General features: G+C 57.3%; 90 protein-coding genes, 2 tRNA genes and 2 riboswitches (2 of these 94 running past the window's edge). Of the genes, 30 read left to right on the forward strand and 62 right to left on the reverse strand.

Going from position 1 to position 115,343, the window contains the following annotated elements:
* The 13 genes from HMPREF1121_RS00245 to HMPREF1121_RS00305 form a co-directional block, all read left to right on the forward strand.
* Positions 1-676, forward strand: partial view of a TonB-dependent receptor family protein gene (locus tag HMPREF1121_RS00245; protein ID WP_044114164.1) — the 3' end only. It extends 1,586 nt beyond the left edge of the window; 676 of the gene's 2,262 nt are visible here — the last part of the coding sequence; its start codon lies beyond the left edge, outside the window; it ends in the stop codon at positions 674-676.
* A gap of 16 nt (positions 677-692) precedes the next feature.
* Positions 693-4,049, forward strand: a complete 3,357-nt coding sequence (locus tag HMPREF1121_RS00250; protein ID WP_044114165.1) for a SusC/RagA family TonB-linked outer membrane protein — start codon at positions 693-695, stop codon at positions 4,047-4,049.
* Between the two features lie 165 nt (positions 4,050-4,214).
* Positions 4,215-5,741, forward strand: coding sequence for a RagB/SusD family nutrient uptake outer membrane protein (locus HMPREF1121_RS00255; protein WP_044114166.1), 1,527 nt, complete (start codon positions 4,215-4,217; stop codon positions 5,739-5,741).
* A gap of 16 nt (positions 5,742-5,757) precedes the next feature.
* A complete protein-coding gene (locus tag HMPREF1121_RS00260) occupies positions 5,758-6,750 on the forward strand; it encodes a putative zinc-binding metallopeptidase (RefSeq protein ID WP_232223701.1) in 993 nt (330 codons plus the stop codon).
* Positions 6,734-7,783 carry a DUF4302 domain-containing protein gene (locus HMPREF1121_RS00265; RefSeq protein ID WP_044114168.1) on the forward strand — a complete coding sequence of 350 codons (1,050 nt, stop codon included), beginning with the start codon at positions 6,734-6,736 and terminating at the stop codon, positions 7,781-7,783. The genes HMPREF1121_RS00260 and HMPREF1121_RS00265 overlap by 17 nt, the downstream gene beginning before the upstream one ends.
* Positions 7,770-8,429: a hypothetical protein gene (locus HMPREF1121_RS00270; RefSeq protein ID WP_232223702.1), complete on the forward strand. Its 660-nt coding sequence runs from the start codon at positions 7,770-7,772 to the stop codon at positions 8,427-8,429. Before HMPREF1121_RS00265 ends, HMPREF1121_RS00270 begins: the two co-directional genes overlap by 14 nt.
* Before the next feature lie 5 nt (positions 8,430-8,434).
* On the forward strand, positions 8,435-9,610 hold the full coding sequence (locus HMPREF1121_RS00275) for a DUF4856 domain-containing protein (protein ID WP_044114169.1): 1,176 nt from the start codon (positions 8,435-8,437) through the stop codon (positions 9,608-9,610).
* Between the two features lie 45 nt (positions 9,611-9,655).
* The gene (locus HMPREF1121_RS00280) at positions 9,656-11,203 is read left to right on the forward strand and encodes a fibronectin type III domain-containing protein (protein ID WP_044114170.1); all 1,548 of its coding nucleotides are present in this window, start codon (positions 9,656-9,658) and stop codon (positions 11,201-11,203) included.
* Between the two features lie 8 nt (positions 11,204-11,211).
* On the forward strand, positions 11,212-12,159 hold the full coding sequence (locus HMPREF1121_RS00285) for a hypothetical protein (RefSeq protein WP_044114171.1): 948 nt from the start codon (positions 11,212-11,214) through the stop codon (positions 12,157-12,159).
* A 398-nt stretch (positions 12,160-12,557) separates the two neighbouring features.
* The gene (gene tgt / locus HMPREF1121_RS00290; RefSeq protein WP_188807104.1) at positions 12,558-13,691 is read left to right on the forward strand and encodes a tRNA guanosine(34) transglycosylase Tgt; all 1,134 of its coding nucleotides are present in this window, start codon (positions 12,558-12,560) and stop codon (positions 13,689-13,691) included.
* A 119-nt stretch (positions 13,692-13,810) separates the two neighbouring features.
* Positions 13,811-14,908, forward strand: coding sequence for an LptF/LptG family permease (locus tag HMPREF1121_RS00295; protein ID WP_044114673.1), 1,098 nt, complete (start codon positions 13,811-13,813; stop codon positions 14,906-14,908).
* Positions 14,909-14,922: 14 nt separating this feature from the next.
* The gene (smpB, locus tag HMPREF1121_RS00300) at positions 14,923-15,384 is read left to right on the forward strand and encodes an SsrA-binding protein SmpB (protein WP_009432326.1); all 462 of its coding nucleotides are present in this window, start codon (positions 14,923-14,925) and stop codon (positions 15,382-15,384) included.
* 15 nt (positions 15,385-15,399) lie between these two features.
* Entirely contained in the window at positions 15,400-15,903 is a 504-nt protein-coding gene (locus HMPREF1121_RS00305; RefSeq protein ID WP_044114172.1) for a glutathione peroxidase, read from the forward strand.
* 451 nt (positions 15,904-16,354) lie between these two features.
* On the opposite strand, the gene hemW is transcribed toward HMPREF1121_RS00305, so the two are convergent.
* The 20 genes from hemW to HMPREF1121_RS00405 all read right to left on the reverse strand — a co-directional run bounded on the left by hemW (position 16,355) and on the right by HMPREF1121_RS00405 (position 37,752).
* Positions 16,355-17,482 (reverse strand): radical SAM family heme chaperone HemW, encoded by a 1,128-nt coding sequence (hemW, locus tag HMPREF1121_RS00310; RefSeq protein WP_044114173.1) that lies wholly within the window; start codon positions 17,480-17,482, stop codon positions 16,355-16,357.
* A gap of 1 nt (position 17,483) precedes the next feature.
* Positions 17,484-19,079: a glycoside hydrolase family 10-like protein gene (locus tag HMPREF1121_RS00315; RefSeq protein WP_044114174.1), complete on the reverse strand. Its 1,596-nt coding sequence runs from the start codon at positions 19,077-19,079 to the stop codon at positions 17,484-17,486.
* A 3-nt stretch (positions 19,080-19,082) separates the two neighbouring features.
* Positions 19,083-19,925, reverse strand: coding sequence for a pantoate--beta-alanine ligase (gene panC, locus HMPREF1121_RS00320; protein WP_044114175.1), 843 nt, complete (start codon positions 19,923-19,925; stop codon positions 19,083-19,085).
* Positions 19,926-19,949: 24 nt separating this feature from the next.
* Positions 19,950-20,966 carry an aspartate-semialdehyde dehydrogenase gene (locus HMPREF1121_RS00325; RefSeq protein ID WP_044114176.1) on the reverse strand — a complete coding sequence of 339 codons (1,017 nt, stop codon included), beginning with the start codon at positions 20,964-20,966 and terminating at the stop codon, positions 19,950-19,952.
* A gap of 393 nt (positions 20,967-21,359) precedes the next feature.
* Positions 21,360-22,031 carry a TatD family hydrolase gene (locus HMPREF1121_RS00330; protein WP_044114177.1) on the reverse strand — a complete coding sequence of 224 codons (672 nt, stop codon included), beginning with the start codon at positions 22,029-22,031 and terminating at the stop codon, positions 21,360-21,362.
* A gap of 17 nt (positions 22,032-22,048) precedes the next feature.
* A complete protein-coding gene (gene yidD / locus HMPREF1121_RS00335; RefSeq protein WP_044114178.1) occupies positions 22,049-22,291 on the reverse strand; it encodes a membrane protein insertion efficiency factor YidD in 243 nt (80 codons plus the stop codon).
* Positions 22,288-22,731: a ribonuclease P protein component gene (locus HMPREF1121_RS00340; protein ID WP_044114179.1), complete on the reverse strand. Its 444-nt coding sequence runs from the start codon at positions 22,729-22,731 to the stop codon at positions 22,288-22,290. Before HMPREF1121_RS00340 ends, yidD begins: the two co-directional genes overlap by 4 nt.
* A gap of 33 nt (positions 22,732-22,764) precedes the next feature.
* Complete coding sequence (locus HMPREF1121_RS00345; protein WP_044114180.1) at positions 22,765-23,514, reverse strand: uroporphyrinogen-III synthase; 750 nt, start codon at positions 23,512-23,514, stop codon at positions 22,765-22,767.
* Positions 23,511-24,212: a DUF4271 domain-containing protein gene (locus tag HMPREF1121_RS00350; protein WP_044114181.1), complete on the reverse strand. Its 702-nt coding sequence runs from the start codon at positions 24,210-24,212 to the stop codon at positions 23,511-23,513. The genes HMPREF1121_RS00345 and HMPREF1121_RS00350 overlap by 4 nt, the downstream gene beginning before the upstream one ends.
* 112 nt (positions 24,213-24,324) lie before the next feature.
* Complete coding sequence (locus HMPREF1121_RS00355) at positions 24,325-25,233, reverse strand: sugar phosphate nucleotidyltransferase (protein WP_044114182.1); 909 nt, start codon at positions 25,231-25,233, stop codon at positions 24,325-24,327.
* Between the two features lie 46 nt (positions 25,234-25,279).
* Positions 25,280-26,767: a lytic transglycosylase domain-containing protein gene (locus HMPREF1121_RS00360; protein ID WP_044114183.1), complete on the reverse strand. Its 1,488-nt coding sequence runs from the start codon at positions 26,765-26,767 to the stop codon at positions 25,280-25,282.
* An 11-nt stretch (positions 26,768-26,778) separates the two neighbouring features.
* Entirely contained in the window at positions 26,779-27,477 is a 699-nt protein-coding gene (locus HMPREF1121_RS00365; RefSeq protein WP_044114184.1) for a DUF5683 domain-containing protein, read from the reverse strand.
* Between the two features lie 24 nt (positions 27,478-27,501).
* Positions 27,502-28,404 (reverse strand): ParB/RepB/Spo0J family partition protein, encoded by a 903-nt coding sequence (locus HMPREF1121_RS00370; RefSeq protein WP_044114185.1) that lies wholly within the window; start codon positions 28,402-28,404, stop codon positions 27,502-27,504.
* Positions 28,405-29,169: a ParA family protein gene (locus HMPREF1121_RS00375; RefSeq protein WP_044114186.1), complete on the reverse strand. Its 765-nt coding sequence runs from the start codon at positions 29,167-29,169 to the stop codon at positions 28,405-28,407.
* Positions 29,170-29,954: 785 nt separating this feature from the next.
* Positions 29,955-31,640 carry a lamin tail domain-containing protein gene (locus HMPREF1121_RS00380; protein ID WP_084151865.1) on the reverse strand — a complete coding sequence of 562 codons (1,686 nt, stop codon included), beginning with the start codon at positions 31,638-31,640 and terminating at the stop codon, positions 29,955-29,957.
* A complete protein-coding gene (locus HMPREF1121_RS00385) occupies positions 31,582-32,511 on the reverse strand; it encodes a tyrosine-type recombinase/integrase (RefSeq protein WP_044114188.1) in 930 nt (309 codons plus the stop codon). Before HMPREF1121_RS00385 ends, HMPREF1121_RS00380 begins: the two co-directional genes overlap by 59 nt.
* Before the next feature lie 11 nt (positions 32,512-32,522).
* The gene (pdxH, locus tag HMPREF1121_RS00390) at positions 32,523-33,173 is read right to left on the reverse strand and encodes a pyridoxamine 5'-phosphate oxidase (RefSeq protein WP_044114189.1); all 651 of its coding nucleotides are present in this window, start codon (positions 33,171-33,173) and stop codon (positions 32,523-32,525) included.
* A gap of 24 nt (positions 33,174-33,197) precedes the next feature.
* Entirely contained in the window at positions 33,198-34,490 is a 1,293-nt protein-coding gene (locus tag HMPREF1121_RS00395; protein ID WP_044114190.1) for a glycoside hydrolase family 57 protein, read from the reverse strand.
* A 29-nt stretch (positions 34,491-34,519) separates the two neighbouring features.
* A complete protein-coding gene (locus tag HMPREF1121_RS00400) occupies positions 34,520-35,779 on the reverse strand; it encodes a glycosyltransferase family 4 protein (protein ID WP_044114191.1) in 1,260 nt (419 codons plus the stop codon).
* Positions 35,776-37,752 carry a glycogen debranching enzyme N-terminal domain-containing protein gene (locus tag HMPREF1121_RS00405; protein ID WP_044114192.1) on the reverse strand — a complete coding sequence of 659 codons (1,977 nt, stop codon included), beginning with the start codon at positions 37,750-37,752 and terminating at the stop codon, positions 35,776-35,778. Before HMPREF1121_RS00405 ends, HMPREF1121_RS00400 begins: the two co-directional genes overlap by 4 nt.
* An 892-nt stretch (positions 37,753-38,644) precedes the next feature.
* Here HMPREF1121_RS00405 and HMPREF1121_RS00410 point away from each other — a divergent pair.
* The 6 genes from HMPREF1121_RS00410 (at position 38,645) to HMPREF1121_RS00435 (ending at position 44,580) form a co-directional block, all read left to right on the forward strand.
* Positions 38,645-39,010 carry an FtsB family cell division protein gene (locus HMPREF1121_RS00410; RefSeq protein ID WP_232203973.1) on the forward strand — a complete coding sequence of 122 codons (366 nt, stop codon included), beginning with the start codon at positions 38,645-38,647 and terminating at the stop codon, positions 39,008-39,010.
* Positions 39,011-39,023: 13 nt separating this feature from the next.
* On the forward strand, positions 39,024-39,374 hold the full coding sequence (locus HMPREF1121_RS00415) for a hypothetical protein (RefSeq protein WP_044114193.1): 351 nt from the start codon (positions 39,024-39,026) through the stop codon (positions 39,372-39,374).
* Between the two features lie 4 nt (positions 39,375-39,378).
* Positions 39,379-40,413 carry a pseudouridine synthase gene (locus HMPREF1121_RS00420; protein ID WP_052353522.1) on the forward strand — a complete coding sequence of 345 codons (1,035 nt, stop codon included), beginning with the start codon at positions 39,379-39,381 and terminating at the stop codon, positions 40,411-40,413.
* An 80-nt stretch (positions 40,414-40,493) separates the two neighbouring features.
* On the forward strand, positions 40,494-42,551 hold the full coding sequence (locus HMPREF1121_RS00425; RefSeq protein ID WP_044114675.1) for a protein-disulfide reductase DsbD family protein: 2,058 nt from the start codon (positions 40,494-40,496) through the stop codon (positions 42,549-42,551).
* 25 nt (positions 42,552-42,576) lie between these two features.
* A complete protein-coding gene (gene mazG, locus HMPREF1121_RS00430; RefSeq protein ID WP_044114194.1) occupies positions 42,577-43,371 on the forward strand; it encodes a nucleoside triphosphate pyrophosphohydrolase in 795 nt (264 codons plus the stop codon).
* Positions 43,372-43,497: 126 nt separating this feature from the next.
* Positions 43,498-44,580 (forward strand): glycosyltransferase family 4 protein, encoded by a 1,083-nt coding sequence (locus HMPREF1121_RS00435; protein WP_052353523.1) that lies wholly within the window; start codon positions 43,498-43,500, stop codon positions 44,578-44,580.
* Positions 44,581-45,061: 481 nt separating this feature from the next.
* Here HMPREF1121_RS00435 and HMPREF1121_RS08575 read toward each other — a convergent pair whose 3' ends face one another.
* The 8 genes from HMPREF1121_RS08575 to HMPREF1121_RS00475 all read right to left on the reverse strand — a co-directional run bounded on the left by HMPREF1121_RS08575 (position 45,062) and on the right by HMPREF1121_RS00475 (position 53,408).
* Positions 45,062-45,754 (reverse strand): aminotransferase class IV, encoded by a 693-nt coding sequence (locus HMPREF1121_RS08575; protein ID WP_052353524.1) that lies wholly within the window; start codon positions 45,752-45,754, stop codon positions 45,062-45,064.
* A complete protein-coding gene (locus HMPREF1121_RS00445; protein ID WP_044114195.1) occupies positions 45,724-46,719 on the reverse strand; it encodes an aminodeoxychorismate synthase component I in 996 nt (331 codons plus the stop codon). Before HMPREF1121_RS00445 ends, HMPREF1121_RS08575 begins: the two co-directional genes overlap by 31 nt.
* Before the next feature lie 20 nt (positions 46,720-46,739).
* Positions 46,740-47,591: a CvfB family protein gene (locus HMPREF1121_RS00450; RefSeq protein ID WP_009432339.1), complete on the reverse strand. Its 852-nt coding sequence runs from the start codon at positions 47,589-47,591 to the stop codon at positions 46,740-46,742.
* Positions 47,592-47,597: 6 nt separating this feature from the next.
* Positions 47,598-48,896, reverse strand: a complete 1,299-nt coding sequence (locus HMPREF1121_RS00455; protein ID WP_044114196.1) for a PDZ domain-containing protein — start codon at positions 48,894-48,896, stop codon at positions 47,598-47,600.
* 31 nt (positions 48,897-48,927) lie between these two features.
* Complete coding sequence (locus HMPREF1121_RS00460) at positions 48,928-49,422, reverse strand: CinA family protein (protein WP_044114197.1); 495 nt, start codon at positions 49,420-49,422, stop codon at positions 48,928-48,930.
* A gap of 15 nt (positions 49,423-49,437) precedes the next feature.
* Positions 49,438-50,463, reverse strand: coding sequence for a tRNA (adenosine(37)-N6)-threonylcarbamoyltransferase complex transferase subunit TsaD (gene tsaD, locus HMPREF1121_RS00465; RefSeq protein WP_009432375.1), 1,026 nt, complete (start codon positions 50,461-50,463; stop codon positions 49,438-49,440).
* 61 nt (positions 50,464-50,524) lie between these two features.
* Positions 50,525-52,408, reverse strand: coding sequence for a glycoside hydrolase family 32 protein (locus tag HMPREF1121_RS00470; protein ID WP_044114198.1), 1,884 nt, complete (start codon positions 52,406-52,408; stop codon positions 50,525-50,527).
* 37 nt (positions 52,409-52,445) lie between these two features.
* Positions 52,446-53,408: an NAD(P)-dependent oxidoreductase gene (locus tag HMPREF1121_RS00475; protein ID WP_044114199.1), complete on the reverse strand. Its 963-nt coding sequence runs from the start codon at positions 53,406-53,408 to the stop codon at positions 52,446-52,448.
* A 767-nt stretch (positions 53,409-54,175) separates the two neighbouring features.
* On the opposite strand from HMPREF1121_RS00475, the gene secDF reads away from it, so the two are divergent.
* Both secDF and HMPREF1121_RS00485 read left to right on the forward strand, forming a co-directional pair.
* Positions 54,176-57,094, forward strand: coding sequence for a protein translocase subunit SecDF (gene secDF / locus HMPREF1121_RS00480; RefSeq protein WP_044114200.1), 2,919 nt, complete (start codon positions 54,176-54,178; stop codon positions 57,092-57,094).
* A gap of 373 nt (positions 57,095-57,467) precedes the next feature.
* Positions 57,468-58,253: an SDR family NAD(P)-dependent oxidoreductase gene (locus tag HMPREF1121_RS00485; RefSeq protein ID WP_044114201.1), complete on the forward strand. Its 786-nt coding sequence runs from the start codon at positions 57,468-57,470 to the stop codon at positions 58,251-58,253.
* Between the two features lie 95 nt (positions 58,254-58,348).
* Here the strand turns inward: HMPREF1121_RS00485 and menA are convergent, their stop codons facing one another.
* From menA to HMPREF1121_RS00500, 3 genes are read right to left on the reverse strand one after another with little or no spacing between them, the layout of a single operon-like run.
* Positions 58,349-59,236 carry a 1,4-dihydroxy-2-naphthoate octaprenyltransferase gene (gene menA / locus HMPREF1121_RS00490; RefSeq protein ID WP_044114202.1) on the reverse strand — a complete coding sequence of 296 codons (888 nt, stop codon included), beginning with the start codon at positions 59,234-59,236 and terminating at the stop codon, positions 58,349-58,351.
* Position 59,237: 1 nt separating this feature from the next.
* Positions 59,238-60,590, reverse strand: a complete 1,353-nt coding sequence (locus HMPREF1121_RS00495) for an aspartate kinase (protein WP_044114203.1) — start codon at positions 60,588-60,590, stop codon at positions 59,238-59,240.
* 59 nt (positions 60,591-60,649) lie between these two features.
* Positions 60,650-61,312, reverse strand: coding sequence for a cell division ATP-binding protein FtsE (locus HMPREF1121_RS00500; RefSeq protein WP_044114204.1), 663 nt, complete (start codon positions 61,310-61,312; stop codon positions 60,650-60,652).
* A 400-nt stretch (positions 61,313-61,712) separates the two neighbouring features.
* Here HMPREF1121_RS00500 and HMPREF1121_RS00505 point away from each other — a divergent pair.
* Positions 61,713-61,786, forward strand: a tRNA-Met gene (locus HMPREF1121_RS00505).
* A 134-nt stretch (positions 61,787-61,920) separates the two neighbouring features.
* Here HMPREF1121_RS00505 and folB read toward each other — a convergent pair.
* From folB to HMPREF1121_RS00595, 18 genes are all read right to left on the reverse strand, one after another.
* Positions 61,921-62,292, reverse strand: a complete 372-nt coding sequence (gene folB / locus HMPREF1121_RS00510; protein ID WP_044114205.1) for a dihydroneopterin aldolase — start codon at positions 62,290-62,292, stop codon at positions 61,921-61,923.
* 24 nt (positions 62,293-62,316) lie between these two features.
* Positions 62,317-63,240 carry a cation diffusion facilitator family transporter gene (locus HMPREF1121_RS00515; protein ID WP_044114206.1) on the reverse strand — a complete coding sequence of 308 codons (924 nt, stop codon included), beginning with the start codon at positions 63,238-63,240 and terminating at the stop codon, positions 62,317-62,319.
* Positions 63,230-64,675: a protoporphyrinogen oxidase gene (gene hemG / locus HMPREF1121_RS00520; protein WP_052353525.1), complete on the reverse strand. Its 1,446-nt coding sequence runs from the start codon at positions 64,673-64,675 to the stop codon at positions 63,230-63,232. Before hemG ends, HMPREF1121_RS00515 begins: the two co-directional genes overlap by 11 nt.
* Positions 64,676-64,885: 210 nt before the next feature.
* Complete coding sequence (locus HMPREF1121_RS08830) at positions 64,886-65,959, reverse strand: BACON domain-containing protein (protein WP_084151867.1); 1,074 nt, start codon at positions 65,957-65,959, stop codon at positions 64,886-64,888.
* A 46-nt stretch (positions 65,960-66,005) separates the two neighbouring features.
* Positions 66,006-67,298: a DUF4302 domain-containing protein gene (locus tag HMPREF1121_RS00530; protein ID WP_044114209.1), complete on the reverse strand. Its 1,293-nt coding sequence runs from the start codon at positions 67,296-67,298 to the stop codon at positions 66,006-66,008.
* A 2-nt stretch (positions 67,299-67,300) separates the two neighbouring features.
* Positions 67,301-68,182: a zinc-binding metallopeptidase gene (locus HMPREF1121_RS00535; protein WP_009433446.1), complete on the reverse strand. Its 882-nt coding sequence runs from the start codon at positions 68,180-68,182 to the stop codon at positions 67,301-67,303.
* An 18-nt stretch (positions 68,183-68,200) separates the two neighbouring features.
* Positions 68,201-69,778, reverse strand: a complete 1,578-nt coding sequence (locus HMPREF1121_RS00540) for a RagB/SusD family nutrient uptake outer membrane protein (protein WP_044114210.1) — start codon at positions 69,776-69,778, stop codon at positions 68,201-68,203.
* A 13-nt stretch (positions 69,779-69,791) separates the two neighbouring features.
* A complete protein-coding gene (locus tag HMPREF1121_RS00545; RefSeq protein ID WP_044114211.1) occupies positions 69,792-73,103 on the reverse strand; it encodes a SusC/RagA family TonB-linked outer membrane protein in 3,312 nt (1,103 codons plus the stop codon).
* 674 nt (positions 73,104-73,777) lie between these two features.
* Entirely contained in the window at positions 73,778-74,497 is a 720-nt protein-coding gene (locus tag HMPREF1121_RS00550; RefSeq protein WP_044114678.1) for a HesA/MoeB/ThiF family protein, read from the reverse strand.
* 39 nt (positions 74,498-74,536) lie between these two features.
* Positions 74,537-75,655 (reverse strand): 2-iminoacetate synthase ThiH, encoded by a 1,119-nt coding sequence (gene thiH / locus HMPREF1121_RS00555; RefSeq protein ID WP_044114212.1) that lies wholly within the window; start codon positions 75,653-75,655, stop codon positions 74,537-74,539.
* Positions 75,652-76,428, reverse strand: a complete 777-nt coding sequence (locus HMPREF1121_RS00560; protein WP_044114213.1) for a thiazole synthase — start codon at positions 76,426-76,428, stop codon at positions 75,652-75,654. Before HMPREF1121_RS00560 ends, thiH begins: the two co-directional genes overlap by 4 nt.
* Positions 76,429-76,442: 14 nt before the next feature.
* Positions 76,443-78,377 carry a thiamine phosphate synthase gene (gene thiE / locus HMPREF1121_RS08580; RefSeq protein WP_052353526.1) on the reverse strand — a complete coding sequence of 645 codons (1,935 nt, stop codon included), beginning with the start codon at positions 78,375-78,377 and terminating at the stop codon, positions 76,443-76,445.
* A 5-nt stretch (positions 78,378-78,382) separates the two neighbouring features.
* The gene (gene thiC, locus HMPREF1121_RS00570; protein WP_044114214.1) at positions 78,383-80,194 is read right to left on the reverse strand and encodes a phosphomethylpyrimidine synthase ThiC; all 1,812 of its coding nucleotides are present in this window, start codon (positions 80,192-80,194) and stop codon (positions 78,383-78,385) included.
* A gap of 39 nt (positions 80,195-80,233) precedes the next feature.
* Complete coding sequence (locus tag HMPREF1121_RS00575; RefSeq protein WP_044114215.1) at positions 80,234-80,458, reverse strand: sulfur carrier protein ThiS; 225 nt, start codon at positions 80,456-80,458, stop codon at positions 80,234-80,236.
* Positions 80,459-80,603: 145 nt separating this feature from the next.
* A riboswitch (TPP riboswitch) is annotated at positions 80,604-80,712 on the reverse strand.
* Between the two features lie 669 nt (positions 80,713-81,381).
* The gene (locus HMPREF1121_RS00580; protein WP_044114216.1) at positions 81,382-82,593 is read right to left on the reverse strand and encodes a DNA/RNA non-specific endonuclease; all 1,212 of its coding nucleotides are present in this window, start codon (positions 82,591-82,593) and stop codon (positions 81,382-81,384) included.
* A 12-nt stretch (positions 82,594-82,605) separates the two neighbouring features.
* Positions 82,606-84,360 (reverse strand): DUF5689 domain-containing protein, encoded by a 1,755-nt coding sequence (locus HMPREF1121_RS00585; protein ID WP_044114217.1) that lies wholly within the window; start codon positions 84,358-84,360, stop codon positions 82,606-82,608.
* Between the two features lie 44 nt (positions 84,361-84,404).
* Entirely contained in the window at positions 84,405-85,220 is an 816-nt protein-coding gene (locus HMPREF1121_RS00590) for a DUF5689 domain-containing protein (RefSeq protein WP_044114218.1), read from the reverse strand.
* A gap of 21 nt (positions 85,221-85,241) precedes the next feature.
* Entirely contained in the window at positions 85,242-88,016 is a 2,775-nt protein-coding gene (locus HMPREF1121_RS00595; RefSeq protein WP_044114219.1) for a TonB-dependent receptor, read from the reverse strand.
* 224 nt (positions 88,017-88,240) lie between these two features.
* Between HMPREF1121_RS00595 and HMPREF1121_RS00600 the strand changes: the two genes are divergently transcribed.
* Positions 88,241-89,287, forward strand: coding sequence for an endonuclease/exonuclease/phosphatase family protein (locus HMPREF1121_RS00600; protein ID WP_044114220.1), 1,047 nt, complete (start codon positions 88,241-88,243; stop codon positions 89,285-89,287).
* A gap of 273 nt (positions 89,288-89,560) precedes the next feature.
* Here HMPREF1121_RS00600 and HMPREF1121_RS00605 read toward each other — a convergent pair whose 3' ends face one another.
* From HMPREF1121_RS00605 to HMPREF1121_RS00615, 3 genes are read right to left on the reverse strand one after another with little or no spacing between them, the layout of a single operon-like run.
* Positions 89,561-90,313: a ComF family protein gene (locus HMPREF1121_RS00605; RefSeq protein ID WP_232223703.1), complete on the reverse strand. Its 753-nt coding sequence runs from the start codon at positions 90,311-90,313 to the stop codon at positions 89,561-89,563.
* The gene (locus tag HMPREF1121_RS00610) at positions 90,252-90,767 is read right to left on the reverse strand and encodes a regulatory protein RecX (protein WP_044114222.1); all 516 of its coding nucleotides are present in this window, start codon (positions 90,765-90,767) and stop codon (positions 90,252-90,254) included. The genes HMPREF1121_RS00605 and HMPREF1121_RS00610 overlap by 62 nt, the downstream gene beginning before the upstream one ends.
* Positions 90,764-91,666 carry a N5-glutamine methyltransferase family protein gene (locus HMPREF1121_RS00615; protein WP_044114223.1) on the reverse strand — a complete coding sequence of 301 codons (903 nt, stop codon included), beginning with the start codon at positions 91,664-91,666 and terminating at the stop codon, positions 90,764-90,766. The genes HMPREF1121_RS00610 and HMPREF1121_RS00615 overlap by 4 nt, the downstream gene beginning before the upstream one ends.
* A 23-nt stretch (positions 91,667-91,689) precedes the next feature.
* Between HMPREF1121_RS00615 and ribD the strand changes: the two genes are divergently transcribed.
* On the forward strand, positions 91,690-92,694 hold the full coding sequence (ribD, locus tag HMPREF1121_RS00620) for a bifunctional diaminohydroxyphosphoribosylaminopyrimidine deaminase/5-amino-6-(5-phosphoribosylamino)uracil reductase RibD (protein WP_044114224.1): 1,005 nt from the start codon (positions 91,690-91,692) through the stop codon (positions 92,692-92,694).
* A gap of 562 nt (positions 92,695-93,256) precedes the next feature.
* On the opposite strand, the gene HMPREF1121_RS00625 is transcribed toward ribD, so the two are convergent.
* The 10 genes from HMPREF1121_RS00625 to gyrB form a co-directional block, all read right to left on the reverse strand.
* Entirely contained in the window at positions 93,257-94,441 is a 1,185-nt protein-coding gene (locus tag HMPREF1121_RS00625; protein WP_044114225.1) for a cytochrome d ubiquinol oxidase subunit II, read from the reverse strand.
* A 42-nt stretch (positions 94,442-94,483) separates the two neighbouring features.
* The gene (locus HMPREF1121_RS00630) at positions 94,484-96,064 is read right to left on the reverse strand and encodes a cytochrome ubiquinol oxidase subunit I (protein ID WP_044114226.1); all 1,581 of its coding nucleotides are present in this window, start codon (positions 96,062-96,064) and stop codon (positions 94,484-94,486) included.
* 53 nt (positions 96,065-96,117) lie between these two features.
* Positions 96,118-96,381, reverse strand: a complete 264-nt coding sequence (locus tag HMPREF1121_RS00635) for a DUF4492 domain-containing protein (RefSeq protein ID WP_044114227.1) — start codon at positions 96,379-96,381, stop codon at positions 96,118-96,120.
* Positions 96,382-96,744: 363 nt separating this feature from the next.
* Positions 96,745-96,827: transfer RNA gene (locus HMPREF1121_RS00640), tRNA-Leu, on the reverse strand.
* Between the two features lie 826 nt (positions 96,828-97,653).
* Positions 97,654-97,929: riboswitch (cobalamin riboswitch) on the reverse strand.
* 686 nt (positions 97,930-98,615) lie between these two features.
* Positions 98,616-99,512: a Ppx/GppA phosphatase family protein gene (locus HMPREF1121_RS00650; protein WP_009433489.1), complete on the reverse strand. Its 897-nt coding sequence runs from the start codon at positions 99,510-99,512 to the stop codon at positions 98,616-98,618.
* Complete coding sequence (locus HMPREF1121_RS00655) at positions 99,505-101,595, reverse strand: RNA degradosome polyphosphate kinase (RefSeq protein ID WP_044114229.1); 2,091 nt, start codon at positions 101,593-101,595, stop codon at positions 99,505-99,507. The genes HMPREF1121_RS00650 and HMPREF1121_RS00655 overlap by 8 nt, the downstream gene beginning before the upstream one ends.
* 29 nt (positions 101,596-101,624) lie before the next feature.
* Positions 101,625-102,092, reverse strand: a complete 468-nt coding sequence (cdd, locus tag HMPREF1121_RS00660; RefSeq protein WP_044114230.1) for a cytidine deaminase — start codon at positions 102,090-102,092, stop codon at positions 101,625-101,627.
* Positions 102,093-102,215: 123 nt separating this feature from the next.
* Positions 102,216-103,145, reverse strand: a complete 930-nt coding sequence (locus tag HMPREF1121_RS00665) for a tRNA modification radical SAM protein MnmL/YtqA (protein ID WP_044114231.1) — start codon at positions 103,143-103,145, stop codon at positions 102,216-102,218.
* Positions 103,142-103,930, reverse strand: a complete 789-nt coding sequence (locus HMPREF1121_RS00670; RefSeq protein ID WP_052353527.1) for a lipoate--protein ligase family protein — start codon at positions 103,928-103,930, stop codon at positions 103,142-103,144. Before HMPREF1121_RS00670 ends, HMPREF1121_RS00665 begins: the two co-directional genes overlap by 4 nt.
* An 83-nt stretch (positions 103,931-104,013) precedes the next feature.
* Positions 104,014-105,981 (reverse strand): DNA topoisomerase (ATP-hydrolyzing) subunit B, encoded by a 1,968-nt coding sequence (gene gyrB / locus HMPREF1121_RS00675; RefSeq protein ID WP_009433477.1) that lies wholly within the window; start codon positions 105,979-105,981, stop codon positions 104,014-104,016.
* Between the two features lie 609 nt (positions 105,982-106,590).
* Between gyrB and HMPREF1121_RS00680 the strand changes: the two genes are divergently transcribed.
* The 6 genes from HMPREF1121_RS00680 to HMPREF1121_RS00705 all read left to right on the forward strand — a co-directional run.
* On the forward strand, positions 106,591-110,604 hold the full coding sequence (locus tag HMPREF1121_RS00680) for a glycoside hydrolase family 2 TIM barrel-domain containing protein (RefSeq protein ID WP_044114232.1): 4,014 nt from the start codon (positions 106,591-106,593) through the stop codon (positions 110,602-110,604).
* A 185-nt stretch (positions 110,605-110,789) separates the two neighbouring features.
* Positions 110,790-111,884 (forward strand): DUF4831 family protein, encoded by a 1,095-nt coding sequence (locus HMPREF1121_RS00685; protein ID WP_044114233.1) that lies wholly within the window; start codon positions 110,790-110,792, stop codon positions 111,882-111,884.
* Positions 111,885-111,960: 76 nt separating this feature from the next.
* Positions 111,961-113,514 (forward strand): peptide MFS transporter, encoded by a 1,554-nt coding sequence (locus HMPREF1121_RS00690; RefSeq protein ID WP_044114234.1) that lies wholly within the window; start codon positions 111,961-111,963, stop codon positions 113,512-113,514.
* A gap of 26 nt (positions 113,515-113,540) precedes the next feature.
* Positions 113,541-113,876 (forward strand): hypothetical protein, encoded by a 336-nt coding sequence (locus tag HMPREF1121_RS00695; RefSeq protein WP_044114235.1) that lies wholly within the window; start codon positions 113,541-113,543, stop codon positions 113,874-113,876.
* A 99-nt stretch (positions 113,877-113,975) separates the two neighbouring features.
* The gene (gene bioB, locus HMPREF1121_RS00700; protein WP_044114236.1) at positions 113,976-114,968 is read left to right on the forward strand and encodes a biotin synthase BioB; all 993 of its coding nucleotides are present in this window, start codon (positions 113,976-113,978) and stop codon (positions 114,966-114,968) included.
* A gap of 21 nt (positions 114,969-114,989) precedes the next feature.
* Positions 114,990-115,343, forward strand: the 5' end (the start) of a protein-coding gene (locus tag HMPREF1121_RS00705; protein ID WP_044114237.1) for a sodium:solute symporter. It continues 1,101 nt past the right edge of the window; 354 of the gene's 1,455 nt are visible here — the first part of the coding sequence; it begins with the start codon at positions 114,990-114,992; its stop codon lies beyond the right edge, outside the window.

Genomic DNA, 115,343 nt, shown 5'->3' on the forward strand with positions numbered 1-115,343 from the left:
GGGCTTCGCTCCCCCAAGCGTGATGACCTACTACCAGCAGAAGCCCGAGAAGAGTATCAACCTCGAGGCTGGGATACGCTTCACCACTGAGAATCTGAAGGTAGAAGCGATCGGCTACTACAACGACTACTCCAACATGCTCGGCAGTGACCTCGCCGCTGCAGGCGGACAGGGTACGCTGGATCAGTTCTCCGTAGGAGCAGCACGTGTCCAGGGGCTTGAGTTCTTAGCCTCTTGGCAACCCCTTCCTAAGAGCTGGGAGGTACGTCTTCCCCTTCAGGTCAGCTACACCCTGACCGATACCCAGATGAAGAACGAGTTCTATTCCTCCGCTTGGGGGGAAGTCTTCGCAGGGGATGAACTGCCCTATATCTTCCGACATGCAGCGAATGCGCAGCTCGGGTTAGAGTACAAGTGGCTCGAGGCGAACCTCAGCGTCCGCTACAACTCAGACATGCGTACTGCTCCAGGGCAGGGACGTATCGCCAAGGCACATCTTATCCCCAGCCATACGATCATAGACGCATCACTCAAGGCACGCCTCAACCGCCACCTCACCCTAAGCCTCAACGCTGTGAACTTAGCGAACAAGGTCTATCTCGTCTCCCGTCATCCCTCTGGCCTCAGACCCGGTCATCCCTTCGGCATCTATGGCGGAGTACGTATCAACCTCTAACGCCTCTTAGCAAGACATGAAGCAATCACTTAGATACATCATACGCCTTGGTTTCCTGCTCCTCCTTGCTCTTCCCTTTAGTGCTCTGGCACAACAAGCGAGCCTGATCACGGGTAGTGTACGCAGCAGCCGTGGCGAAGCCTTAATAGGAGCCAGCGTACGTCTTGTGGGGACAACGCAAGGCACGCTGACGGACAGCGTAGGGAAGTTTACCATCACCGCCCGCATAGGAGATACTCTACTCGTGACTAGTGTGGGGATGCAAGCCAAGAAAGTGAAGATCCATAGCGCACGGCTTACCATTACCCTCGAGGAGGACAACAAGCTCATCGAGGATGTCGTCGTGACGGGCTATCAGAAGATCCGCAACCGAGTCTATACAGGTGCCGCCTCATCTGTGAAGATGCGAGACATCCACCTAGAGGGGACACAGGATATATCTCGTATGCTCGAAGGTCGTGTACCAGGCTTATCCATCCAGAGCATTTCTGGTACATTCGGTGCTGCACCTCGTATCAATATCCGAGGTGGGGCATCCATACTAGGTAATGTACAACCTCTGTGGGTAATCGACGGAGCTGTCTATGAGGACCTCGTACACCTTAGCCTTGATCAGCTAGCTTCGGGAGACGCAGCGACGCTCATCAGTTCTGCCGTCTCAGGGCTCAATGCCTCCGACATACAAGACATACAGGTACTGAAGGATGCTTCTGCTACCTCTATATACGGAGCACGAGCACTTAACGGGGTGATCGTCGTGACGACTAAGTCGGGACGTAGGGATACACCTCTGAGGGTAAGTTATGCCACTGAGAATACCATGCGCCTCCGACCTAGCTATAGCCAGTATGACCTATTGAACTCACAAGAGACGATGGGGATCTACGAGGAAATGAGACAGAAGGGCTACTTCAGCCTCGCTAGCAGTCTATATGGACGTCGTGGTGGGGTATACCATCTACTCAATAGAGCTCTCTCCGAATACGATCCCGAGACGGGTACTTATAGGCTGGAGAACACACCAGAGGCACGTAGAGCCTTCCTAGAGCAGCACGAGCGAGCCAATACCGATTGGTTCAGCGAGCTCTTTCGCCTAACCCCGACGACGAGCCACACCGTGAGCTTCAGTGCAGGTGGACGGAGTAGTGCCACCTATGCTTCGCTGGGCTTCTTCTATGACGGAGGCTGGACAGTGGCGGATCGGGTGCAGCGCATCACTGCCAACCTCAAGAATACCTTCTATCTCGGGGATCGCCTGCAGGTCACACTATCTGCACAGGGGAACATCCGTTCACAGAGTGCGCCAGGTACCCTACCACAACGCAAGAATACTACGCTGGGGCTCTTCGAGAGAGACTTCGACATCAACCCCTTTAGCTATGCTCTGGGTACGAGCCGTACGCTCCTACCTTCGGAGCGATACCGCAACAACTGGGCACCCTTGAACATCCATCAGGAGTACCGCTCCAACCACATGGACATCGGGGTACTCGACTTCAAGGCTCAAGCCGAAGCCAGCTACAAGGTACGCCCATATCTTGAAGCCCGTGCCCTCGTCTCCACCCGACAGGCGTACACCTCTATGACCCACGAGATCACAGAGCGATCCAACCAAGTCCTTGCCTACAGAGCCATGGAGACTCCTGAGGTCGCCTCGGCCAACATCTACCTGCTACGTGACCCCGAGCATCCTGAGCACCGTCCCGAGGTTGCCCTGCCTCATGGGGGGATACTTAAGAAGGATGAGACGAGCCTGAAGAGCTATCTCATGCGTCTGGCTTTGGACTATGACCGCCATATCGGCCCCCATGATATCAAGGCCTTTGGCTTCACTGAGATCCGCTATGCCGACCGCTCGCATACTCCCTTCACGGGCTACGGCGTGCAGTACGATCGTGGTGGGCAGATCAACACGGATCCTCGCATATTCAGTAAGCTCCTTCGTGAGGGGGAAGATTACTTCGCTTACTCTAGACGCTATGACCGAGGAGTGACGTTCTCTGCGAGCACTACCTACGGCTACGACGGGCGATATATCCTCAATGCCCTGATCAACATGGAAGGCTCAAATGCTTCGGGGCGCAACGCTCGTACCCAATGGCTTCCCACGTGGAATGTAGGGGGGAAGTGGAACGTCGACCGAGAAGCCTTCTTCCATCCCTCTTCCCTACTCTCCCGCCTAGCTGTGCGCATGAGCTACGGACTCACCGCCAAGATGAACGAGGAAGCTGTCAATGCCAACTCAGTCTACCAAGGTGGAACGACCTCGCCTCGTCGCTATCAGGACCGAGAGAATGCCCTACGCATTCGCCACCTAGAGAACCGTGACCTCACTTGGGAAAAGATGTACGAGCTCAACCTGGGCCTCGAGACCGCTTGGGCTGGTGACCGTGTATGGGCTACGGTGGATCTCTACCAGCGTAATGCCTTCGACCTCATTGACCTTGTCCGCACCTCTGGTATCGGGGGGCAGTACTACAAGTATGCCAACTTCGGGGATATGCGCACCCAAGGGATCGAGCTCTCACTCAGCACGACGAACATAGAGACGAAGGAGCTCTCGTGGAGCAGCAGCCTTACCCTCAGCCTCATGAACCAGAAGATCACGAGACTGCGTAATACGCCCAACGCCCTAGACATGGTCGCTGGACGTGGTCGGGGCAACCTCGTAGGCTATCCTAAGGGTTCGCTCTTCTCCTACAACTTCCAAGGGCTGAATAGTCACGGGCTTCCCACCTTTGACTTTGGACTCTATCCCACCAATCATGGTGAGGATGCCAACGTCTACAGTGCAGACTTCAGTGATACCCAGTACACCAAGAGCTACCTCACCTATCACGGGCCTATCGAGCCTCAGGTCATCGGTGGGCTATCGAATACCCTGCGCTACGGTCTCTGGGATCTCACCCTCTTCATCACGGCGCAGGCGGGCAATAAGATCCGACTCAACCCCACCTTTGACCCCACCTTCGCTGACCTCAATGTCTTCTCAGGAGAATACCGTAATCGTTGGATGAATCCTGGGGACGAACAGCATACCGATGTGCCTACCATCCCTTCGCAGGATCTAATCAATGCTGTGGGTAGGGAGAATATTGAGCGTGCATATAGCACCTACAACTACTCCCAGCTACGAGTCGCCGATGGTAGCTTCGTACGTCTGAAGCATGTCTCGCTGGGCTATCGGGTCTCCGAAGCTTTCGCCAAGAAGCTTCGCCTGCAGTCAGCTAAGCTGCAGCTTAGTCTGACGAACCCCTTCCTCATCTACTCCGACAAGCGTCTACGTGGACAGGACCCTGAATACTATCGTGCAGGGGGGGTATCTCTACCCACACCTAGACAGTACACACTCTCGCTACAGATAGGATTTTAAGACAGGGGTATCGACCCTGCCGTAGGTGCACCTTGGGACTTCCAATAGAAACTCTTCAGAGGCAACAATAGAAACTCCCCTGAGGCAGCACTAGTGCCTCTCGAGAGGTGACAAGCTAACCTCCAAAAGGGTCTGCCTTCTACTTCAAAGTACGTATAGACAACGATGATAAAGCGATCACTACTACTCGTCTCCTTAGCCCTCCTGCTCGGTGGCTGTCAGGGATACCTAGATAAGAACCCCGATGCCGCTCTAGACATCAGTATAGACACCGAGGACAAGCTCCAAGAGCTCCTCACGGGAGCCTACCCCACGGCTAGCTACATCCCCTTCCTAGAGCCCCGTACAGACAATGTCGAGGAGCGCGTCAATGGTATTCAGACCCGCCTAGGGGAGTCCATGTACCTCTGGGAGGATTACGACCAAGAGGATCTAGACACTCCACTAAGCTACTGGCGGGAGTGCTACCGAGGGATTGCCCAAGCGAATAAGGTGCTGGAGCTCCTCTCGACCTTCCCCAAGAATGAGCGCACACGTGCTCTCTATGGTGAGGCCTTTCTCCTAAGAGCTTACCTGCACTTCATGCTCGTGAATATATGGTCAGAGCCCTACGGACGCTCTGCATCCAGCCTCGGCATACCCTATCTAACCAAGCCTGAGAAGCATGCCTTCGTGGACTACAAGAGAGGCACGGTCGAGGAGGTGTACACCTTGATCGAGCAAGACCTCAAGCGGGGTATCTCCCTCGTCTCTGACCGGTACTATCAGCAGCCGAAATATCACTTCTCCAAGCGAGCGGCCTATGCCTTCGCCTCCCGCTTCTACCTCATGAAGGGGGACTGGAAGCAGTGCATCGCCTACGCCGACTACGTGCTAGGCAATGCCCCAGGGACGACGCTACGTCCATGGATCAGCTATCAGGAACAGCTAGAGGGACGCAGGGAGCGCCTCCATGAGCTCTACTGCTCTCCCCAGACAGCGGCTAACCTGATGCTTGCCTCTACGGAGTCCCGTCTCTCCCGCTCGATCGCCACCGATCGCTATGGGGCGACTGTGGGAATCGTAGACAAGATCTTCAAGCGAAAGACCATCAAGGATGACGACCAATCGGGAGATGCGACCCTTATCTACCCCTTCGTTTATGCCCCTGAGCCCTATCGCACGACACGCTATCTAGCTAAGTTTGACGAGCGGGCTACCCAGCAGGAGACCTCCGAAGTACATCCCCGAGGGCTAGCAGTGACCAATGTCCTCTTCACTACGGACGAGGTCCTACTCAATCGTATGGAAGCCTACACCATGCTAGGCGAGTATGATCGTGCCATCCTAGACCTCAAGGCCTACACGCTGAGCAAGCTCGGCTACGAGCCAGCTGTCCCGAATGATAGCTACACGCAGGGCTCTACCTCCGACTATGCGCTCTATGCTCCCTTCTATGGACTTACGGTTCGTCAGCTACCGATGATACGTACCATCCTGCATCTACGTCAGATGGAATTCTTCGAGGAGGGACTACGTTGGTTTGACCTTAGACGCTTCAATATCGAGGTCACACGTAGCTCCAAGAGCAGCTTCTACCGTCCACTCAAGAAGGACGACCCTCGCCAGTGTCTCCAGCTCCCCACCGAAGCCATCACCGCTGGCCTAGAGCCCAATCCAAGGGAGGGCAACAACCATCGTATACGTCACTAAGCATCCCCCAACGATGATGAAACAATCCATATACCTCACCCTCACACTTGCCCTCGGCTTGACCCTAGCCTCTTGCTCGAAGGATCAGCTCAGTGAGCGGAGCGTCTTGCCTCCACTGAGCCAGCAGCAGAGCGAGCTAGACCGCTGGTGTCAGGAGCATATCACTCGCCCCTACCAAGCCGAGGTTATCTATAGATGGGATCGCAACCATGCGGAGCGATCTACCCACACCTATCCCCCACGCCTCGAGCAAGTACGCCCCGTACTCGAAGCTCTGGAGGCAACGGTACTCAGCCTCTACCGAGACAAGCAGTTCTTCACCAGCAGAGACTTCCTCCCTGCTCATCCTCTACTGCGCATTTACCTCTACGGTGGTGCCAACAGAGACGGACAAGGCGTAGATCTGCACTTCAACCGCAAGGCTCCCTCCATCGAGCTATACATATATAATGTAGACACCTTCTCCCCCACTAATCCCGTGGAGGTGTACCGCCTCGTCCGTAGTGCTCAGCACCAGATCGGCCGACATCTCATGACCATACATCCCTACGACCATGACCGCTTCCTATCGTTGGGGCCAGACCGCTACAGCTCGACCACAGAGCCCTTCGCCGATGCCTATCGCAGCTATGAGAAGTCAGGGAGACTTAGAGAAGGTCTTGGGCTGAATAGATATGCCTACAGCAGAGGCTTCTACTCCATCCTCGGGATGCTGGGTGCACGCGAAGACCTAGCAGAGATGTACAGCGTCACACTCACCGAGACCCCAGCGGCCATCACTCGGGCAGAGCAGGATGCTGCTATCCCTGATGACGCAGACGGCGACGAGGTGGCTAAGCGTCGCTATGCCGAGGAAGCCAAGATCGCTCATGAGTCCTTCGTCCAGAAGCGTGCTTTCCTCTCCAAGTACATTGAGGAGGCTTGGCGCATACCTCTTCAACGCCTCCAGCTACAGAGCCTTCAGCTCATGAACCAGTATCTCGACAAGCATCATGCGACACAGCCTTAGCATCACCTTCGCCCTAGCGGCAAGCATCCTACTAGGGGCATGCTCTAAGGATGATCAAGTCTTCCCCAATACCCCTACCGAGCGAAGCCTTGCACGACAAGACTCGCTAAGGGAGGTATTAGTCTCCGCTCCTCAGGGGTGGGAAGTCCTTTATTTCCCGAAGACAGATTCCCTGCTCTTTACCAACCCGAAGGAGGAGATCAACCAGCATAAGTTCCCCAACCAACTCGGTTACGGAGGCTTTTACTATCAGATGACCTTCCACAGAGATGGTACTCTTGAGCTACAAGGGGACTACACCGATGGCTCTGCCAAGGCTGTCCAAAAGTCTACCTACGAACTTGGTCAGGCTGGCTATACTCGCCTAAGCTTCACGACCGGTAGTTACCTCACCGAGCTGATCGGGGAGCGCTACGAGGGGGAGCTAGACTTCCTCTTCCGAGGGACAGACGCTGATGGGCAACTGATCTTCGAGAGCCCTCGTACGACGAAGCCTGCATGCTCCTACTTCATCCTCCGTAGGATCGCTAAGGACGCAGACCGCTCAGCTCGCCTCGACAGAGCCGAGGGACACCGCATAGCCTTTGAGCAAATGCGCAACCCTCAGATACGTATCCATCAGGGAGGACGTACGCTCTTCCTGAGCAACTACATAATGAAGTATAGCACGAGGAACGAACTCACCTCCTACGGACGCAACCTCGTCGCCCAGCGGTACGCACTCTTCACAGCTGTTAGCCGCAAAGCCTTGATCCCCGATGGACCTCCCCAAGCGATCGTTGGGCTAGGATCGGGCTATGTGGGTACCCCCGAGGGGCTCACCTTCCTCACTGGTATCCGTTATAGTTCGAAGTACATCTTCTCGGACTTTGAGCGCAAGGGAGATCGCTTCTTTGCCGAACTTGTCGAGGTGTACGATGCTCCCTACCGCACGAGACGTTTAGTGAGCCGTCACCTTCACCCCGAGGGAGTAGAGACTGGCATCATCGCCGAGCTCTACGATGATCCCGATGCCACTCATGATTACTATTAATGCGATCACCACGATGAATAGACTTCTGCAGAGCCTCGTAGGGCTCACAGCTCTCGCCCTCGTAGGGTGCAAGCACACCCCAGTGGACTATCCCACGGAGGACTATGATAAGCTCTTCCCCTTCCGTGGGGTAGAGCGTCCAGACGGTCGCTATGAAGATATGACGATCCTCTCGGGCAACCCCGAGACGACACCCAGCACCTTCGTCTATCCAGGTGTGACGCTTCCTGGCACACCTCGCACCTACCGAGTCACCTTGACCTACTCCTTCAGCGAACCAGCGGATCTCCATCAAGGAGGCTTGCGCAAGCAGAGCGAAGTGCGCTCACGCTGTGTCGTTCGCTATGTCGGAGCAGACAAACTACTGCATGAGCTGGGTACGGAGAAGACCCTTCAGGGCTCCAGCTTGATCCCCAACGACGGGAAGCAGCATACCCAGACGCTGACGCTTAGCTCTGGCCAGCCCCTTTTCCTCCTAGTCAATGGCACAGCTGCCCGTGGCTCCACGATCCACGTCTCCCTAGAAGCTGTCTCGACTGATGGCATCTTCGCCACACCAGTACTAGAGACACGTCAGACACAGAACTACGATGAGGGTGAGGCACGTCTGCCCGCTCCCTTCTGCAAGTACATTATACTTCCTTAGTGCAAATGAAGCCTTATACCTCAAGCCGCTCTTGGGCACTCCTCTTGGCACTCACCACGCTTACCCCAGCCTGCTCACGCTGGGAGGGGGAGGTGGTCGAGAGCCAATACCAGGCTCCACTCGTCCCTGATCCCACCTACACGTTTAAGCGTCAGGGGACGAGCAGTGTAGACCTACTCCTACCTCAGCAGGCAGCTTCTGCCTCTGAGACGCTTTACTCACGATTCCTTCGCACAGCCTATATCCTCAATGGCGCACGTTGGCAGGAGCTCAAGCAGCTCTTTGCCCAAGGGGGGAACAATGAGATCGCCCTAGAGCCCCTCATCGCTTCCTCCGCTCAGCAGAGCAAGTATCGCTCGGTGATCCTGTCGGACTTCGCCGAGACCCTAGACGATGTGCGCAGGGCTGCTGGCTACGACGGAGACACGTATGCTACGGAGCGGTACAACCGCAGAGCCAGTGCTGGACAAACGGGATTTATCGGTTACAACCAAGGGGACAACGATCGCTTCTTCGTCACTACCGATGGCTTCGCACCCTCGGAGCTTTACCGAGGGATGACCTTAGGTGCCGTGTACCTAGACAAGGCTCTTGGGGAATACCTCGACGAGAAGTTCCTCACCGACAAGACGCTTATCCAGGCACACGAAGCCCCACAGCTGGTCCCAGGGCACAGCTATACGGCGCTGGAGCATACATGGGATCTGGCCTACGGCTACTACCTACAAGCCCAAAAGCTCCTCCGGTCCAATAGCCTCACGGGACTAAGGGGATCGGAGACAAAGCTCTTCAATGCCTTTGCTCTAGGTCGCCTTGCTATCACCGAATATCGTTACGAGGAGGCTCTGTCGCACCTGCGTAACATCCGTGGGCTACTGGCGCAGGCAGTCGCTGCCCGAGCCCTAGAGGAGCTCGTGGGACGGAACACCCTAGCCAACCTCAACGAACGCCCCGAAGATGCCTTCCGCTTCGTCTCTCGTGGTGTCGGCTACCTCTACGCTCTACAGTTCACACGTCGCCCCAGTGGTGAGCCCTACCTTTCGCACGAAGAGGTCAAGCGTCTCATCGCTTCCCTCAAGGCGGGAGAAGGGCTATGGGACAGCTCGCTTAGGGAGCGCCTAGACAAGGTCGCCCGTAGTCTCTCCTCGACCTTTGCCCTTAGCCTTCCCTCCAAGGGCTAAGCGCTCCTCCCCAAGAATACTAGATAATGACGCTATCGCAAGACAATGCTACAGAATAGACTCAGACAAGCTACCCTAGCTCTGGTACTCCTGCTTGGATCTACCAGCCTATGGGGGCAAATGAACCGCAATAGACCTACGACTCGTCCTGAGACTGTAGGGGCAAGTATCTTACCCAATGGAGGGCTCGAGGATCCTGCGGCTACCGCCCTTCCTCCCAAACCCGATCGCCCAAGTGACTACCCCGAGGAATGTATCCCAAGGACACCGGACGATGTCTTCTACGAGGACGAGGAAGAGAAGGAGGGCGGTATCTACGAGAAGATCATAGAGTACGGCGACGAGCACGGCATCACCTACACGGAAGAGCAGATCGCCCGCTTCAAAGCCTACGTCGATGCCTATGTCGCCTACCTCAAGGCCCTACAGTCATTTGAGAAGGCTCGCCCCACAGGCTGGTGGCTCTATCCGTCGCACAGCACGACGTCGAGCAACCAGTTTGCCCGCACCTTCAGTGGTGCACATAGCGGGAAGGCTGCGATGAGGATCTCGGGCTACTTCAGTGTCGATCATCAGATATATACCTATCCCGATCCCCTACCTGTCCGACAGAAGGCCAAGTACCTCGTCTCCTACTGGTACCGAGGCAACCTCCCCAAGTCCAGCGAAGGAGCTAATCGCCTAGCCGCCAAGCTAGCTGTCGTCAAGATCAAGTGGATCCCCAAGGCGGGTAAGGCTCTCAAGCTGGAGGGCGCAGAGCTAGCTCCCGCTGGCACCCCTTGGGTAGATGCTCGGGATCCTGGGAATAAGTATGCCAAGGATGGTTTCTTCAATCAGCTCATCGGCATGGACCTTAAAGGTAGTGAGATGAATACTTGGAAAGAGAAGTACATGATCGTCGAAGCCCCAGAGAACGCTGAGAAGATGACCTTCGAGCTGGTATTCCCACACAATGAGAGCGACATCGCCAACTACCTCCTAGAGTTTGACAACATCACCATGACCCTCGTCAAGGGGGCAGAAGGCGAGGATCAGCCCTCCAAGCCCAAGCCCAACGTCCTTGCTCCTCCGACGCGACTTCCCCAGCCTTACCTCCAGCGGGAGTGCAACCTCACCTGGACGGCTAGCGAGCTGCAGGGCGCTACCTACGAGCTCGAGCTGGTACAGAAGCGGGGGAAGAACGTTCTCAGCACGAAGACGCTCACGACGGACAAGACCTCCTTCTTCCTCGAAGGGCTCGAGCCAGGCTACACCTACACGGTGCGCCTAAGAGCGCTTGCCGATGGGGTGTACTCCGAGTATTCGCTCCCGCTCACCCTTGAGACGCAGGGGCTTGGGGAATTCCCAGGCGGGCAGATTCCCTTCCTTTATTGGATCGCTGAAGATGGCTCTTGTCCGCAGCGTCTGCCGCTTCACTATATGGAGCTACAAAATCCCGAGGCCAAGTGTCTCTATTATATTGACGATGTGCTGACCGAACCCGAAGGGCGCATCCTCGTCTTCCCCTCCACGGGCGAACATTCGCTCCGTGTCCAGATCGTAGAGGCTCCCGAGCGCACTTGGGAGCTGGAGTACCTCGTCACCGTCAAGTAAAGCCTCCGATGAAAAAGATTCTATTCCTACTTAGCCTCGTGCTCCTCGTCGCCTCTTGTCGCAAGGAGAGCGACCGCCCGATGCTCCCGCTCCGTCTCGGCGAGGAGGATGCCAAGGAGCTCCAGCTTACCCAGTCCGAGACACGGATGATCCTACTGAAGGGCGGCGACGGGAAGTACTCCGCCACGATCGAAGATGCCCGCATCGCTTCTTCGAGCATTAGCCGAGACACGCTTCGGGTCTCGGGGCTACTCTACGGCGAGACCTCGCTCACGCTGCGCTCCCACGACGAAGTTCGTCGGGTGCGGGTGAAGGTCGTCCCTCCTCCCTTTGCTTCGAATGAAGATGTCGTGACGCTCCGTCCGGGCGACGACGTGCAGACGCTTAGCCTCTCGGGGGGAGGCGCACGTGCGAGCCTCAAGGTCGAAGACCCCGAGAAGGCAGCGGACATCGTCTGGCAAGCCGAGACGGGTCTAGTCAAGATCAAGGCCAAGTACGAAGGGGACATCAAGCTGATCGCTACCAGCGAGGACCGCAAGACGACTAAGGAGATCCTCGTCAAGGTCCGCTGTGCCGGATCGGCCGACCGCTTCGGGGTCTACATGACCAATTCGCGGCAACTGAGCCAGCTCTTCCCCTGCAGGATCATGGCTCGGCTCAAGGGGAAGTCGGTTCGTTTCAGCGAGAGCGCTATCCCAGTGCTGCGCACGAAGAAAGGCTTGACCCCCGAGTCGCGAGTCAACCGAGTGCTCACGCTCACTCCCGAGATCGTCGCCCCCGTAGTTGGCGAGGCCCGCAAGGTCAAGATCGACTGGCTGGACGCGAGCATCTTCTACAAGGAACATCCACTCAAGCGTGAGGGAGAATACACCGTCTACGTCGAGGAAGTAAGGGATCGCCAAGTCGTACTCCGAGGGCGAGGCTTCAAGATCGTCGCCCCTTACCGCAAGGACTAGCCCCTTCGCATCCAGCCTCGCCGCTGGATCTTTCCCCACGAACGAGCCCCTCGCCTAGCGCAGATGTTGCTAGGCGAGGGGCTTTGTTTTTCTCTCCGCCTCTGCTCGAAAGCGGGCGTTCTCCGAGGGGCAAGGGAAGTTTCTTAAGCTCGTTTGATTAAGCTCGTTTGAGCACTTTACCCAAGCGCTCCTTTCCCATATCCTTCGCCTTCTTTTTCCCTTGCAAATTGCCCTCCGATCCCAAGGGGTCTACCTTGGGGTGCTTGCCCTCCAGCGGAAAGCCCTTCAGCCCATCGGGAGATATTGCCCTATAAGCCGTATCTTTGCATTCCACAAGGGCTTGGTGGGTCGCATCCCACTCTCAAGGGGGTGAGCCTTCCAACAAATCAACGACAACGATGCTGAAATTCGATATCCATAAGACTTGTACTAAGACTGCCGCGCGCGCTGGGCGTATAGAGACCGACCACGGGGAGATCCTTACCCCGATCTTTATGCCCGTCGGGACGGTTGGCTCCGTGAAGGCTGTCCATATGCCCGAGCTGAGCGACGACATCCACGCGCAGATCATCCTCGGCAATACGTACCACCTCTACCTGCGCCCAGGGCTCGATACCCTGTACAAGGCAGGCGGGCTGCATAAGTTCAATAGCTGGTCGGGCTCGATCCTTACCGACAGCGGGGGCTATCAGGTCTTCAGCTTGGCGCATCGCCGTAAGATCACGGAGGAAGGGGTGACCTTCCGCTCGCACATCGACGGCTCGAAGCACCTCTTCACTCCCGAGCGTGTGATGGATATCGAGCGTATCATCGGTGCGGACATCATCATGGCTTTCGACGAATGTTGCCCTGGCGATGCGGACTTCCACTATGCGAAGAAGTCGCTGGCGCTCACCGAAGACTGGCTGCGTCGCTGTGTGAAGCGCGTCAATGAGACCGACCCACACTATGGCTATCATCAGAGCCTCTTCCCCATCGTGCAGGGCTGTGTCTACCCCGAGCTGCGTACGCGAGCTGCCGAATTTGTGGCTTCGCTCGGCGCTGAAGGGAATGCCATCGGTGGCCTTGCCGTCGGTGAGCCCACGGAGAAGATGTACGAGATGGTCGAGCTGACCAACAGCATCCTCCCCAAAGACAAGCCCCGCTACCTGATGGGCGTCGGTACGCCGATCAACCTACTGGAGAACATTGCCCGCGGTGTCGATATGTTCGACTGCATCATGCCTACCCGTAACGGGCGCAACGGCCAGCTCTTCACGAGCTACGGCACGATCAATATCCGCAACGCGAAGTGGGCACAGGAGTTCAGCCCCATTGATCCCGAGGGTACGTCCTTCGTCGACAAGCAGTATAGCCTGGCTTACCTGCATCACCTTATCCGCGCTGACGAGATCCTTGGGCTGCAGATCGCTTCGATACACAACCTCGCCTTCTACCTGCGTTTGGTACGTGAGGCCCGTGAGCATATCCTCGCAGGAGACTTCTCCGAGTGGAAGGATAAGATGGTGCGTCAGCTCAACAATCGCCTCTAAGCCCACCCGAGTACGTCATGAGTACCACTCCCCACGAAGCTGAAGAGCTCCAGCAGGAGCCGATCACCGAGCAGATCGAGCAGACCGAAGCGTCCGAGCGTAGGACGCCTCCGCCCGTGATGAAGAAGCCATACCGCCCTTGGCTGGGGCGGGTAGACTGGTACATCATACGTACCTTCATCTCCACGTTCCTCTTCTCCATCGGCTTGATCCTCGCGGTTGCAGTGGTCTTCGACGTCAACGATAAGATCACGGACTTCCTCAAGCCAGAGGTGCCGCTCTCGGGGATCCTCTTCCGCTACTACCTCAACTTCATCCCCTACTACGCGAATCTCTTCAGTCCGCTCTTCGTCTTCATCTCGGTGATCTTCTTCACCTCGAAGCTGGCAGCGAACTCCGAGATCATCGCGATGCTCGCCAGTGGGATGAGCTTCCGCCGTCTGCTCCGCCCGTATATGGTCTCTGCGACGCTCATCGCGCTCTCGACCTACGTGCTCAACGGCTTCATCATCCCTTCGGGTAATCGTGTGCGTATTGACTTTGAGCAGACCTACCTCAAGTCGCGCCACGAGGTCTACACGAACAATATCCAGATCGCCATTGCGAAGGATACCTACCTCTATATCCGCGACTACGAGAGCCTGTCGAAGCGTGCCACGTCACTCGCCGTGGATCAGTTCAAGGGGCAGAACCTCATCTCCCGCCTGACGGCTGACGAAGCGTACTACGATACGCTGGACCACTGGAAGCTAACGGACTTCCATATCCGCCGCTTCAAGGGCCTCGAGGCTACCGACACGATTGGCTATGGCTTGGATACGAATCTACGCATCAGCCCAGCTGACTTCCTCGTCAATGAGAAGGATGCTGTAAAGATGCGCAACGACCAGCTCTCACGCTACATCGACCGTCAGAAGGAGCGTGGCGCAAGCAACACCCGCCTCTTCCAGACGGAGCTGCACAATCGATATGCCGCGATCTTCTCCGCCTTTATCCTCACCTTCATCGGTGCAGTGCTCTCGGCGAAGAAGATGAAGAACGGCCTGGGGATCAACCTCGTCATTGGCTTCGCACTCTGTCTGGCGTACATCCTCGCCACCTCGCTCACTTCGCAGATTGCGAACGTCGGACTGATGGCACCCTGGATAGCGGCGTGGATACCGAACGTGGCCTTCATCATCGCAGCCCTCTTGCTGTGGCGTAAGGCCCCCCAATAACTACGACTCATCATATGAAAGAAAAGATACAGCGCGCCGTCTCGATACAGAATCGCCGCGCACGCTTCGACTACGAGCTCCTCGATACCTACACCGCTGGGATGGTGCTCGTAGGCACAGAGATCAAGTCCCTTCGCCTGGGGAAGGCGAGCTTGGTCGATGCCTTCTGCTACTTCCACAACGGGGAGCTGTGGCTCAAGGGCGCCAACATCAGCGAGTACTTCTACGGCTCGTACAACAATCACGCGGCTCGCCGTGACCGCAAGCTCCTCTTGAATCGCAAGGAGCTTCGCAAGCTCGAGGCTTATGTACAAAGCCCCGGTGTGACCATTGTCCCTGTGAAGATCTTCATCAATGACCGTGGGCTGGCGAAGGTCGTCATTGCCCCAGCTCGAGGGAAGAAGGTCTATGACAAGCGCGCTACGATGCGTGAGCGTGATGACCGCCGTGAGATGGACCGCGCGATGAAGCGCTAAGAATTGCCCTGACCCATGCAGAAGATATATGACTTCATCGCCCAGCGTCCCTCGGGTGAACTGGTGCGCCTCTCACAGTTTGCAGGTAAGGTCCTCTTGATCGTCAATACAGCGAGCAAGTGTGGCTTCACACCTCAGTTCGCAGGCCTCGAAGAGCTCTATCAGCGCTATCGTGATCGTGGGCTGGTTATCCTCGGCTTCCCCTGCGGTCAGTTCCTCGGTCAAGAGCTTCGCACGGGCGAAGATGCTGCTTCCTTCTGCTCGCTCAACTACGGGGTCTCCTTCCCGATGATGAAGAAGGTACGAGTCAATGGCCGCTACGAAGACCCTATCTTCACCTACCTCAAGCGCGCTGCACCTGGTACACTCACCTCGTGCATTAAGTGGAACTTCACCAAGTTCCTCATCTCGCGCGACGGTAGCCGTGTCCTGCGCTTCTCTCCGATGACTAAGCCTGAGAAGCTCGCTCCGCTCATCGAGCAGCTCCTGGCAGAGCAGCCCATAGATCTCGAGGACTAAGCCTCACCTATCCTATAAGGCAGCCGCCCCCGCCACCCAAAGTGCAAGCATTGCACGGGTGGTGGGGGCGGCTGTTTTTTCTTGTGACATAAGGCGCTTCTCTTGATGTGTGTGCGAGAAGGAATTGAGATGGGGGGAAGGAGATATATAGCTTCGTGAGCTTTCTTCCTTAGGTACGTGTAGCATTATACGCTTGAAGATGGATATTTATACGATTAAATCAGAGAAATTATACGTATAAATCGGGCGATTAATACGTATTAATTGGATCATTTATACGTATTAATCTTCGCTCTCACTCGTATAAATCGTGGGTATCATACGTATGATCTCTCACAATACTCCTTGGGAGATGCGGGCATCCAGCTGTGGAGCAAACGCAAAGGGCGAATGAAAGGATGGGTAAGTCCTTTCATTCGCCCTTCGTAATGCCTGCGAGGCGAGTGGCTACTTAGAGGAAGAGGTCGGCGATGATGCCGTCGGAGACGAAGATCCCTTCGGGAGTGAGGCGAAGGGTATCATCGCTGTGGGTGAGCTGACCTCGGCGGAGGTGTTTGCCTGCAGCTTGTAGAAGTTCCCGCTTGGAGCGCTCACCGAAGCGTGTCGCATAGTCTCCGAGTGGGATGCCCCACTGCGTGCGAAGGCGCGTGAGGATGTACTCGTGCTGGAGCTCTTCGTCGCTGAGGAACTCGGTCTCGTAGTCGCGCCTTCCCTCAAGGAGTGCTCGAGTGTAGTGAGTGAGTGAGGCGATGTTGTGCGAGCGGGTACGTGCCCCGTCGAAGCTATGCGCCGACGGCCCCAACCCCAGATAAGGGACGCCTTGCCAATAGCCTGTGTTGTGCCGTGCGTAGCGGTCGGGGAGGGCGAAGTTCGATATCTCGTAGTGCTCGTAGCCCGCCGCCTTGAGTTCGGAGATGAGCATCTCGAAGAAGCGTAGGCTCGCCTCCTCCGTCACGGGCTGTACCTTGCCCCGCTCAACAAGGCGTGTCAGCGCAGTACCTTCCTCATAGATGAGGTGGTAGGCGGAGAGGTGGGGGACGCCGAGTGAGAGGAAGGTGCGGATGTTCGTGAGCCATCGCTCCTCGGTCTGACCAGGCAGGCCGTAAATGAGGTCAAGGCTGAGATTGTCGATGCCATGACGGCGTAGAGCTTCGACAGCGGCGAAGACTTGCTCAGCGCTATGACGGCGGTTGAGGAACGTCAGGTCGTCGGCGTGGAAGCTCTGTACACCCATACTGACGCGGTTGATAGGGAGCGAGCCGAGAGCCCCGGCGTACTCCTCCGTGACGTCATCGGGGTTGCATTCGATGGTTACCTCACCCGTGCCTGTCAGCGGGTAGAGCTCGGTGATGGTGTCGAAGATGCGGGTCAGCTCCTCAGGAGTGAGGAGCGAAGGAGTGCCACCGCCGAAGTAGATGTGATCTATCAATGCGCCATCAGGGAGCTCCACCCGCCGAAGGTGAAGCTCCCTGATGAGGGCGTCGAGGAAGTCTCGACGGAGACGGCTCCCCGTCTGAGTGTAGAAGTCGCAGTACGAGCAGCGACTTGCACAGAAGGGGATATGGAGATAGAGGTTCATGCTACTTCCCACCAGCCAGAGCCTTGAGGTCGGGAAGGCTGATGGTGAGCGCAGACGTGCAGGGGGTCGCTACACCGAAGGTATTGACCGCTTCGACGCCGAACTCCATGGAGCTACTGCCATTGAAGTCCGATGCTACGAGCTTGCACTGTGGTGCGGTGAGGCGAGGGGCGAGGAGCGTCGCATGCTTCGCTCCGCTCTCATCGGTCGTGATGACCCAGAGGCGCCACGTCAGCGGAAGGTGCTTCGGTGCCTCGGGCTGCTGCCACGAGAGGATGACTTCGCCACGCCCTGCAGGCTTGAGAGCCAGCTCAGTAGGTGCAGCTGCTTGGAATGCCTTTCCACGAGCGAAGGCAAGGGGGAGAGCAGTCGGACGGAAGGCTTCGGCGATGATGCGGCGCGTCGCTGGAAAGCGTGCTCCTGTATGCGCTTCGCGGAAGAAGCATACGCCAGAGAGACCGACTTCGCGCTCCTCTTCGATTTGCTCCTCGATGACCGTCTCAGGCCAGCCCGTCTCCTCCACGCGGTAGGGTGCGAGCCCTGCCACGACGGGGATATAGCGTGCGACCTGCTCCTTCCATTCGCGCAGGAAGGGGCTATAGAGGTCATCGCGGTAGTACATCATCGGGACGATGAAGTCAACGAGCCCTTCGCGACCCCACGTCTCGGGGTCTTGATACACGGACTCGTAGGCGGTCCAGCCATGCGAGCGACCGAGGTCTGCGATCTTACGTAGCTTGCCCAGTGGCGCTACACTTACCAGTGCATGCGATCCGATACTCTGGAGCGAGTCACGTACTTCGCGGAGCTGCTGGGTGAGGTTGTTGCGTCGCCAAGCTGACTTGCTTTCGTACTCCGAGCCATAGCGCATATAGGTGCCACCATCAGCGAACTGCTCCGCACCCTCGGGGTAGCGGAAGTAGTCGAAGTGCACGCCATCGACGGGATAGCGTCGCACGAGGTCAGCTGTCAGATGCGCGATGTACGAGCGTACCTCGGGGCGTCCTGGATCGAGATGATAGGAGCCCTTGTGAGGGATCGCCCAGCCTGGGTGATCCGTGAGGATGGGGTGGGGAGCTCGCTTGGAGGACGAGAGTGGATAGGTGACGAGCCAAGCATGGAGGCTCAAGCCACGTGCGTGGCAAGCCTCGACGGCGAAGCGCACGGGATCGTAGTCTCCGAAGAAGCCTTCGCCAGCGAAGCGTGTGGAGAGGGGCTCGTAGTCGGAGGGATAGATGACCGTACCGCTGTGGCGGAGCTGGAGGAAGACCGTGTTGTAGCCATCGGCTTGCAGACGATCGAGGATACGCAGGAGCGACTCCTTCTGGCGGCGCACGCCGTCGGGCGTGTCTGCCTTATCACGGGGCCAGTCGAGACCGTAGACGGTAGTGAGCCATACGGCACGCATCTCCTCACGGATGGAGTCGCCTGTGGGGCGAGTCCAGTGTGAGGTAGTATCTTCTACGGGAGCTGGCGTGGGAACGGGTATTTGCTCTACGGGCTGCTCTACAGTCTTGGGCTTACGGGTACCGCAACCAGCAAGGCTAAGGGCAAGCACAGCACCGCCGAGGAGCAGGAGTTTCTTTGCTGAGGTCATCCCTTAGTGGTAAGCGATATTGTCGATCAGGCGCACCTCTCCGCAGTAGACGGTGATGCAGCCATGAGGGGCAGGGCTATCGCTCCAGGATGCGATGGGCTGTAGGCTGTCGGTATCGACGATCTCAAAGTACTCGACACGTAGGGTAGGGACGGCATTGATCTCACGGGTTACACGCTCGATGAGCTCGGCAGGCGTCAGCTCACGCGTCCAGCTACGGCTCTCAGAGAGGATGCGGTAGATGGCGGGAGCGGCTGCGCGGCCCTCGGGTGTGAGGCGTACATTGCGGCTACTGAGTGCCAGCCCATCGGCTTCGCGCACGATGGGGCAAGCGATGATCTCTACGGGGCTACCGATGAGACGGACCATAGCGCGGATGACGGAGATCTGCTGGAAGTCCTTCTCCCCGAAGTAAGCGCAGTCGGGGCGGATGATGTCAAAGAGGCGGGAGACGACCTGCATGACGCCATTGAAGTGCCCAGGACGGAAGCGGCCTTCCATAACTTCGGCTACGGCGCCGACGTCGAAGGTACGCTTATCCTCCTCGGGATAGATGGTGCTGACCTCAGGAGCGAAGAGTGCGCTGGTGCCGACCGAGGCGAGGAGCTCGCTGTCGGCTTCGAGTGTGCGAGGGTAGGTCTCGAGGTCTCGAGGATCGTTGAACTGTGTGGGATTCACGAAGACGCTGACGATGCAACGGTCGCATTCGCTGAGAGCTCGCTTGACGAGGCTCAGGTGTCCAGCGTGAAGTGCCCCCATGGTGGGGACGAAGGCGATGCGATGCCCTTGTGCACGCTCCGCCGCTACGAAGGCCTGGAGGTCTTCGATGCTCTTATATAAGTTCATTGCTATGAGTAGTAAGGTCTCAGTTTACTTCTTGCCGATGCTGCCTTGTGCAGCGAGGTATTCGGCGATCTGTACGGCATTCAGAGCTGCGCCCTTCTTGATCTGGTCACCGACGCACCAGAAGGTGAGGCCATTGGGCGTCGCCAGGTCCTTGCGTAGACGACCCACGTAGACGGGGTCCTTCTCTGCGATGAAGAGGGGCATGGGATATACCTGATCCGAAGGGTCGTCCTGCAGGACTACGCCAGGAGCCTTGCGGAAGGCTTCACGGACATCGTCCAGCGAGAGAGGCTTCTCCGTCTCTACCCAAATCGCCTCGGAGTGGGCGCGGGTCACGGGGACACGGACGCAGGTAGCGCTGACCTGCACATCGCTGTGCATGATCTTGCGCGTCTCGTGGTACATCTTCAGTTCCTCCTTCGTGTAGTCATCGTCGCCGAAGACGTCGATCTGGGGGATGAGGTTGTAGGCGAGCTGGTAGGCGAACTTCTTCACCTCGGGCTCTTCACCTCGTGAGATGGCCTTGATCTGGTCATCCAGCTCAGCCATACCACGGGCGCCGGCACCGCTGGCCGCCTGATAGGTGGCTACGTGGACACGGCGGATGTGGCTGAGACGCTCGATGGCGTTCAGGGCGACGACCATCTGGATAGTCGTGCAGTTGGGGTTGGCGATGATGCCACGGGGACGCACGAGGGCATCGGCTGCATTGACCTCAGGTACGACGAGAGGGACATCCTCCTGCATGCGGAAGGCGCTGGAGTTGTCGATCATCACGGCGCCGTGCTTGGTGATCGTCTCTGCGTACTCGAGGGATACACTCCCCCCGGCCGAGACGAAGGCCACGTCAATATCCTTGAAGTCGTCGCCGTGCTGGAGCTGGCGTATCGTATATTCCTTCCCACGGAAGGTGATCTTCTTCCCCGCGCTACGCTCGGAGGCGAATAGTTCTAATCGGTCAATTTTGAGGGAGCGCTCGCTGAGGACACGGAGGAACTCCTGTCCGACGGCTCCACTGACACCGACTATAGCTACATTCATTGGCTGAAGTTCGGTTTGTCTCTTAGTAAATACAATGGCCAGCAGCTATCCTGAGCGCTCTGCTCGGGTAGCTCCTGTCCGCTTATCGCTTGCAAAGATACGAAGAAGCAACCGACCCTAATGCCCCGCACCGAAGGTGATACCACCGACTCTCGCAAGGAGTACCCCAATAGAAGGGTAGTTCGGTAGAAATAAAAGGCTCTTGAAGCATCCACCCGAGGAGGTGCTGTGAACCTATATTGGTCACCGAGCTGACCTATATAGCTTGACGTGATGACCTATATAGGTCGGATGAGCAACCAATATAGGTCAGCTCGGTGACCAATATAGGATGCTTCACCTGCCTTATGGAGGTTTCTTCCAAAGGGGATGAAGTAGGGGAGCTCTCTTAGCTTAGAGAAGGCTGGGGAAGAGGTGTTTGGCGGAGGTATAGAGCTGCTCGCGAAGGGTGGATTCGTCCAGAGCAAGAGCTTCGGATGCCGCCTGATAGACGGCTTGGATGGATAGCTCAGGGGCGTCGTCTGTCTCTAAGAAGGCTTGTCCAGCCGCATAAGCTTCTCGCAGACTCTCGGGGCGGAAGTGCTCGCCGAAGCTAAGGTAGAGCCCAGCGCGTAGGAGCTGACGTGCTTGGTCAAGTCCACCACGGAAGCCATGGATGATCCAGGGTTGCTTAGGCTGGAGCTCACGGCGAAGGCGAAGAAGTTCGTCTTGAGCGCGTACCAAGTGAAGGATGAGGGGAAGCTCCAGCTCTTCACTAAGGAGAATCTGTGCGCGAAGGATCGGAAGCTGCTCGGCGAGAGTGGTGTGCTTCGTGGCTTTATCTAAGCCCGCCTCGCCTAAGGCGATGACGTGGGGAAGCTGGAGAGCTTCACGGAGTAAGGGTAGGGATTCCTCTCGGAGATCCTCCGCTCGCCAGGGGTGGAGACCTACGCTGTAGTAGAGGGAGTCGTGGGAGGGGAGCGTGTCCACCTCAGAGAGGTAGCAGCTCAGTAGCTCTACGGTGTCGGGCGTGGAGCGTACGTGGTGAGTGTGCAGGTCGATGTAGGGGGCGAGCTGCTCGGTCATGGCGGAGATAGATGTCGCTAAGGTACGGGGTCGTAGCCACTACCACCCCAGGGATGGCAGCGCAGGATACGACGCACAGCGAGGTAGAGCCCCTTGAATGGCCCATGCTTGCGCAGTGCCTCGATAGCATAGGTGGAGCAAGAGGGTGTGAAGCGGCACGAGGGGGGCGTCAGGGGCGAGATCGCTCCCTTGTAGAAGTAGATGGGGAGAAGAAGGAGCTTCGTCAGTAGGGCTTTGACGAAGTCGAGTACACGCTTCATGCTTCTTCGTTAGCTGGCTCTTCCGCCTTGGGCGTCAGCTCCTCACAGATACGGGAGAGCGCCTTGTCCATACCACGATTGACGTCGGCCTGTGTGGGGAGCTCCTTCGCCACAGAGAGGAGACCGAGGTGGATGTGCAGGCCCTGAGCCTTAGCCAGATCAAGGAGACGGTGCTTACGTAGGCGGTAGCTCTCGCGGATGAGGCGCTTGACGCGGTTGCGCTTATTGGCTCGACGGAAGTACTTCTTCGCTGCTACGGCGAGGATGGCACAGCTGGGCTCTTCACCCTCCCCGATAGGAGTCGCGTTCACTACGACCCTAAGTGGGTAGGCGATGAAGGCGTGACCCGAAGCAAAAAGGGCGTCTACATCTCGCTTGAGATGCAGACGCTCTTCTTTGCTAAGCGTATAGCGTAGGGGAGTGGTAGTAAGATCTTCCACGATCAGCGAATGCTTCGCTCTCTGGAGAGCGACCTACTTGTTCTTCTCCTTGAGGTACTGCTCGAGGGCCATAGCCATCGAGGGGGCACCATCGGTAGGAGCGGAGAGATCCAGGCGCAGACCAGCCTGCTCAATAGCCTGGCACGTGGCGGGACCAAAGCCCCCGATGAGGACCTTGCCTTGCTTGTAGTCGCTGTGGTTAGCAAGCAGTGATGCCACACCTGCGGGGCTGAAGAAGATGATCATGTCATACTTCTCTTTCTTCTCGGCAGCGGTGAACTTCTTGCTGACGGTGCGGTACATGATCGCCTTAGCGAACTGGAGCTTCTTGGACGTCAAGAGGTCGATGAGATCGTTCTTGTGATCCTCAGCCATGGGGAGGAAGTAGAGCTCCTTGCTGTGCTTCTGCATGATCGCTACCAGCTCAGTCTGCCCCCCAGCTTCGGGATAGAAGACCTTGCGCTTGCGGTAGACGATGAACTTCTGGAGATAGTTGGCTACCTGCTCGTTGATGCAGAAGTACTTCATATCCTCGGGGATGGTGACACGGAGCTCTTCGCTGAGCTGGAAGAAGTGCTCCATAGCCTTGCGCGAGGTGAAGACTATCGCCGTATGATCAAGGATGCTCACCTTCTGATTGCGGAACTCACGTGGAGTCACCGACTCGACTTCGATGAATGCACGGAACGTAGCTTCGGCTCCGTAGCGCGCAGCGATATCATAGTAAGGGGACTTCCCCGACTCGGGTCGAGGCTGAGAGATTAGGATCGTCTTAATACTCATTGAAACGTAGTGGGAAGGAGGAGATCACCCCTCGAAAAGGAGATGCTCAGCCCTATAACGTAAAGGAAGGGAGCAATTTCGTGGGCGCAAAGGTACAAAAAAAGGAAGAGGAAGCCTGTAGAACCCTGTGTCAGACGGCGTATGACTTGTACTATGCCGAGTAGCTGAACCAGGAGTAAGACCCCTGCCGCAATGGCCCAAAGAGTGATCGTGGAGAGGGGCGCAAAGGTCAAGAGTGAGACCAGTGCCATCAGTAGAGCTCGCAGCCAATCTTGGAAGAAATAGTCTTGTGCCAAGAGGCCTCCAGAGAGATTGTCAAGCAGGATATAGCGCCAGAGCTTGAAGGAGAGCGACCGGATATAGAGGAAGAGGTACATCCCCACAAAGAGCGCTGCCAGCGTGGTGAGGATACCTATATAGTCCCCCTGTGGTATCAGCCCTTCGCGGCTCAGAAGCCTCAGGACCGTCAGCCCCGTCGAGAGGCTGCCTAAGACATAGACGAGGAAGCGGAAGAGTCCGTAGGAGACGAAGCGCGAGATATATACCGCCCCCGAGTCGGGGTTGGCTTGCCGACCTGCCTCCAGTGCCACACCGATGAGGCCTGGGGTATAGACCCAGACGAGAAGGGTGAGTAGCCAGATGACGAGCTCGGTGATATAGCTGACGTTCGCCAGGGGCTCGAGGCGCACAAAGTCCATGCCTATCGTAGGGGGTAGCCGTAGCCTCCCCATCGCTCCCACGCGCTGTCGAAAGAGCGTATGGGAGCGATGGGGAGAGCTATCGGTATCTAATTATAGTAGGAGTGTTGCCTTAGAAGAGCTTCTCGGGATAGGCACCCGTAGAGGCCAGAGCAGCGAGCTTTGCGACGACGTCGGGGCGGTCTTCGGCGTAGGTGACACCGAACCAAGAGTCTGGCGTGTCAAGGACTTCTACCGTAGAGGTGCCTTCTGCGACGAGGTGGTTGACTACGAGAGGGATATAGTACTCGAACTTAGGATTAGCCTTCTGCTCGTTGAGGAAGTGGCAGAAAAGCTTCTCTGAGTGCTGGAAGTAGTCAGGCGTGAAGCCCCACATGTTCATCGATACAGGAGTATTCTCTTCGAGGAGCTGCTCCTGACCGTTCTCGTCCGTGAAGGCGATCTTACCATCAGGGCGACGAGCGATAGAGGTACGCTCGACGACACCCGTGAGGAAGCCCTTGTCATCTACCTCGCAGACACCGCGTGCTACCGTACCGCTTTCGCTGAGCGTATTGCCTACGCGGTAGCCGACCATACAGTACTTGTCGTGGCTGTCGGAGAAGCTACGAAGCTTTTCAGCCAGAGCTGCGAAGCCGTGGCGGCCATAGAAGTCGTCGGCGTTGATCACGGCGAAGGGCTCGTTGATCACCTCTGCTGCCATCATGACGGCGTGGTTCGTACCCCAAGGCTTCTCGCGACCCTCGGGTACAGTGAAGCCTTCGGGGAGCTTGTCCAGATCCTGGAAGACAACCTCAACAGGGATCTTGTGCTCGTACTTCGAGATGATCTTCTCACGGAACTCCTGCTCGAAGGTGCGGCGGATGACGAAGACGACCTTGCCGAAGCCTGCACGGATGGCATCGAAGATCGAGTAGTCCATGATGGTCTCCCCTGAGGGACCGACTCCGTCGAGCTGCTTGAGGCCACCGTAGCGGCTACCCATACCTGCAGCGAGGACGACTAATGTTGGCTGTTTCATTGCTTTGATTGTTATGAAGCTATTGCTTGTTGTATTGTATCTCTTGTTAGCGTCTGCCACGGCGGCTCTTCTTCGAGCTATGGGCCTTATGACTTTTATGACCCTTCGAGTGCTTGGAGGCCTTTGCCGTGGATGAAGTCTTGGAGACCTTGGTGATGTGGAGCGTCTGCCCAGGGCGGAGCTTGTCGGAGGTAATGTTATTGCTCTTCTTGAGCTCCTCTACACTGATGCCATTCTTCTGGGCGATGGAGTAGAGCGTCTCGCCTGTGGTGACGACGTGAGCTGTGGTCGTCGTCTGCTGCTTGGCTTCTGCCTTCTGCCCACGGGTGCGGCGAGTGGGCTGCTCTTCCTCGGTGGTAGATTCTTCCTCTTCGCTGGAGGACTGGTTTCTTGTCGCAGAGCGAGTCGATGCGGTGTTGCTGGGCCCTTCGAGGTTCACACGCAGCTCGGGCGAATTCACTTCGCTCCCAGCGCTGTCAAGCTTGAGGATGGCGGAGAGGGGGAGACGTACGGGATAGGGCATATTGTTCCCTGGGATGATGCCACGGCGGAACTGTGGGTTGAACGTCGAGATCAAGTCCGTCGATACCCCCGTAATCTCGGAGATGCGATCGAAGGTAACGCGATGATTCGCCGTGTAATAGTCCGTAGCCAGCGGGCGACCCAGCTGACGAGGGTAGATGCCGTACTCGCGGTGGTAGTGCATCGCGAAGTAAGCTCCGATGAAGAGGGGGATATAGCGGCGCGTCTCGTTCGGCAGGTAGCGGTAGATGTCCCAGAAGTTCGGGCGATCAGTGTTCACACGACGAAGGGCACGGTTCACATTGCCCGGGCCACAGTTGTATGCAGCGAGGACGAGCCACCAGTCGCCGTAGATGCGGTAGAGATCCTTGAGGAAGCGGCAGGCCGCCTCGGTGCTCTTGACGGGGTCCATGCGCTCGTCGACGAGGCTATTGACCGTGAGGCCGTAGATCTTACCCGTCGGGAGCATGAGCTGCCAGAGGCCAGCGGCACCAGCAGGTGAGATGGCTTTAGGATTGAGTGCCGACTCGACGATGACGAGGTAGCGGAGCTCCATAGGGAGGCCATTCTTGTCGAGAGCCATCTCGATCTCGGGGAAGTAGAGATCTCCGAGGGAGAGCATGGAGCTTAGGAGGCCACGGCGCTTGAAGAGATAGAGCTCGATCGCCTCACGCACGAGGGGATTGTAGCTGAATCGCATCGCGGAGGGCATCTTGTTGAGCATGCGTACATAGACGCTGTCAGGCGTGTAGGGGACGGACACGGAGCCGTAGCGGGAGCCTGTGCTCTTACCTGTAGCATTGCCATAGCCGGTGTACCACTGCTCCAGCATCTTCTCCACGTCCTTATCAAGCGAGGTGGGGAGGGTGATGGGATCAAGAAGGGCAGAGGCCAGAGTGAAGGGCGAAGCGATGCGTTCAGCGCGTCGCGTGCTATCCACCTGTGCGGAGAGGCTGGATGCCGAGAGGAAGAGGAGGAAGGCTGCCGAGAGGAGCTTGAAGTGAAGCTTCATCGGGGAGGGATTTAGAAGGTGAGGCTACAGTTCACTCCCATCTGATAGGAGGGAAGACCGAGCTTAGGGAGTCCCACTTCGGGGACGACCCGTAGAGAGAGGTCGGGGCTTATGTCGAAGGTATAGAGTTCGGCATCGACATAAGCATCGAGGATGGAGAGGCCGTAGACGAGGACCGTAGCGACGATGCTGAGGTCTCGATAGCGGCGGTAGAAGTCATTGCCTCGCTTGAGCGTGGAGCGCAGTGAAGACTGGTACTGCTGGTAGTCGGATGCCTGCGCACCCGTCGGGGCGAAGACAAGCCAAGAGGTGTTGTGCTCGGGATCGGGCCCCGAGAGGTCGCGGTAGGCTGCGTGGTACTCCTGATACTGGCGGTTATTCCACGTGATGGAGTAGTAGCAGGCCATGAAGGCACCCCAGACGATGGGGAGCTTCCAGTACTTGCGGTTGTAGATCTGCCCGCCACCAGGGAGGAAGGCCCAGAGGATGGCTTTGGTGGAGTTGGGCTGCCAAAGCGCTTGCTGCTGGATCTTCAGCGCCTGCTTCTCGAAGCTGGGAAGTGGCTCCTGCGTGCTGGGGGCGACGCTGTCGCTCGCAGAGAGGAGCGAAGGCATATCTTGGATAGCTGGCACGAGGGACTTCTGGCTCCACGCCGTGGCATGGGGCAGGATCAGTAGGGAGAGGAGGGCGATCATGAGTCGGATGCGCATAGGGCGATGGGGCTTGCTGTAGAGCTACTGCTGGATACGCTCGAGGAGCTGCATGATGCGCTCGAGGTCTTCGTCACCAGAGAAGGGGATCGTGAGCTTACCCTTGCCCGAAGCGGAGCAGCGAAGGGTGACCTTCGATGAGAAGACCTGAGCCAAGTGGCGCTCAAGGAGCTTGAAGTCCCTGCGCTCAGCCTTCGCAGGCTGCTGTGACTGTGGTGTGGGGAGGGGCGTAGCCTCTGGCTCCTCAGCGATAGCACGGGCAAGCTCTTCTACAGCACGGACGCTGAGATGCTCGGTGACGATGAGGTTGTAGAGCTCGATCTGGCGCTCCGTATCCTCTACCTGCAGGAGGGCTCGGGCATGGCCCATATCGATGAGGCGCTGCGTCAGCCCAAGCTGGATCTCAGCGGGGAGCTGGAGCAGGCGGATGTAGTTGCTGATGGTGACGCGCTTCTTCCCGACACGCTCAGCGAGCTTCGCCTGCGTCAGACCATGCTGCTCGATGAGCTGCTGGTAGGCCAAGGCTATTTCGATGGCGTTGAGGTCTTCGCGCTGGATGTTCTCGATGAGAGCAAGCTCCAGCAGTTCGCCTTCCTGCGTCGAGCGGATGTATGCGGGGAGTGTCTTCAGGCCAGCCAGCTGAGCAGCGCGCCAGCGACGCTCACCCGAGATGATCTGGTAAGAGCCAGAGGGGAGGGCTTGTACGGTGATGGGCTGTACAAGACCGAGAGCACGCAGGGAGGCTGCGAGCTCCTCGAGGCCTTCTTGCTCGAAGTGCTTACGGGGCTGATCGGGGTTGGGAGCGATCTTCTCCAGCGGAAGCTCTTGGATTGAGACGGGGCCTTGGAGGGCTGCTGATGCAGTCTCTCCTCCGAGGAGGTTCCCCAGGCCACGGCCCAGGACATTCTTATTCTTTGCTGCGGACATCTACTTATTCTTATTGATCAGCTCGGCTGCCAGCTGTAGGTGGTTGATGGCTCCACGGCTATCGGCATCGTAGAGTAGGGCGGGGAGGCCGTGGCTCGGAGCTTCGCCGAGCTTCACATTGCGCTGGATGACGGTCTCGAAGACGAGGCCCTTGAAGTGGAACTTGACCTCCTCATAGATCTGGTTGTTTAGGCGTGTACGGCTGTCGTACATCGTCATGAGGAAGCCCTCGATATCGAGCTGTGCATTGAGGCGCTGGCGTACAATACGGATGGTGTTGAGGAGCTTAGAGATCCCTTCGAGTGCGAAGTACTCGCACTGCACTGGGATGAGCACAGAGTCTGCTGCTACGAGAGCATTGACAGTGATCAAGCCGAGCGAGGGGGAGCAGTCAATGAGGATATAGTCGTAGCGGTCGAGGATGGGTGCGAGGACAGAGCGGAGGATATACTCACGCTCCGAGCGCTCCAGTAGCTCGAGATCTGCCCCAGCCAGATCAATGTGCGAAGGCAAGAGGTCAAGGCCGTCGACGACCGTCTTCGTGATGGCCTCCGTAGCAGGCAGGCCAGAGCAGAGGCATTCGTAGATCGTCTTGCCTATCTGAGAGGCATCGATGCCGATCCCCGAAGTGGCGTTGGCCTGCGGGTCCGTGTCGACCAGGAGGACGCGCTTCTCAAGGGAGGCTAAGGAAGCTGCCAGATTGATAGCGGTCGTGGTCTTACCCACTCCGCCCTTCTGATTGGCTAATGCGATGACTTTGCCCATGATGCTCTATGTCTCTATATATAATGTATGCTGTCGGTATCATCGGCCTCTCAAGACCCTTTACTTGGGATGAGGGCAGACTTACCTATTTAGCCCACAAAATTACTACTTCTCACCGATATGTTTTCCTTGCCGTGGCTGAAAGGTGGGCCTCCGAGAGTAAAAGTCAGAGTACTCCCTTGAAGCTGAGGAAGTCGCCCTCTCACTTCGAACCATCATCTTCCCTCCCTCCGAAAGCTCTCAGAAGTGAGAGCGTAAGAAGAGCAAGCTAAGTGCTTGCCCAGGTGTCTTCGTGATGGGGGACGATGAACCTGTATTGCTCGCTGGGTGAACCTAAATAGGTCATCACGCTGACCTCTATTAGGTTGTTGCTCTGCGTAGGGATAAAAGTTGTGGACGAGTGGCAGATAAGTTTGAGCTACGTACGTGGCTCTAATATCCACGTACGTGGAGATTAGGATTTACGTACCAGGTCTTTAAGACTACGTACATAGATAGAAGAATACCACTACATGAAGGCGCTTTTCCTTCACGAGAACGATGCTTTTCCCTTCGCTGGATAAGAGGAATACGCACAATAAGGCGAAGGGCTTGTGTATTTTTTCGGAGAGGTATATCGGGGAGCTGGGTGTGCGATATCTTAGCTCTCTAAATAGAGGACAGGACTCTCGGCAACAGTCTCATATAGATCCACGTCGCGACCAATATAGGTTTCTACTTCCCCTCTTGCGGATGAGGATCAGTATAGGGTTACATTACCCCTGTCGGGACTAGTTACTGCTCCCTTAGAGACTCGCAAGACGGAAGAGGAGTGAGCGCTCTTCTCGAGTGCCGTCGGGGCGGGTAAGTCGGATGTGCAGGAGAAGTGGCCCGTCGGCTGAAACCCCAATGAGACGCAGGGCTTCGGCGGGCATGGTGCGGAGGTTTTGGATCCAAGAGTCACGTGCGAGAGAGGTGCCTCGTGCGAGAAGCTCGCCCGTCAGGCGGTAGAGAGTGAAGTGACATTCGCTGTCGGGGGCACTATCAAGTAGGGCGAAGAGCTCTTCTGCCGAGATGCGCTCCTTGGGATTATTGCCCTTATCGCTACTGCCATCCTCGGGAGCGGAGTTCTTTCTCCCTGGAGTCGCAAAGCCTGCCGAGCGCGAAGCTGCGTGCCAGTTGCCTGCCTCTTCGATGACTTGATAGTCCTTTCGCTCCAGGGCGATGCCCGCCTTGCTCTTCATCCCCTTGGGGAGGAGATTGCTATCGTAGTGCAGGAGGTCGACTACCAGCCCGTCATCACCGAGGAGAAGCCCTATGAGTCCGCTCTGATTGAGTAGGCGAGGAAGGCTGGCCTTCACGAAGGTCTCCCGAGGCGCATCAGGGTAAGCCGCTGCTAAGGCATCGGGATCTTTCGTCACGACGATGTAGCTACCTGCGGGGATCGTGCGTGGTGGGAGGGGGGTGATCTTGTAAGACGAGCCGTCACGTCCTGCCGCCAGCGCATAGTCACCCAGCTCACAAGGGGAGTCGCTGGCATTGTATAGCTCGATGTATTCGGGACAGCCTGCCTTGGGGTGTGGCATGACTTCGGAGAGAAGTAGACCGCGCTGGGGAGTAGGTGTGGGTGTTGGGCCGGGCTCTGGTCGAGGTGTAGTGCCCTCGTCACCTATGGGATCAGTCTCGCTCGCAGGATAGATGCGGAGCTGTCGGAAGTGCCAGCCCGTATGGTGCGTGCTGGTGAAGGTACAGCTGATGCCAAAGGTGTTCTTCTCTGGGAGGGTGGGGCGGAAGTCCTCCTCCTCGCCGATGAGCTCCCATTCCTTCTCACTGCCCGCTTCTCGCAGGTAGAGTTGCCAGCCAGCTTCGGCACTGTAGCGGACATCATAGTCCCAGCTGCCCGAGGCATTCAGTAGGACAGGACTGCTGATAAGTGGGCGTCCAAGAGGACTGAGTGTGAATTCTGTGGGATGGCTATCGCTTCGCCCGACCTTCACCCGCCTTAGATTGATACGCTGCTGACCTCCTTGCCCGAAGTCTAATGCCACATATTCGTAGCTCTTCCCCTCCAATGGCTTGATAGCACAGAGGAGGATCGTCGCATGGTTGTAGGCTGTGGGGATGAGATCAGTCTTCACCTGTCCGCACCAGATGGGACGCTCGGGAAGCAGGATATCCGTAGCGAGTGTAGCACTCCCTCGTGCAGGCTCCTTGGGTACGGAAAGATGCAGGGCTCCCCCAGCGATATGGTAGAGCTCTCGGTCATAGCGCCAGTGCTTCTCGGCGGGCATACCCTCGGTGGAGAAGTCTGCTTGCCATACTTGAGCAGAGGCGCAGAAGGGGAGGACGATGAGGAGAAGGAGGCAGAGAAAAGGGTAACGGTAGCTATACATCGGCAGCTGTGTTGGCTCCGAGCAAGCAGGGCGATGGTGGTCAATCGCTGTCGGGACGGTCATCACGGGGCGTACGTGCTGCCCGCGGATGTGCCGCATAGAGTTTCTTTAGTTGCTCGAAGGAGGTGTGTGTGTATCGTACGGTAGTGGAGACGGAGCTATGACCCATAAGCTCGCGTAGGAGCATAAGGTCTGCTCCAGAGTTAAGCATATCGGTAGCGAAGGTGTGGCGCAGGACGTGCGCACCTCGGCGGGAGAGATTGGGGACGGTAGCGAGTGCTGCGTGGGCTACCTGATAGACAGCACGGGGAGCCATCGGCGTACCCTTGCTGCTGACGAAGAAGGACTCCGTCGTGCCGAAGATAGAGGTGCGCAGGTGACGCCATGCTTCGATCTCTTCGGCAAGACCTTTACCGAAGGGGACGATACGCTCTTTGCGCCCCTTACCTAAGACTTTGAGCTGGCACTCGGTGGTGTCGACAGCTTGGTCACGTAGACCAGCTATCTCTGAGCGACGTAGACCACACTCGTAGAGCATGGTGAGGATGAGGTGGTCGCGTACCGCTCGCCAGTCCGTCGGGTCGACCTCCTCCGAGAGCATCTGCTCCATATTGTCGGTAGGTACATAGACGGGGAGCGGACGTGCAGCCTTCGGCGGGCGGAGGGCTTGGATGGGGTTGCGCTTGATCTGCCCCGTCTTCAGTAGGTGGCGGTAGAAGCTCCTGACTGAGGTGAGGCATCGACCTACCGTCGAGGCCTTCAGCCCCTCGTCAAGCTTGACCGATAGCCAGCCACGCACCAAGTCGAGGTCGCCCTCGGAGGGCACGAACGGCTCGCCCAGACGCTCCTCAGCATAGGCCGTGAAGCTCCTGAGGTCGGACTGGTAGGTCTCGATAGTCAGGGGTGAGGCGGCCGCTTCGTGGCTGAGGTAGTCGAGGAAGGCGCGGATCGAATCGGTGGCAGGCGGCATCGTCGTGGGGACTAAGGCGCTAAGCGCTTAAGGCTCCATGTGCCATCCTCCTGTAGCTCGTAGAGGAAGCGGTCATGCAGGCGGCTATCACGCCCTTGCCAGAGCTCAATACGCGAAGGTGTCACGGCGAAGCCTCCCCAGTTCTCGGGGCGGGGTACTTCGCGCCCGACGAAGCGGAGACTCTCCGCAGCAAAGCGCATCATGATGTACTCGCGTGAGGGGATGGGCTGGCTCTGCGGGGAGATGCGTGCTCCGACACGGCTCTTGTAGGGGCGCATAGCGAAGTAGGCATCACTCTCAGCAGCTGAGAGGCGCTCAATAGTCCCCTCAATGTGGATCTGTCGCTCGAATTCATGCCAGAGGAACGTGAGAGCGACGTGAGGATTAGCTGCGATCTGCTTGCCCTTGCGGCTGTCGTAGTTCGAGTAGAAGACGAAGCGTCCCTCGAGGACCTCCTTCAGCAGTACGGTGCGCATACTGGGACGTCCTTCGGGAGTCGCTGTCCCTACGATGACGGCAGTGGGTTCGTTGACCTTAGCCTCTATCGCCTGGTCGATCCATATGCTGACGATCTCAAGGGGATCGGCTGGGAGGTCCTTGCGGCTAAGGCTGAGCGAGGTGTACTCGCGGCGGATATTCTCTAAGTGTAGGTCCTTAGACATAATTGTGATGAATAACTGGATAGTTTAGGCCTTCCCCTTAGAACTCTTGAGCTGACGGATCTCAGCTTCGAGGGCGGCGATACGCTCGTCCTGTGCGTGGATCGTCTGCTGGTAGGAGTTCAGCTCTTCGGTCTCGATACTGCTCGGTGCCTGCTCCTCGACGCGGAGAAGGAGGTCGCTGAGTACGTTCATATAGTTGTTGAACGCATCGTAAGGCGAGTTATAAGGGCTGAAGGGATGACCTCCCCAGTTGATGGTATTCATATAGTAGAAGTGGTCGGCACTCTGTAGATAGAGCCAGTCCTGTAGGAGACTGCGATCTTCGAGAGCGTGTACACGCTCGCCCCATTGGCGGAGCTTCTCGAGGGCGCCCTGCTGGAGGATGTTGCCATTCCACTCGTTGGTACTCTTCTCTTCGCCTGCCCAGCTGATAGGCGAAGCTACGGTAAGCGGTGCGATGGACTTATGCTCGTCAAGCAGCTCTGATGGGGTGGCGAAGCCCACGCCATAGTCGGGTGCCAAGAGAGGCAGCGCCTTGAAGAACTCAAAGATCCCCGACTCACGGCGGTGCATCGCTCCGAGTACCTCATAGTTCATGTAGAGGAGCGTGAAGTCTTCTCCTTCGGGAAGCCACTTGACTCGGCCAAGGAGTTTGTCGGCGGTGACGGGATACTCGGGAGAGCCGTAGTTGGTGAAGTGGTTCGTCACCAGCTCCGAAAGAGGAGCATTGCGTAACAGGAGCTTAGTGCTAGGCTCTGCAACAGCATCGTAGAGATAGTTCGGGCTCTTCCAGCCGAGGATGTGCTTAGCACCCTCGGTGATAATCCCTTCGTAGCCCATTGCTGCCACCTCGCTGGCGATCTCATCGGAGTAGATGAGCTCTGAATTGCAGAAGACGCGAGAGCGCTCGATACCGAAGAGCTCGCGTAGCTTCGTCTGCTGCATGCGTACCTGATTTCTGAACTCTACGGGATCATAGAGCGAGGCGACGGAGTGAGCGTAAGTCTCAGCAACGAACTCCACACGTCCCGTGGCGGCGAGCTCCTTGAAGCTATCGATCAGTGCAGGCTTGTAGTACTCCATCTGCTCAAGAGCCAGCCCCGAGATCGAGAAGCTTACACGGAAGTCGGGGTAGGCCTTCAGCAGCTCGAGGAGCATGTGGTTAGCAGGGATGTAGCACGCATCAGCTATGCGCTCGAAGACCTCTTCGTTGAGGTAGTCATCGGTGTAGTAGTGGGAGTTGCCGATGTCGAAGAAGCGATAGCGACGCAGTCTATAGGGCTGATGTATCTGGAAGCAGAGGCATATCTTTTTCATAACGGATAGCGGGTATGTCGGTGTAGTGATTAGCGGACGTAGCGATCATAGATGGCGCGGACCTTACGTCCAGCTGCCTCCCAAGTAATGCTGTTGACTTCCCGAAGCCCCTCTTCCTTGAGGAAGCGGTGCATCTCGGGATAGGTGATAAGTGCGTAGATGGCATCGGCCATAGCGTCGATATCCCAGTAGTCTACCTTGACGGCATAGTTGAGGATCTCGGCGCAGCCCGACTGGTAGGAGATGATCGAGGGGACGCCACACTGCATCGCCTCCAAGGGCGATATGCCGAAGGGCTCCGAGACGGAGGGCATGACGTAGACATCGCTGGCCTTGAAGACCTCATAGACCTGCTGGCCCTTCATAAAGCCCGTGAAGTGGAAGCGATCGGAGATATTACGCTCTGCGGCGAGGCGGATCATCGCATCCATCATGTCGCCACTGCCAGCCATGATGAAGCGGACGTCTTGTGTGCGCTCCAGGACCTTCGCTGCGGCTTCGACGAAGTACTCACAGCCCTTCTGCATCGTGATACGCCCAAGGAAGGTGACGACCTTGTCGCGGACACCTCGGCGGTCGGGGAGTGCGAGGATTGAGGGTGCCAGTGGTGTGACCGCATTGTGCACGGTCGTGACCTTGGCTGGATCCTGATGATACTTCTCGATGACGGTACGGCGGGTGAGGTCGCTGACCGTGATGATGTGGTCAGCGTGGTTCATCCCGTCCATCTCGATACCGAAGACCGTGGGGTTCACATTGCCACGACTGCGGTCGAAGTCCGTGGCGTGGACGTGTACGATGAGGGGCTTACCGGTGATTTGCTTCGCATGGATCCCCGCTGGATAAGTCAGCCAGTCGTGTGAGTGGATGATATCGAAGGGCTCACTGCGAGCGATGACACCTGCTACGATGGAGTAGTTGTTGATCTCCTCGAGGAGGTTGTCTTGGTACTTCCCCGAGAACTCAAAGCAGCCCAAGTCATTTGTCGGCAGGTAGGAGAAGTCCGCATAGATATGATCCCGTAGACGGTAGTAGAGCTCGGGATCCATCTTCCCCTCGAGACGATTACGGACGTAGTCATAGGTGACGTCTCGGTAGACGACGGGGGTGTCTCCCGCACCGATGATCCTGAGGAAGCTCTTGTCCTCATCGCCGTAGGGGCGGGGGATGACGAAGGTCGTCTCCATATCGCCCTGGGCTGCCATACCCTGGGTCAAGCCATAGCTGGCTGTACCGAGACCACCGAGGATGTGTGGTGGGAACTCCCACCCGAACATGAGCGCTTTCATTCGTATCTAATTATGGGGAGGATCTGTGTGTCGTACTTACTCTTAGCCTCTTCGAGTAGGGCAAGTGAGCGAAGCAGTTCTCCGACGCTCATGGCGAAGGAGATCGCTCCACGTCCCTTGAAGGGCGGGTTGCCGTCGAAGAGTTCGCTCACGGTGCCTACGCCGTGCTGCTGGAGCTCTTCCTCCATGCCGATGAGCGTATTCTCGATGAAGGAGATAGCACTGCGCCCGTAGAGCTTGATGCAGGCCTCGAAGTAGGGGCCGAGGAGCCAAGGCCATACGGAGCCGTTGTAGTAGGACTGCTCCCGCTGCCATTGTGTGCCGTGGCACTGAGGCTGGTAGCCGTCACTCTTCGGGCTCAGGGAGCGGAGGCCCTTCGGCGTACGGAGCTCACGAGTGATGATCTCGAGGACGGAGCGACGGGTGGCCTTAGGTAGGGGCGAGTAGGGGAGTGAGGTGGCGAAGACCATGTTCGGACGCACGCTCCAGTCACGCCAAGAGGTGTGTGGGGGTACGTAGTCGAAGAGGTAGTCGTGCTGATTGATGAAGGTGTCGCAGAAGCTCTGCTGTACACGCCCCAGCAGCTCCTCGAGCTCAGGAGACCATTTCTGGGGGAGGGCTTCGCGGTAGAAGCACAGGGCATTATACCACAGGGCATTGACCTCGACGAGATAGCCCTCACGGCGGACGACCGCCTGACCATTGACCTTAGCATCCATCCATGAGAGGGGACGCCCATCTCCCGTCATCACGCACAGCCCGTTATCATCGATGCGGAGGTTGGGGTGTACGTTGCGTAGATAATAGTGTATCAGCTCATCGAGGAAGTCTCCATAGCGGCTGACCATGTCGGGGAGGCTGGACCAGCGGGCATACTCTTGTAGCGTCCAGATGGCCCAGAGTCCGATGTCCCCCTCGTTGATGTTGCGTATCTCCTTGGAGATGCCCTCCTGTCGCATGAAGGCACGCATATCTGGGAGCACCGTGTCCATGATGCGGTAGAATCGCTCAGGGGCATCGGCATAGATGGTACAGCCAGGGAGGGCGATGAAGAGGTCGCGAGCTCGCACCCCAAACCATGGATAGCCTGCCAGCAGGTAGCCGTGCGTAGCGTCGGGGCGGTAGTAGAATTGCAGAGCGGCATTCAGCAGACAGCTACGGAAGTCCTCGCGAGGGGTGCGGATCTTTCGTTCCTCAGCGAAGAGCTGTGCTAAGGTATCGGGATCGGCTTCCTCGACGCCAGCTGAGAAGTAGATCGACTCGCCGACCTCGATGTCTACCTCGAAGTAGCCGGGGACGTAGAGGTCCTCAGTGTATTCGTAGCCACGCTCACGCTCCTTGATATATTCGATACGCTCATTCCAGTGTGGGTCAGAGACGAAGTTATGAGCCTTTGATAGCTGGAGGTAGAGCGTAGGATAGCCTGGATAGAGGCAGAAGGTGACCCCCGACTTAGCCTGACCATAGTCTCCGTGGTACTGATCATTGCGATGCGTGAGCATCTTCACGTCACGGAAAGCGAGGAAGGGAGAGAGTCTTAAGGTCGTGCGGCTGTGGGCCTCAAGGAGCGTGTAGCGCTGCAGCATCCTATTGGTGTAGTGGCAGAAGAGGAACTCCTTCTGCAGTACCACGCCTCCGACACGATAGGTCGTCGAGGAGGCGATATCGACATTGTACTCTCGGATGTACTTGTGCCCCTTGGGGCTGAAGATATCCCCTTCGTACTCGTGGATACCGACATTGAACGGCACGCCATGCTGCACGATCGTCAGATCGAGGCTGGAGAGCAGTACGTGATTGTTCTCACTGAGTTCGGGGACGGGGATGACGAGGACGCCGTGGTACTTGCGTGTGTTACAGCCTACGATGCTGGAGCAGCAATAGGCGCCCTTGCGGTTGGTACGTATGTACTCCCGCTGGGTGGACTCATCGAGGTTGGCCATGAGTCGGCGGTCGAACTTGAGGTAACTCATGCTAAGTGTCGCTTCATTGTGGTCAGGCTCCGCACGATCATTGGACTCATAGAGGAAGCCCCTTCTTGCGAAGTCGTGTATAATTCTCCTGCTAAGTTACGAATTAGTGCCTGCTTTGCCAAGTCTTCATCCTCCCGTAGATAGAGCATAGTGCGAGGCTACTCCGAGAGCGCTCAGATATAGGGAATAAGCCCGCTCCAATGAGGGGGAGAGATGAAGCAGTACAGGTCAGATCGCTGACCTCTACTGCTTCGTTTTTCCTCCTTCGAACTTCTCAACCTAAAGCCTCCGTTTCTCGAGGGAAGAAGGTCCGAGTAATGAAGAGGTGGTCTTGCGCAATGCTGTCATGATAGGTATATGCGTTCGTGGCGTAGAGCTATATAGGATGGCGAAGAAAGCTATATAGCTTTGGACTGATTCCGTATAGCTTTGTGAAGTGACCTCTATTAGGTTGTTGCTCCGCGTAGGGATAAAAGTTGTGGACGAGTAGCAGATAAGTTTTGACTACGTACGTGGATTTAATATCTACGTACGAGGATATTTGGGTTTACGTGCCTGGTCTTTAAGACTACGTACATAGATGCGGAAAAACCACTACATGAAGGCACTTTTTTCTTCACGAGAAGGACACTTTTCCCTCCGCTGGATAAGAGGAATAAGCGCGATAAGGCGAAGGGCTTTCTTGACCGCTTCGGAGAGGTATATCGGGGAGCTGGGCGTGCGATGCCTTAGCACTCTAAACTCTAAATAGAGGGTAGGACTCTAAGGCAACAGCCTCTGCTTAGAGGCGGGTATGTGAGGCATGCCTTAGGGGCGAATGGAACAAGTCTGCGCTTTTGTGTATTTTAGCACTATATTATTGTGTCGTATTGCGACCCTCTGCCAACAGATAATGACCGAGCTTAAGCCCACTTTCATGGAGCGCCTGCAGCGCTTCCTCACCTCGATAGCGACATGTAATAAGCGCTACCCAGCCCTCCGATATATCCTGGCTGGGGTGGCTGTCTTCATCTTCACCTTCCTCTTAGGGAACAATAGTCTATTCCACTATGTGAAGAATCAGCGCCGCAAAGCGTTTATCCAAGAGGAGTACAATCGCTATCTCCCGCAGTATGAAGCAGACAGCGCTCGCCTCAGCGATATCCGTGACAACCGCGAGCATATTGAGCGAATCGCCCGTGAGCAGTACTATATGCATCTGCCTGGTGAGGAGGTCTTCGTCCTCGCCCCCGACACGACTACCGCAGCTCAGCAATAAGCACTAAGGCCCTATGCAAGTAAAATATAAGTACCTCTATATCGTCAGTGTCCTGCTCATCATCTCGGGCGCTGCACTGGCTCTCACGGAGCATCGCCTCTTCGATGTCCTCTATGGTCTTGGGGCTATAGGGTATGGCCTGTACTACGTGTTAGCTCCTGAGCGAGACGCTTCGCGCCTCTTGAGACGTGTAGCCCGTATGGGCGTCTTCTCGGGCCTGCTCTTCCTGCTCTCAGCGGTAGCACGCTTCGGGGTCTTTGACTCCTTCGGCCGAGGTGCTTGGCTTGTATTCCTTGCCTTGGGCTTGGTCTATATGATCTATGGCAACGTCCTGCTCTATATGGACGAAAAGAAAAAGAACTAAAAACATGACCCCTATATCCACCCCTAAGCAGCCCGTCCGTACGGAGCGCATCGTGGTGCCAGGTGGGCGAAAGCCCCTGCTGCGCCTTCATGTCGATGCGGGCCATCCGACGACGCTCTTAGCATTCCTCATCGAGGCTCTGCCCGATAAGAGCCGCACGACGGTCAAGCAGCTCCTGCACGACCGCTTCATCGCCATCGGTACGGAGCCGACGACGCAGTTTGATGCGCCCCTCCAGCCTGGTGATACTGTCAATATCCATCCTGCTCCTCTGCCGAAGACACTTACGCATAAGCAGATCGATATCCTCTACCAAGATGAGTACCTGCTGGTCATTCACAAGGAGGCGGGTCTGCCGACGGTAGCAAGTGGCGAGGAGAAGGATAAGACCGCTCTGCGCCTGCTGTCGGAGCACCTCAAGAGCTTCAATCCGCTGGCGAAGGTCTACCACATCAATCGACTAGATAAGGATTGTGCCGGCTTTGTCGTTTTCGCTAAGAGCGCTGACCTCCAGCGTGAGCTTAGTGATCACTGGCAGAACTACGTCCGTCATCAGCTCTTCGCCGCAGTCCTCGAGGGTGCACCTCGGGACTCTGAAGGTATCCTGATGCCTCCCGCTCCCGAAGAGAAGAAGGGCAAAGGCAAGGACCAAGGGGCGAAGAAGCCACGCGCGCCCCGCTCTACTCCTCGCTCAGAGGAGGATCAGGCTGCAGGTCGTGCTGAGTGGCATGTCATCAGCGAAGGCAATGGCCGCACGCTGCTCTCAATATCCCTGCTCGCAGGGCGCAACAACCGTCTGCGCCGTCAGCTCTCAGCCCTGCGCCTCCCCATCGTCGGGGACTGGCGTAATGGTTCGCCCGAGAAGGACCTCGGTCGAGTGGCACTTGAGGGGACACGTCTGAGCTTCGTTCACCCCGTGACGAAGAAGCTCCTTGACTTCCGTCAGCCCATTCCTCCACTCTTCCGTAAGCTCCTCAAGAGCACGGCACCTCGTCCTCGTGCAGCTAAGAGTCCTGCAGCAAAGTCAAAGAAGAGCTAACAGTTAATCATATAAAATCAATGTCCGCAATGAATCAACAGACACGGAGCTTTGCTCCCCTGCGCCCCTCCCTCTCGGCGGTGCGTCGCTTCGTCTTAGGCCTATCTGTCCTCCTTCTGGGGATGGGGCTCAACGCTCAGGTCATCCGCGATGCTGTCACCTGGTCGCGCTCAGTAGAGGACAAGTCTCCTACGGAGAAGGTCCTCGTCTTCACAGCTACGGTCAAGGATCCTTGGCATCTCTACGGCACAGAGCTCCCTAAGGGAGGCCCAACGCCTACGCACCTTCTCGTCGATAAGATCGAGGGGGCTGAACTCGTCGGTGGCCTGACCTCCACGCAGAAGCCCATAGAGAAGTATGACCCCAACTTCGAGATGACCCTGCGCTTCTTCAGCGGTAAGGTCACCTTCCGTCAGAAGATCCGTATCACAGACCCCAAGAAGTTCGCCTTCGTCGGGGCTATCCGATATATGGCCTGCAACGATGAGCAGTGCCTCCCTCCCGCTAACTGGGAGTTCACTGTCCAGCCTAAGGAGCTGGGCAAGCTCGGTGACGCCGCAGGTACGAAGCTCACCGAAGAAACATCTGCCACCACCGAAGCCACCGCTACCAGCCTGGGGGAGCCCTCAGCCGATAGCGTAGCCTCGGTAGATATGCTATCGGTAGCCCCTCAGGACACTGCCGCTCTCGCCTCCTCCGACCTATGGGCCCCCGTCATCCCTGAGCTGAAGGCTTATGGTGATAAGGCTCTGAATCAGGCCGAAGGCTCACTGTGGATGCTCCTCGTCGGGGGCTTCCTCGGTGGTCTCGTGGCGCTGGTCACTCCCTGCGTATGGCCTATGATCCCCATGACGGTGAGCTTCTTCCTCAAGAGAAGCTCTGACCGCAAGAAGGGGATCCGTGATGCTCTGCTCTATGGTATCGGGATCATCGTGATCTACGTGTCACTGGGGCTCATCGTCTCGGCGGTCTTCGGCTCGGATGCCCTGAATAATCTGGCTACGAACGCTATCTTCAACGTCGCCTTCTTTATCCTCCTCGTCATCTTCGCGATCTCGTTCTTCGGGGCGTTTGAGCTCGTCTTGCCCGCCTCTTGGACAGCGAAGATGGACGCTAAGGCAGACTCGGCTTCGGGCTTCATCAGCATCTTCTTCATGGCCTTTACGCTTGCGCTGGTTTCCTTCTCGTGCACCGGGCCTATCATCGGTACGCTCCTCGTACAGGCTGCTACCTCTTCCTCTGGGATGCTCGCTCCTGCTGTCGGGATGCTCGGCTTCGCACTTGCGCTGGCCCTGCCCTTCACGCTCTTCGCTATCTTCCCCAACCTCCTGCAGTCGATGCCTAAGAGTGGTGGGTGGATGAACTCCGTGAAGGTCGTCCTCGCATTCATCGAGCTGGCTCTGGCGCTGAAGTTCCTCTCCATCGCTGACCTGGCATACGGCTGGCGTATCCTCGACCGTGAGGTCTTCCTCTCGCTCTGGATCGTGATCGCTATCCTCCTCGGGCTGTATCTCCTCGGGAAGATTCGCTTCCCTCACGATGCGCCACAGGAGAAGACGCCTATCCCAGCGCTCTTCCTCGCGATCATCTCTTTCTCCTTCGCCGTCTATATGATGCCTGGGCTCGTCGGTGCACCTCTGCGTGCTATCAGTGCCTTCGCACCACCCCTCCGCACGCAGGATCTGAACCTATATAATGGTGAGGTCCATGCGAAGTTCGACGACTACGATGCTGGTATGGCTTATGCCCGTCAGGTAGGGAAGCCTGTGATGATCGACTTCTCTGGCTACGGCTGCGTGAACTGCCGTAAGATGGAGGCGTCGGTATGGATTGATCCCAACGTCAAGCACATGCTCGAGGAAGACTACGTCCTCATCACGCTTATGGTCGATGAGAAGGCACCGCTCAAGGAGCCTATCGAGATCATGGAGAATGGGGAGAAGGTCAAGCTCCGCACCGTCGGTGATAAGTGGAGCTACTTCCAGCGTATGAAGTTCGGTGCCAATGCACAGCCCTTCTATGTCCTACTGGATCATCAGGGTAAGCCCCTGGCTCCTTCGTACGCCTTCAACGAAGACGTCTCTGCGTACCTGAACTTCCTCAAGTCGGGTCTCAGCGAGTTCGACAAGCGTAAGTAATCCCTCCCTCTCACCTCAAACGAATATGTTACATAGTAGAGAAGAGAAGCTGGCGGCTATGAGCCGTCTCCTCGATGTCATGGAGCGTCTGCGTAAGGACTGCCCTTGGGATCGTGAGCAGACGACCGAGAGCCTCCGTACCAATACCCTCGAAGAGGTCTATGAGCTCTCCGATGCGATCCTCTCGGGGCGCCCCGAAGAGATCAAGAAAGAGCTGGGCGATGTGCTCCTGCACATTGTCTTCTATAGCACCATCGGCGAGGAGCAGGGTACCTTTGACCTCTGCGATGTGGCCAATGCCCTTTGCGATAAGCTCATCTACCGCCACCCGCATGTGTATGGCGAGGCGGTAGCAGCTTCTGCTGGGGCTGTCGTGGAGCGCTGGGAGGAACTGAAGCAGCAAGAGAAGGGCGGGAATAAGACCGTCCTCTCGGGTGTCCCCACCTCCCTGCCCACCCTCATTAAGGCCTACCGCATACAGGATAAGGCACGTGGTGTGGGCTTCGACTGGGAGCAACCCGAGGATGTCTGGACGAAGGTCGACGAGGAGCTTCGTGAGCTTCGCGAGGCGATCACCTCTGGCTCTGCGGAAGACTCCGAAGCCGAGCTGGGTGACTTCCTCTTCAGCATCATCAACGTCGCTCGCAAGTACGGCATCAATCCAGATAATGCGCTTGAGCGAACGAATGCCAAGTTCATTCGTCGCTTCGGCTATGTCGAGGCGAAGGCGAAGGAGGCTGGCCGCTCCCTGCGGGATATGACCCTCGCTGAGATGGACGCCCTCTGGGACGAGGCCAAGCGCCTGGAGTCTCAGCCTTAGTTCGCCACTTACTCCGATTCTCTTGCCTCTCCGGCAATATATGATTAGGCCTACCTGCCCTCAGCCCGCCTCTCCGAAGTGCGAGTAGGGTAGGTAGGCCTAATCGCTTATAGATACATCCACTACATGACACAGACTCATACCCCCATTCGTCTTCTTATCACACACCGTGAGGCTGATGAAGCCGTCCTTGTCTTGGCGCGAGGCCTTGCCCAGCTCCCCGACTTCGAGGTCTACATCACTCGCGAGGGCATATCTTCGCCCGCCGAGGAGGAGGGTGTGACGCTCTTGCCCTGCCCACCGATCACAGGGAAGGTCAATCTCTCGGTCATTCGTCTGCTCAGACGCTACACGAAGCAGTACCACTTCGACCTGACCTATTCGCCAGGAAGCTCAGGGCTGTCGAATGCGCTGATGGCTACGCTGGGCCTCGGTACGAAGAACGTTGCCTACCGAGGTACGGGCGCTCGTGTTCGTCGTACCGACCCGACCTATTATCTCGGCATCCTCAATCCCCGAGTACGGCACGTGGTCTGCGAGACGGAGCACGTTGAGGGCTACCTGCGAGGCTTCTTCCCTAAGGACATGCTCACCGTCGCCACGAAGCCCTTCTCCCTTCCTTGGGCGGATAAGGCTCTCGCCGCTCCCATCGCTGTCGAGACCCTCCGAGACAAGGAGCTTCGCCTATCTATGGTCGCCAACAACAAGGGGCGCCCTTTCAAGGGACTGCGCACCCTCCTCGAGGCGATGGTGGAGTTGAACGATCATCGCGTCGGGCTCGTCCTCGTCGGGAATTATGACGACGAAGATCGTGCGTGGATCGAGTCGACACCCGTGGGGGCTGACGTGGCCTTCGTCGGGGAAACGCCCGAGGCAATGTCTTACATGGCGGGGACGGATGTGTATGTCTTGCCAAGCTGGCGTGACGCTTCGCCCCGTGTGGTGCGCGAAGCCATGTCGCTCTCGCTCCCGACCATCGTGAGCGATATTCCTGGGAGCCGTGACCTCATTCTCCCTGGGCAAACGGGCCTCTTAGCTCCTGCACAAGACACGAAGGCGCTCTCCGAAGCCATCCGTTGGATGCTCACGCATCCCGAGGAGCGTCGGGCCATGGGGCGACAGGGGCGTGAGCGCATCGCTCGAGACTTTAGTCCTGCGGCTTACACGGGGCTTTTCGCTCGTCTTTTCCGCTCGCTCGCCTCGTCATAGAATCTCCGTCCGCATGGCGCCAAATTTTCGTGCGCACGGAAATTTCCCTCCTTCCGCACAGTGCTCTGATGCCCTGCCCACAGGGGGAGACTGTTGTGTATAGAGTCCTGTCCTCTATTCAGAGTGCTAAGGCATCGCACGCTCAGATCTCCGATATGCCTCTCCGAAGTGATACACAAGCCCTTCGCTTTATCGCACATATTCCTCTTATCCAGCGAAGGGAAAAGCGTCCTTCTCATGAAGAAAAAAGCATCTTCACGTAGTGGTTTTCTTCTATCTACGCGCGTAGTCTTAAAGACCAGGCACGTCAGTCCAAATATCAACGTACGTAGATATTAGATCCACGTACGTAGACCAAACTTATCTGCCACTCGTCCACAACTTTTATCCCTACGTAAAGCAACGATCTTAGGATATAATTTTCCTCGTCTCACAGCCGAATTTTCGTGCTGAGGGGCGAGGATTTTTGTGGGCAAGAAAATCAGTCTTGGAGGGCTTCGGGGGGGAGGCGGAGAGCTTCCTCGAGTGGGAGGAGTGCGTTGATGAGGAGAATGGCCTTAGCCTTGGAGCGGAGAGCACTGAGGGTAAGGTCATCGGCTTCGGCGATAAGCCCTGCTCGTAGCAGCCCTTCGCGCTGAGTGCCCTTGAGGAGTGGGCGAGCGGGGGTGAGATAGCCTGCTTCGGTCTCGATGAGGACGTTGGTGAAGCTGGTATCGGTGATGGTGCCGTCGGGGCGCACGAAGAGCGGCTCTTCGTCATCGGCAAGCTCGGCCTTTACCCGCTCGAAGAAACTTCTGTCAGCGTACTTATAGCTGTACTCGAAGCCATCGGGGAGGAGGAGGGGACGCAGTGCGCGTATCGTCCGCTTGCAGTAGGGCACGAGGCGGATGGCAGAGAGCCCTGCGAGGCTGTACTCGAGCGTGAGGCGGTAGGTCGTGGTGGGGAGGATCTGTTGTCCCGTGAGGTAAGCCTCGACTTCCCGCCAAGGGGAGGTGTTAAGGAGACTTTGTAGAAAGGTACTTCCGGTATCCGCCCCCTGCTCTCGGAGGGTGCGAAGCATGCGTTCCCGATGGAGTTCACCTGCTATGAGCTCTCCACCACGGAGCATGAAGGTCTCGATGAAGCTCGGTGAGGTGGCACCCGCTACTGGGGGATGTAAATCTTCTGCAAGCATTCGCGGTATTCGTCTTCTGCGACGCTATTGATGGTGATGCCGCCGCCCGAGCGATAGAAGTGCGCTCCCGAAGCATCCTCCTCGACGAAGCGGATGAGAACGGCAGAGTCCAGACTTGCGCCATCGAAGTAACCGCAGACGCCTGTATAGAAGCCGCGAGGACGGCCTTCCGCCTCTTGGATGAGCGCGACAGTTCGCTCCTTTGGCGCCCCGCTGATGGAGCCTGCGGGGAGGAGCTGGAGGATGAGGTCGCCTAATCGGAGCCCTTCGCTACGGTCAACGCTTCCGACGACTTCGGAGCTCATCTGCAGCAGCGGTCCCGAGGAGGTGTGGAGCTCAGTGAGGTACTTGAAGCGGCGGACGTGCACGCCCTCGGCTACGCGGCTCAGATCGTTGCGCATCAAGTCGACGATCGTATGGTGCTCGCAGCCCTCTTTGTAGTCCGCTCGGAGCTTCTCGGCTGCATCAAGGATTCGGGCGTCGATGGTACCCTTCATCGGGTGCGTAGCGAGTTCATCCCCTTGGAGCTTCACGAAGCATTCGGGCGAGAAGGATACGAAGCGCCCAGGGAGGAGGACGCGATAGGTCGCCTCGGAAGAGAGGTAGATATCCGCTAAGCTGGCCTCGGTCTCGATGGGTGTGCGGATGGTGAGATTCGTGAGGAAGCTATCTCCCCGCATCAGCCCTTGGTGGATGATGTCGAAGCGCTCGGCATAGCGCTCGGGGGCTTCGGGCGAAGGGGTGAGCGTGAGCTTTCCCTTCAAGCCAATGGGATCGGGTGTCTTCGCCGTGGGGAAGGCAAAGAAGAGCGAGCCGTCGTGGTGCTGCAGTGGCTCGAGGACGAAGACGCCCTCCTGCAGCTCGAAGTCTAAGATAAAGAAGAAGGGCTGCCCTCTGTGCGATGCTTCGTTCATCGCCTCGAGGGTAGCCCGTACTTGCTGGCTGGGTTGGAAGGGAGTGTGCATTACGTAGGGAGGGAAGGGCGCTACTTCTTGCGAACTTCTGTCGGAGCGAGCGTGACGAGCCCCGCCTTATAGAGTGAGCCAAGCACCATCTTGAAGGTCTTCTTGCTCATCCCCGTGAGGCGCATGACGTCCTCTGCAGGACTCTTGTCGCCGATGGGCAGACGCCCGTGGTGCTTCTCGAGGATCGTGAGCAGGCGTGCCTGCTCGCCGTCGACCTTCTGATAGCCCACGGGGACGAAAGAGAGGTCAACCTTATTATCCTCTTCGCGGAGGCGGATGACGTAGGCTTCGATGCGCTCACCGCGCTGGATCATACGTGGTGCCGTGTCGCTGTAGAGCAGTCCCCAGTGCTTGTCCTCGATGACGCAGCGGTAGCCCAGCTCGTGTTGCTCGGTGACGATACAGCTGACCTTCGTCCCTGGAGCGTAGTCAGCTGGCATCGTATCGAGGTGCTTGGAGAGGCGTGCTGAGCCGACGATCTTTCCGCTCAGGGCATCGATGTAGAGGTAGACGATGTAGCTATATCCCTCCTGCATCTTCGTCGACTGCTCGCGGAAGGGGACGAAGAGATCTTTATGGATGCCCCACTCGAGGAAGGCTCCTGCATCGGTCACGGAGGAGCAGCGGAGATAACCCACTTCCCCGACCTGAGCTAAGGGCGTGAGGGTCGTCGCTATGAGGCGCCCTTCGTTGTCGTGATAGACGAAGACAGAGACCATGTCGCCCTCCTTAGCTCCCTCGGGGAGGTAGCGCAGGGGAAGGAGGATGTCTTGGATGCCCCCGTCGAGGTAGGCGCCTATCGATACGAGGCGTAGGATGGGGAGTGACTGGATGCGACCGAGCTGATAGGTTGAGAGTGGTGCAGGCTGCATAGGGCGTTATTGGGGGATGAAGACCGTTTCATCGCGGAGGACGGGTGCGAGGTTGAGCGTGTAGGTCTCGCCGTGACGTTCGATCTCGAAGATGAGCTCGGTCTGCTCGGTCTCATTGATGTAGGGGCGGAAGAAGAATAGGTAGCTGAAGACGCTGGCGTACTTATCCTTCTCTAATGCCTTGCGGATACTCCCGTAGTCGCTGCTCTTCCATGGGGCTTGCTCGGGACGCACAGCCTCAGCCGAGCGGTAACGGTAGGTCTCGTCAAGGAAGTTGCGGTAGCGTGACGAGAGTTCTCTGACAGTTGTGGGGCTAAGAGGCTTGCCGTTGATGCGAAGTACCTTATCACCGACACGTAGGCCTGCAGTGAAGGCGGGCGAATCGTCCTCTACATCGACGATACGGCTGAGGTCACGGCTGTCATAGAGGATGCCGGTATAGAGATAGCGGCTCGTCTGCTCGGTGTAGCCCACTTGGGAGGCTGTGAGGTAGGGGAAGCTTTGGAGCATTACAGGGATGGCCTGACGAGCATAGAGGTGAGCTTCCTTCGTGCCCTTAGGTAGGCTACTTGTGCCGCTCCACAGCGTCTGATTGGGCTTGCTAGGTGAGGTGACCTGTAGGGAGAGGCGTGCTCCTCCCTCAGCATCGCTGCGCGAGCACTCGAGGATGAGATCGGGGCTGTTGGCTTGCTGCGTCAGCCCGCGTGCCTCTAAGAGCTCCGCAATCTGTCCGTACACGATGTCGTAGAGGTCACGATGTTCTCCTTCAGAAGGAGCGAAGGCAAAGGTCTTGGCCTGTGACCAGTCGAAGGGCGCGCTGGACTCAAAGGAGAATGAGAGGGTGCGCTGCTGCTTCGCTTGGTCTATGGGGCTGTATCCGCTGAAGGCTGTAGCCAGCTCACGCTCGGTGAGGGCATAGGGAGCCTTGCAGCTAGGACGAAGGATGCGAGCCGTAGTACCAGATCCAATGCGTACGATCGTCAGGAGATGCTCTCCTACGGGACGAGTAAGGAGCTCGCTGATCTGCTGCTTCGTGAGGCCTGTGGTAGGTACCCCGTCGATTTGGGTAATGAGGTCTCCAGGGAAGAAGCCTCCGACGGCTGCAGGGCCAAAGGGCTGGACTGCTGTAAGCACGGGGATACTCTTGCTGTTAGTCCCCTCGCCGAGCACCTTGTAGTACAGGCCGATACGGCATACTTGCTCGCTGGACTGTGCCAGTAGAGGAGAAGAGGAGAGCGAAGGAAGCAGGAGTAGGGTGAGTGCTGTCCCCAGCGAACGAAGGCAGTGGTAGGGCTTACGCATCATGAGAGCGGTCTATATGTAGCGGGATATATCGTTAGGGATGAGCTTCGAGGAGCTGTAGCGTGAGGTGCAGGGCCTCTTGGATTGCTTGGGAGATGTTTTCCTCACGGCTCCCTGATAGATGTAGGGTGGTCGAATTGACGACGGGTCCTCTTGGCCCTTCGAAGACGATAGCGATGCAGATCGTACCTACGGGATGCGCAGCATCACCACCCGTAGGGCCAGCGACCCCCGTCGTGGCGATAGCTACCTCGGCTTGGAGCTGCTCCATAGCTCCAAGAGCCATAGCGCAGGCGACCTCTTCACTGACGACGTGATAGGTCTCGATGAGCTCGGGTGGTACGCCGAGGAGGGAGGTCTTGAGGTCGGACTGATAGGCGATGATACCCCCTTGGAGGTAAGCCGATGCCCCAGAGTGACTACCTAAGGCAGAGGCAACGCCTCCGAGGGTGCAGCTCTCAGCCGTGGCGATATGTAGCCCTCGCTGTAGGAGGAGCTCAGTGAGTGAAGTGAGATGAGTCTGATCCATAGATGTTGTCTCGGGCTACATGGTGACGCGGGCGAAGGGTACGGCGTCGAGCTCGGTGCGCTTGCCGTCGATGAAGCTAAAGTAGCCGTTCATCGCGACCATCGCAGCATTGTCGGTGGTGTAGGCGAACTTCGGGATGAAGACCTTCCAACCATAGCGACGAGCATGATCATGGAAGGCATCACGCAGCCCAGTATTGGCCGACACGCCACCAGCTACAGCGACCTGACGGATGCCTAAGTCCTTGGCCGCTTGGCGGAGCTTCTTCATCAGGATGTCGATGACGGTAGCTTGGAGGGAGGCACAGAGGTCGGCTTTACGCTCCTCGATGAAGTTAGGGTTCTTCTCCAGCTCATCACGGAGGGTGTAGAGGAAGGAGGTCTTGAGCCCGCTGAAGCTATAGTCGTAGCCTGGGACGTTGGGCTTGCTAAAGGCAAAGGCCTTTGGATTCCCCTCGTTGGCAAGGCGGTTGACGACAGGGCCACCAGGGTAACCCAGACCCATGACTTTCGCACACTTGTCGAAGGCTTCGCCCGCAGCATCGTCGATGGTCTGCCCGATGATCTCCATATCGGAGGCCGAGCGCACGAGGATGATCTGCGAGTTGCCCCCTGAGACGAGGAGGCAGAGGAAGGGGAACTCAGGGCTCTGATGCTCCTCGCCCTCCTCCTCGATGAAGTGCGCCAGCACGTGCGCATGGAGGTGATTGACCTCTACCATAGGGATACCGAGCGAGAGGGAGAGCCCCTTGGCAAAGTTCGTCCCGACAAGCAGAGAGCCCAAGAGTCCGGGGCCTCGTGTGAAGGCGATGGCGTCGAGGTCTTGTGCGGTGATGCCAGCGCGGCGGATGGCTTCGCTGACGACGGGGACGATGTTCTGCTCGTGGGCACGTGAGGCCAGCTCAGGCACGACACCACCGTATGCGGTGTGGACTGCCTGTGAGGCGATGACATTGCTCAGGAGTTTGTGCCCTACGAGGACGGCTGCCGAGGTGTCGTCGCACGAACTCTCGATCCCTAATATGATGGGTTCATGATCCATGATGATCTATCGGATGGTCTGTCTATTTATACCTTATTAATGCGGCACAAAAGTACGAAAACTATAGTCCCAGTCGGTAGAGCTTCGCTGAGTGGAGCTGGGTAGCACCGCCCTCACTGTAGAGGCGAAGGGTTGAGTAAGGCTTGCGGGGGAAGATGAGGTTCGTCATCGCGATGCGTCCGCCCTGGACAAAGAGCTCGGCCATACTGCGGTCTACGAAGAGGCGGAGCTTATAGGTCTTCCCTGTACAAAGACTGAGGGGAGCCCATGTGGCGATAGCGAAGTCATTCTGATAGTTCACCCCATCGCGGTCGCGCCAGTCATTGCTCTCGCGGTCGTGAGGCGTCGCCTTCGTGCCGAAGTCTATGAGTCCGCTCTTGGTGCGGTCCATAGTGATGCGCTCCTTCTCTAAGTCCAGGTAGATGGGTAGCTCATCGCCAAGTTCGTTGCTGAGGACGAGGCCGACACGAGTCGTCTTCGCTGCTGGGGTTAGCTCCAGCTCCAGCTCAAAGCTATCCTCAAGTCCCTTGAGTGCATCTGTGAGGCGTACCTCTTCGCCGATGCTCTGGGGAAGGCTGAGACTGACCTGCTCCTTGCGTAGGGCTTCGACCTCCTTTGAGGGGCGAGCTCCGACATAGCTCGTGCCGTCCTTCGTGAAGAGGAAAAGGTCACGAGGTAGGCCATTCATGCCTCGTGTCTGCTTGAAGGGGGTGACGTTGGCGTACTGCCAGTTGCTCACCCAGGGGATGCCGATGGTGCGGGCACCTGTGTTGTGGAAGGTAACCAGCGCATAGTGATCCTTCCCGAAGTCCAGCCAATGGGCGATCTCGGGTGCTGTCTCAGGGACGAACTCCTTGCCATCGAAGGTGCCGACGAAGTACTCGGTAGCACTACCGCCAAAGGCACAGCCCGGATTGATGTTGACGATCATTACCCACTTCTCCTTGCCCGTCGTCTCGTCGGTGAGCTGGAAGAAGTCGGGGCACTCGAACTGGTTGGGGCGCGCTCCGTAGCCTTCGCCGAAGGCACTCACGTAGTCCCACTTCTTTAGATCCTGAGAGCGGTAGAAGCGCATCTCCTTGTCAGCAGAGACGATCATGTACCAGCTCTTCTCAGGGGCATACCAGAAGACCTTAGGGTCACGGAAGTCCGAGACACCATCGAAGGGGGTGAGAATAGGATTGCCAGCGTACTTCGTGAAGGTCTTCCCATTGTCGAGGCTGTAGGCCAAGCACTGGGCCTGCCACTGCTTCCCTGCATGCGTATTGTGAGCCGTGTAGTAGGCGAGGATAGCATCCTTGCCGAAGCCCGCTGTCCCTTGCTTGTCAAGGATGGCACTCCCGGAGAAGATGTGCCCGAGGGTGTCGCGTGCCAAGGCGGGATCGTGGTGCTCCCAGTGGATGAGGTCGCGTGAGGAGCTGTGTCCCCAGTACATATTGCCCCACTTCGAGCCATAGGGATTGTACTGATAGTAGAGGTGGTAGACACCGTCCTTGTAGATCATGCCGTTGGGGTCGTTCATCCAGCCATAGGCGGGGCTGTGATGGTAGGCAGGGCGGTAATAGTCCTTGGAAGAGGTGTCGAAGGTGTCGGCGAGCTGAATCTTCTCATAGCTAATCGCCTTCTTATCAAGACCGATGATCTCTACCGTCACAGGACTCTTGCCTTCGGGCAAGGCGAGGGGGACATAGTAGTCGATGCTATCGACGGCCAGACGGATGTCGAGCCACGTGTCCTCGGGGCGGTCGCCTACGAGGCGTACCTGCACCTCGGGCTGACTCTCCTCGATGGGGAGGAGGAGGTAGCGCTGTGGGCTATTGATCTCGATGCGGGTCAGCGTGTCGTTGGGGTGAAGTATCTCCATAGTGGGTGGGTTAGACTTCTTTGAGCAGCTCATGGTGAGGGCGAGCAGCAGCGAGAAAAGTAGGGTGGTAAGCTTACGCATATATAATAATAATGTATAGGACCAAGAGTGGGGGAGACTACGCGACGCGATCAAGGTCGGTGCGTCCCGCGAGGAAGCGCACGACATTCTCCAGCATCTCCGCATTCATATCTCGGCGGGCATCAGCTGTCTGGGTGCCTGTGTGTGGGGTCATGCACACGTTGTCGAGGGTGCAGAGCGTGGGGTGGGGGTTGTCCTGATTCTCGAAGACGTCCAGCCCTGCCGCTGCGATGTAGCCCGTCTGAAGTGCCTTCACGAGGGCCTCCTCGTCGACGACGGCACCACGGGCGGTATTGATGAAGATAGCGGTAGGCTTCATCAGTGCCAGCTCCCGCTCTCCGATGAAGTGGTGCGTCTCTGAGCTGTAGGGTGTATGGATCGAGACGAAGTCGGAGCCGAAGAGGAGATCATCCAGCGGGGCGTAGGTGATCCCTTGGCGAGCCTCCTCGTCTGCACTCAGTGGGGTGCGCTTGTAGTAGAGGATCTTCATCCCGAAGGCACGAGCGCGCTCTGCGACGGCTGAAGCGATACGTCCGTAGCCGATGAGCCCCAGCGTCTTGCCTGCAAGGTGCACGCCGAGGTAGCCCATGCGGCCGATGGTCGGGCGCTTGCCAGGTGTCTGACGGATGAGGCGGTCGAGTTCGCTGACACGGCGGGCACAGTCGAGCATGAGTGCCAGAGTAAGCTCCGTCGTCGGGATGATCACCGCCTGAGGCGTATTGGTCACGACGATGCCGTGGGCGCGAGCGTAGTCGATATTGATGTTGTTGAATCCGACGCCGAAGTTGGCTATCAGACGGAGCTTCGACCCATGTTGTAGGAGCTCGGCACGTGCTGGGTAGTCGAAGGAAGTGCAGAGGACGTCGGCCTCGGGGAGGAGCTGGCATAGCTCTTCGTGGGTGAAGTCCCGTCCACGTGGGGGGCGGATGACTTCGTGCTCAGCGCCGATCTTCTCAAAGCCTTCGTCGACCGTGTCGAAGGCCACCAATATCTTAGCCATAATCTTAGTGCGATGTAGGGAGGTAAATACTCCCACTAAGGTACGGAATAAGCAGGATATAAGAGCCTTTTGCACAAGGGGGATTTTATCGTGCGTATTCCTCTTATCCAGCGGAGGGAAAAGTGTCCTTCTCGTGAAGAAAAAAGCGCTTTCATGTAGTGGTTTTTCTGCATCTACGCACGTAGTCTTAAAGACCAGGCATGTAAATCCAAATATCCACGTACGTAGATATTAGATCCACGTACGTAGTCCAAACTTATCTGCCACTTGTCCACAACTTTTATTCCTAAGCGGGGGTAACAACCTCATAGAGGTCGGCGTGATGACCCATATAGGTTCACCCAGTGACCAATATAGGTTGCCGTCGCCTTCCCATAGAGAGTCAACTCAGATGTGGCGAGGTGTGACGCTTGCGCTTATAAGAGGTGCTTGTGGAGCTCCGCCTCTCCGCCCTCCTTCTTCGCCTGCGAGAGTGTTGGCTCTTGGGGGAAGAGGTGGCGTGTATAACTATCAGTACATCAGCTGGAGTATGCTGTGCTGGGGGACTTGACCGTCTTCCTTTAGCTGGAGATTTGCGCGTGTGGAAGGGGGATGGCGGAGGAGGATGCAGCCCTCTTTCGCTCCCTTCCCCGTACGATACTACGGCGGGGAAACGTAACGTGAAGGTGCTAAGTGGCGGATATTACGGAAAAATCGGCTATTTTTGTGGGCATATTGTGCCCTATAACAAAGGAAATAAGATACAATCAATTAAGTAATACAACACGATGCAAAACAAAGGATTTGTGACTTTCGTCACAGTGAGCTTGGCTTTGATCTGTGCGTTTTACCTGTCCTTCTCGCTCATTACTAACCACTACGATGGTAAGGCGGAGAAGATGGGCGAAGTCGCAGGGAAGGCTTATCTCGACTCCATGGCTAACGAGAAGGTGTTCCTCGGATACACCCTCAAGGAAGCTCGCAAGCAACAGATCGGCCTGGGGCTCGACCTCAAGGGCGGGATGAACGTTATCCTCAAGCTTAATGCTGGTGACCTCGTCAAGAGCCTCGCAGGCAACACCGATGACCCCAATTTCCAAAAGGCCATCCAGGCTGCTTCGAAGAGCACTTCACAGGGCAACTACATCGATCAGTTCGTAGCCGAGTATAAGAAGCTCTCCCCAGGGGTAAACCTTGCGGTCGTCTTCGGCTCGGGAGACCTGCGTGACCAGATCAATCCCTCTACCACGGAGGATAAGGTCATCGAGCTCCTGAAGGAGAAGTACAACAGCGCTGTCGAAGCCTCATTCAATGTCCTGAGTACGCGTATTGACCGCTTCGGTGTCGTCGCTCCTAACCTCCAGCGTCTCGAGGGTCAGGGCCGTATCCTCGTCGAGCTCCCAGGTGTCAAGGATCCCGAGCGTGTACGCGAACTTTTGCAGCGTAGCGCTAACCTCCAGTTCTGGCGCACCTATACCTTTGATGAAGTAGCTAACGATCTGGCTGGCCTCAGCGATCGTCTGCTCGCTCTCGGTGCTCCAGCTGCTCGCCCCATCCCCGTAGCTGCTGACTCGGTAGCCGCTAATGACAGCGCTGCTCTCGTAGCTCCAGCTCCTGCCGCAGCTCCTTCGCAGCTCGCTTCTATTGATACCCTCGCTAAGTACCTCCAGCTCGGAGGCCGTGGCGGTGCTACCGTCGGTCTCGCTCAGGACCGCGATCGTAACAAGATCGACTCGCTCCTGGCGCTGGCTACTGAATATCACCTCCTGCCTGAGGACCTCACCCTGCTCTGGGGTGCTAAGCCCATCCAGGATCCCAAGACGCGTAAGCTCACCAATATCTATGAGCTGTACGCTATCCGCACGAACCGCTCGATGAAGCCCGACCTCTCGGGTGACGTCGTCACTTCGGCTAAGGCAGACGTCGACCACAACCGCCTCGGTAGCGCTGAGCCTCAGGTCTCCATGGCTATGAATCAGGAAGGTGCTCAGATCTGGGCGCGCCTGACGAAGGAAAGCATCGGCCGCTCTATCGCTATCGTCCTCGACGGTGTCGTCTACTCTGCGCCTAACGTCAACAACGAGATCACTGGTGGTAACTCCTCTATCACGGGGAACTTCACCATCGAAGAAGCGAATGACCTGGCGAACGTACTGAACTCTGGTAAGATGGAGACGAGCGTTGTTATCGAGCAGGAGAACGTCGTCGGTCCTACCCTCGGTAAGGCTTCTATCCAGGCTGGTATCATCTCCTTCGCCATTGCACTTGTCCTCCTGATGGTCTACATGTGCCTGGCTTACGGCTTCATCCCTGGTATGATCGCCAACCTCGCACTCATCGTCAACAGCTTCTTCACGCTCGGTATCCTCGCTTCGTTCAATGCCGTCCTCACCCTCTCGGGTATCGCCGGTCTTGTCCTCACGCTCGGTATGGCGGTCGACGCGAACGTGCTTATCAATGAGCGTATCAAGGAAGAGCTGCGCAACGGCAAGGGTATGACCCGCGCTATCGCCGACGGTTATGGCAATGCCTTCAGCGCTATCTTCGACTCGAACCTCACGACGATCATCACCGGTGTCGTCCTCTTCTACTTCGGTGCAGGGCCTATCCGTGGCTTCGCTACGACCCTGATCATCGGTCTTATCTCCTCCTTCATCACGGCGGTCTTCCTCACCCGTATGGTCTTCGAAGCTCTGGATAAGCGTCACAAGCTCGACAACGTGACCTACACGACGGCGATGACGAAGAACCTACTCGTGAACCCCACGTACAACTTCCTCGGGGCTCGCATGAAGGGGTACCTCCTGCCCATCGTCCTCATCATCGCTGGTCTTGTCGGCTTCTTTACTGTCGGTCTGAACAACGGTATCGAGTTCTCGGGTGGTCGTAACTACATCATCAAGTTCGACCAGAAGGTCGACAACCAGCAGGTCCGCGAGAAGCTCGCTCCTCAGCTCGACCAGAAACTCGTCCTCACCGCTATCGGTACCGAGGGTGACCAGATCCGCGTGTCTACGAACTACCTCATCGAAGACTCCGGCGAGGCTGTCGAAGATCAGATCAAGGATAAGCTCTATAAGGGTCTGAATAGCTTCTACAAGACGACGCCCTCAAAGGCTGACTTCGATAGCTACATCGTCAGCTCGCAGAAGGTAAGCGCCAGCATGTCTAACGACATCAAGACGCAGGCCCTCATCGCTGTCGGTCTCTCGCTCCTCTTCATGGCGATCTACATCCTCATCCGCTTCCGCAATGTCGCCTTCTCTATCGGTGCCTTTGCTTCGGTCACGGTGACGACGCTGATGATCATCGCCATCTACGTCCTCTGCTGGAAGATCATGCCCTTCACCATGGAGGTCGACCAGAACTTCATCGCGGCACTTCTGGCAATCATCGGTTACGCCATCAATGACGTCGTGATCGTCTTCGACCGTATCCGCGAAGAAGTGGGCAACCATCCTCAGGCCGACCGCTTCCAGGTCATCAACGGCGCTCTGAACTCTACGCTCTCCCGTACGCTGAATACGTCCTTCACGACGCTGCTCGTGATGCTGATCGTCTTCGCCTTCGGCGGTGCTACGATGCGTAGCTTCACCTTCGCCATCCTCCTGGGGGTCATCTTCGGTACGTACTGCACGCTCTTCGTCGCTACGCCTATCGCTTACGAAGTCGCTAAGCGTCGTAGCCTCAAGGCAGCTGCCAAGTAATCGCCACTCCCATTCATAGGCAAGGGCTCCGGCTGGTATCTAGTCGGGGCCCTTCTTTTGTCCGAAGACGAAGCCTCCTACCTCGGCAGGGGAAGTATTTTCCAGCGGAGGAAAACGAACTTTCGTGGGGAGGCTAAATATCTTCCCTGCGGAGGGAAATTTATCGCCGTGCGCATGGCGGTAAATTTCTGTGCGCACAGAAATAAATTTTTGTGCGCACAAAAAAATATTTTCATGCGCACGAACTGGCTACCTTCGCATGGCGTTATAATGCTTTGTATAACAGTTGATTAATCTCTCGTGCCGAACGCCTCATCTTGAGGGCGAAAAGTAGGCTACTTTGGGGCGCACAAAATCCCCTTTTTACCATCGTATGGATCACGCTAAGACCGCCCTCATCACGGGGGCTTCCAGTGGGCTCGGCGAAGCTTATGCCCGCCTGCATGCTTCCTTGGGGGGCAACCTTATCCTTGTCGCTCGCCGTGAGGAGCGCCTGCTCGCTCTCAAGGCCGAGCTGGAGCAAGCCCATCACGTCACCGTCCACGTCCTCGCGAAGGACCTTGCTGAGCCCGATGCGCCCGCCTCGCTCTTCGCTGAAGTGGAGCGCCTTGGCCTCTCGGTTGACTACCTTATCAATAATGCAGGGCTGGGCGGACAAGGGAGCCTTGCCGAGCGCTCCCTTGAGGATGATGCTAACCTCCTGGCCGTAGACATCGCCGCGCTGACGGCTCTGACGAAGCTCTTCCTGCCGAGCTTCATCGCCCGAGGAAGTGGGCGCATCCTCAATGTCTCTTCGATCGCCTCGCTCGTCCCAGGGCCATGGCAAGCTACCTACTTCGCGGCGAAGGCCTACGTCACTTCGCTGACCTTGGCGCTCAGCGAAGAGCTTCGGGGAACGGGTGTCACGGCGACGGTCGTCCTGCCTGGCGGGATGCACACGGGCTTCGAAGCTGCCGCGAAGCTCGAAGGTACGGGCCTTGCATCCCAGCTTACCCAAAGCCCCGACGACGTGGCGCGTCGTAGCTACGAGGCGATGCTCCGAGGCCGAAGGAAGCTCATCGCAGGCACGCCACTTCTGCAGCGCCTCCTGCTCCGCCTGGTGCCTTTTGCTCCGATGGCCTTCGTCCTCCGTGTCGTCGCCAGCCTCCACAAGCGCTGAAGCGCCTAACCCACAGAACGCACCTCGCCCCGCTACCGAGCCGTCAGGCTTCCGTAGCGGGGCGAGGTGCGTTGATGCGGTTGTGTGCGGGAGGGCTAAGCTCTCAGCAGGAGCATGGCGCCGATGAGGAGGGCGAGGAAGAAGACGTTGCGTGCCGTAGCACCGAGCGTCTTGTTGAGCTCGCTGCCCTCGGACTCCTGCAGCTGTCGGTGCGTCATCGAGAAGACGACGACGTAGGGTAGCATGAGGAGCATCCCCCAGAAGCTATAGATGGGGTAAAGGAAGCCCATCGAGAGCAGCCCGCAGGTGAGGTAGAAGCGTGGCGCGAAGTCACGGCCCATCCGCACGATGAGCGTGCGCTTGCCAGCCTTGCGGTCTTCGTCGACGTCGCGGTAGTTATTCACGATGAGGATATTCACGCTCGCCAGACCGATCGCCGTAGCTAAGTGCCACAGCACGGGGTCAGCGATCGTCCCGCGTAGGATGAAGAAGCTCGTCACCACGGGTACCCAGCCGAAGAAGATCAGCACCGCCAAATCGCCCAGCCCATGATAGGAGAGCGGATAAGGCCCGCCCGAGTAGGCGAAGATGCCCAGCCCGACAGACAGCCCCACGAGTAGCAGCCACCATGAGGTGAGCGCCACGAGCGTGATACCGCTGGCGAGGAAGACAAAGAGGCTGATGTATAGCGCACGGCGTACCTCACCTTCGGTGAGGAGTCCCTTGGAGAGCGGGCGGAGTGGCCCTGTGCGCTCCTCGGTGTCGGCGCCCTTCTTGAAGTCAATGAGGTCATTGGCAATGTTACTCCCGATCTGTGCGCTGATGGCGACGACGAGAAGAAGGGCCGTGCGTAGCGGATCGATAGGCCCGATGAAGGCTGCGTAAAAGATCGCTACGAGGACGGCGCTAAGCCCCGAGAGCAGGGTGCGTGGGCGGGTGAGCCCCAGCCAAAGCTGTGTGCGGGTAGGCTGTGAGGAGGCCATGCTACTTATCTGCTCCCTTCTTGGCGTCCTTAGAGCCGAAGAGGTGGTCGCTCAGAGCGAGGAGCGTGCGGCGCTTGTCCGCTGCCTCGACGAGTACGGTGAGGTTGTAGTCGCTACCGCCGTAGGAGATCATGCGCACGGGGATCTCGCTGAGGGCGTTCAGGATCTGCGCCTCAAAGCCCACGTTGTCCCACTCCATATCGCCGACGACACAGACGATGGTCATGTCGTGCTCGACGTCGATGCTACCCAAGCTCTGGAGGCTGTGGCGCAGGTCTTCGGGGAGCGTGCTGCGCTCGATGGTGAGGGAGATAGAGGCTTCGGTCGAAGCGATCATATCGATGGGGATGCAGTGATGCTCGAAGAGCGCAAAGACCTTCCCCATGAAGCTCCAGTGGGAGAGCTGATGATTGCTACGGATGCGGATCATCGTGATGTTGTCCTTCGCTGCCACCGCCTTGATCATATCCTTGTCGGTGTCGAGGGAGATGAGCGTGCCTGGGGCATCGGGCGCCATCGTATTCAGTAGACGCACGGGGATGTGGCGGCGCTTGGCGGGCTGGATGCAGGTGGGGTGGAGGATCTTCGCTCCGAAATACGCCAGCTCAGAGGCTTCCTCGAAGTGGAGGCGACGTACGGGAGCCGTAGCATCGACGATACGAGGGTCGTTGTTGTGCATGCCATCGATGTCCGTCCAGATCTGGATCTCGTCGACCTCGAGGGCGGCACCGATGAGCGTGGCGGTATAGTCGCTACCCCCGCGCTGCAGGTTGTCGATATCGCCGAAGGCATTGCGACAGATGTAGCCCTCCGTGATGAAGAGCTGCGTGCCCTCGGGCGCTCGCTTGATGAGCTCCGAGAGATGGGCTTGGATATAGTCTTCGTCGGGCTCAGCCTGCTTATTGGTACGCATGTACTCCAGTGCCGGGAGGCCGACCGCACGCACGCCTCGATCCTCGAGGTGACGCAGCATCATCGCTGTGCTAAGGAGCTCCCCACGTGCCAGGATCTTCTTCTCGTCAAAGAGCGTGAAGGTATCCGAGTAGCAGAGCTGCTCGAGGAAGAAGAACGTCTCATTGACCAAGGTCCAGGCACGGTCGTAGCTGTGCTTGTCGGGGAAGAGCAGCTGCGTCTCTTGCTCGTACTTGTGCTTGAGCTTCGTGAGGATAGTGAGGGCCTCGTGGCGGTGATGCGCCATGAGCTGATGCCCGATCTCTACAAGGGCGTTTGTCGTACCGGCCATAGCCGAGAGGACAACAATCTTAGGCTCATCGGTAGCTGTGATGAGGTCAGCTACGTGGGCTATGCGCTGGGCAGAGGCAACGGAGGTGCCTCCGAACTTCATTACTTTCAACGGCTTTGTGTCTTAGGGGGTACGTGTCGAGGGAATGGGGCTGTGCTTTCGCTCGGGGCTTAGAGCGTATCGAGGGCAATACAGCGAGCGGGGTAGTACTCGAGGACCTGGCGGTTGTGTGTAGCCATGATGACGGCTGTACCACGCTCCTTGGTGAGGCGGTGCAGGAGCTCGGCGATAGCCAGACCATTCTCTGCATCGAGGTTCCCCGTAGGTTCGTCAGCGAGGATGAGCTCGGGACGGCCGATGAGGGCGCGGGCAATGGCGACACGCTGTTGCTCACCGCCTGAGAGTTCGTGGGGATACTTATAGCTCTTCGTCTCGAGCCCGACATCCTGGAGCGCTTCGTTGATGAGGCTCTCGCGTTCGTTACTTCGGCTGACACCGAAGGCACGCAGCACGATATCGAGGTTGTCGTGCACGGTCTGGTCGGGAAGGAGTTGGAAGTTCTGGAAGACGATGCCAAGGCGGCGACGTAGCTTCGGTAGCTCTTTGCTCTTGATGTGAGAGAGGTCGAAGCCCATGACGTTGGCCTTTCCCTTGGTGAGGGGAACTTCGGCGGAGATGGTCTTCAGTAGCGTGCTCTTCCCAGCACCTACAGGGCCGGTGAGGTAGACGAATTCGCCTGCAGCAACCTGCAGATCAAGATGCTCGAAGAGGATATGTTCGTGGCGGGCAATCTGGACGCCTTGGAAGTCCAGCAGCCATTTCTTTTCAGCCATAGGTCTTATCTGTATAACTATTTACCTACAAAGATACGCAAACGTGCCCATGCTGGGACTATGGAGAGTGGAGGGATACTTCTCTTCTCCGTCAGATCTTCCTCTTGAGGCGTATAGCTTGATCTATATCTACGTACGTGGATCTAAAATCCAGGTACGTAGTCGCTATGATTTACGTGCGTAGACTTTAAAGCTACGTACATAGATAGCGATATGGCACTATAGCTTAGCAGCTTTATTTCCGCTGGGATGTAAGTATTCTTCCGGGGAATGCTACCTTTTTCTTGAGTGTGATGGCGCTCTATCTAATAGATGGAGAAAGGGGAGAGCGAGGAAGTCAATGCGACTTCTTGCATATATAAAAGCTTTGTGCTACCTTTGCAGTGCTTTTACAAGAGGCGGCGAGATAGCTCAGCTGGTTAGAGCGTCGGATTCATAATCCGAAGGTCGGGGGTTCAAGTCCCCCTCTCGCTACGAAACACGGACGATATACCTACGAGGTGTATCGTCTTTTTCTTTTATACGGAGCCGAAAGGATACGGGAGCGCCCCAGTGATATCGCTGGGGCGCTCCCGTGTTTTGCGTCAAGACATCCGAGTCGTGGCGGCTTAGTCGCGGCTGGCTTCAAGGGTGAAGGCTGCGGACTGTACCTCGCCAGGGAAGGGCGGATTGCACTTGCTGAGGGTGAGTGTGAGGCGCTGCATGCGGGGGAAGGTCGCGAAGAGGCGCTCACTGATACGGCCGACGACATGCTCCAAGAGACGTGAGGGGATGGCCATCTCGGCCTTGACGACCTCGTAGACGTCAGCATAGCTGATGGTCTCCTCCAGCTCGTCACTGCGGATACTCCCAGCTACGTCAGCAAAGAAAGTGAGCTCGACGACGAACTGATTGCCGACACGCTGCTCCTGCGGGAAGACGCCGTGGTAGGCGTAGAAGCGCATTTCGTGCAGGGTGATCTTCATTGCTTCGATCTTCATTGGCTTATCGTGGGGTAAGGGATGTTAGTAATGTCCGTGGGAGCTGGGCTCGATGTGAATAGCGATGTGGGTCGTCGTCCCATAGCGGGCACGTAGCTCGCGCTCGATGATTAGGGTGATGTCGTGCCCCTCGGCTACACTCATGCGCCCATCGACAAGGAGGTCGATCTCGATAGCGTAGCTCCCGCCGATGCTACGAGTGCGCATGCGATGGATGCCCTCGACACGGTGCGTCGAGAGGACGATCTCGGTGATCTCTCCTTCGATCTCAGGGCTCAGGCATTCCTCTGTCAGCTCATTGAAGGCCGGGCGAAGGACGCTCCAGCCCATGTGGATGATGAAGAGGCTCACGACGCCTGCAGCCAGTGGCTCGAGGAAGAGCCAGCGCTCATCGAGGAAGGTAGCTCCAGCGATACCGATGAGTACGGCGATGAGTGCCAGCGTATCACTGCGGTGGTCGAGGGCCTTGGCCTTGAGTGCCGAGCTCTTGAGCAGCCCTGCCCACTGGTAGGTATAGCGGTAGAGGAAGAGCTTGATCAGAAGGGAGACGAAGGCGACGATGAGTGTCATACGGCTGGGACGGGGCAGCTGGAGCGTACCCATCCCAAGGCCAATGATCGAGATGATGCTATTGTAGAGGAGGAGGACGCCGACGCTGATCATGACGACTGCCATGACGACCGAGGCGAGCGTCTCGAACTTCCCGTGCCCGTAGTGATGATCCTTATCCTGAGGCTTGCCCGAGATACGGATGAAGATGAGGGCAATGATGTCGGTGAGGAAGTCAGAGATCGAGTTGATCGCCTCTGCTATCATCGCGCTACTATGCCCTACGATCCCTACGAAGAGCTTCAGTAGTACGAGGAGGGCGTTGGAAGCACTGCCGAGGAGCGTCACACGTAGGATCTTTTTCGTGCGCTCGGGGTAGGTGCTTTTATTAGGCGCCATGCTGCTTGCTGATGAGACGAGCTAAGGCCTCGCCCTGCTTGATGCGGTCGGGGATGCCGATGCCGTCACGGACCGCCCCAGCTAAGTGGAGGCCTGGATAGCGCTCTTCAAGCTGCGCGATCTGCTCGAAGCGTGCTCCCGATGAGGCTTCGTATTGGGGGATAGCCAAGCGGTGGCGGAAGATGTGCAGTAGGTCGGGCTCGCTCGTGATCCCGAGTAGGCGCTGCAGGCGCTCACGGACGAGGGCCTCGATGGCTTCGTCCGAGTAATCAATGACCTCTGGTGCTCGCATCCCTCCGAGGAAGATAGAGAGGAGTGTACCGCCCTTAGGTGCGCGCTCTTCGAAGCATGCCGATGGATGCAGGATACCTAAGAGTTCGCCATCTTCGTGCGAGGGGACCAGACCACCGAAGGCATGGAAGTTGGGGAGATTCGTCTTACGCATACCCCAAGCCACTTGCACGATAGGTGCGTAGCGGAGAGCAGTGATCGGGGCGAGGTCTTCTGTGGAGAGGAAGGGGAGTAGGCTGGGGAGGGCGGGTGCAGGTGCCGTCGTGATGACGTGGTGGGCTCGGAGCGTGCGTGTGGTGCCCTCTGCCGTGAACTGCACTTCGTAGAGCCCCTCTGCGGTGCGTGTGATACGACAGCCTTCGGCAGAGTAGGAGAAGTGCTCGCTCCCGATATGATTTGCAAGGGCGTGTGTGAGCTGGGATAGCCCGCCCGAGGTGGAGAAGATTTGCTTCGTCACACTCTGAGCCTCCGCATCCTTCGGTGCTCGTGCCTTGGCGATAGCCCCACGGATGAAGCTCCCATATTGCTCCTCGAGGGCGTAGAGCGTGGGTAGGGCGTAGCGCGTCACGAGACGGTGTGGGTCGCCTGCGTAGATGCCCCCGATGAAGGGGTCAACTGCATAGTCGAGGAAGCTCTTCCCCAGTCGGCGCACGACCAGCTCTGCGATCGACTCGTTCTCCTTCCGACCACGGGCACGGAAGGGCTCGAGGAGGATGCCCAGCTTATCACGCATTGAGAAGAGGGGCGTCTTCAGCCCAGAGAGCGGTGAGGAGGGTAGGGGGAGGAAGGTCTGTCCTTCGCCTGTATGCTTCCCCATACTCTTGAGGATGAGGCGGCGATTGGCCTCAGGAGAAGCGGTGCACATGAGATCTGGGAAGGCGGCAAAGAGGCGAGGGACGGCAGCATGACTGATGATGCCCGTCGTAGGTCCCGACTCATAGATGAAGCCCCCTTCGCTGTGGCTCTCGATGACGCCCCCAGGCCGATCACGTTGCTCAACGAGGTGTAAGCTGAGTCCAGCCTCCTTCAGATGGAAGGCTGCGGTGAGGCCCGTCAGGCCAGCACCTATGATGACTACGTCGAGCGGAGTGTCGGGGAGGCTATTCGTCATACGGCTTGATCCTGCTTCACTTGTGCGAAGCATTGGCAAAGATAACGAACATGCTCAAGATAGACCCGAAGGGTACATGATGGGAGCTTGTTTCTGTGGTAGCCCTATTGTCCCATTATCACTCTGTCGTCAGGTGGCTATGATGCCGCTTACGATACCTAAAAAGGCAAGCCCCTCGCCCATAGCAGATGCTACGGGCGAGGGGCTGATGCGTAGTGGATTCGTCTGAGGGACGCAGGAGGGTTACTTGGCCTCTAGCTTAGGCTGGATGAAGAACTTCTCGATGCCGATGAACGTACCTTGGGTGATCTGGCGTGAGCTTGAGCGGACGAAGCCGTAGGAAGCCCAGTACTGCTCCGAGGAGATCTTGCTCTTCTCCTTGAAGATGAGCTTGCCATCATGGTTGACGGAGATCAGCACGGGTTCACGTGTCCCGATGATGTAGGTCTTGTGCTCAGCAGTGAAGTCATCGGCAGCGAGGACGCTCATGATGTAGATGTTCTTGCCGCTGGCTGGGTCTGTCGCAGTCTTCACCACCTTCCCGTTGAGGAGCTCCAGGCCTTGACCAGGCGTGAATGCAGCCTCCCATGTGTAGGTGCCGTCGATGATGAACTGTGCCTGCGTGTCGCTGACCTTCTTGATCTCCACGTCGGAGCTTAGAGGAACCATAGTCCCCGTAGCAGCATCCAGCGTCATAGACTTCTGAGTGTACTGCCCTACGATGTCGGAGAGATCGACCTGTGTGACCTGAAGTGAGTCAACGAGACCAACCCCCTTGGCGATGATCCAGCCCGTGCGGGGACGGCCCGTGGTGTTCTCTGCGACGATGACACGAAGCTGCTGATCCTTGGGCTCCAGCTGGATCCAGTCGGCTGAGGTGGTGTAGGTGACGGTGATATTCGAGGGTGCCTTGATCGTCTTGTCAATGGCAGCATCTCCCCCGATCATCGCTTGCTCCTTCGGCAGACCGAAGATGATGCCGGCCTGCATGATGTTGATCGCGATGGAGTCACCCTTGCTGTCCTTGAGGACCAGCGAGGCGTTGCGTGACTGGGGATTGATATTGTCGGTCGAGGTAAGACGGATCGTCGCACCTTCCTGAGCTACCTGAAGCCAAGAGGCGGAGCTGTAGGCCTTCGCAGGGGCCTTGTCAAGACGTACGGTCGCCGTAGAGGACTCTACTGGGAGGTAGGTCTTAGCCTCCAGTACGGAGAAGTCCACCTGGCTCAGTCGAGGTACATCCTGCTGCTTCTTGCACGAGCTACCAAGGCTCAGCAGTCCGAGAGCAGCGAGGAGGATTAAGCTTATTCTCTTCATGAGTATTGTAATCATCTGAATTGAGAGAGGTACATACGAGGCTGGCCTAAGGCTGCTTCTTGATGTACTGGATATTCTCGATAGCGATCGGCATGACGAGGTTGCCCTTACTATCGACGAGCGGAGTATTGAGGTCTTCACCGTAGGCGATGCCATAGAAGGAGTCGACCTTACCATCGGCGAGCTCGGTACCCTTAGCGACGGCTTGCTGGAGATCTTCATCCCAAGCGAAGGTGATGCTATGGAGCTCAGCGGCGAGGAGCTTGCGTCCATCAGCCAGTGATGCAGGTACGAGGATGATACCACCAGCATATCTATTCGTCGGGTCGTGCAGAGCCTGTCCCTGGAAGCTGATCGTACCCGTGGTAGCATCGTAGGGGAGGACCATCTTGTAGCTGACTCCGTAGAAGGTGAGGACAGCTGAGAGGGTATTGGCTCGCTCACCAGCTGAGAGGGTGAGGGTGGTAGGCTTACGCCAGCCACGTATGGGGTTGTGTCGGAGCGTCCACGTGCCGTACCAGAAGTCAATAGGCTTATAGCTCTTGGGGAGGAAGAGCTTCGCGACGAGGTCACCCGAGGTGAACTGTTGGGCTTCGCCATTCCAGGTGAAGGTGCTGTAGCTCTTGCCTTCGACCACGATGGGGCTCTGTAGCGTGATGCCCGTAGCGGTGAAGTTGAACGGCGTGTCGAAGCTACGCTCACCGATCTTGACCGAGAGGCGACGGGCGTCTCGACGGATCTCACCTTGCGCCAGCTCCTTGCTCCCGAGAGAGAAGTCGAAGGTGCTTGCTGTCATCCCTTCGCGGACATTGAGGATACCGAGGATCTGCTCCTCGATGCTGCTGTCATCGGGGATGCGGACGAGGCGCATCTCATTGCCCCACTTCTTACCGAGCAGGCGTACTGTATCAGCGGAGGCTGAGAGGATAGCGAACTCATAGTCTCCCTGGATCCCCTCGGGGTAACCGAGTGATGCGGAGGCCAGTGAGTGAATCACCTCATTATAGGTGGGGAAGGTCAGCACAGGGCCTTGGTCGCGGACGATCGAGTACTCGCTGGTAGCCCGTAGCTCGGGATCTACGTTGTCACCAGCCATTGTCACGTGACCGTTCTCGAACTTCATCAGGAGCGTGAAGCCAGGACCCGAGAAGTCTCGGCCAGCATAGTACTCCATACGCCAGCCCTTGGGCGCAGCTTCGAGAAGGGCTTTCTCCTCAGCGATGAGGGCGTCGATGCGAGCTGCCGCAGGCTTGTCGAAGATCTCCTTATTGTCCTTGAGGCATGAGGGGAGCATGAAGCTCAGTAGCCCCAGGAGGATATATATATAGGTAGGACGCATGATTAGTTGAGCTTAGTTAGGTCTAATGTAGCGATCTGGCCACCACGGCGCAGGACGACGTCACGCAGGTCATCGAGGTCAAGCTTCCACGAGTCGCGGGTATAGTCCTTGACACGCTGGAGCTTGCGCTGGATGAGTGCGGCACCAGCAGAGCCTGCATTGTTGAGGATCTGCTGCCACTGCTGGGGCGTGTAGGTGACGTAGTAGGAGAGCATCTCGGCGAAGTCCTCCGCATCATTCTGCATCGCGTAGGGCGATACGAAGCCAGCACGATTGGCTGCACGCTCGGACTGGTTGAACCAGTCACCACTGACGTAGCCCGACTTCGTGATGAGAGCGAAGTCTGTGCTGTAAGGCTTCTTCTGATTGAGAATGTGGGTGAACTCGTGATGCATCGTGTGGAAGTAGTAGGTCGTCATCGTCTCGTAGTCGGCCAGAGCTTGGTCGGTGAGCGAATTGACCTTCCCTAAGATGACCTTGTAGCCACCGTCGGCACTACCGACGACCTCAGTGCGCTGGCGCGTGTAGCCTGGCGTACCGATAGCTACGAGGATACGTGGGGCATTGAGCTTCATGAACTCAGGCCCGAGGACCTCGGCATAGGCATCGAACCAGAGGTACTTCGTGATGATCGCGAGCTTGGCTGTCTTAGCCGAGTCGGCAGGGATAAAGTGATAGCTGAGGTCCGTCTCGGAGTCCTCGAGCTTGTACTTGAAGCGGATATTGTATGGACTGCGGTAGTTCACGTCCAGCCACTGCTCGAAGTCATTGAGCGTCTCCGAGGTCGTGGGGAAGATCGTGGGATCCTTCGGCTGGTCATCGGAGCAGGCGATGATACCTACGGTGAGGAGTAGCCCGATGAGTCCTTGATATATGTAGTTCATAGGTCCTTCGTCGCTATGTTAATGTTGGGAAGCTCGGGGATTAGCCTCGAGCTGTGCAGAGATGACGTCCTGAGGAAGCTGGACGGCCAGACGTGGGTCGCGTGCCTCCATCTTGTCGGTCACAGCCTCGACGGCATTGCTGACGTTCACACGACGGCGGTAGATCGTGATGCCGTAGCGCTTGACGTCCTGCATGCGGAGACCTTCGTGGATGGTGATGAGGCGGCGGAGCTGGAGGATGGCCTGCAGGAGAGGCTCCTGAGTCTCCGTCTCGAGGGCGGGCGTCGTGTGAAGCTCCTTCTTAGGAGTCGGCTTCTCAGGCGTATAGTACTTGATGCCCTGGTAGAAGTCCTTGATCTGCTGAAGGGTCAGCTGTACACTGCGCTTCGTGAAAGCGCTGAGCTCGATGTTGAGGTCAGCCAGAGCCTCGTCATAGCGCTGCAGAAGGGCCTTCGCCTCGGCACGCACCATGAGTGTCTCATCAGTGGTGAAGGTAGCGTAGGTCGAGTAGGGGATACCGATACCTGCTACACGGTCGATGTACTTAGGCGTGTAGGGGAGCTTATGGAGGGCATACTTAGATACCCCGTTGTTGTTCACCACGACGTAGTTCATCACGTCGCCACTGGCACCCCATGGACCATCGGCCTGGAGGGTCTCGGTAGTGGAGATAAGTGCACCATGGGCGTACTTACTACCACGCAGGATGGGGATACTGACGCCACCCCATTCGGTAGCTACCGTCTGCAGGAGGATATTCGCCTTGACAGAAGACTGGATATAGGCGTTAGGCTGTACATTGCCCGAGAGCCCCTGCTTACTCCACGAAGCCCAGTCACGTAGGTCGGTACGTGGGTTCGAGCCTAGAGCGGCATCAGCGTGCTCAATAGCCTTGGTATACTGACGGGCATAGAGGTAGAAGCGTGCAGCGAAGGCATGAGCAGCCTGCGCAGTGAAGTGGTACTTCGGCTTACCATAGTTTGCTGAATTGATATCCTGTAGACCCTCGGTGAGGTCTTGCTCGATGTGCTTGTAGAGCGCTTCGAGCGTGCCTCGGTGATGGAGGGTACGCCCAGGATGCTCCTCAGGCTCGGTAGGATAAGGCAAGCCATAGTCGGAGGCTGCCGTCTCGGGAGCATAGGCTTGGCAGAAGACATTCGCTAGCTGGAACATCGAGTAGGCGCGGCATAGCTTAGCTTCGGCGACCTGACTGGCGTAGGCATCCTTATTGCTTACGCCAGCGACGTGCTTGAGCACTTCATTGCAGACGGTGATCGCAGTATAGTGTGCGTCCCAGAGCTGCTGAGGGGTCTCCTGCTCGCGGATCTCGGAGATATTGCTCCAGCGATAGGCCTGCTCTTGAAAGGGGCTGATAGCGCTCCACGAGGTGTAGTCATGCTCGTCGCTATTGTCGGAGTACATCTCCAGCAGGTAGGCGGCATGGGCATCGGGATAAGCCGATACGAGGAACTTCGCCGCATCCTCTGGGGTGTGCAGCTCCATACGGTTGTCGGGGTACTTGTCGAGGTACTTACCGCAGCTCGAGAAGAGCAGTGCCAGCGAGAGGACTGAGGTGATGATATGTTTCTTCTTCATTGGTGTCGATGCGTTAGAGTCCAAGCTTCAGGGTGAGAGTGAACTGTCGGGGCGTAGGCGAAGCTACCCCACCGATGTTGAAGAACTCTGGGTCTTGGCCGTTGAGCTTCTTGTCTGCATACAGGAGGAAGAGGTTCGTAGCCTGGACCTTGACCGAAGCGCTGCGCAGAGGCGTACGCTTGATCAGGCTTGTGGGTAGGTCGTAGGCGAGGGAGATCTCCTTGAGGCGGATGAAGTCACCCTTAGCGATACGTGCCGTAGAGTAGTTGTAGCCGTTGTAGGCGTAGCGCAGATTGTTATTGGTAGCGTACTGACGACGGCTCAGGATGGTGGGGATGTCCGTACGAGCCTCCTCGCCAGCAGCCTGCCAACGGTTGATGAAGGCGTGCGTCATCGAGGCCATATCCCCGTAGTAAGCCTTGAACTTCGGATCAAGTCGGACGACATTGCCGAAGGCATAGGTGAGGAATACATTGAGGTGGAGGCCCTTGTAGGAGAGCGTATTGCCGAGTGAGCCCGTGTGGGTGGGGTCGGTAGGACCTTCGTACTTGAGGTACTCGGTGTGGTTACGCTCCTGGAAGTTGATGTTGTCGGTCGTCACCTCACCCTTCTCGTTGATGAGCTGGGGGAGACCTTGGTTATTGAGGCCGACGAAGGGGATAGAGAAGAGGGCACGTGCGGGGTAGCCCTTCTTAGCGAAGCCGTTCCCACTGACAAGGTCGATCATACGCCCTTGGTTGTAGAGCTTCGTGATCTCCGAGTGCGTGTAGGAGTAGATGAAGCTCGTCGTCCAGTTGAAGTCCTTTGTCTTGATGTTCTGCGAGGTGATGCTGAGCTCGAGACCACTGGACATCATCTCTGCGACGTTGGCAGGACGGATGATCGTACCTCCGATACCCTGAGTGATCATGGGCCCCATTTCATCGAAGTTGCGACGGGTATAGGCATCGAAGGAGAGGCTGAGGCGATCATCGAAGAGCCCTGCGTCGAAGCCGGCGTTGAGCTCGTTCTTCTTTTCGTAGGTCAGGTCAGCATTCCCCAGCTGCTCGATACCGATCCCAGGCTCCTGGTCTTCGGCGAAGAGGCGGAAGGGGATGTAGGACTTGAGGATAGTCGTCGAGCTGCTATAGGAGGGATCTGGAGGCGTCCCCGTAAGGCTATAGGAGAGACGGAGTGTGAGGTGGCTCAGAGGCTTGAGCTTCTGGAAGAAGTCTTCCTCGTGCATATTCCATGCGCCCGAGACGTTCCACGTAGACATCCAGCGAGCATTGCTGCTGCGCCCGAGTTGATTCGAGCCTTCGTAGCGGTAGGTACCGTTGACGACGTAGCGCCCCTTATAGGAGTAGGTCGCATTGCTGTAGAAGGCTACCGTACGATAGTTCGTGTTGTTGAGGTTGTAGTAGCTATTGCCGTCCTCTACCTGCTTCTTGAAGTACTGGTAGGGGTAGAAGGGCGTCTCTCCAGCGGCGTACTGAAGCCCCCAGCCCGTGAAGGCGGTGCGATTACGCTGGATATTGGTCGTCTCAAGACCACCGAAGAGATTGAGCGTGTGGACTCCGAAGGTGCGGTTATAGTTTGCCGTAGCACGGAAGTCGTAGTTGCTCATGCGGTTCTCACCCTTGTGCATGAAGCCACCATTGGGCAGGACGGTGCTGGGGAGATCGTAGGGATGATCTGGGTCACGGTAGAGGTACTTGTTGGACTCTCTGATGACGCTGTTTGGCATGGCGCGGTAGGCCAGTGCTTGGTTCGAGTTGTCACGCACATTGTGCTGCTGTGAGGCAGCCGTATGCTTGAAGGCCCCGAGGAGGGTCAGCTCCAGACCACGGATGGGCTTGAAGCGCAGCTCAGCTTGGAACTTTGCATCGAGTACATCCAGGTCGATGTAGTTATTCTCCAGCTCGTTGAAGATATTGAATGGAGCGTAGTTCGCCGTATAGTACTCTCGTGGGTCGAGGACACGCGAGGTATTCGTAGCGTAGGAATAGGGGTTGATGTCGAAGTCGCGCTTGACCTCACCACCTACGACGTCTACATCTTGACCGAGCGTACCAGGCGCACGCTGGTTACGATAGGAGGCACCCCCGATGACATTCAGTGAGAGGCTCTTCAGGAGGTGATGCGTGACGTTGAGGTTAGCGGTGTATCGCTTGACCTGACTCTGCTTGTACCACCCTGGATCGATGAGGGCGGAGGCAGAGGCGTAGTAGTTCGACTTGCTCGTACCACCGCTCATGCTCACCGAGTGGGTCTGCATGATGGAGGGCGAGAAGAGCTCCTTGAACCAGTTTGTATTGCGTCGCTCAGCCTGCTGGAGGTAAGCGTTCTCTGCCTTCGTCGTATTGTCGAGCAGGAAGGTGCGGGTCTTGGGATTGTACGTGTTGATCAGCTCGTACATCTTACCATAGATCCCGTAGTCACTACCGTTGAGGACCTCAGCGAAGTTCAGCCATCCCTTATCGCGCAGCTCGCGGTAGATACTCATCTGCTGCTGTGAGTTGAGGATGTCAAAGTCGCGGTAGGAGGGGATGAGGCGGCTGGTGAACTCACCCGTATAGTTGAAGTTCGCCTGACCTTGCTTCCCCTTCTTCGTCGTGACGACGATGACGCCCGCCATAGCGCGTGCACCATAGATAGAGGTAGCCGATCCGTCCTTCAGCACCTGGAAGCTCTCGATGTCGTCAGCATTGAGACCAGCGATAGCAGAGCTGATGAGCGTCTCAGGGTTCCCCGAAGCGAGGTCGTCGGCACCTACATTAGATACGTCTTCCATGATGACACCGTCGACGACCCAGAGGGGCTTGGAGCTCCCGTAGATAGAGGTTGCCCCACGCACGCGGATCTTAGGAGCTGTACCAAAGGTCCCCGAGACATTCTGTACCGAGACCCCTGCTGCGCGGCCTTCAAGGGCGCGGGCAGCATCGGGCACCCCGTCCAGCTTGGCCTTGTCACCACCGAGCTTAGCGGAAGCCCCCGTGAAGAGGCGCTTGTCTACCTTGGTGAGCCCCGTGACGACGACCTTGTCCAGCGTCTTCTCTGAGGGCTCGAGTGTGATCTTCATCTTGTCCTTGATAGGCACCTCTTGGGTGAGGTAACCAATGTAGGAGATGCGCAGGGTCTTAGACCCTGCGGGTACCGTGATCTTGAAGCTGCCATCCAGCCCCACGGTTGTCCCCACCTTGCTATGTTCCTTGACGATAATCGAGGCTCCGATGGCGGCCTCGTTGTCGGGGGCGGTGACGACGGTGCCCGTCACCACCTGCTGCGCGAGCGCAGGCAGGAACCCCAGGAGCAGGGTGAGGAGGAGTAATGTACTTTTCCTCATTCGTTCAATTAATTGTATAGGTGTTTGAATAATTTATGCTTGTCTGTATTCCGTGGTAAAAAGAGACGAGCGACCACCTCACTGCCTACGGCTGGGGGGATCGCTCATTGCTTGCTGTCCCCGAGGTGGGGAACAGTGACGCTATATTATATAATGTAGAGCCATAGCAAAGGGAGCTATCGTCCGCAACCAAAGGCGGGGAGATAGCTATCGCATTCGCTTGTCAAAGCCGAGGCTGTGTCGGTGTTCTTTCAGATACCTCATGAGTGCGCTTTCGTGTCACAAGGATATAATATTGATCTAGTATCAGTGACAAAGCTACGTATTTATTGGATACAAAGTAGTGTGTGTCGAAAATTTAGGTAGCGTATTCTCGTCCAAGCTCTCTATAGTTCCCATAGATGACGCCCTTTATAGAAGGGATGCTTGATGTTCTATACGGTGATGGGTAAAATGAACCAGTACTGGTCGCTGAGTTGACCAGTACTGCTTGGTGGTATGTACCAGTACTGGTCAGACTTCGGACCAGTACTGCTCGATTGAGTGACCAGTACTGGTTCAAATTTCAGGGTACTATTAAAGCCCGCTATCTGCTTGCGTAGACGCATGCGGATAGCGGGCTAAGCCCCTCTGTCCCTTTGTAGTGCTTGCTGCTTTTTAGGCCGACAGGTAGCTTAGCGGCGGATGAGCTGGAAGGAGAGCTGAAGGCTATCTACGAGGAGGAGGCCTTCGGTGAGTGGAGAGGGAAGGCCCAGCAGGAGCTTGAGAGCTTCGGCGGCGGCGATAGAGCCGATGACGGCGGGAGTGGTCGCCATCACGGGGAAGGGGGCTTGCGTGGAGCTTGGGTCGTCTCCCTCAGCTCCCTCGGGGAAGAGGTCTCTGTAGCGTGAGGGTGAGTCGGGGAGGAAGAGTGCAAGCTGTCCGCACCACCCCTCGAGCGAGGCATAGAGCCACGGGATCTGGTGCTCTGAGGCGTAGCGATCGAGGAGGAGGCGTGTCGCTTCGTTGTCGGTAGCGTCGATGAGAAGGTCGACCTCCCCGATGAGGCGGGTGGCATTCGCCTCGGTGAGGCGCTCACTGTATGCCGTGATGTCGCAGTGGGGATTGGCTGCACGGAGTCGCTCGGCAGCGCACTGCGCCTTGCTCCTACCTACCTCGTGCGTGGTGTAGAGCGTCTGACGGGGGAGGTTACTCACTGAGATACTATCGTCATCGCATAGTGTGAGATGCCCGACCCCCGCTCCCACAAGGAGGGGCAGGAGAGCTGAGCCCAGCCCTCCTGCTCCGATGATGGCTACCCGCTTCTCGGCAAGGCGCATCTGCCCCTCTTCCCCGACTTCGGGGAGGCTCATCTGTCGGGCGTAGCGGGTCTTGAGGTCGTCTATCTCAGTCATATCCATTGCTTGGGGTCATGCTTTTAAGGGGCTGGGAGGTCAGAGCCAACTATCCCAGTCCTTCCATACCGGCTCATAGCCTGCGCTACGTAGGTGGGCAGCGAACTCCGCAGGACTACGGCTGTCGTTGATGACGAACTGCTCCAGATCTTCGCTGCTCTCGGCATAGCCTCCGGGCTCGGTGTGGCTCCCTGCACTCATGCTCGTGATACCCAAGGGAAGGACGTGATCACGGAAAGAGGCCGATTCGCGCGTCGAGAGGGAGATCTCCACGTGCGGATCAAGGAGACGGAAGGCTAAGATGAGCTGCGTGATGCCGAGGTCGTCGATGGGCGAGGAGGGCTCGTAAGCTCCCACTGCGGGGCGAAGGCGGGGAAGGGAGATGGAGTAGCGCGTCTGGCGGTAGCGCTGACGAAGGTAGCAGAGATGCAGGGCGGTGAAGGTGCTGTCGGTACGCCAGTCCTCGAGCCCTAATAGGGCACCGAGCCCGATCTTCTCGATACCTGCTTGGGCGATGCGGTCGGGTGTCTCGAGGCGGTAGCGGTAGTCGGCCTTCTTCCCTCGGGGGTGGTAGCTGGGGTAGTGTGCTTCGTGGTAGGTCTCCTGATAGACGCAGACATAGTCTACCCCCGCCTCATGGAGGGCGGTATATTGCTCGGTCGTGAGGGGCTGGACCTCGAGACTGAGCTGAGCGAAGTGTGGGCGGATATGCTCGACGACCTGCAGGTAGTACCTCCATGAGCTGGCGCGAAGGTCTTCGCCACTGACGAGCAGGAGATGACGGAAGCCCAAGGCCTTGATGGCCTCTACCTCACGGTCGATCTCGGAGAGCGTCAGCTGGCGCCGCCGAATCTTGTTCTCCACGCTGAATCCGCAGTAGACGCAGCTATTGGAGCATACATTAGACAGGTAGAGCGGGATATAGAGCTGGATCGTATGGCCAAAGCGCTCTACGGTGAGGCGGTGCGCCTCGCGTGCCATCTCCTCGAGGTAGGGAACGGCAGCAGGTGAGACGAGTGCCATGAAGTCCGCTATCGTGCGGTGTGGTGTAGAGAGGGCGCGCTGGACGTCCGCTGCCGTCTTGCTATAAATCTCCCTCTGCAGGGTGTCGAAGTCATAGGCCCGTAGCACATCATAGGCCGTCCTGTCGGTGGTCATGGCTCGGGAGTGAAGAGGAAGGCGGTGAGAGGTGAGGAGGCTACCGCTTTGTGACTCTGTGGGGCGAGCTTAGCTTCGTAGGCCATGCGACCTGCTTCGACCCCGAGACGGAAGGCGCGTGCCATAGCTACGGGATCTTGTGCTGTGGCGATAGCCGTATTGACGAGTACAGCATCAGCACCCATCTCCATACATTCGGCGGCGTGGCTCGGGCTACCTATGCCCGCATCGATGACGACAGGAATGGTACTCTCGGCGATGATGATACGTAGGAGGGCACGGGTGTCCAGCCCGCGATTCGTGCCGATAGGTGCTGCCAGGGGCATGACGGTGGCGCAGCCTACCTCCTCGAGGCGCTTGCAGAGTACAGGATCTGCCTGCACATAGGGTAGGACAATGAAGCCTCGCTTTACCAGCTCTTCGGCGGCACGTAGTGTCTCGATGGGGTCGGGCATCAGGTAGCGCGGGTCGGGGTGCACCTCGAGCTTGAGCCAATTCGTCTCGAGGGCTTCGCGTCCCAGCTCTGCGGCGAGGATAGCTTCTTCGGCGGTCTTCGCCCCACTGGTATTGGGGAGGAGCTGGATGTGAGGGCTGTCGAGGGGAGCTACGAGGTCATCGCTGTCGGCATGCTGGAGCTCGACACGCTTGAGAGCGAGGGTGACGAGTTCGGTCCCCGAGGCTTCGACAGCACGAGCCATGAGGGCGGGGGAGGCGAACTTCCCCGTACCGAGGAAGAGTCGCGAATGGAAGGTCTTGTCTGCTATGGTAAGCATAGTGGTCAGGTGTATTAAGGTCGGTCGTCCGCAGCGAGGCGGGCGACATGGATGAGGCTGCTACTCATGGCGACGCCGTAGAGTCCGAGGGCGTAGAGGTCGGGGATATCCTCGGGAGACACGCTGCCGATGGCATAAGCAGGGAGGGGGAAGGCGTGGAGCTGGAGAGCACGATAGCCCTCAAGTCCTAAGATGGAGGCGAGCTTCTTCTTCGTCGAGGTGAAGCGGAAGGGGCCGATGCCCACGTAGTCGATGGGGAGTGTGCGTGCTGTGGTGAGGTCTTCTGCGCTGTTGCACGTCAGACCAATGAGAGCATAGTCGCCTAAGAGACGTCGGGCCTCCGTCGGGGGCATATCTCTCTGTCCGAGATGCACGCCATCGGCACCCGTGAGGAGCGCGATATCTACTCGGTCATTGATGAGTAGCGGAATGTCGTACGCATGGCAGAGCGCTAAGGTCTCGCGCGCGGTATGAAGGAAGGTCTCCCACGGGGCGTCCTTCATGCGTAGCTCCACGATATCCGCTAAGCCCAGACGAAGGACGAGGTCGGTCTGCTCGAGGATCTCCGCTGTGGTAGTAGCGTGCGTGACGAACATCCGTCGGCCGAGTGGCAGTCGTCTTACGGGAGCTCCCTGCCCTCGCCCAAGGCGGTAGTGCATCGTCGCATGCTGGGCTGCGTGGAGTGCCTCTTGGTAGTCTTCGCCCCGAGCTAAGGCAGCGCACAGTGTCGTAGCGTAGAGACAGCCCGTGCCATGGCGGTCTTCTCCGAGGCGGGGTGCGGTGCTCTTGATGAGCTGACCATCGGGGAGGTAGGCCCTATCGGTGACATCCTCCTCCGTAGAGGAGGCGGACTTCGAGATGACAGCGGTATGAGTGCGCTCTGCCCATTTGCCTGGTATGTTCTCCCCGAAGAGCTGGCGGGACTCGTAGTGATTGGGGAGGATGACGTCTACCAGCTCTGCCACCTCGAGGAGGCTTTTACTGCTGGCATCGGAGAGGAGGTCTGCGCCCGAGCTGGTGCGTAGTATCGGATCCCAGACGATGCGACACGCAGGGAAGAGCGCACGGATCTCACGGACGAGGATGAGTAGCTGGTGGAGCGAAGCGATGAGCCCGATCTTAGCTACCTGCGGGGGTGACTGCCTGCGGAGAGCGCGTACCGCCTCGATGAGGTCTGCGTCAGCAACTGCCGTGAGGCGCGTGAAGGCTACGGCATCCTGACAGGTGAGTGCCGTCACGATGCTATAGGCACGTACGCCTAAGCGTGCGGCATGCTGCATATCCGCTGTGAGTCCAGCCTCTGCTGTGGGGTCAATGCCTCCACAGAGGAGGAGTGTCGGGGCGCATAGCTTTTGTACACGCTCGGTGAGCTCGTGGAGATGCTGACTTGCGAAGTACCCTAAGAGTGCGACACCAGCGAAACCCTCTTCGATGAAGCCTTGGGCATTCGCCTCTCCGATGCCCCCCAGAGCGATGAGGGGGAAGGGGAAACGTGCCGTGACGGCTCGCCTCAGCTCGGGCATCCACGGAATTTCACTCCCGTAGCCAGGCTTACTGATGCTCGCAGCGACGGGGCTCACATAGGCGTAGTCAGGACGGAAGGGTAGGCGCTCCAGCTCCTCTACGCTGTGGCAACTGACACCGACGATCTGCTCGGGGAGAAGGGCGCCCGTCGGGCGCTCACGGAGTGTGCTCCAGTCGGCTACGGAGAGGTGCACACCGCTGAGCCCCCAGCGTCTCACCAGCTCGATGTGGTGTGAGAGGACGCAGCGACTGCGTAGCTCACGAGGTATAGAGCGGATGAGCGCCTCAAGCTCCTCTACCGTGGCGTCGGGCTTGCGTATGTGTACGCGTCCGACTCCGAGGCGGAGGAGGTGAGCGATGCGCAGGGCTTCGCCTGTATCACCGAGCGCGGGCGGTGTGATGGCGATGATCTGCTGGGGTAGCATAAGGGCTATCTATGGTGGCTACATGGGGCTTCGGTGCTGAGTGCAAGCCCTTCGCTGGGGACAGCGGAGCGTGACTGCAACACTTGACGGAAGGAGCGGTTCGCACGCATCGAGCAGAAGTGCTCACCACACATTGAGCAGAAGTGCTTCTCCTTGTGCTCCTCATCGGGGAGGGTCTCGTCGTGGAACTCCTGAGCACGCTCGGGGTCGAGTGCCAGATGGAACTGGTCTCTCCAGCGGAATTCAAATCGCGCCTTACTCATCGCATAGTCACGCAGGTAGGCCGTCGGGTGTCCCTTCGCTAGGTCAGCAGCATGGGCAGCGAGCTTATAGGTCACGACTCCCTCACGGACGTCATTGCGCTCGGGGAGGCCGAGGTGCTCCTTCTGCGTGACGTAGCAGAGCATGGCAGTGCCTTGATGTCCGATGATCGAGGCACCGATAGCCCCTGTGATGTGGTCGTAGCCAGCACCGATGTCCGAGACCAGCGGGCCGAGGGTGTAGAAGGGGGCTTCGTCGCAGTCGAGGAGTTCGCGCGTCATATTCTCGGGGATGAGGTGCATGGGGATGTGTCCTGGGCCCTCGATCATCACCTGCACATGGTAGCGAGCGGCGATGCGGTTGAGTTCGCCGAGAGTCTTCAGCTCTGCGAACTGTGCTGCATCGTTGGCGTCATGGATGCAGCCTGGACGCAGGCCATCGCCGAGGGAGAGTGAGACGTCGTAGCGGGCAGCTATCTGACAGATCTCCTCGAAGTGGGTGTAGAGGAAGCTCTCCTCGTCGTGCTCGGTACACCAGCCCGCCATGATCGCCCCACCACGGCTGACGATACCTGTAAGGCGCTTGAGGGTCAGCGGGATGTGCTCCTTGCGTAGCCCTGCATGGATGGTGAAGTAGTCGACACCCTGCTCCGCCTGCTCGATGAGGGTATCGCGATAGATCTCCCAGCTGAGGTCGTAGGCCTTGCCGTGGACCTTCTCCAGCGCTTGGTAGAGGGGGACGGTACCGATGGGCACGGGGCTATTGCGGATGATCCACTCGCGCGTCTCGTGGATGTGACGCCCAGTGGAAAGATCCATCACGGTGTCGGCACCCCAGCGGGTAGCCCATACGGCCTTCTCCACCTCCTCGGCGATGCTACTGGTGATGGCAGAGTTGCCGATATTGGCATTGACTTTACAGAGGAAGTTGCGCCCGATGATCATAGGCTCGAGCTCGGGGTGGTTGATGTTGGCTGGGATGATGGCGCGCCCTCGGGCGATCTCTTCACGGACAAATTCTGGGGTCACGTAGGGGGGGATCTCTGCACCCAGCGGGTCGCCTGCCATGGCGTGGCGCTCCTTGGCCTCGTCGATGAGCTGGTTCTCACGTATCGCCACGTACTCCATCTCCTCGGTGATGATGCCTTGGCTGGCATAGTAGCGCTGGGTGACACAGTGCTCCTTCGCTACCCGAGGGTGGAGGGAGATGTGACGGTAGCGCAGGCCGTCAAGGGAGCGCTGCCGGAGGCGTGAGCGGGTGTATTCACTGCCGAGCTCTTCACTACGGGTCGTATCGTCTCGGCGGTCGATCCACGGCTCACGTAGGCGTGGCAGGCCCGCCTCGAGGTCTACCTGATAGGCGCTATCGGTGTACGGGCCACCTGTGTCATAGACGACGACAGGGGCATTGGGGGTACGGCTCCCATCCTCATTGTAGGTGTCGGAGAGGACGATGCGGCGCATGCCGACACGTAGCTCGGGGAAGAGCTGGCCAGGTACATAGATCTTCTCTGAGCCGATGAGTGGGCCGTGAGTCAGGACATCTTTGATCTTCATAATAGTAGGGGAATGTGTGTGTCGTGGAAAGGGTAGGGCTTAGCCTCCGAAGGTAGGTCGGATGAGGAGGAGGGTGTCGCCCTCCTCGAGCTGGTAGGTGGCTAAGGCTGTGCGGGGTACCAAGCGCTCATTGACGGCAATGGCCGAGCGAGGTGGTAGGTCGATCGCTGCGAAGGCAAGGGCTTCGGGGATCGTGCATACATGGGGGAGCGTGGTGGGAGCTCCGTTGATCAGGATCTTCATCGTAAGTAACTCTATCGTCATGGTGTGATGAGGAAGTGCGAAGTGACGACACACCTCCAGCGAGCCTACTACCACAAGGGGGCAGACACTCTCTGGGGAACTATGACGAGCCGATGGGCTCAATCACAGCGCGAGTAACGGAAGATCTTAGAGGATGAGCGGCGGGATATCGCCTCCACTCTCTGCCTACGCCAGCATTATCTGGATCAGGTCTTCGGGTATAATCTCAGCACAGCGTGGACTCGTGTCCTACGCCAGCACCCCTTTGAGTTGCTCTACGGACAAAGGTAGGCCTTTTCTTGATACTGACAAGAGCGGGCTTTGACAAGCCCTTTAATAGTGGGCTTTTCTACGATATCATAGAGGGGGTGGTGTCGGCCTATATTGGTCGCTGGGTGAACCTATATTGGTCTGCGAGTGAACCTATATTGGTCGATAGTATGATCCTATATTGGTCTGCGCACGAACCAATATAGGATTGCTTACATACCAATATGAGACTGTTGAGCAGTTATTCTGCTAAGGCATCGTACGCCCAGCTCCCCGATATGCCCCTCTGAAGAGATACGCACGCCCTTTGTCTTATCGTAAGTATTCCTCTTATCCTGCGGAGGGAAAAGTGCTATTCTCATGAATAAAAAAGTGCCTTTCCGTAGTGGTATTCTTCTATCTATGCACGTAGCCTTAAAGACCAGGCACGCAAATCCAAATATCCACGTACGTAGATATTAGAGCCACGCACGTAGCTCAAACTTATCTGCCACTCCTCCACTACTTTTATCCCTACGCGGAGCAACAACCTAATATAGGACTGCTCACAACCCAATAGTGCTTGCTACGCCTACTGCACCAAGCTACACGTTCCCCTTCGTATAAAAGGCAACACCCGCCGACCGCAGGTGCAGTCGGCGGGTGCCGGTAGAGAATGGGGTTAATGGCCTGCCTTAGAGCCCGGGCCAGTAGCTGAGCGTAGCGGGCGTAGCGGGAGATTCTGCCTCGAATTGCTGCTCGATGTCGTCGGGGAAGTTGTGGAAGAGGTCCATCCCGAGCTTTGTCTCCAACTCGTCGATAGAGAGGGCGACACTACGCATGGAGGTCTTCGCACCATAGAAGCGGTGCTCGACCAAGAAGCCGATGCTGTGGTAGGTAGAGCCCTTCTTCAGTACGAGGGCCATCCAGTAGTACTTAGGCACGACGATGACGCCACGGACCTTCTTGCTCTCGACCTGATCATCACGGATCGTCCCCCCCTTGGCGACGTAGAGAACGTCACGGAGCTGGGAGTTGCGACCCCATGCTTGGACCTTCTGCTCGAGCTCCATCCAGAATTTCTGGTTGAGCTCGCCGAGCTGAGGGCTCATGTTCGTGTAGTAGAAGGTCTGTCGATTGGCCTCGGCACTGAAGAGGCGGTCAGAGGAGGCGACCATGTGACCACGGTCGTATCCGCTCCCACGGAAGAGATTCTCCGTAGAGAATCGCTGAGGTACATAGGGATCCCACTGCCAGGCATCGCTACGCTTGACCGCTTGAGCTGAGTTCGTATTGTCGAAGGTGAAGCAGACGAAGCGTGGGTGACGCTTGTCGGTGTCGTACTCGAGGGAGTAGTTCACGATACCACCAGCGCGGTGCGTGACGAAGTAGTTCTGACTTCCACCATGGAGTGCGGGTACCTCGAGCAGCGTGGCATCACCGAGGATATATTCACCCGTAGGGGAGGGGATGGGTGATGGCGTAGGGGTGACCTCACCCGTACCCTGCTGGCTGATGATGAGGGTGTCACGAACGCCCGCTGAGCTCGCGATGATCTGTGCTGAGCGAGAGGCGCCGAGATTCTGACTTACCGAGACGGAGATAGAGGTGCTGGACGTGCCATCCCCCTTCCTACGCTCAAGCTCGATCCATGAGGATGCATCCTCGGGCGTGACAGTGAGCTTCCAGTCGGAGGCCGCACGGAGCTTGATGTAGAAGTTCGAGCCTTCCTTGGGTACGCTCTTGATCTTGTCGGTCGAAGAGCCTGGAAGGGAGAGCTGGAGGCGGTCGGAGGTGCGGACGGGGTGTTCACCACGCTCGGTGGTACAGCTGGAGAAAGCCATCCCCATGAGGCCGAGCCCCATGAGGATGGTCTTTATCCGAAGAGATTTAATCGTCTTCTGCATAGAGAGGAAAGACTATCGCTTACCGAGGTAAGACTTGATGGTGGCATCCTGATTCTCCTTCGTGATGGGGACGCGCTCCCACTGGTCAGCGGAGAAGGTCGCAGAAGGAGCCTTGACGGATGCGATACGGTGGAGGACGATGTCGGCACCAGCGAACTTCTTGTTGCTGTCGATCCAAGCCGTCTCCATACCATTACCGATCTGATCGATGGTCGCCGTGCCCTTCAGCAGAGCCACGGGGTCATTGCCATTGAAGCTGAAGTCTGCGACCGTGCCAGCAGTATAGACTTTCGCCTGCTCGTGGCGGAGGACGAGTGAAGCACCTGCAGCGAGCTTACCCCTCAGAGCGATGCGGCTCTCGGCAAACTTGCCCTCCGTAGCCTTATTGTCCTTACCGAAGTTCTTCACGAGGAGCGTGTAAGCGCTGAGGTCAATCTCCTGATCCGTGGGGTTGGAGATCTGGATGTACTTCTCGTTGTTGAAACCCTCGATGTAGGCAGAGATGATCAGATCGCCAGAGGTAGCAGGAGGATTAGGTGTGGGCGTAGGAGTAGGCGTGGGATCGGGCGAAGGGGTAGGCGTAGGAGCCGTGCCCTCCGTGCAGCGCTCAGCCGTCAGACCAGCGAGGTCATCAGCCGTACGAGGCCAGAGGTTGTAGTGCTTGGTGCTCTGACCAGAGTTCTTGTTCGTCGTCACCGAGCGCTGGATGATACCGACGATGCGGCCGTTCTTGTCGGATGCGATCGTCGTCTTGAAGGTCGAGTAGTAGGAGATAGCTACCGAGAGATCGGATACACCTGCCGTGACCTGCGTAGCGCAGTCCGTGAGCGCATTGAAGTAGCTCCCTGCAGACGTCTTACCCTGAGCAGGCTTGTTGGGGTTGAGTTCCTTGCCCGGAGTCTTGAACTGTGCGCCATCGACAGCTACGAGGATGTTGTCGTACTTGCCAGCGTAGATCTCAGCGAAGGTGACGGCCTTAGGAGTGATCGTCGCTACTTCGCCCGTGGGAGTCACCATAGAGGCAGCATCATTCAGACCCGTATAGTCGATCTGCAGTGAGCCATCCTGGTAGCGGCCGACCTTCGTGCCCTTGGTCTTGATGGTGAAGACGGCACCGGGACGCCAGTCCTTAGAGGCGTTGGCATTCAGACGAAGCGTGATGCCGACTTCGCCAGCCTGCACGACGATGTTCTTGAGGCTGGTTATATTGTTCGCCGTGATGTCGGAGAGGAGGACGGCCTTGAAAGTCGTCTCTTCGTCTACCGTCACGCTCTGACCCTTGTCGTACTTCTCGATGAAGGCGGCGAGTGCGGCGCCGTCTACTATAGTGGGATTCGAGGGTAGGTTAGGAGTAGGCTGATCCTTACCTGGGGTGATGACTGCAGAGCCGTCGCCAGCCTGCGTGATAGTATAGTAGAGGGTCTCGTTGCCAGCCTTGAAGGCGAATTGGCCTTGACGGGTAGCACCCGAGGCATTCTTGAGAACCTTGATCGTGACGTCACGTTCGCCAGCGTCCCCAGACTCGGGGCTGATGCTCAGCCAGTCGAGGGCGGTGGTAGCCGTCCAAGAGCGGTTGGTACGGATGTGCAGCGTGGCGGTGCTCTCGTCCTTGCCGATGAGGGTATTGCCGTTGCTGTCCTTCGTCAGCTGGGTGACCGAGATCGATGGGCGCTCATAGGCGTCATCGTTGTCCTTACACGAGGCGAGGGACAGGGTAGCACAGGAGGCTAAGAGGAGCGTCCAGCGCGTGATCTTACTTGTTGTCATCAGTCAATCGTATTTGTTGAGATGGTGAGTGCTGTAGGGGGGATTTAGAAGCGTGCGCCCGTGAGCTGGACATCTTGCTCGCGCAGGATGAGGAGCTGAGGGGTGTCACGGAAGTAGGTGAGGATAGCCGTGATCGTACCTGAGCCCGTGGGGACGGTGCGACCTGCGAACTTCGCATAGCTACTCGTTCGGACGATGAGCTGTGCGCCAGAGCGGTCTACGAGCGTGCGGTTCACATTGCGGTTCTTGTCCTTGCCCTGCGGATCTGCATAGGTCTGACCCAGCTCGGAGGCGAGGAACTGTACATCCTTGAGGCTGACGAGCGTACCTGCGTACTTCTTATTCAGCGTCGCGATGGTGAGCTCGTGGGGCTTGATATCGGTGTGACCTTCCTTGAGGAGGACGCGGTGCACGAGGAGCTCTGGGTAGAAGGCTGTCTCATACTTCTCATCCTTGGAGGCATATCCGAGGTTGATCTGTCCAGCGTAGTCGCCGAGCTGTAGACCCTGGCAGAGGAGGCGTACACGCGTACCCTGAGGGTAGACAGAGCTGAGGTTGCCGAGGGCGAACTTAAGCTCCATACCGCCCGTCTCATCCTCGATGTAGCAGGACTTGTAGAGGTTCCCTTCGCTATCGTCCGAGGCGATGACTGCAGAGATGACGATGGGCTTGTCGATGAGCGTACCACCACGCTTGTAGAGTGCCTTGAGCTGGCTGATGGTGTGTGTGGGCAGAGGGAGCTCGTCCGTACTCTTCTGGTCGGTACGGGGAGGATCGACTTCGTTGTACTTCGTGCAGCTCGTAGCCCCTATCCCGATGAGCATCGAGAGGGTGAGTGCATATATAGCATGACGATTCATAGGATCTATGCGTGTAGGGGGTTAGAACTGGAGGGTGGTATTGAAGAAGAACGTCGTCCCGTAGACATAGGAGAGCTTCGTATCGAAGGGGCGATAGAGCTGCTGCGTCCCGTCAGTAGCACGGATCGTGCGGATACGGAGCTGTTCGTAGCCACCATTGGGCAGACTGCGGTTGTTCAGCACGTTGCTTACCGAGAGGTTGAAGCGCAGGTACGTGCCATAGGTGATGCGCCAGGAGTAGCTCGCGAAGAGGTCTACCGTGAAGCCATCACGCAGCTGCTCGGGGAGAATATAGTTGTAGCCAAGCGAGGTGCGCCCGCGGTCGGTGCGGATGACAGGCGACATCGAGACGAAGTTGCGCCCGAAGTAGTTCGCGTTGATCCCGAAGTTCGCATACCAAGGAGAGTAGTACGTCAGCCCGAGGGTCGCAGCCGTCTGAGGCGTACCACTCACGTTCAGCCCCTTCCAGTAGATGCGGTCGCGGTCGACGATCTCGTTGGAGTTGTCGATGCTCTGGATGTAGCTGGGGTTGTTGGCATACTGATACTGGCCGAGGGCAAGTGCAGCGTTAGCCGTCAGCGTGGGGCTGATCTTCACTTCGAAGCCAGCTTCTGCCCCGAGGTGGCGGGTAGCGATGCCGGTGATGATGTAGTTCGAGAACGAAGCTCGGCTATCATCGTAGAAGCTCATCGAGCGCGTGTGGTCTGCGATGTGGGTGTAGAAGGCCGTCACACGTCCGCGCAGCCAGGGAAGGCGTACGAGGTAGGAGGCTTCTGCCGAGAAGATCTTCTCGCTCTTGGGGTCCTCGATATAGCTATCGCGTGTACGAGGTGAGATGAAGAGATTCTGGAAGGTGGGTGCCTGCTCGAGGTATGCTACATTCGACTGCAGGTAGTGGTGCCCATTGAGCTTGTAGGTAGCACCAGCCTTCACCCCGAGGTCGTTGAACTTCACACGGTCCGACAGCCCATAGGAGTTGTCGGGGAAGAGCCCGCGCTTCTGATGCCCTTCACGCTGCATACCCGTGTGGGTATAGGAGATACCCGTATAGGCATCGAGGCGCGTGAGGTGGTAGGTCGCATTGGCCCACATCTGATAGCGGTAGCTCTGTGCTGTGTAGTCGTAGCTGAAGCGGTCGCCCTTCTGGACGATGCGGTCGGGGTACAGGAGGTCTACCTGACTCTTCGTCGCGTCGCCACCGAAGTCACGCTCAGCGAACTTATCGATGTCATAGACGAAGTCCGCACCGAGGAGGTCACCTACCTCGGCATAGTTCGCCGTGCGGTTGTGGCGGAAGTTCGCCCCACCCGTGATCTCAAGCCAGCTCTTGGGGAGCCAGTTGGCAGAGGTCGCCCAAGCGAATTCACGCTGGTCAGTGTGGCGGTCTTCGATCATGTAGAGTGCCTTACGCCCCGTAGCGAGGGTGCGGCCAAAGGCATCCTTCACCGTAGTGAGGTTCCCGCGGTTCACCTCATAGAGGCGGTCCCAATTGATATAGCGGACGTTGGGATCTGACTTCCACAGCTCCTCATAGATCGCTGCAGCATCGCCATCCTGACTGTTGGGGTCAGCCATGCGCGTGAAGTAGGAGGGGAGGTAGCGGTAGTAGTCCGCACGTGGGTCGGGAGCGTTGTACCAGTTCAGCGATGAATAGGCATTCTTCCCGAAGCGGTAGCTGAAGGTGGTGTTGATATTGAGCGTCTTTCCCTGGTTACTGAAGTAGTGCGAGAGCTGGACGATAGGCTCGTGGTTGCGACGCTCACGAGCATTGCGCCACTTGCCACCCTGACGCCCGATGTTGGGGTTGTAGAAGTTCGAGCCGACGAGGTCATATACCTCCTGTGTGGTAGCGCTGGCTACACCACGGCGCGTAGGAGCACCGAGGGCGATGAGGCTGAGGCTATTCATCTCGTCGAGCTTCTTCTCTATGCCGAGGAAGTAGCTCCAGGCATCGTAGTACTGCCCACGGACATAGGAGTACTGCCCATTGCCGATACGGCGGGCGACGCTGGCAGCGAAGCTCCAGCCATCCTTGCGCTCTCCCGAGGTATAGGTATAGGCGAAGCGGTTGCTATAGGTGCGGTTGCTATTCGAGTAGGTGAGGCGATGCTGCGCGCCAAACATTGAGGGGCGTGTCGTCACGTTGTTAGTCACGCCGACGGCGCCAAAGCCCGAGACGATGGGCTCGAAGGACTGTGAGGTTTGCTGCTGACGGGTGACGTCGTTGAGACCGCCCCAGAGCGACCAAGCCGAGTAGCCACTGTTGAGGTCGTTCATCCCGATGCCGTTGAGCATTTGCTCATTGTACTGGGAGTCGTAGCCACGGTTGCGGAAGCGAGCCGTGCTGAAGACGTAGCCCGAAGCGCTGAGGAAGGGGTCGCGTGAGGAGGTGAGTAGGGTGACGCGGTCTTGCATGCCGGCGGCTTCGTTGCCGTCCTCTTCGCTGACGATGAGGTCATCGTAGCGACCATTCCCGCCTTCACGGAGTGCGACGAGCTTGAGTTGCTTGAGGCCCGAAGCTTCGTTCTCCTGCTTGACCAGCTCGATCTGCTTGGTCTCGTAGCCTTCGGCGGAGAAGGTCAGTGTATATCGTCCCTTGGGGAGGAGCGCCAGGACACTTCGGGCGTCTTGCCCGAGGAGCATCTTCTTCGCCACGGGGCCGTAGATGCTGACGTGGACCTTAGCGATGGGCTTGCCGCTCTGGCTGTCGATGACCAGAGGCCCGCCCGTAGTCTGTCCGAGGCCTACACTGGCGAATGTCAAGGTGCAGGCGAGTACGGTAATAAGTTTATTCATGCGGTCGCATTATATCGATGACGCTTGCATGCACTCCGCGGATCGTACAGACCTCCCGCTCCGTCGTCGAAGCTCCTGTCATAATTGAGGTGTAAGCCGTTTATCCGTGCTGGAGCTTCCTCCCTATCTTCGAAGCTGAGATACGAAGTAGCGCGCAAGATTTGTTACATTTGCACGACTAAATTACATAATCTATCTCGGATAGCCTCTTAAATGACAAGCTTATGCTAAGGAAAATCTCCGCTCTCACCCTCGCCCTTCTCCTCGCTCTTTGCTCCCTCCAAGCCCAGAAGCAGGTGCGCCTCACGGTAGCCTTCTACAATCTGGAGAACCTCTTCGACACCATCGACGGGGAGAACAACGATGCCGACTTCCTGCCTGATGGGAAGAACCAGTGGACGCCCGACAAGTACAAGCAGAAGCTTCACAACATGGCCTACGCTATCAGCCAGATCGGCTCGAAGCGAGGACCCGATATCCTCGGGGTCTGTGAGATAGAGAATAGAGGCGTACTCGAAGACCTTCTGAAGGAACCCGAGCTGGCGAACTCTGGCTACGAGATCGTGCACTTCGACTCTCCCGACAAGCGCGGTATCGACTGCGCGCTCTTCTATCGCCCCAGCTACTATCAGTTCACCGCTGCATACCCACACCCCGTCATCCTCAAGGGGGAGGAGCATATCAAGACGCGTGACGTCCTCGAGGTCAATGGCCTCTTGCTCGGCGAACCCGTATCGTTCCTCGTCGCTCACTGGCCTTCGCGCGTCGGTGGCGAACAGGTCTCGCTCAAGCGTCGTCTGTACGCAGCCGAAGTCATGCGCTCGGTCACGGACTCTCTCCTCGCGGCGGACCCTAATAATAAGGTGATCCTCATGGGGGACTTCAACGACGACCCCACCTCTCCCAGCGTCGTCAACGGCCTGCGCTCTAAGACTTCGGCAGAAGGTCTGGCGCCTACCGACCTCTTCAACCCTATGGCTGCCCTTTACTCTTCGGGCCGTGGTACGCTCGCTTACCGTGACGTGTGGAATCTCTTTGACAACCTCGTCGTCACGCCCAACCTCATTGGTGGGCCCGCTGATCGCCTGCACCTCCAGCAGGACAAGGCTACGGGGAACTACGGCTATATCTTCAATGCCGACTTCCTCACACAGAAGACGGGGCACTTCAAGGGCTATCCCTTCCGAACCTTCTCCTCGGGTCGCTTCCAGGGGGGCTATAGTGACCACTATCCCGTCTACCTCTATCTGACGAAGACCATCACCGAATAGCCCCACCGCTTACTCCGCAAGCTTAAGCGAAAAGAAGTCCCGCGCCCACCTCAGCATGCTGAGGTGGGCGCGGGACTTTTATACCGTCTGGGGGCTGTCTTTTTAGTGCTGTGGGAAGTGCTTATCTATGAAGGGACATAAGGGGCGCGCGCGGGATAGAAAATGAACCAGTACTGCTCACCGACGCGACCAGTACTGGTTGCCCTATGTGACCAGTACTACTTCGAAGTCGGACCAGTACTGGTCGCGTCGGTGAGCAGTACTGGTTCGTTTTTAGCGGATGGCGACGGCGGCGACGAAGATGTGGACTTCGCTGACGCCACACTGCTCCAAGAGATCGGTGAGGGCAAGGAGCGTGGAGCCCGTTGTCACGAGGTCATCGACGAGGAGGATGCGCTTGCCCCGTAGCTCCTGAAGACGCTCTGTCTTGTCGGTGAGATAGAAGGCCGCTTGAGCATTCTCACGGCGTGCGTCACGGTCCAGCGCCGTCTGTGAGTGACTGCCCCGATGTCGTAGGAGGTAGCCTTCTGAGCAGGGGACGGCGTAGTGCCGTGCGAGGGCTTCGCCGAGGAGGGCGGCCTGATTGTAGCCACGGGCTTCGAGGCGCGTGCCTTCGATCGGTACGGGGAGGATGAGGTCGATGTCGCCAGGCTGGGGGACAAGTTTCCCTTCGGTGAGGGCGGTGCGCACGACAAAGTCCGCGACCTCACCATAGCCTCGGTACTTGAGGGCGATGATGAGGTCGTAGGTAGGATTGGCGTGCTGGTAGATGAAGGGGGCTGAGAGGCTTCGGGTCAGGGGTGAGCCAAGAAGGCGCTCGTCGGCATGCACGAAGGCGGGGGCATGGCGAGGGAGCTTCGTGGCGCACTCCATGCAGACGCAGTGCTCCCGCTCGGCGAGACGCACCCGACAGATGGCGCAGGTGCGGGGGAAGATGAGGTCGGTAAGGAAAGCACCGATGCGCTTAGTCGTCGCCCAGATCATCGGGGAGGTCGGAGAGGAGTTCGCTGATCGCTTCGCGCACATCCTCATAGGGATAGCCACGATAGAGGGCGAAGCGTGTGAGACGGTCATAGACCTTGCGTGGCTCAAGCCCAGCGGGGAGGGAGCGGTACTTGCGCTCCATGAGGGCGGTGAGTTGGTCTTCGCCCTGCATCTCTTCCTCCTCTAGCTCCTCGATAGCGGCGTCGATGAGGCTCGAGGGGATGCGATGACGACGGAGCTCAGCCTGCAGGCGAAGCGGCCCCCAGCCGTTGAAGCGGTACTTATCTCGCACGAAGGCTCGGGCAAAGCGCTCCTCGTTCAGGTAGCCCTCTTGCTCCAAGCGCTCGATGAGGGCATCGCATACCTCGTCGGAGAGATCCCAGCCCCGACACTTCTTGCGTACCTCTTGGGCAGAATGCTCAGCGTAGGCGCAGTAGGAGGCGAGGCGTGCGAAGGCTTCTTCGGGAGTAAGCTCCTTTTTCTTCTTCTGGATCATTCGGCGGGGCAATAGGTGAGGTGAAGGAAGCGAACCTTCCCACTCAAGTCGTGGATGAGCTTGGTCTTGGTGTGTCGCCTCCCGATACGCTCGAGCATCGCTTCCTCTGTCGCCGTAGCGTAGAGGGGATTCAGCTCGACCCACAGATTCCCTCCCGAGCGGAGATAGCCTTGAGCTACAAGCTCTGCCAAGGCAATATAGTAGGCGATGGGGGAGGCTTCGGGAGCGAAGAGAGCTAAGTGCGGCTCATGAAGTAGGACTTGAGGCGTCATCTCTTCGGCTTCCTCGGGGTGGATGTAGGGCGGATTACTTACGATGAGATCCAGCGGAGGCGTCGGGGGAGTATGTTCCTCAAGGAGCGCAAAGAGATCGTGCTTCCACAGATAGACTTCGCGTCCCGTGGCTTTACGCAGGGCTTCGAAGTTGACTTCGGCGATAGGTGCGGCTTCGCTGGATACTTCGAGCGCTACGCTTTGGCTCACCTCGGGAAGGGCGGCAGTGAGGGCATAGGCGATACAGCCACTCCCCGTACCGACGTCGAGTAAGCGCTTCGAAGCTCGACTCTCAGGGTGCTGTAAGATCAGCTCGATCAGCTCCTCCGTCTCAGGGCGTGGGATGAGTACCCCAGGGGCGACCGTGAGGCGATGCCCCGCGAAGTAAGCATAGCCTAATACATATTGTAAGGGAGTACCAGCGGAGAGGTCGTGCAGCATGCGCTCCAGACGGGCGCACTCTGCGGGTGATAAAAGCGTATCTTTGCTCAAGAGCAGTAGCTGCGTGCGGGTACAGCCTCGTACCTCCTCGAGGAGTTGGCGGGCTATCTCCCGCGCTTCCGAGGGCTCGTAGAGTGCCGTGAGACACTCCAGAGCCTCCTGCTCGAATGATCGTATCGTATCCATATAAGCAAATATAACGAATACAGATGACAGATGATGAGCGCTATATGCGCCGTGCACTTGATCTGGCAGCCCTCGGTACGGGCCATACTTCCCCCAATCCCGTCGTCGGTGCCGTCATCGTGCACTCGGGGCGTATCATCGGTGAGGGCTACCACCACCGTAGTGGACAGCCCCATGCCGAGGTGATGGCTATCCGCTCGGTGAGGGAGCGCGACTTGCTCCCCGAGTCAACGATCTACGTGACGCTGGAGCCCTGCTCACACTACGGGAAGACACCTCCCTGTGCAGATCTCATCCTACAAGAGCGCATACCGCGCGTCGTCGTCGCCATCCCTGACCCCTTCCCTCGTGTGGCGGGGAGCGGGCTGGAGCGTCTTCGTCAGGCGGGGGTAGAAGTCTCTGTTGGAGTCCTCGCTGACGAAGCGCTTCGCCTCAATGCCGCCTTCATCACAGCGCATACCCAGCACCGTCCGCTGGTGACGCTGAAGTGGGCGCAAAGCCTCGATGGCTTCATTGATCGATCTCGGGAGAATAGCACGGAGGCTCCCGTCCTCTTTAGTACGCCCCTGTGCCAGCGGGATATCCATCGCGAGCGTATGCACCACGATGCTATACTCGTCGGCTACCGGACGGCTCTACTTGATGACCCGCAGCTGACAAATCGCCTCTGGTACGGCTCGTCGCCCATCCGTGTGGTCTTAGATCCGCAGCTCGCTTTGCCTCCGAAGCTTCGCCTCTTCACGGATGGTCTTGCCCCAACGTGGGTGATTTACCTCGAGGGGGCGGGTGTGCCTCAGCCTCGCGAAGGTGTGTGCTATCTGTCTCTTAGCGGAGAGCGTATCGAGCCACAGCAGCTCCTCCAGCGCCTATATGAAGAGGGCATTCTCTCGCTTCTCATCGAGGGTGGAGCCACTACGCTGTCGTCCTTCCTTAGCTTAGGTCTCTATGATCGCCTCTTAGTCGAGGTCGCCTTGAAGACCTTGGGTGAGGGAGTCCTAGCGCCTGCTATCCCCAGCGCCCTTTCGTGAGGCTGTTGCCGCGAGTCCTGCCCTCTATTTAGAGTGCTAAGGTATCGCACGCCCAGCTCCTCGATATGCCTCTCCAACGTGCTACACAAGCCCTTCACCTTATCGCACGTATTCTTCTTATCCAGCGGAGGGAAAAGTGTCCTTCTCGTGAAGGAAAAACTGCCTTTCCGTAGTGGTTTTCCTTTGTCTACGCACGTAGTCTTAATGACCAGGTACGTCAATCCAAATATCCACGTACGTAGATATTAGAGCCACGTACGTAGCCCAAACTTATCTGCCACTCGTCCGCAACTTTTATCCCTACGCGGCGCAACAATCTAATAGAGGCCACTTCACAAAGCTATATAGCTTCGCACCGAAAGCTATATAGGAATCCAAGCAAAGCTATATAGCTTTCTTCGCCATCCTATATAGCTCTACACACGTATCCATATACCAATGGACTCTTTCTAGACCTTTCCCATAAGCAGCCCGCTATAAATAGCGATCGCCCCAAGGAGATGAGCCAGTGGCTTACTCCTTGGGGCGATCGCTTTGTGCGGGTAGCTATCCGAGTAGCGGACTAATAGTTGTGTCCATCTGGGTCGAGCATCTCCTTGCGCGTGATCTTATGTAGGTCGAGCGCGCGCCAAGCGTAGACGATGTACGCTAAGACGAAGGGAATGAGTAGCGATACGAAACTCATCGCCTTCAGAGTGAAGGAGCTCGATGAGCTATTGCGGATATTCAGTGAGTGGTTGATCAGCTCGGGCATATCTGCGCTGTAGGCAGGGTAGTAGGAGGTATTGTTCCACCCAGCGATGAGGAAGAGGGCGAGTGCCGTGAGGACGACACCGATACCTTCGAACCAGATCCCCTTGCGGAAGCCTTCCTTGAGGAGCGTCAGCAGGATACCTGCCAGCACGAGCACCACCCCGATGAAGAAGATCGCAAAGACTGCGGGCATCTCGATGAGGTTCTTCCAGTACTTGTAGTCCACGAGATAGGTGACCTCGGGGTTAGCGGGATCGTAAGCGAAGCCCTGCTTCGTGAGAAGGAAGAAGAGGTAGGCGAGGAAGAGGATGAGGAAGATAGCGGCGTTCCAAGCGAGTGCGCCACGTGAGCGCTTGTAGATCGTCTCATCATCGATGTTGTTGATGAAGAAGAGGAGCGCCGTGGTACGTGCGAGGAAGAAGACGGCAAGGCCGAAGACGACATTCCAGATGTTGAGCACTGCTTCGAGGCCGTGGAGCTGGATACCCTTGTAGGGGAGCCACTCGGAGATGACCTGGCTGGCACCGGAGAGGTTAGCGATAGCATCGCGGTTCACCATGAAGGTTGAGCCCGTGAAGAAGGTCGATACAGCGGCACCGAGGAGGATCGGAGCGAGGAGGCCATTGATGAAGAGGAACGTCTGGTAGGTGCGGCTACCGAGCACATTACCATTCTTATTCTGATACTCGTAGGAGACTGCCTGGATGATGAAGCAGAAGAGGATGAGCATCCACACCCAGTAGGCACCGCCGAAGCTGGTCGAGTAGAAGAGGGGGAAGGAGGCGAAGAAGCCACCGCCGAAGACGACCAGCGTAGTGAAGGTGAATTCCCACTTACGGCCGATAGAGTTCACGAGGAGCTTACGGTCGAGCTGCTCCTTGCCAATGCTGAAGAAGAGCGACTGGCCCCCCTGCACGAAGAGCAGGAAGACGAGGAGAGCACCGAGGACGGAGACTAAGAGCCACCAGTATTCTTGGAAGAATGCGTAGTCCATAATAAATCGTTTGCTTAGCTTGATTAGATGACTTCGTGGGGCTTAGTGCTGATCAGGGCCCTGCTTGATAGCCTTGCGCATGATGTTGATCTCAGCCACGAGCATGATCGTGAAGAGCAGGAAGAAGAGTGCGAAGGTGATCATCACCGACGAAGCTTCGATCTTTGAGATAGCTGCATGGACGGGTAGGAGGTTCTGGATCGTCCAGGGCTGACGACCTACTTCGGCCACTACCCAGCCAGCTTCACTTGCTACCCATGCCAGAGGAGTGAGGATGATACTTGCCCAGAGGAGCCAGCGAGTAGAGGCGAGCTTCTCATTACGCTTGTAGGCGTACCACGTCAGGATGAGGAAGAGTAGGAGGAAGGCACCACCGAGTCCGACCATAACACGGAAGGAGTAGTAGGTCAGAGGGATGTTGGGGACCGTCTCATACTTGCTGGTGAAGTAGCCATAGCCGTAGTAGGGGAAGTTCTCCATCAGTACCGTGCGGTGCTGCTCAGCGGAGATGCTATCCCCAGCCTTGCGAGCGGCACGGAAGGCATTGAGGGCATCGATAGCGATACGACCACGACGCATCTTCTCCTCCGTAGAGATGGCGATCTTACCATCGGGCTGACGGTAGCCACCTTCGAGGATGTTGATCACGCCAGGTACGTAGTGCGTACCCGTGCCAGCGACCATATAAGAGAGGAGTCTGGGCGCTTCGATGTTGAAGATGTGTGAGGGCTTGCCATCGTCGGGGAGCTGCTTATCGGGGTTGAGCAGGCCGATTATGCCGAGGCCGATACCCTTGCCATCCTCTGTGCAGCCTTCGCCGGTGCACTTACCCGTGTCGTAGATAGCCTCCATGGCAGCGAGCTTCATAGGCTGGTTGGTAGCGACGTCGACAGCCGAGCTGTGCCCGGTCGTAGCCGTCAGCAGTGCTGCTACGAAGCCGAAGGGGGCGATGATCTTGAGGTTGCGGCGAGCGAACTCTACGTTGCGTTTACGCAGGAGATAGAGTGCACAGATACCGAGTGCGAAGAACGTACCGAGCGTCCAAGACGAGGTGACCGTATGGAGGAACTTGATGATAGCCGTGGGTGAGAGTGCTACAGCCCAGAAGTCACTCATCTCATTGCGCATCGTATCGGGGTTGAAGACCATACCCTGAGGATTCTGCATCCAAGCGTTAGCGATGAGGATCCATACTGCAGAGATAGTAGCCCCGATGATAGTGAGCCAGCTGGAGGCTAAGTGGAAGCCCTTGCTGACCTTACCCCAACCGAAGAACATCACGGCGATGAACGTCGACTCCATGAAGAAGGCGAGGATCCCTTCGATAGCGAGGGGTGCACCGAAGATGTCACCGACGAACCAGCTGTAGTTCGACCAGTTGGTCCCGAACTGGAACTCGAGGATGATCCCCGTAGCTACGCCGATAGCGAAGTTAATCCCGAAGAGCTTCTGCCAGAACTTCGTGGACTTCTTCCAGAATTCATCACCGCTGCGATAGTACTTCGTCTCAGCCAGTGACATGATGACCCCCAGGCCGAGGGTCAGCGGGACGAAGAGCCAGTGATACATGGCCGTCAGGGCAAACTGTGCCCGCGACCATGAGACTAAAGATTCTAGATCCATTGTAAATAGTTATTAGAGTTTGATATGTTTATCTCGCATGAAGAGAAGGTGCGTCATCGGGCGACGGTATCGCCTGGCGCACGACGATTGAGGAGCTCGTCACCGACGAACTCAGATCGTTCAATATGCTGCTCCTTGGCCTGCTGCTTGACGTGGTTAGGGAAGAAGAAGGCGCGCAGGATAGCAAACATGATGAAGAGCTTCAGCACAATGATGAGCCAAAGCTTCTTGCTTGTCGGGGTCAATCCTCGGAAGCCATCGCGATAGAGGCGGAAGGCTCGCACGAAGAAATTGGGTTTTGGTGACTCAGTCGGCATAGGGTCGATGAGAGGGTGAGAATGATAATTTCGTCGGATGAATCCGGTTCGGACAAAGATAGAGCAAACGAGTGAGTGGACTGCAACCCGAGAGGCCCGATAACCCTGATAATGAGCCCTTAATTTGATAGTCTCTATCTATGTGGGTATTTATGGAATTGATATATCGGGGTGCTGGAGCGGACTAAACTACCTACTGATGGGAGGCCAAGGAAGGAATAAAGTGCCTGGATTTACTTGTCGGAAGCTATTGAATCTATCTGATTGGATAGCATGTGTCTTTGGGATAAATGGCATCTTCCTCGATAAGAATAGCCCCTACGCAAATCATCGATTTACGCAGGGGCTTTCTGTAAGTAGTTGTACCCAGAGTGGGACTCGAACCCACACAACCTATTGGTCAAGGGATTTTAAGTCCCTCGTGTCTACCATTCCACCATCTGGGCGACCATATAATGCACACCATAGGCGTACGCATTCGGCTGCAAAAGTAACGCAAAATCGGTAGATAAGCAATTGCAGAGCGCATAGCGAGTAGCCTCCGTCGTGAAGCGGATGCTAAGATGAGGGTGCGGAAGGGATGAGGAGTCGGGACTCCATGGTATTTGGATGAGTCTACGGGTAGTGATACCTCGCATAGACCTTTAAGTAGTATGCATGACTGCTCTTGCTCTCAGCTCTTTCGGTAGAGTAGACGTACAGGGCAAGCAAGATATTGGGGCCGGCGACGGTCAAAGCTGATGTCACATCTCTCCGAGGGGAGTTGTGACGAGCCTTAGACCGAGCCGTGCACCTAATATGGTCGGCGTATGGATTGAGGTGGTGCAGCCAGCGAGGTATCCCTGGCTGGCCCTATGGGGGGCAGGGGCGGTTTTGGATAGGTTGGAGGAACATGAAGAAAGACCCCTGCGAGTACCAGACCCATAGAGATCCCAGACAGAGTAGAGCCTTGTCCTACTTGTCACAAGCGGGCTTGTGTACGACCCGATAGGGGGCACACAGCTGCAGGATGTTCAAAAGATTATCGGGGGATATTCTGATGAGGTGACCTTCTCTCCGGCTTCGTCCTTGCGGGCGAAGTGATACGCACGACACATTTCAATATCTGGAAGCCACTGCGCGTCTCGAAGAGCGGGGCAGAAAGACTTCCTTCACTACCAGCACTGACGGGCGGTCCGTCGGGCGGGGTAGGAGAAGGTGCACACATCGGAGAGAGCTACCATCAGGAGGAGCGTCTCATGGCAATGTCTTCCCAATCTTATTCCCGAGATTGACACATTGGATCTCATGAGCAGGTCTCCTGGCTTATCACCCTAACTTCTCATTCCTACGATCCTTCCCAAGTAGCTTCGTACTCAGTGGCGAAGGTCTGCCAAGACGCTCGGCGAAGAGCTCGTTGGTCCTTCCGTCATAGGAGGAGCCTATCTATCATCCCCATGGGGAGCTGCAGATAGGGAGTGACTTACAGTAGCGGGTACTGCGCCGGATTTACACCGGCTTCCCTTACTACCCTGGGTCCAGACTGGTGCACTTCACCAGCATAATGCCCTCGGGTATACTCGTAAGACACAGCAAAGTTAAAACAAATATTTAAATAACCTAAGAGCTTCAAGGGATGAGCTTGCGTGGAGAGCTTGGGCGCTTCTTTATGGGTGAAAGATTTGAGGCCATTGCGCAAACCCTTCGCCTTATCGTGCGTATTCCTCTTATCCAGCGGAGGGGAAAGTGCTATTCTTGCGAAGAAAAAGCGCCTTCCCATAGTGTTTTTTCGCATCTATGTATGTAGTCTTAAAGACCAGGCAGGTAAATCCAAATATCCACGTACGTAGATATTAGATCCACGTACGTAGCCCAAACTTATCTGCCGCTCGTCCACAACTTTTATTCCTACGCGGAGCAACAAGCTAATAGAGGTCACTTGATAAAGCTATACGGAATCAGTCCAAAGCTATATAGCTTTCTTCGCTATCCTATATAGCTCAACTCTCGTGCCCATATACCTATTATGAGACCATTGTGTAAGCTACCTCTTCATTACTCGTACCTTCTTTCCTCGAAAATCGGAGTCTTTCGGCTGAGAAGTTCGAAGGAGGATAGTGCAAGCTGTGAAGGGATAGGCTTGCGCAATGGTCTCTACTTAGCCTATACCTATAATATATAGCACGTCCGTCGCCCTCCCGCTGTAGTGAGCGTGGTGGGCAACGGACGTCGTGGGAGATGCACCTTAGATAGCGCTATGGCAGGATCGGACAGACAGAGTCGACGATACCGTCGGCGAGCCCCTTCGTGGGGACGATGATCTCCGTCGCTTCGGTAATCGAGGCGACTAAGAGGAAGATGTCTGCCGCAGGGACGATGACCTCAGCACGGTCGGGCTTGAGGCGGAAGAGCTGCATACGCTGCTCGGGAGTGTACTGCCGGAGCTCGTCGGCGACACGCTGGAGGCTCTCGACAGGGAGGCTGTTCACATTGGCACGCTCCGAAGGGGCGCCGAGGCGAAGGAGCTTATTGATATTCCCCCCTGTACCGACAAGGCGTAGGGTGCCATAGGTAGAGCGCAGGGTGCGCACGTAGTCACCGAAGGAGTTGCGCTCTTCGTCACGCACCTTGCCGCTGAGCTGGCGGATCGTGCCGATATCAAAGGAGCGAGACTCGATGAGCTCTGCACCACGTACGAGGTTGAGCTCCGTACTCCCCCCACCGACGTCGACGTAGAGGAAGGTATCTTCGGTCTGGCTGGCCAGCGAACGGATGAGGTCGGAAGAGATGAGGCGAGCTTCCTCTCTACCATCGATGATCTCGATACGGATGTCGGTCTTCTCGTAGATCTTCTCCACGAGCTCGGCACCATTCTCGGCATCACGCATGGCAGAGGTGGCGCAGGCACGGAAGGCAGAGACTTCGTAGATCTCCATCAGCTCGCGGTAGGCCTTCATGAGGCTGACGAGCTGCTTGCCCTTCTTCTTCGATATGCGCCCATCGACAAAGGCATCTTCACCGAGGCGTAGGGGGACGCGTACCAGCTGGACCTTCGAGAGTGGCTCGGCACTCCCAGGCTCGTTGAGGCACTTGATGAGTAGGCGGACGGCATTGGAGCCAATGTCGATACCGGCGTAGTGAGACTTACCCATTATTCTCTTTGTTCTTCTTTGCTTCGTAGTACTTGTATAGTGCTTGCTGGGAGTTGAAGGGGGCTTCATCGGGACCCAAGTCATCGCGACGTGGGCGCACGGCTTCCCCTTGGACGTAGTAGCCCTGCTCGGTATCTCTCAGCCCTGCTGAGATGATGAAGTCCAGTTCGCGCTGTATGGCAGGGTCGTAGACAGGGGTCATGACTTCGATGCGGCGGTCGAGGTTGCGCGTCATCCAGTCGGTTGAGCCGATGTAGTACTTCGGCTCTCCACCTCCACCGAAAACGTAGATGCGGGAGTGCTCGAGGTAGCGTGAGATGATCGCATTGATGAAGAGCCCTTCGCTATAGCCTGGTACACCAGGTAGGAGGGAGCAGTTGCCTCTCAGGCAGAGCTCGACACGCACGCCAGCCGTCACGGCTTCGTAGAGCTTGGCGACCATCTTCTCATCGACGATATGGTTGAGCTTGAGGCGTATGTAGGCCTCCTGTCCAGCTCGTGCCAAGCGGATCTCCTTATTAATAAGGTTGTAGAGTGGCTGGCGCATATCGTTGGGTGCGACCAGCAGGTGATGGAAGTGTGGGGCGATGAAGGGGCGCTCGATGAAGTCGAAGACCTGCATCACATCGTGTACGATGCCCTTGTGCGCAGTCATCAGCATAAGGTCGGTATAGAGTCGAGCGGTACCCTCGTGGAGGTTGCCCGAGCCGATGCAGGCGATGCCCCCATGCTTGGTGCGGATGTAGACGAGCTTCGAGTGGACCTTCAGCTTTTCATGACCGAGGACAACGTTGATACCGAAGTCCTGCATCTTCTTCCCCCAGTTGATATTTGACTGCTCGTCGAAGCGTGCTAAGAGCTCGACGACAGCCGTGACGCGCTTGCCGTTCTGTGCTGCTGTGGTCAATGCTTTCACGACCTTGGAGTTTTGCGCCACGCGGTAGAGGGAGATGCGTATCTCGGTGACCTCTTCGCTGATCGCGGCTTCTTGCAGGAGGCGGAGGAAGTGATCGAAGCTGTAATAGGGGAAGTGCAGGCAGCGGTCTTGGTGCATGATCTGGTGGATCATGCTCTGCGTGTAGTGGAACTCATTCATCTGCAGCGGGGGCTGCTTGGGGAAGCGAAGTCCCTTGCGCCCGCAGTCTGGGAGGTCCATCAGGTCACGCATGTTGTGGTAGCGTCCCCCGCCGATACGTGTGTCGCGGAAGTTGAGCTCCGCCATGGCGCTGAGCTTACGCAGGATCTCGGGTGAGAGGGCTTGGTCGTAGACGACGCGCACGGTCTCGCCGCGCTTACGGCGCTTGACACCACGGGAGACCTTCTCGATGACACTCGAGCGGAGGTCTTGCTCGATCTCGAACTCGGCGTCCTTGGTGAACTTGAATGTATAGGCCTCGTACTGCACGTACTCCCGCCCGATGAAGATGTAGGGGAGGCAGTAGCGGATGACGTCGTCGAGGAACATCAGGTAGCTCTCACCCCCCTCGTCACGCAGCCGGAAGAAGCGCCCAAGTTCACGCACGGGTACCTCTAGTAGCGCCACCTCGTGCCCCGTCTCAGGCTCCTCCTGATCGTGCCATAGGACGACTGCCAGATAGAGCGACTCCTTGAGGTGCTGCTCGGGGTTGAAGGTAGGGCTATTGATGAAGATCGGGTTGGTGAAGCCATTGATCTTGTCCATAAAGAAGGACAAGACTTCCTCCTCTTGGCTGCTGGTGAGCTCGCGCTCATTGATGATATGGATGTGAGCATCCTTGAGTTCTCGTACCAGCTGAGCGAAGGTCTCGTCGAAGAGCTGGGAGTATTCTCTATTGAGTCGGAGGATGGTGCGGAGGGTCTCCTTCGCTTTCTTGCGCTCGGTCGTGGGGAGCTCTTCCGCAGAGTCGATGAGGCGACGCAGTGAGGCGACGCGCACACGGAAGAATTCATCCAGATTGTTGGAGTAGATGCCGAGGTAGTTGAAGCGCTCCAGGAGGGGGAGATCGGGGCGCATAGCCTCTAAGAGGATGCGCTTATTGAAGTACATCCAGCTCGTGTCGCGCTCGATATAAGGCATGGGCCCGCGGTGCTGACGTTGCTGCATAGAGTCTGTTAAGGGGGAGGATGTATGGGTTAAAGGGCGCTACCGTCGAAGCCGAAGGGTAGTAGGTAGCGGCAGTCCTCGAGGAGAATAGTCTTCTCCTCACCCATCAGAAGTATGGGGAAGGGGTGGAAGCGTGTGGCGGTCTCCATGATCACCTGACGGCAGCTACCGCAGGGCGAGATGAAGGGCACACGGCCAGCGCTGTTGATAGCGACGATAGCGAGGCGCTCGACAGCGACGTCGGGCCACTGGGCACCAGCCCAGAAGAGTGCTGTACGCTCGGCACAAGTCCCCGAGGGGTAGGCGGCATTCTCTTGGTTGGAGCCCGTGACGATCTCGCCATTAGCGAGTAGGACGGCGGCGCCGACGTGGAAGCGGCTATAGGGGGCGTAGGCTTTGCGAGCGACTTCGAGTGCACGCTCCTCCAGCTGACGATCTTGTTCGGACAGCTCGGAGCGGTCGAGCGTCTTATAGGGAATAGTAAATGTTTGCTCCATGTGCGTATGCTATACGAATGTGATGAGGGTGGGGAGATTCCCCAGCAGCTCTATAGCGAATGTACGAAAAAGTGAGGAATGCTTGCAGTAGAGGTTGCAGGTGAAGTTCCTCAGATAAAGCCCTTACTTGGGGGAGTCTTGGAGTGTAGCCGTAAGCGCCTTGCGGATCTTGGCGGTGAACTCGTGGTTCTTCCAGCCCCAGCGTGGGGCTAAGAGTAGAGCCGGCGGTGACTGCGAGACGAAGCGCTCCAGCACGATGTCGGGTCGGAGTCGATGCACGAAGTCTACGATGAGGTCGATATACTCCTCCTCGGTAAAGAGGTGGAAGTCCGATGGATCACGCTGATACTCGCCTGCCATGATCGTCCCACGGATGATCTGTAGCTGGTGGATCTTGAGCGTAGTGATGGGGAGCTGTGAGAGGCGGTCGGCGTGCTGGAGCATCTCTTCGCGACTCTCACCTGGGAGACCGAGGATGAGGTGAGCCCCGACAAGGATGCCTGCAGCGTGGGTGCGCTCAATGGTCTCGACGCTGGTCTGATAGCTATGACCACGCTGGATACGCTCAAGGCTGCGGTCGCACGTGCTCTCTACGCCGTACTCCACGAGGAGGAAGGTGCGCTTGGAGAGCTGCTCGAGGTAGTCAAGTAGAGGCTGGGGCATGCAGTCGGGGCGCGTGCCGATGATAAGCCCGACGACGTCTTCATGACGGAGTGCCTCCTCGTACTTCGCGATGCAATCCTCCACCTCCCCGTAGGTATTGGTGTAGGACTGGAAGTAAGCGAGGTACTTCATCTCGGGGTACTTCCTGCGGAAGAAGGCGATGCCTTCGTCGATCTGCTCGGTGATGCTCTTGAGCTTCGTCGCGTAGTTTGGGCTGAAGCTCTTGTTGTTGCAGTAGGTACAGCCTCCCTTGCCCATAGATCCGTCACGGGTGGGGCAGGAGAAGCCCGCTGTGAGCGTGATCTTCTGCACCTTCTGCCCAGGGAAATGGCGCTGGAGGAAGGTGGCGAAGTCTACATAGGGGAGGGCAGGGCTTGCGGATGGCGTCATACGGTCGGAGTCTTGGCGCGCCCTATCGGCGAATGGATCCAGTCTGCATGCTCGAAGTGCTCTGCACGCTGCGTGCGGATGTACTCCTCTACCGAGGCATTGAATTCAAGTGGGAAGAGCCCAGTATGCTCCTCGCGGAGGGCAGCAAGGATATCCTCCTGCAGGTCGGTGATGGTATAGCCCTCGGGGAGTGCGGGACGGAGGTTTGTGACCAGTGAGCGCACTGAGGCGACCCGCGAGCGTGCCTCTACCTCGGGAGAGACCGTCAGGATGCGCTCCAGCTCCTCGAGGTTGGCATCGAAGAGCAGGCAGATGTGGTAAAGCATGCGTGAGCGGTTCACCGCCTCGGCTGCTCCACCGACCTTATAGCCGTCAAGACGGAGGTCACCACGGGGCGAGCGCTCCACGATGACTCCACGCCCAGCGAGTGCTCGCTGTATGGGAGTAGGGAAGGCCTTCAGGTCGAAGCCTTGGCCCGAGTGGTCATTCTTGATAGCCGTGAAGTTGAGGTTCCCGAGGTCATGGTAGACCGTGCCTCCGCCCGATGTGCGGCGCAGGAGGGCGATGTCATGCTCCTTGAGGTAGTCGAGATCGAGCTCCGCCTCAGCCCACTGATAGCGCCCCATGAATACGGAGGGGCGATTCACCCAAAGCATGTAGATGGTGTCCAGCGGGCGAAGCTGGCGGTAGAGGTAGTCCTCGAGAGCGATGTTGTAGTACGGGTCGGTCGAGGGACTGATATAGTAGTAGGCGTTGGAGGTTTCGGGAGTCGTCATCGTCATCATAGCCGAAGGCTATCCCTCCAGCGGCATCCGAGCCGTCGGAGGGATAGCCTTCTCTTATTATAATAGGTATGAGGGGCGCTGGACTAAGCGTCGATGCGAGCGTAGGTAGCGTTCGCCTCGATGAACTCGCGGCGGGGGGCTACGTCGTCACCCATGAGCATGGAGAAGATCGCATCAGCCTCAGCGGCATTCTCGATGGTGATCTTACGCAGGGTGCGGTTCTCGGGATTCATCGTCGTTTCCCAGAGCTGCTCTTCATTCATCTCACCGAGACCCTTGTAGCGCTGTACACGTACGCGGTTCTCGTCACCACCACCGACGCGGTCGATGAAGGCCTGACGCTGCTGCTCGGTCCAGCAGTACTCACGCTCCTTGCCTCGGGTACAGAGGTAGAGAGGAGGGGTAGCGATGTACACGTAGCCGTTCTCGATGAGCGAGCGCATGTTGCGGAAGAAGAAGGTCAGGATGAGCGTGGCGATATGGCTACCGTCCACGTCAGCATCGGTCATGATGATGACCTTGTGATAGCGGAGCTTCGAGAGGTTCAGCGCCATGCTGTCCTCTTCGGTGCCGATGGTCACGCCGAGAGCGGTATAGATGTTACGGATCTCTTCGCTCTCGAGGACCTTGTGCTGCATCGCCTTCTCCACGTTGAGGATCTTACCACGCAGCGGGAGGATCGCCTGGAACTCACGGTCCCGACCCTGCTTAGCCGTACCACCTGCAGAGTCACCCTCGACGAGGAAGAGCTCAGAGAGGATGGGGTCCTTAGAGGAGCAGTCGGCGAGCTTACCAGGGAGGCCACCACCCGAGAGGGGGGACTTGCGCTGTACCATCTCACGCGCCTTGCGTGCAGCTTGGCGAGCCGTAGCAGCGAGGATGACCTTGTCTACGATGATCTTCGCTTCCTTGGGGTGCTCTTCGAGGTAGATCTCGAGGGCTTCGCTGACGGCGACGTCTACGGCGCCCATGACCTCGTTGTTCCCGAGCTTGGTCTTCGTCTGCCCTTCGAACTGGGGCTCTGCGACCTTGATGCTCACAACGGCCGTGAGACCTTCGCGGAAGTCATCCCCCGTGATCTCTACCTTGACCTTGTCGAGGAGCTTCGAGTCAGTAGCATATTTCTTCAGCGTACGCGTTAGACCACGACGGAAGCCCGCCAGGTGCGTTCCCCCTTCGATGGTGTTGATGTTGTTGACGTAGCTGTACACATTCTCGTTGTACGAGGTGTTGTAGGTCATCGCGACCTCGACAGGGATACCCTGCTTCTCGGTGATGATGTGGATGACATCCTCGATGAGGTGCTCCTTGGAGCGGTCGATGTACTTGACAAACTCCTCAAGCCCCTTCTCTGAGTAGTAGGTCTCAGTGAGGGCTACACCAGCTTCGTCACGCTGACGCTCATCGGTCAGCGTGAGGGTGATACCAGCGTTGAGGAAGGCGAGCTCACGCAGACGCGTAGCCAGGATCTTGAACTGGTACTCCGTGCTGGTGAAGATCGTGTCGTCGGGCTTGAAGAGTACCGTCGTACCCGTCTTGTCTGTCGTGCCGATAGTCTGCAGCTCGGTGGTGGGGACACCACGGCTGAACTCCTGCGTGTAGATCTTGCCGTCGCGCTGGACGGTAGCCTTGAGGAGGGTAGAGAGGGCATTGACACAAGAGACACCGACCCCGTGCAGACCGCCCGAGACCTTGTAGGAGCCCTTGTCGAACTTACCCCCTGCGTGCAGGACCGTCAGTACGACCTCCAGAGCACTCTTGCCTTCCTTCTCGTGGATGTCTACGGGGATACCTCGACCGTTGTCCTGGACTTCGATGGAGTTGTCCTCGTGGATGGTGACCTTGATATCATTGCAGTAGCCTGCCAAGGCCTCGTCGATTGAGTTGTCTACGACTTCATACACCAAGTGGTGAAGACCCTTCTCACCGATGTCACCGATGTACATCGCAGGGCGCTTACGTACGGCCTCCAGTCCTTCTAAGACTTGAATGCTACTGGCCGAGTATTCCTTCTCGTTGGTATGGTCTTGATCGAACAGCTCTTCGCTCATTGCTTATCTGTGTGATTAGTCCCTGCGGTGAGCGCATGGCGTCACGGTAGGGTATTACATTATTATATATAGGACAAAGATACGAAAAAATGCGCTCCCTTGGGTGTTATTTCGCCAGTGCTTCGGGTGGACTATTGGGGTGTCTTAATGGTCTCTGTATTGAGATGAGGTGATTTCCTCTGGATAGCAAACTCCGTCTTCCCTCAAGAAAAGCTGCTCGGCAGTAGGGATAAACCCGTAGAGGTGTAGTGCTATTCTTCTATCCACGTGCAAAGCCCTAAAATCTACGTGCATAGACGATAAGATTTTCGTGCCTGGATCTAAAATCTACGCACGTGGATTTAAGAATAGAGATACTGCTTGGGTAGAATATCTCCTTGGTTTTGAAGTAATACTACCTGTGGTTTGTCGCTTTTTGTGTGCTACTTCTACTCCCTACTCAGTAGTCTTTGGTGTTGCCATTTTGAGGGCAGACGAGGTGATTCTCTCGGAGTGGTCATCGCACTCTGGGTAGATATGCACCAAAGCTGTATATTTGTCCATAGCATTCCAGCCGCGGTGGAGGACTCCACCTCTGCCGTCGGATATCTCCCTTGGAACTACAATCTAATGAACAAGATCTACGCCGTGAGTAGCCTCGCAGCTGCTCTAACCCTCGCCTTGCCCAGCCCTGTGACTGGTCAGCGACTCCTCCCCGGCTATCGCTATGATCACTCAACCGCCCCGACGGGCAAGGAGTGGCAAAGCCCAGCCGACTATGCTCTTGGCAAGGAGCAACCCCATGCTTACTTCTTCTCTTTCGCCCCGAAGGACCGTGCTGAGCGCGTACTACCAGAGTACAGCTCCCTCTATCAGAGCCTTGACGGGACGTGGCGCTTCCACTGGGTACGTACGCCAGAAGAGCGTCCTGTGGACTTCTACCGTGCCGACTATGATGCCTCCTCTTGGGATGAGGTCACCGTACCGATGAACTGGAATGTCTACGGCCTCCAGCGCGACGGGAAGCAGAAGTATGGTACGCCTATCTACGTCAACCAGCCCGTCATCTTCTACCACAAGGTGCGCCCTGATGACTGGCGCGAGGGGGTCATGCGTACCCCACCCAAGGAATGGACGACCTATCGTGACCGCAATGAGGTCGGCTCCTATCGCCGCACCTTCAAGCTCCCCACCGAGTGGAGCGACAAGGCGGTCTTCCTCAACTTCGATGGGGTCGACTCGTTCTTCTACCTCTGGATCAACGGACGCTATGTGGGTTTCTCTAAGAACTCCCGCAATCTCGCCTCCTTCGATATCTCACCTTACCTCCGCCCCAAGGGAGAGGAGAATGTCATCGCTGTAGAGGTCTACCGCAATAGTGATGGCTCGTTCCTCGAAGCACAGGATATGTTCCGCCTCCCAGGGATCTTCCGCTCGGTCTACCTCACCGCTAAGCCGAAGGTACACCTGCGTGACCTGCAGGTCATCCCCGATGTAACCTCCGACCTCAAGGAGGGTAGCCTGCGCATTACCTCTGAGCTACGAAGCCAAGGAACGAAGGCGGTACGTCCCGACCTGCGCCTCAGCTACAAGCTCTATGCACTACCTCTCTACTCCGATGAGGTGAGCGGTGCTCCCGTGGCTACCGCCGAAGGGCGTAGCACCTCGACTGGCACGGCTGAGACGACGCTCACGCTCCAGAGCCCTGCGCTCTGGTCTGCTGAGGCTCCTCACCGCTATGTCTTGGTCGCCGAGCTCTATGACAAGGCGGGGAAGACGCTGCTGGATCGTGCATCCATCTATACGGGCTTCCGTAAGGTCGAGATCCGCGAGACACCGGCCGACCAAGATGAGTTCGGGCACGCTGGTCGCTACTTCTACGTCAACCATAAGCCCGTGAAGTTCAAGGGGACGAACCGCCACGAGACGGATCCCTCCCGTGGGCATGCCATCACGCATGAGCAGATGGAGCGCGAGGTCTTCTTGATGAAGCGTGCGAATATCAACCACGTGCGCAACTCTCACTATCCTCCTGCTCCCTACTGGTACTACCTGTGCGATAAGTATGGTATCTACCTCGAGGACGAGGCGAATATCGAGTCGCATCAGTACTACTACGGCAAGGCTTCGCTCTCGCACGTGCCTGAGTTTGAGGCACAGCACGTCTCTCGTATGCTCGAGATGGTGCATGCCAACATCAACCACCCCAGCATCGTCATCTGGTCGCTGGGTAATGAGGCTGGCCCTGGTGTGAACTTCGTCAAGAGCTACGAGGCTACGAAGCGTGTCGATACCTCACGCCCCGTGCAGTATGAGCGCAATAACGACATCGTCGATATGGGCTCCAATCAGTATCCTTCTATCGCTTGGGTCGAGGGGGCTGCTACGGGTAAGTATAAGATCAAGTACCCCTTCCATATCTCCGAATATGCCCACTCCATGGGGAATGCCTGTGGTGGTCTGGCGGACTACTGGAAGGCTATCGAGAGCTCGAACTATATCTGCGGTGGTGCTATCTGGGACTGGGTAGACCAGGCGCTGTACAACCACACGCCCGAGGGGCTTCGCTATCTGGCCTATGGGGGTAACTTCGGTGACTTCCCCAATGATGGTATGTTCGTCATGAACGGTATCATGTTCGCCGACCTCCAGCCTAAGCCTCAGTACTATGAGGTGAAGAAGGTCTACCAGCAGATCGGTATCGAAGCCGAAGATCTGATGGCAGGACGTGTGCGTATCTTCAATAAGCACTACTTCGTCTCCCTCGCAGACTTCGATCTCCGCTGGAGTCTTTACCGCGATGGGGTAGAGGAGCGCTCGGGCGTCCTTGATCTCCCAGCTATCGCTCCTCGTACGGCCGAGACCGTCACGCTGCCTCTCTCTACCTCAGACCTCCAGCCTAATAGTGAGTACTTCGTCAAGGTCGAGTGCCGTCTGCGCACCGACAAGCCATGGGCTAAGGCGGGCTATGTAGCCGCTGATGAGCAGCTCGCCCTGCAGTCACTCCGTGAGCGAGATGCCCTGCAAGGGGGCAAGGGCCTCCGTGCGAAGAGCCTGACGAAGGAGGTCTATGAGGTCGCTGGTAGTGACTTCTCCGTGCAGTACGACCTCCGCGAAGGGACGATTCACCAGCTCGTCTATGCTGGCGATACGGTCATCTACCCAGGCAATGGGCCTCGTATCACGGCCTTCCGTGCTCCCGCTGACAACGATATCTGGGTGCGCTCGGCTTGGACGACCAATGGTCTGCACAACCTCAAGCACCGTGTCCTCAAGCAGCAGGTCACTAAGCTCCCCGACGGCTCGGTAGAACTCTTCTTCACCGTACGCTCTCAGGCTCCCTATGGCGCTACGCTCACGATGCACAAGGCTTCGGGTAAGTATGAGCTTACGGAGGATAAGGCACATCCCTTCGGTGAAAATGACTTCGCTATCACATCGCAGGCTATCTGGCGAGTGTATCCCGGCGGAAGCATCCAGCTTCGCTCGAACCTGACGACGAATAAGCCCGCGCTGCCTCTCGGTCGTCTGGGCTATGAGTTCGTCCTCCCCCGTGCTTACGACAACTATACCTACTACGGTCGCGGCCCCATCAATAACTATGGTGACCGCAAGGCCAGCCAGTATATCGAGCAGCATAAGAGCAAGGTAGCCGAGCAGTTCGTCTCCTTCCCTAAGCCTCAGACGATGGCCAACCGCGAGGATGTACGCTGGGTAAGCCTGACGAATGCCTCTGGACGTGGTATGCTCTTCCTCACGGATAGCGTGATGACGAGCTCTGCTCTTCCTTACTCTGCGATGCAGCTGATGATGGCTCCTCATCCCCACGAACTCCCTGCAGCTGGTGACACCCATCTGGTACTCTCCCGTAGTACGACGGGGCTTGGTGGTGCCAGCTGTGGTCAGGGTGGTCCTCTGGTATCCGCTCAGAGCCTCGGTACTCCACAGCTCTTCAGCCTGATGATCCGCCCCCTCCGAGCTGGTGACTCAGCCGTCAAGCAGGCTAAGGCGAAGATCGACGGCCCCGTAGCTCCCTCGATCACACGAGATCCTCATGGTGACCTCGTCATCACGGGTGCTCCAGGTGAAGCCCTCTGGTACACCGTCGGTCGTGGCCGCCCTCAGCGCTATACCGAGCCTATCGACTTCTCTCAGGGTGGAGAGGTCTCAGCATGGGCAGAAGGACAGCGCCGCCTCATCTCGACCATGTCCTTCGGTCGTATGAAGTACGCTGCCTGCCGCATCGTCTTCTGCAGCAGTGAGGAGTATGGCTATGAGGCACAGGATCTCCTTGATGAGAGTCCCGACACGATGTGGCACACCGTATGGACGCTCACCGTACCCAAGCACCCCCACTGGATTGACTTCGATCTGTACAAGGTGAAGACGATCACTGGTCTCACTTATCTGCCTCGTCAGGATGAGAGCACCACGGGCGATGTCAAGGACTATGTCCTCTCGGTGAGTGATGACGGGAAGCAGTGGACCGAGGTCCTGCGTGGTACCTTCGGCAGTGATAAGAAGCTCAAGGAAGCGCTTCTCAAGAAGCCCGTTCGCGCTCGCTATCTGCGCTTTACGGCGCTCTCCGCTCACGACGGGCAGGACTACGCTTCTGGCTCAGAGATCCATATCCTGGCTGAGTAATAGCCCATCTCTTTAGAGGACGGTAGGGAACTGCCGCTCCATGTGCGACGGCTTTCGAGGGAGTCTCTCTCCTCGAAAGCCGTCCTGCATAAGGCTCCTCGCGAGGGCTAACCGTTTGAATGTCCCCGCTTTTTTATTAGTTTTGCTCTGAATTGTCAGTTCACTCATTCATATACAGACATTACATGTATCGATTAGAGCGCTGGATCGCATTGCTCGGACTCTTACTCTTCGCTGCTCCCGAACTTGGGGCTCAGACGAAGGTGCGTCGCTATGACGCTACCAAGGAGACGGACTATGGGGTCGTCTACCGCCTGCCCCGCACCGAGATCGAAACGGTGGTGACGGTACGTGAGCGTACCTATACACCTGGACCTCTATCGGCCTATGCTGATAGGTACCTCAATAAGAGAGCATCAGATAAACCCCTCCATACCTTTGAGCTGGTCTCGGCTCGCCTTTATACCGTAGGCCGTCCCGACTCGACGCAGCAGTACCTGGTCTCCTTTGACCGCAAGACGCTGGCTCCCTTCGTCAAGCTCACAGATGCGGGTGTCCTCTTCTCCATCAATGGCGGAGGTGAACTTCCTGCCAGCCTCAGTGAAGAGCGCCACTCTCGTGTCGTCTCTGAGAAGCAGATCGATACTGCTCAGCCCGCCCTCTCTCGTGAGTATTCGCAGGCTGGCTCCAAGGCTAAGCAGGCCGAGATCGCTTCGAGCTACCTCTATGACCTGCGCGAGAATCTGATGAACATCGTCACGGGCTCCGTAGATAATATGCCTAAGGACGGCGAGTCTATGCGTCTGGCTCTCGAGCAGCTGCGCCGTGAGGAGCAGCGCACACAGCGTCTCTTCCTCGGGGATACAACCGAGCGCGTCAGTGAGTACATCCTTCGCTACATCCCCACGGGGCGTGAGGAGGGTGAGCTGACTTTGGCTCGTTTCTCCCCAGTGGCAGGTCTGACGGAGGCGGATGATCTGAGTGGTGCACCGCTGCACCTCGTGATCTCTGTCCAGGAGCAAGCTCCAGAGCTCAACGAAAAGGACCAGCGCAAGAAGGATAAGATGCTCGAGCATAGCATCGTCTATGTGCAGCCTGGTCAGGCACGCATCACGCTCCTCTATGAGGGCCGCAAGCTCGCCGATGAGCAGGTCGGCCTCGCTCAGCTCGGTACCCTGCAGGCTTTAGCTCCTAAGATGCTCCAGCTGACACCCAATACAGCTACGGCTATCTACTTCGACACACGCACGGGAGCTATCCTTGATATCCGCCAGGAGTAGGGGAGAGCTGCTGTATGAACCTCCACGAAAGACAGAAAATCGTAACTAACAATACTCATCCTAACACCCCAAACTTATGTTCAAAAATCATCCTAAGGGATTGATCGCAGCCTCTCTTGCAAACATGGGAGAGCGCTTCGGCTTCTACATCATGATGGCGATCCTGACGCTCTTCATCTCGGCCAAGTTCGGTCTGAGTGAGCAGACGACAGGGTACGTTTACTCGGCCTTCTACGCCTCGATCTACCTGCTGGCTCTCGTCGGTGGCGTCATCGCTGACCGCTCGAAGAAGTATAAGGCTACGATCGTCGCTGGTCTGGTCATCATGGCTCTCGGCTACGTGCTGATCGCTATCCCCACGCCTACGCCAGTACCTAACCTTGCCCTCTACCTCACGCTTACTTGCGTCGGTCTGGGTGTCATCGCTTTCGGTAATGGTCTCTTCAAGGGGAACCTGCAGGTGCTCATCGGTCAGATGTACGATGATCCTCGCTATCAAAGCGCTCGTGACGCAGGCTTCCAGATCTTCTACATGTTCATCAACATCGGGGGGATCTTCGCACCCTTCATGGCTGTAGGTATCCGTAACTGGTGGCTGGGTCACAATGGCTTCGACTATAGCGCAGAGCTTCCTGCTCTCTGCCATCAGTACTTGCGTGAAGGTGCTAATATGCCTGCACAGGCTATGGAGAACCTTCAGAGCCTTGCCACTAAGGTGTCGCTGGGTAATGAGGTTACAGACCTTCAGGCCTTCGTCGGTCAGTACCTTGATGTCTTCAACCGTGGCTTCCACTACGCCTTCATCGCAGCAGTTGTGATGATCTGCGTATCGATGGTGATCTTCCTCATTAACCAGAAGAAGTTCCCCGATCCAAGCAAGAAGGAAGTTGCAACTAAGGATGGTGCTCCCTCACAGAACGAAGTTCAGATGAGTGCCGCTGAAATCAAGCAGCGTATCTACGCGCTCTTCGCAGTATTCGGTGTCGTCATCTTCTTCTGGATGTCCTTCCACCAGAATGGTTACTCGCTCACATACTTCGCTCGTGACTACGTTGACCTGAGTGTCATCAAGATCGACCTCGGCTTCACGGTGATTAAGGGTGCAGAGATCTTCCAGTCGGTGAATCCGCTGATCGTCGTCTGCCTCACGCCTCTCGTGATGTACGTCTTCGGCCGTCTGCGTGAGCAGGGTAAGGAACCCTCTGCTCCCCGCAAGATCGCTATCGGGATGGGTATCGCTGCTCTGGCTTACGTCTTCCTGATGGTTTGCTCACTCGGCCTGCCCGATCAGAGCACGCTCGGTGGCATGACGGAGGCTGCAAAGCACGAAATGCTCCTCACGCCTTGGGTCATGGTCGGGATGTACTTCATCCTCACGCTCGCTGAGCTCTTCATCTCGCCCCTCGGTCTCTCCTTCGTATCGAAGGTAGCTCCTCCCCACCTCCAGGGGGTCATGCAGGGTGCTTGGCTCGCCGCTACGGCTCTCGGGAACTCACTCCTCTTCATCGGTGGTATCCTCTATACGAGCGTGCCTCTCTGGGCTTGCTGGCTGGTCTTCGTAGGTGCTTGCGCTGCCTCGATGATCACGATGCTCGCTATGGTCAAGTGGCTCGAGCGCGTAGCTAAGTAATTCACACAAGACGCTGACCCACTCCGATGTACTCCGCACAACCCCACTCGCTGAGCGCAGCTCGCCTCTACTTCCGTCGCTGGACACGTAGTAGCGCAGCTGTCTTCCACAGCCTCGGGCATTGCGTCACCATCGGGCATCTCTCGTCAAGCGTCCTGGAGCGTCTCTCAGCAAAGACGACGACGCTCGCTACCACACCTGCCGTATGTGGCACGCTTGCTCCCACCGAAGGGAGCCGTGAGGAGGCCGAAGTCCTCGAGGAAGCTATGCTCTCAGAGCTGCTCCTCGCACTCACGCCTACTCCTAAGCCCACCGCATCGGCACATACTGCAGACTACCTCAGTGTAGCTCTCTGCAGCTGACACAGCGCTGTCTCGCTACTACCCACTCCACGATAGGAGGCGGGTGTGTAGCGAGACAGCGCTTTTTATATATCGATAAGATCACACGATAAGACTACTATGATACAAGACATCAAAGCACGTATCCTCGCTGGCGGTGAGATCACCGAAGAGGAAGCACTTGCTTTGCTTACCACTCCTCACAAGGAGGAGCTATACCAAGCAGCACACGAGATCACTGAGCACTTCATGGGGAAGGCATTCGATACCTGCTCCATCATCAATGCAAAGAGTGGGAACTGCCCCGAAGACTGTAAGTGGTGCGCACAGAGCGCCCACTATTCGACCTCAGCAGAGCGCTACTCCGTCGTCAGCCCCAGCGCTTGCGTAGCACAGGCCAGCTACAACCGCAAGCAGGGCATTGGGCGCTTCTCGCTCGTGGCGAGTGGGCGTCGCCAGACCGATCGCGAGATCGATATGATGAGCATCAGCTACCGCGCCATCAAGCGGGCACATCCTGAGCTCAAGTGCTGTGCCTCGCTGGGGCTACTCACCGAGCCACAGCTGAAGAAGCTCTTTGATAGCGGAGTGACGACCTACCATTGCAATGTGGAGACTTCTCCCAGCTACTTCCGTGAGCTGTGTACGACACACACGCAGGAGGACAAAGAAGCGACTCTCGAGGCCGCTCGCCGTGTGGGTATGCGTATCTGCTGTGGCGGTATCATCGGCATGGGTGAGACACTGGAGCAGCGTGTCGAGCTTGCCTTCTACGTCAAGCGCTTGAAAAGCTACAGTATCCCAATGAATATCCTTCAGCCCATCGCTGGCACCCCGCTCGGCAACTCCACTCCGCTCACTGAGGATGAAGTCCTCTCGGCTATCGCAGTCTTCCGCATGGTCAATCCTCGGGCATTCCTTCGCTTCTCTGGTGGACGTGCACAGCTCTCCCCCGAGACGCAATACAAGGCTATCTACGTCGGTATCAATGCCGCTATCACGGGTGACCTGCTCACGACCATTGGCCGTCAAGCCGAGGATGATATGAAGATGATCGAGGCTTGCGGTAAGGTCAATACGCCCGAGGACTGGGAAGTGCACTACAACTATTAGTCACCACTATCAACTATCATCATGGTACAGGGTGTACTGATTACCTTCGTCCTCTATCTCTTCTTCCTCTTCCTGATCACCTTCTGGACGCGTAGGCGAGGCACGAATGCGGATTTCTTCCTTGCGGGGCGTGCTACCCCTTGGTGGATCGTCTCGATCGGGATGCTCGGTGACTCGATCTCGGGTGTGACCTTCGTCTCGGTGCCAGGGATGGTGCAGCAGATGGATATGAGCTATATGCAGCTGGTCTTGGGCTTCTTCTTTGGCTACATCGTCATCGCCTACGTCCTCCTGCCGCTCTACTATCGTTTGCAGCTCGTCTCGATCTATACCTATCTGGAGCAGCGCTTCGGGCGGCATAGCTATCGTACGGGT

Origin of the sequence: Porphyromonas sp. KLE 1280 (genome assembly GCF_000700805.1) — a bacterium.
Classification (GTDB): Bacteria; Bacteroidota; Bacteroidia; order Bacteroidales; family Porphyromonadaceae; genus Porphyromonas; species Porphyromonas pasteri.

What these genes read in the sequence shown, in the direction of transcription:
- HMPREF1121_RS00540 (WP_044114210.1), bottom strand. Translation starts at nt 69,778, where the DNA reads ATGAAGAAGAAACATATCATCACCTCAGTCCTCTCGCTGGCACTGCTC.
- HMPREF1121_RS00350 (WP_044114181.1), bottom strand. Translation starts at nt 24,212, where the DNA reads ATGGACTTTGTGCGCCTCGAGCCCCTGGCGAACGTCAGCTATATCACC.
- HMPREF1121_RS00400 (WP_044114191.1), bottom strand. Translation starts at nt 35,779, where the DNA reads ATGAAAGCGCTCATGTTCGGGTGGGAGTTCCCACCACACATCCTCGGT.
- HMPREF1121_RS00380 (WP_084151865.1), bottom strand. Translation starts at nt 31,640, where the DNA reads ATGCGGCACATCCGCGGGCAGCACGTACGCCCCGTGATGACCGTCCCG.
- HMPREF1121_RS00445 (WP_044114195.1), bottom strand. Translation starts at nt 46,719, where the DNA reads ATGCACACTCCCTTCCAACCCAGCCAGCAAGTACGGGCTACCCTCGAG.
- gyrB (WP_009433477.1), bottom strand. Translation starts at nt 105,981, where the DNA reads ATGAGCGAAGAGCTGTTCGATCAAGACCATACCAACGAGAAGGAATAC.
- HMPREF1121_RS00395 (WP_044114190.1), bottom strand. Translation starts at nt 34,490, where the DNA reads ATGAAAAAGATATGCCTCTGCTTCCAGATACATCAGCCCTATAGACTG.
- thiE (WP_052353526.1), bottom strand. Translation starts at nt 78,377, where the DNA reads ATGCTACCCCAGCAGATCATCGCCATCACACCGCCCGCGCTCGGTGAT.
- HMPREF1121_RS00460 (WP_044114197.1), bottom strand. Translation starts at nt 49,422, where the DNA reads ATGGATCAGACTCATCTCACTTCACTCACTGAGCTCCTCCTACAGCGA.
- HMPREF1121_RS00530 (WP_044114209.1), bottom strand. Translation starts at nt 67,298, where the DNA reads ATGCGTCCTACCTATATATATATCCTCCTGGGGCTACTGAGCTTCATG.
- HMPREF1121_RS00550 (WP_044114678.1), bottom strand. Translation starts at nt 74,497, where the DNA reads ATGACTGAGATAGACGACCTCAAGACCCGCTACGCCCGACAGATGAGC.
- HMPREF1121_RS00590 (WP_044114218.1), bottom strand. Translation starts at nt 85,220, where the DNA reads ATGAATCGTCATGCTATATATGCACTCACCCTCTCGATGCTCATCGGG.
- HMPREF1121_RS00415 (WP_044114193.1), top strand. Translation starts at nt 39,024, where the DNA reads ATGCAAGTAAAATATAAGTACCTCTATATCGTCAGTGTCCTGCTCATC.
- HMPREF1121_RS00600 (WP_044114220.1), top strand. Translation starts at nt 88,241, where the DNA reads ATGCTAAGGAAAATCTCCGCTCTCACCCTCGCCCTTCTCCTCGCTCTT.
- bioB (WP_044114236.1), top strand. Translation starts at nt 113,976, where the DNA reads ATGATACAAGACATCAAAGCACGTATCCTCGCTGGCGGTGAGATCACC.
- HMPREF1121_RS00375 (WP_044114186.1), bottom strand. Translation starts at nt 29,169, where the DNA reads ATGGGCAAAGTCATCGCATTAGCCAATCAGAAGGGCGGAGTGGGTAAG.
- HMPREF1121_RS00260 (WP_232223701.1), top strand. Translation starts at nt 5,758, where the DNA reads ATGAAACAATCCATATACCTCACCCTCACACTTGCCCTCGGCTTGACC.
- hemG (WP_052353525.1), bottom strand. Translation starts at nt 64,675, where the DNA reads ATGCTTCGCACAAGTGAAGCAGGATCAAGCCGTATGACGAATAGCCTC.
- HMPREF1121_RS00410 (WP_232203973.1), top strand. Translation starts at nt 38,645, where the DNA reads ATGACCGAGCTTAAGCCCACTTTCATGGAGCGCCTGCAGCGCTTCCTC.
- HMPREF1121_RS00455 (WP_044114196.1), bottom strand. Translation starts at nt 48,896, where the DNA reads ATGATGCGTAAGCCCTACCACTGCCTTCGTTCGCTGGGGACAGCACTC.
- HMPREF1121_RS00655 (WP_044114229.1), bottom strand. Translation starts at nt 101,595, where the DNA reads ATGCAGCAACGTCAGCACCGCGGGCCCATGCCTTATATCGAGCGCGAC.
- HMPREF1121_RS00545 (WP_044114211.1), bottom strand. Translation starts at nt 73,103, where the DNA reads ATGAGGAAAAGTACATTACTCCTCCTCACCCTGCTCCTGGGGTTCCTG.
- HMPREF1121_RS00690 (WP_044114234.1), top strand. Translation starts at nt 111,961, where the DNA reads ATGTTCAAAAATCATCCTAAGGGATTGATCGCAGCCTCTCTTGCAAAC.
- HMPREF1121_RS00580 (WP_044114216.1), bottom strand. Translation starts at nt 82,593, where the DNA reads ATGCAGAAGACGATTAAATCTCTTCGGATAAAGACCATCCTCATGGGG.
- HMPREF1121_RS00405 (WP_044114192.1), bottom strand. Translation starts at nt 37,752, where the DNA reads ATGAGTTACCTCAAGTTCGACCGCCGACTCATGGCCAACCTCGATGAG.
- HMPREF1121_RS00345 (WP_044114180.1), bottom strand. Translation starts at nt 23,514, where the DNA reads ATGAGTATTAAGACGATCCTAATCTCTCAGCCTCGACCCGAGTCGGGG.
- HMPREF1121_RS08575 (WP_052353524.1), bottom strand. Translation starts at nt 45,754, where the DNA reads ATGCTTGCAGAAGATTTACATCCCCCAGTAGCGGGTGCCACCTCACCG.
- HMPREF1121_RS00680 (WP_044114232.1), top strand. Translation starts at nt 106,591, where the DNA reads ATGAACAAGATCTACGCCGTGAGTAGCCTCGCAGCTGCTCTAACCCTC.
- HMPREF1121_RS00420 (WP_052353522.1), top strand. Translation starts at nt 39,379, where the DNA reads ATGACCCCTATATCCACCCCTAAGCAGCCCGTCCGTACGGAGCGCATC.
- panC (WP_044114175.1), bottom strand. Translation starts at nt 19,925, where the DNA reads ATGAACTTATATAAGAGCATCGAAGACCTCCAGGCCTTCGTAGCGGCG.
- HMPREF1121_RS00635 (WP_044114227.1), bottom strand. Translation starts at nt 96,381, where the DNA reads ATGCCGACTGAGTCACCAAAACCCAATTTCTTCGTGCGAGCCTTCCGC.
- HMPREF1121_RS00275 (WP_044114169.1), top strand. Translation starts at nt 8,435, where the DNA reads ATGAAGCCTTATACCTCAAGCCGCTCTTGGGCACTCCTCTTGGCACTC.
- menA (WP_044114202.1), bottom strand. Translation starts at nt 59,236, where the DNA reads ATGGCCTCCTCACAGCCTACCCGCACACAGCTTTGGCTGGGGCTCACC.
- HMPREF1121_RS00595 (WP_044114219.1), bottom strand. Translation starts at nt 88,016, where the DNA reads ATGAATAAACTTATTACCGTACTCGCCTGCACCTTGACATTCGCCAGT.
- HMPREF1121_RS00305 (WP_044114172.1), top strand. Translation starts at nt 15,400, where the DNA reads ATGCAGAAGATATATGACTTCATCGCCCAGCGTCCCTCGGGTGAACTG.
- folB (WP_044114205.1), bottom strand. Translation starts at nt 62,292, where the DNA reads ATGAAGATCGAAGCAATGAAGATCACCCTGCACGAAATGCGCTTCTAC.
- HMPREF1121_RS00470 (WP_044114198.1), bottom strand. Translation starts at nt 52,408, where the DNA reads ATGCGTAAGCTTACCACCCTACTTTTCTCGCTGCTGCTCGCCCTCACC.
- HMPREF1121_RS00450 (WP_009432339.1), bottom strand. Translation starts at nt 47,591, where the DNA reads ATGCAGCCTGCACCACTCTCAACCTATCAGCTCGGTCGCATCCAGTCA.
- HMPREF1121_RS00560 (WP_044114213.1), bottom strand. Translation starts at nt 76,428, where the DNA reads ATGCTTACCATAGCAGACAAGACCTTCCATTCGCGACTCTTCCTCGGT.
- HMPREF1121_RS00315 (WP_044114174.1), bottom strand. Translation starts at nt 19,079, where the DNA reads ATGACCTCAGCAAAGAAACTCCTGCTCCTCGGCGGTGCTGTGCTTGCC.
- HMPREF1121_RS00610 (WP_044114222.1), bottom strand. Translation starts at nt 90,767, where the DNA reads ATGATCCAGAAGAAGAAAAAGGAGCTTACTCCCGAAGAAGCCTTCGCA.
- HMPREF1121_RS00365 (WP_044114184.1), bottom strand. Translation starts at nt 27,477, where the DNA reads ATGCGCATCCGACTCATGATCGCCCTCCTCTCCCTACTGATCCTGCCC.
- tsaD (WP_009432375.1), bottom strand. Translation starts at nt 50,463, where the DNA reads ATGGATCATGAACCCATCATATTAGGGATCGAGAGTTCGTGCGACGAC.
- HMPREF1121_RS00285 (WP_044114171.1), top strand. Translation starts at nt 11,212, where the DNA reads ATGAAAAAGATTCTATTCCTACTTAGCCTCGTGCTCCTCGTCGCCTCT.
- pdxH (WP_044114189.1), bottom strand. Translation starts at nt 33,173, where the DNA reads ATGTCTAAGGACCTACACTTAGAGAATATCCGCCGCGAGTACACCTCG.
- HMPREF1121_RS00330 (WP_044114177.1), bottom strand. Translation starts at nt 22,031, where the DNA reads ATGACCGAGCAGCTCGCCCCCTACATCGACCTGCACACTCACCACGTA.
- cdd (WP_044114230.1), bottom strand. Translation starts at nt 102,092, where the DNA reads ATGGAGCAAACATTTACTATTCCCTATAAGACGCTCGACCGCTCCGAG.
- HMPREF1121_RS00605 (WP_232223703.1), bottom strand. Translation starts at nt 90,313, where the DNA reads ATGTGCGCGAAGCGATCAGCGAACTCCTCTCCGACCTCCCCGATGATC.
- HMPREF1121_RS00485 (WP_044114201.1), top strand. Translation starts at nt 57,468, where the DNA reads ATGGATCACGCTAAGACCGCCCTCATCACGGGGGCTTCCAGTGGGCTC.
- HMPREF1121_RS08830 (WP_084151867.1), bottom strand. Translation starts at nt 65,959, where the DNA reads ATGAAGAGAATAAGCTTAATCCTCCTCGCTGCTCTCGGACTGCTGAGC.
- thiH (WP_044114212.1), bottom strand. Translation starts at nt 75,655, where the DNA reads ATGACCACCGACAGGACGGCCTATGATGTGCTACGGGCCTATGACTTC.
- HMPREF1121_RS00385 (WP_044114188.1), bottom strand. Translation starts at nt 32,511, where the DNA reads ATGCCGCCTGCCACCGATTCGATCCGCGCCTTCCTCGACTACCTCAGC.
- HMPREF1121_RS00615 (WP_044114223.1), bottom strand. Translation starts at nt 91,666, where the DNA reads ATGGATACGATACGATCATTCGAGCAGGAGGCTCTGGAGTGTCTCACG.
- HMPREF1121_RS00670 (WP_052353527.1), bottom strand. Translation starts at nt 103,930, where the DNA reads ATGATGACGATGACGACTCCCGAAACCTCCAACGCCTACTACTATATC.
- HMPREF1121_RS00575 (WP_044114215.1), bottom strand. Translation starts at nt 80,458, where the DNA reads ATGACGATAGAGTTACTTACGATGAAGATCCTGATCAACGGAGCTCCC.
- HMPREF1121_RS00270 (WP_232223702.1), top strand. Translation starts at nt 7,770, where the DNA reads ATGATTACTATTAATGCGATCACCACGATGAATAGACTTCTGCAGAGC.
- HMPREF1121_RS00325 (WP_044114176.1), bottom strand. Translation starts at nt 20,966, where the DNA reads ATGAATGTAGCTATAGTCGGTGTCAGTGGAGCCGTCGGACAGGAGTTC.
- hemW (WP_044114173.1), bottom strand. Translation starts at nt 17,482, where the DNA reads ATGAACCTCTATCTCCATATCCCCTTCTGTGCAAGTCGCTGCTCGTAC.
- HMPREF1121_RS00695 (WP_044114235.1), top strand. Translation starts at nt 113,541, where the DNA reads ATGTACTCCGCACAACCCCACTCGCTGAGCGCAGCTCGCCTCTACTTC.
- HMPREF1121_RS00630 (WP_044114226.1), bottom strand. Translation starts at nt 96,064, where the DNA reads ATGGATCTAGAATCTTTAGTCTCATGGTCGCGGGCACAGTTTGCCCTG.
- thiC (WP_044114214.1), bottom strand. Translation starts at nt 80,194, where the DNA reads ATGAAGATCAAAGATGTCCTGACTCACGGCCCACTCATCGGCTCAGAG.
- smpB (WP_009432326.1), top strand. Translation starts at nt 14,923, where the DNA reads ATGAAAGAAAAGATACAGCGCGCCGTCTCGATACAGAATCGCCGCGCA.
- HMPREF1121_RS00355 (WP_044114182.1), bottom strand. Translation starts at nt 25,233, where the DNA reads ATGAAACAGCCAACATTAGTCGTCCTCGCTGCAGGTATGGGTAGCCGC.
- secDF (WP_044114200.1), top strand. Translation starts at nt 54,176, where the DNA reads ATGCAAAACAAAGGATTTGTGACTTTCGTCACAGTGAGCTTGGCTTTG.
- HMPREF1121_RS00280 (WP_044114170.1), top strand. Translation starts at nt 9,656, where the DNA reads ATGCTACAGAATAGACTCAGACAAGCTACCCTAGCTCTGGTACTCCTG.
- HMPREF1121_RS00625 (WP_044114225.1), bottom strand. Translation starts at nt 94,441, where the DNA reads ATGGACTACGCATTCTTCCAAGAATACTGGTGGCTCTTAGTCTCCGTC.
- HMPREF1121_RS00250 (WP_044114165.1), top strand. Translation starts at nt 693, where the DNA reads ATGAAGCAATCACTTAGATACATCATACGCCTTGGTTTCCTGCTCCTC.
- HMPREF1121_RS00265 (WP_044114168.1), top strand. Translation starts at nt 6,734, where the DNA reads ATGCGACACAGCCTTAGCATCACCTTCGCCCTAGCGGCAAGCATCCTA.
- HMPREF1121_RS00535 (WP_009433446.1), bottom strand. Translation starts at nt 68,182, where the DNA reads ATGAACTACATATATCAAGGACTCATCGGGCTACTCCTCACCGTAGGT.
- HMPREF1121_RS00665 (WP_044114231.1), bottom strand. Translation starts at nt 103,145, where the DNA reads ATGACGCCATCCGCAAGCCCTGCCCTCCCCTATGTAGACTTCGCCACC.
- yidD (WP_044114178.1), bottom strand. Translation starts at nt 22,291, where the DNA reads ATGAAGCGTGTACTCGACTTCGTCAAAGCCCTACTGACGAAGCTCCTT.
- HMPREF1121_RS00650 (WP_009433489.1), bottom strand. Translation starts at nt 99,512, where the DNA reads ATGGGTAAGTCTCACTACGCCGGTATCGACATTGGCTCCAATGCCGTC.
- HMPREF1121_RS00295 (WP_044114673.1), top strand. Translation starts at nt 13,811, where the DNA reads ATGAAGAAGCCATACCGCCCTTGGCTGGGGCGGGTAGACTGGTACATC.
- HMPREF1121_RS00370 (WP_044114185.1), bottom strand. Translation starts at nt 28,404, where the DNA reads ATGTCCGCAGCAAAGAATAAGAATGTCCTGGGCCGTGGCCTGGGGAAC.
- HMPREF1121_RS00500 (WP_044114204.1), bottom strand. Translation starts at nt 61,312, where the DNA reads ATGGCTGAAAAGAAATGGCTGCTGGACTTCCAAGGCGTCCAGATTGCC.
- HMPREF1121_RS00515 (WP_044114206.1), bottom strand. Translation starts at nt 63,240, where the DNA reads ATGGCGCCTAATAAAAGCACCTACCCCGAGCGCACGAAAAAGATCCTA.
- ribD (WP_044114224.1), top strand. Translation starts at nt 91,690, where the DNA reads ATGACAGATGATGAGCGCTATATGCGCCGTGCACTTGATCTGGCAGCC.
- HMPREF1121_RS00475 (WP_044114199.1), bottom strand. Translation starts at nt 53,408, where the DNA reads ATGGCTAAGATATTGGTGGCCTTCGACACGGTCGACGAAGGCTTTGAG.
- mazG (WP_044114194.1), top strand. Translation starts at nt 42,577, where the DNA reads ATGTTACATAGTAGAGAAGAGAAGCTGGCGGCTATGAGCCGTCTCCTC.
- HMPREF1121_RS00255 (WP_044114166.1), top strand. Translation starts at nt 4,215, where the DNA reads ATGATAAAGCGATCACTACTACTCGTCTCCTTAGCCCTCCTGCTCGGT.
- HMPREF1121_RS00435 (WP_052353523.1), top strand. Translation starts at nt 43,498, where the DNA reads ATGACACAGACTCATACCCCCATTCGTCTTCTTATCACACACCGTGAG.
- HMPREF1121_RS00360 (WP_044114183.1), bottom strand. Translation starts at nt 26,767, where the DNA reads ATGAAGCTTCACTTCAAGCTCCTCTCGGCAGCCTTCCTCCTCTTCCTC.
- tgt (WP_188807104.1), top strand. Translation starts at nt 12,558, where the DNA reads ATGCTGAAATTCGATATCCATAAGACTTGTACTAAGACTGCCGCGCGC.
- HMPREF1121_RS00685 (WP_044114233.1), top strand. Translation starts at nt 110,790, where the DNA reads ATGTATCGATTAGAGCGCTGGATCGCATTGCTCGGACTCTTACTCTTC.
- HMPREF1121_RS00585 (WP_044114217.1), bottom strand. Translation starts at nt 84,360, where the DNA reads ATGACAACAAGTAAGATCACGCGCTGGACGCTCCTCTTAGCCTCCTGT.